Below are 115,343 nucleotides of genomic sequence, written 5' to 3'. Positions count from 1 at the left end.
GTGGGTGATGGCAAAGGCAAAATCAACAAAACCACCGTAACACTGGGCGAGATGACCAAATACGGATTTCAAATCATCAGTGGTTTATCACCTGGTGAACAAGTGGTATCGGCCGGTATGAGTAAGGTAAATGATGGTCAAATGGTTAAGTTCAGTGGAGGCGAGCCGTGAATATTACTCGTTTAGCGCTAGAGAACGACCGCACCGCATGGGTTATTTTTGCTTCTATGTTGCTGTTTGGTATCTTGGCATTTAACAAAATGCCGAAAGATTATGATCCTGGATTTATTATTCGCACCGCTCAAGTGGTCACCTATTTTCCTGGTGCAAGCCCACAGCGTGTAGAAGAGTTGGTCACCGATCAGATTGAAAAGGTAGTTCAACAAATCCCCGAACTAGACTTTGTAAAGAGTACCTCCAAAACTGGCGTGTCGATCGTCAGTGTTAACATCAAAGAAAGTTACAAAGATATGCGCCCGATTTGGGATAATCTGCGGCGCAAGATCCAAAGTATTGAAGGTGATTTACCAAACGGCAGCCAAACGCCCATAGTCAATGATGAGTTTGGCGACGTGTTTGGGATTGTGATTGGGCTAACAGCCGAAGGCTACAGCTATCGTGAGATGCAAGATGTGGCAGAACAAGTACGTGATACCTTCTTGCGCCTACCAGAGGCGGCAAAAGTTGAAATCTACGGCACCCAAGAGCAGCGCGTATTCATTGAATTTGAAAATAGTCGCTTAGCAGCGTTAGAACTGTCTGCTGCAAACTTAAAAGAGCAGCTCAGAGCCCGCAATATCGTCAACCCAGGTGGCACTTTATATGTGAACGACGAAACGCTGGTGGTCGAGCCTAGCGGTAACTTTGAGTCGGTGTCAGAAATTGCCAATACCATCATAAATATCCCTGGTAGTGAACAAGTTATTTTACTCTCTGATATCGCTAAAATTTATCGAGATCATATTGAACCGCCTCAGCCGAAAGTGAGAGTCGAGAGTGAGCGAGGGTTGACGATAGGCATTTCGATGCGCAAAGGCGGTAATAATCTGGAGTTGGGTAAGCAGGTTAAACAGAGCATTAGGCGTTTGGAAGGTGTTTACCCAATCGGCGTGGAGTTTAAGCTGCTGTCTTTTTTACCACAGGAAGTGGAAAAAAAGGTCAATGACTTTGTGTCCAACCTTGTACAGGCCATTTTGGTAGTAACAGTGGTGATGTTATTTACGTTGGGCCTGCGTACGGGGTGTGTGGTTGCCAGTTTAATACCAATGAGTATGGTATTTGGCATATTGGTGATGTCTTTTTTTGATATCAGTATCGATCAGATTTCTTTGGCGGCGCTTATCATCGCCTTAGGGATGTTGGTAGACAATGGTATCGTTATGTCAGAAAACATCATGGTACAAATGGAGCAAGGGCGGCGTGCAATCGACGCCGCGGTTGACTCTGCGCAAGAGCTAAAGATCCCACTACTAGTTTCATCACTCACCACTGGGGCCGCATTTTTGCCGATTTTTTTGGCTGAGTCAGCGACAGGGGAGTACACCGCGTCTTTATTTAAAGTGGTGACAATTACCTTGCTGTGCTCATGGCTACTTGCGTTGACGATGATCCCTATGCTGTGTGTGAAATTTGTAAAAGTGAAGGCGCAGCAACAAGAGACATTTAACAGTCGCTGGTATAAAAGTTATCGCGCCATCTTAACGAGTTTGATGAAACATCGCTGGCTAGCGGTGGGAGCAAGTGTTTTGTTACTGGTTATAGCGATTCAGGCTTTGCAGTTTATACCTAAGTTGTTTTTTCCCCCCTCGGATCGTGCCTATTTTAAAATCGAATTAGAGCTGCCTGTAGGAACGCGCTTAGAAAGTACAGAGGCACTGGTAAAAGACCTAGACAAATTTTTAGAAGATGAGTTGCAGGTTAATGAGCAGCGTCCAGAGGGAGTGACCAAATGGGTGAGCTACATTGGCAATGGTGGGCCAAGGTTTTTACTCAGTCATAACCCGGAACCAAACAGCACTAATTACGCGTTAATGATAGTTTCTGTGACGTCGTATAAGTTGATTGATGACCTCATGGCCAAGGTTGAACGCTATGGCTTTGAGAACCATCCTGATTTATTACTTAAACAACGTAAGATTGAAAATGGTGCTGCGATTGAAAACCCTGTGGAAATTCGCGTCATGGGGGAGGACAAGGCACAGTTGATGGATATTGCTCAGCAGATAAAAGCCAAAATGCAGCAAACGCCGGGACTGAAGTCGTTCAGTGATGACTGGGGCTTGCCCATTAAAAAACTAGAGATCAATATCGACCAAGCAAGAGCACGTCGTGCTGGGGTATCAAGTGAAGATATTGCGACCTCTTTGCAAACAGGGCTCAGTGGTTTGGAGCTGACTCAGTACCGAGAAAAAGAAGATACCATTCCAGTGATTTTACGCTCTGTTGCGGCTGACAGACAGGACATTGCCAAGCTAAAGGCTATGGCTGTGTACTCGCAAGCTTCTGGCAATTCAGTTCCTTTACAGCAGGTTGCGGATGTTAAAGTGGTATGGGAAAGTGCGCAAATTTTCCGTCGTGATAGAGTCAAGTCCATCGTACTGGGCGCTCAAGTCCAAGGTATTACCGCCAACGAAGGATTTGCACAGTTAACGCCTTGGCTAAATGAGCAACAAAAAAACTGGCCGTTTGGCTATACCTACGAACTGGGCGGGGAAGCTGAATCATCTGGTAAAGCCAATCAATCTATCGCAGAGAAGTTACCGATAGCGGTGTTGATCATTGTACTTTTGCTGGTGGCACAATTTAACTCGATCCGTAAATCTTTGTTGGTGTTAGTCACTATTCCATTAGGATTTATTGGAGTGGTTGCTGGGTTATTTATCGGCCAGTCATTCTTTGGTTTTATGACACTGTTGGGAGTCATTTCGTTGGCAGGTATCGTGATCAACAATGCAATTGTCTTGCTCGAGAAAATAAAAACAGAACTCGACAGTAGCCCTGACGATCCGGTAGGGGCGATTATTATGGCCTCTCAGGCTAGGATGCGGCCAATTTTATTAACGACAGCAACGACGGTGTTGGGGTTATTACCGCTTTATCTAGGCGGCGGTGAAATGTGGGAGCCCATGGCGCTGAGTATCATGGGCGGGTTACTATTTTCAACCTTGTTAACTCTGGGGGTTGTGCCCGTGTTATATGCGTTATTGTTCTCTGTGCCTGAACAAAAAGCGTCAGTATAAATAAAAGGATGCACTATTAGCTGTTTGTTACCTGAAAATAGATGTGGACGCTATTTATAAATGAGCGCATTGTAAATACGCAGAGGTTTGCTGCAAATAAGTGTAAAAGAGCGTAAACCTAAAAGACAGGTCAGCATGAATTCAGCTAAATTACTTAAAAATAGTAATGAGGACTTGAGGAGATTTAACTATGAATAAGTTAGTAGCAATAATTGTGGGCATCTTCAGTACCTTTGCGGTTCATGCTGGAGAGGCGCAAGTTACATTCAAAGACTTTAAAGATTATCGCGATGTGAAACCCTCTAATGAAGCTAGAGGAAGCTATCATAAAAGGATAGCGTCTCAACTTGAAAAGCATATAACTAAGCTAGCGGAGCAACTACCCGAAGGCTACAAGCTAGAAGTCACTTTTGATGATATTGATTTAGCAGGGGACGTGCGTTTTAACGCAGATGATTTACGTATTGTAAAACCTATCTATTTTCCCCGCCTTGATATCAGTTACAGTTTGGTAGATGGCAAGGGGATGAAGCTGTTAGCGGACTCGGATGTGAACCTTAAAGATATGAGCTTCATGGACCGAGCAAGAATCGGCCATGAGGAAAGCTTCTATCATGAAAAACGTTTACTCAGCGAATGGTTTTCAGAAACCATCTTGTCGGCTATCGAATCGGAATAAAGTGTGGTTGCGCGCTCATTGTAGCGCGCTCCTTTTGTCTTAAATCAGAAAGCTGATTATTTAAAGGTCGCTAGCAGTTGTAGTAAGTGCTGTAACTTTTTAACCACAAAAGCCAATTTCTGCTCGTCAATTTGCTCTGCTTTAGATAGGGCTTCAACGTCAGCAGCTACGTCTAACACGTAAGGTTTAAAGCGCTTTGCTTCAAAGGTAAAGCCGGCGTCTTCGGTAAATAGGGCTTTAAATTTGCCATGACCTTGGCGCTGTAATTCGTCTAATTTTTTATCAGCATCAAGTGATTGACGATAAACAACTTTTAGGTTTTCATTCAATTTTTCAATGATAGTTTGCATATTTTTCCTAAAGTTATTGTTAAAAAGGCCGATAGTCTACTTGGATTCATCTAAAAAGTCAGGTAACGCTTATGAATATTTCCGGAAATAACCTGCCTGTGATGTCTGGTGCAGGCTCAAGTGGCGAGGTTTACAGCGCTTCTTTAGCTAAAAAGCAACAGCAAGCAGACGGGAGAGCAGCACTTGCTTTGATTGAAGCCGCTGGGTCCAGCGCAGCTGCGCAAAGTCCCGCAAAATCAACCACAGCAACTTTAGGTAACAATATTAACGTGTACGTTTAACGCGTGCGTTATTCTTACTCGTTAATCTAGCTGTAAATCAATCGGTGTCTTACTTGTTTTGCCACCGATTTCTCTCACCAACTTTGGTACCAAAAATCCAGGTAATGCTTCTAACATCTGAGCCATAATACTTCTGGCATGAGTTTCTTGTACATCAAAATGACTGGCACCTTCCACTTTATCAAGCAAATGCAAATAATAGGGCAAGATATCCGCTTCAAATAGTGCTTCACTCAGGGCTATTTGTGCCCCTGAAGTATCGTTTATGCCTTTTAATAACACGGCTTGATTGAGCAAAGTCACTTTTGCGCGCCTGAGCATTTGCATTGCTTGGCTAAACGTTTCGTCAATTTCATTCGCATGATTAATATGGTTCACCAAGATAACCTTAAGGCGACTGGTTGCCAAACGTTCACACAGCGTATCGGTAATACGTGATGGTAACACAACGGGTAAACGGCTGTGGATCCGTAAACGTTTGAGCTGTTTGAGTGGTTCAAGCTGGTCGAGCAACCAGGCTATGGCATCATCTTTGGCCATTAGAGGGTCTCCGCCACTTAAGATGACTTCATTGATCTGCGGGTGTTGTTTTACATACTCAACAACTTCAAGCAAAGAGCGCTTATTCAGTTGGTTTTCCTGATAAGGAAAGTGACGACGAAAACAGTAGCGGCAATTTACCGCACAACCTGTTTTTAACATCAGTAAAATACGTGAACGGTATTTGTGTAACAGCCCAGGCTGCGCGCTTTGCTGCTCTTGTAGAGGGTCTTTATTAAACCCTGCTTTAGCCAAAAACTCTTGATGCACGGGCATGACTTGTAACAGTAAAGGGTCACTGGCATCGCCATAACGCATTTTTTTTATAAACGGCAGGGGAACACGAACAGGAAATAAACGTCTCGCTTCGAGGTCTTTTGTGTCAAAATGCGACTCTAAACCCAACATATTGAGTAAGGTTTGTGGGCAAGTTACTACATTTGCCAATTCTTTTTGCCAGTTACTATGCAAATTTACTTCATTTGTTTGTATCATTAGCAGGTTTATTACTCGATAAAAGATGATTAGAGGATACGATGGCGAATTATAGCACCAACGAGTTCAAGGGCGGCTTAAAAATTATGTTAGATGGCGAACCTTGTGCCATCTTGGAAAATGAAATGGTTAAACCTGGTAAAGGTCAAGCGTTCAACCGTGTTAAGATCCGTAAGTTGATCTCTGGTAAAGTGTTAGAGAAAACTTTTAAGTCTGGCGATTCGGTTGAAGGCGCAGACGTAATGGATACCGATCTTGCTTACCTGTACACAGATGGTGAGTTCTGGCATTTCATGAACAATGAGACATTTGAGCAAATCGCCGCTGATGAGAAAGCAGTGGGCGATAACGTAAAATGGCTAGTAGAAAACGATGTATGTACCATCACGTTATGGAACGGCAACCCTATTGCGGTAACACCCCCTAACTTTGTTGAGCTTGAGATCACTGAAACGGATCCGGGCCTAAAAGGTGATACGGCTGGTACTGGTGGCAAACCTGCAACACTAGTAACAGGTGCCGTGGTACGAGTACCATTGTTTGTACAGATCGGTGAAGTTATCCGTGTTGATACACGTACCGGTGAATACGTAAGCCGTGTGAAGTAATTCTAAATTACTTGTCTGAATTTTAGACACACAGGCATAAAAATCCCAGCTATTGCTGGGATTTTTGGTTAGTGAGAGAGTGTAATGCCAGAGCAACTTTGGGCACCCAGTGCCGATATATCAACTTTAAAACAGCGTGCTAAGATTTTAGCCACCATCAGAGCGTTTTTTGCAAAGCGTGAGGTATTGGAAGTAGAAACCCCCAGTATGTGTGGTGCCAGTGTGACAGATGTGCATTTAGTCAGCTTTAAAACTCGCTTTGTTGGGCCTGGTAATCATCAAGGGCAGGATCTATATCTACAAACTTCCCCCGAGTTTGCGATGAAACGATTGCTGGCCTCTGGCAGCGGTCCGATATACCAGCTTGCCAAGGCATTTCGCAATGAAGAATCAGGTCGTCACCATAACCCTGAATTTACCATGCTCGAATGGTATCGCCCAGGCTTTGATGAGTTTGATTTAATGGATGAAATAGATCAACTGATGCAGCTGGTACTAAAATGCCGACCATGTACAAGTATGACGTACCAGCAAGCCTTTATGGACGTGTTGGGGCTAGACCCACTAAGTGCATCTTTGGATGAGTTAAAGCAGTGCGCCAGTGAACACGGCTATACAGATATTGCTGCGACAGAAACAAACCCAGATACCTTGTTACAATTGCTGTTTTGTATGCAAATTGAGCCAAAAATTGGTATCGATGCACCGTGTTTTGTGTATCATTTTCCAGCCTCACAAGCGGCATTAGCCAAGCTCAACGAGCAAGACCCGCGTGTAGCTGGGCGGTTTGAATTGTATTATCGAGGCATGGAACTGGCAAATGGCTTCAACGAGCTGACGGATGCCAACGAACAGACACATCGTTTTGAGCAGGATAACCAGCTGCGTGCACAAATGGGACTACCTCAAGTGGCCATTGATCAACACTTTATTGAAGCGTTAAAGCAAGGCTTGCCAGCTTGTTCTGGTGTGGCATTAGGCGTGGATAGATTAATCATGCTGGCGTTGGATAAAAACCGAATTGATGAGGTTATCTCATTTGCTGTTGGGCGTGCCTAGCGGCCAACAGCAAATTCATATCAAACAAATCTTTGTAGTTCTTTTTGTGTAGTTTCGGTTAACTGCTGTGCGCGTTGGCAATCGCTAAGCGCAGAGTCAATTTGTGTTTTTGCTTGCTGAGCCAGAGCGACAATTTGTTGAACAGTTTCGTGGGTATGAGCTTGAGTTGACTCTAGTTGGTGAACCGCACTGGCAATTTGCTCAAGCTGTGCTTGGTTGCGTTCAAAATCATGACTCATGTCAGCGAAGCCTTTGGAGGTCTCGCTAATGGCTTGCTCGGCAGATTGTGAATGGCTGATCAACTGCTCTGACTCACGATTAGTCTCACCCACTAAATTATTCATTTGATTTATAAAGTCACTGATCTGCCTAGTCGCATTATTCACTTTAACCGACAGACTGCGTACTTCATCGGCAACTACAGCAAAGCCACGACCCGCTTCCCCTGCGCGGGCAGCCTCTATCGCTGCATTTAAAGCTAACAAGTTGGTTTGGTCAGAAAACTCTTCGACCATTTTAAGTATGCTGCGAATATTCTCACTGTTTTCTTTCAATCCAGATACAGTACTTGAAAAGTTACCCAGCAATACGGTTATTTGTTTTACTTCACCGACCAACGTGGCCAGCGCCTGTGATGAGTTTCTCACAAACTGTAGGCTTTCGGTGTTGGCCTGATATACCTGATCGGTATTGGCAACAATGCTTTGTAGGCTGTGGGTCACTTGGTCACTGGCAGCAATGATAGAGTCACTCATGTTAATTTGCTGCTCACCAAATTCTGCGGTTTGTCCCATAGAATGAGTGACTTGATAGTTGCTGGTGGCGGCACTTTGTGCACCTTCATAGGTTTTTTCCAGTAACTCACGTAGATGCTGGGTAAAGGTGTTGTATTGATCGCTTAATTCTCTGAATTCATCATAGGTGAATTTAGGTAATGTGGCATTGAGATTACCATCTTGTCGGTTTGCTTGTTGTAGGCTATCGCGCATTGCCCTGACAGGACGCACAATCAAAAAGCGCATATAAAAAAGTGTAAATATAAAGCCACCCACAGCGCCTAGCGCCATTAACCAAAATAAACCTAAGCTACTGTTGTTGCTATCAAGCTCATTGTAAAGCCAAATCAAGGTGATGACTTGAAAGGCAAAGACGAAACTTAAGTTGCCAAAGATCTTTCGTGATAGGGTGTAGAAAAAGCTTTGTTCAATTTGATTATATAAGCGCATGTATAGACTCATTGTTTGCTCTTTATATCCATGTTTATTCTATTGAGAGCACTTGGTCATCGCTCAATGCTCGCAAGTGGGTAAAACACAAATACTTCTTTAATCAATAATATATGCTAAGAACGCGATAAAATCATTTTTGCGTAGCAAGGAAAGTTACTAAAAATACCATCCACGCCCAACGCGCGCATATCTTCGATGTCTTGCTGCTTATCGACCGTGTAGGCAAAAACCTTTAACCCTCGTTGTTTTGCATCATCTACGAATTGGTGGTTGATGAAGTTTTTGTCCATGTGGATGCTGTAGGCATGCAGCCGTTGTGCAAACTCGGCATAATTCAGCGGAATAGATGCTGTGAGTGCGCCAATTTTTACCCAAGGCATGTTTTGCTTAAGCCAAACAAGTTGATGGTGGTCGAATGATGAAACCAATAATTGCTCTCTGTTGATAACGCCTTGTTGTACATTGTGCTCAATACAAGCAACGAACTGATCCAAACCAAATGTGTGTTTAAGCTCAAGATTGATCATGGTTTGCTGACCAATCTCATCAAATACCTGCTGCAAGCAAGGAATATGTTCACCATTGCCGGCGTCCAGTAGCTGGATTTCTTGCAAGCTGGTTTGATTTACTTTACCGATACCGTTGGTGGTTCTATCGAGCCATGTATCATGCACGATAGCGTAATCGTTGGCACAACTTTGCACATCAAGTTCAATGCCATCGACATCGGCTTGCAAAGCGGCACGAATAGCACTGAGAGTATTTTCGGGGTAATTACCGCTGGCACCCCGATGCGCGAATACTAGCATGTGGCTTTTTCCTCGTGATAGACCAAGTTTCAAAACACGCTGCGCTTATCACCAGCAGCCCGCCGAGCAAGGTCATAATTGTTGGTTTTTCTGCCAACAGCATAAAGGCCAATAGCGTCCCATACAAGGGCTGTAAGCAAGAAATTAATCCAGCAGTTGTGGCGGATAAGTGTTTTAGACTACTGGCAAACAATGCGTGTGGGATGGCGGTAAACACAGCCCCTGCTAATAAGATGTAGTACACATCTTGACTCGGCAGTGCGCTGGGCTCTACTTCCACAAAAGCGGCAAGCATCACACAGGCAGTGAGGGTCTGATAAAACATGGTATGTGGACCGCTATACGTGGCGAAAAAACGCTTTTGCAGTAGGTTACGCGTCGCAAACAAGGCAGCAGAAAACACCCCTGTGATGATCCCCAAGGTGACTTGATTACCTATGCTGGCTTCAGGAATAAGTAAATAGATGCCAAATAGTACGATGAGTGCACTGAAAATATCTTTGCTTTTTATGCGCTGTTTGGTGAACAAGGGCTCCAAAAACACGGTGATCACAGGGTAAGTAAAAAACGCAATGATCCCCGTGGCAATGCCCGCCATTTGCATGCCAGCAAAATAGGTCACCCAATGAAGACCCACAACAATTCCTAGCAGCACGGCGATAAGGTAATCGCGAGCACTTGCCAAGCGTAGCTGTTTACCACTGAGCTTAAGCAGTGCTGCCAATACCACAAAAGCCACAGCAGTGCGGTAGACAGTGATATCTAACGCAGATAGGTTAATCAGCTTTGAAAACAGTGCGGTACCACCAAATAGCAACACGGCGATGTGAAGATAAACAAGGGAAGTTTGTTCTGGGCGCATGATGAATATCGTGTAGTTTTAATGAACAGGCAGTGTATCACGTGGATAAGTAAAAATGCTTACCAATCTGGCGAAACCGACCTGCGCACAGCTAAATAAAACTTTCATACCCAGTGGCTGTCTCATTAGCGGGTTTTGGGTTAAAATAACAACATAACTCAATTAACAAGCTAGTGAATGTCAAAACAGGATCCTCATCTCCGTCGAGAGCAAGACAAATACGAAAATCCAGTACCGAGTCGCGAATTTATATTAGAGCATATTAAAACTGCCGACAAAGCGACCACCTTTAGTCAACTCTGTAATAGTCTTAACGTGTTGGATGATGAACGCCAAGTCGCGTTTAAACGTCGTCTGCGTGCTATGGAGCGTGACGGGCAGTTACACTTTAACAAGTTCAAGCGCTATGTGATCCCAACCGATGATGGTTTGGTGAAGGGGCGCGTCATCGGTCATCGTGATGGCTTTGGCTTTTTGGCTGTGGAAGGCGAAGAAAAAGACTGGTTTATTGCCAAGCACCAGATGAACAGCGTGTTACATGGTGACATTGTGTTGGCAAAAGCGGCCAGTCGTGGTTCGGGTGGTAAGGTAGAGGCACGTATTGTGCGAGTACTAGAGGCTGAGCGCACACCTATCGTGGGGCGCTATTTCGTCGAACACGGTACGTCGGTCGTGGTTCCTGAAGACCCACGCATTACCCAAGATATTATCATTCTACCTGGCAGTGAGAATGGTGCACGACACAACCAAATGGTACAAGTGCAGATCACGCAAAGCCCAAGCAGGCAAATGAATGCAGTAGGTAAGGTGATTGAGGTACTCGGTGAGCATATGGCGCCTGGAATGGAAATCGAAGTTGCGCTGCGTAACCATGATATTCCACATATTTGGCCAGAGTCAGTTTTGGCTCAGGTAGCTGTTCATGGTGAAGAAGTTGAAGACGTTGACAAAAAGGGCCGAGTAGATTTAAGAGACTTGCCGTTAGTGACCATAGATGGTGAAGATGCTCGGGACTTCGATGACGCGGTTTTTTGTGAGCGCAAAAAGTCGGGAGGGTGGCGTTTATGGGTTGCCATCGCAGATGTTTCTCATTATGTGCCTAAAGGCAGTGCACTTGATAGAGAGGCGATTGAGCGCGGTAACTCGGTATACTTTCCTGAACAAGTTATCCCCATGCTACCTAAAGTTTTGTCTAATGGCTTATGTTCATTGAATCCAGAAGTTGACCGCTTATGTATGGTTGCAGAAATGACCGTCTCCGAGGCGGGGCGTTTATCAGGTTATCGCTTCTATGAGGCGGTAATGAACTCTCACGCTAGACTGACCTACACTAAGGTTCATGCCATTTTACAAGGTGATGAGCAGCTGCGAGAACAATATGCGTCTTTGGTACCTCATCTGAGTGATTTGCAGCAAATGTACATGGCACTCAAATCGGCAAGGCAAACCCGTGGCGCAATTGAGTTTGAAACCACAGAAACTCGGTTTGTGTTCAATGCTCATCGAAAAATAGAGTCCATCGTTCCGTTAGTTCGTAATGATGCCCACAAACTGATTGAAGAATGTATGATTTTGGCCAATGTGTCGGCGGCCAAGTTGCTTGAAAAGCACGAAGCTTGCGCACTGTACCGTGTTCACGATGAACCGGATCAGGAAAAGCTGAGTCATTTCAGACAATTCTTAAATGATTTGGGCATTGAAAGCTTACTGCCAAATGATCCCTCGCCGTTAGAATTGACTGCAGCGCTGAACCAACTCGGTGAGCGGCCAGAGCAAGAGTTGATCCAAACCATGTTGCTTCGCTCAATGAAACAGGCGGTTTACCAACCCGATAACATTGGTCACTACGGACTGGCGTTGGATGCTTACGCGCATTTTACGTCTCCTATTCGTCGTTATCCCGATTTAGTTGTGCACAGAGCAATTAAAGGCATCTTGACCAAACAAGGCCAGCGTACCTCTGGTGCATATGAGTACGATAATGATGAAGTTGACCAGTTAGGTGAGCAATGTTCAACCACGGAGCGCCGAGCAGATGACGCGACGCGTGAAGTAGCAGATTGGCTCAAATGTGAGTTTATGCAAGATCACGTGGGAGATGAGTTTACAGGGGTGGTCTCTTCGGTGACGACTTTTGGTCTGTTTGTACGCCTTGATGACTTGCAAATTGATGGCATGATCCATATCTCTACATTGGGGCAAGAGTATTTCCATTTTGACGGTGCCAAACACTGTTTGGTTGGTGAGCATAGCCGTCAGGTATATCGCTTAGGCGATAAATTAAAAGTGGTGGTAGCGTCGGTGAGCTTGGATGAGCGGCGCATCAACTTGGCTATGGCGGGTGAGCAGTTACCCGATCGTTATGCAAGACGCCGTAATAAGTCTGTAAAATCAGAAGAAAAACCTGCATTTAGCAGCGTAAGGGCGCAGTTAAAAGCAGGCAAGATCCCCGGCAAGGGTGGCTCTGACCAAGACAAACAAGACGAACGTAAACCCAAGAAGGGTAAGAAAACAACCCCAAAGGGCAAACTCAAAAAATCGAAAAAAGCAGCGGCTGAGTTGCCAAAGGCTAAGACCAAAGCCAAAAAAAGTAAGGCAAAAAGGCCGGGTAAAAACGCGAGAAAACGCACTAAGAATAGCTCTGGAGCATAACTAAGGTGAGTAACGAATTAATTTTTGGGTTTCATTCAATTGAAGCAATTTTAGCGAAGGAACCCGAGCGCTTTTTAGAAATTTACGCGCTCAAAGGACGTGAAGATAAACGCTTAAACCCAGTGATCAACGAAGCTCGAAAGTTTGGTATTTCAGTGCAGTTTATGCAAAGAAAGGCGCTGGATAACAAGGCAAATGGTGAGCAGCATCAAGGTATCATCGCCAATGTTAAAGCTGCGCGGACTTACAACGAGCGTGACTTAGACGAGATACTTGCCAGAGAATCGAGCCCATTCTTTTTGGTGCTAGACGGTGTGACTGATCCGCATAATTTAGGCGCGTGCTTACGTAGTGCCGATGCAGCAGGTGTACACGCGGTCATAGTGCCAAAAGATAAATCGGCCAAGCTCAATGGTACAGCGCGTAAAGTTGCCTGTGGAGCTGCAGAGACCGTACCATTGGTTCAAGTGACCAACCTAGCGCGCACACTCCGTGATATTAAAGAAGCAGGGGTATGGGTTGCGGGCACTGCGGGTGAAACGGATACAGGTGTGTTTGATGCAAGCCTAACAGGGCCTATCGCGATTGTGATGGGAGCCGAAGGTGACGGTATGCGTCGCCTAACAAGAGAACATTGTGATATTTTGGTGAAAATTCCGATGGTTGGCACGGTGTCTAGCTTGAACGTATCAGTTGCCACTGGAATTTGCCTGTTTGAAGTACTCAGGCAGCGTAGCGCGCTTTAAAAGTAATCAGTATGAGAAAAAGCGCAGTCATTACTGCGCTTTTTATTTTCTACTGTGGTTCAATCAATGATCTGTGCCCAAAATAGCTTCCAACTCAGTTAATGACTGTATTGTATAGGTTGGTGTTACACCTTCAGGGCAGGTTTTTCCTGGGTGTTGCAACCAGCAGCTATCAATACCAAATTGATTAGCGCCGAGAATGTCACTGCTGGGCGTATCACCCACCATCAAGACTTTGCTTTTGTCAGGATTACCCAACAAAGACAGTGTGTGGGCGAAAATATATGGGTCTGGCTTGGCTGTGCCCACAAGCTCAGAGATGACCAAGCAGTCAAAGCAGTCACTCAGCCCAGTGTGAGCCAGACGTTTTTCTTGCAGTGCGGCAAAGCCATTGGTGATGATCCCAAGTGTTGCTTTGCCTTTTAAATGAGTGAGTAAATTGCGGGCACCAGGCAGGGGTTCACAAATACTGGCCATGGATTCTAAAAAACCCTCATTCAAGCGCTCAGCGGGCACTTTAAGGCACTCAGCCCATTTTGAAAACCGCGTGACTTGCAGTGTTTTTGCATTAATTCTCCCTGCTTGGTAATCAAGCCAAAGCGGCGCATTAACATCTTGATACTCTTTGTGATCTTGCTCGGTAAATTCAACACCGTATTGTGCAAATAGGGTTTTTAAACCTAAAAATGCATTGAAGCTAAATAAGGTTTCATCGGCGTCAAATAGTATATGGCTATACTTCATCTTGAATCGCTTGCTGCATGTATAAATGAGGGTGTAAGAAAGGTGCCATAGCCAGTGTCAAAGCTTGGGTGTAGGTGCTTTCTCGGGTTGCAACGTGATTGGTTAATAAACCAATAGCGCCACCTTTTTGTTTGATATTGGTGGTATTAAATACGCGGTCCATCACAGGACCTAACTCTTCACCCGCCACAAGAGCATCATAAATAGCTTGAGGCAGCGGTAGGTTGCTGCTGCGATTGACACTGGTATATTGGTCGTTTGCTATGACCACATAAGCAAAGGTTGCGGGTCCATAACTGAATTGATGGGCACCACCTTCCATCGCACAATAAAAGTCAGCCTGGTGGTGTTGTTGTAAGTAACTCACTCGGTTTTGTGCGCCGAAGCGTGTTTCATCTTCACCAAGGGGCTGCTCGGGTACACCACTGGGGGCATGCAAACCTGAGCACTGGACTTGATAGTCAGGGAAGTAACCCTGAATCACGTGTTTTGCGGCGTTTACTTTAACTGGGTTTTTAGACCCTACTAGAACTGTCAACGTTTTACTTTGTGCCATCACTTACTCCCTACTGCGGCAAAAAGAGGGGGGAGTTAGTGTAATTGGCACAAAAAGCGCAGGCAAGTTAAATAGGTAAGTCGATTGGGGCCATGTTTTCTAATGCTCGCTTTTTAACCAATAAGTCCTTAATAAGAGGCGTCAGTACCAACTCCATCGCCAAACCCATTTTGCCGCCGGGTACAACCAGCGTATTCATCCGAGACATAAAGCTGCCATCGATCATTTGCAGATAATAGGGAAAATCAACGTCGTCGATCCCGCGAAAACGGATCACCACAAAGCTTTCATCCAGCGACGGAATATCCTTTGCACTGAAAGGGTTGGAAGTATCAACAGTGGGGACGCGCTGAAAGTTAATATGAGTGCGGGAAAACTGTGGTGTAATATGGTTAATATAATCATCCATACTGCGCACAATTGAAGTCATCACCGCTTCTCTAGAATGACCACGCTCGTTAGTATCACGAATGAGCTTCTGGATCCATTCAAGGTTGATAATTGGCACCATGCCAATGAGCAAATCCACATGCTTGGCAACATCATGTTCTTCGGTCACAACGCCACCATGGAGCCCCTCATAGAAAAGGACATCGGTATTGGCTTCTAGATCCTGATAAGGCGTAAAAGTGCCGGGCAATTGGTTGTATGGCACAGCGTCGTCAAAGGTGTGGAGATAGCGCCTTATCTTGCCATCACCATGCTCAGCATAACGACTAAAGAGTTCTTCTAATGCGGCAAAGTCATTGGCTTCTTGGCCGAAGTAGCTAATGTGTTTTCCCTCTTGCAAGGCTTCGCGTTTGAGCTTATCCATTTCAGGGCGAGTGTAGCGATGGAAACTGTCTCCTTCAATAAATGCAGCGTTGGCACTTAAGCTTCGAAATATATGTTTTATCGCGTTAGTAGTCGTTGTGGTACCTGCCCCCGAACTACCGGTAATAGCTATAATTGGGTGTTTTTGGGACATAGTGACGCCTCGACATTCTCAAAATTTTAACAAAATGGTTGAATTCGATTGTTACTCGAAGCGACGCGAATAGCAAGTTTTGTGGTTTAATGCGCATCTGGGTATGATAAAAGAAAAACAACAAGGACCATGATGAAAGTATCTCTATCACTTGTCGGCTGTGTGTTGGCAACCGTTACTTTAACTTCACACGCTGCAATGCCAAAAAGCCAGATTTTACTAGCCAATGAAGTGGCGGGTTCAATAAAAGTGACATCTTTAACATCTGATGATAGCTATCACAACCAACCAGTGGTGACAGAGAATGGTGTATATTATACGCAGGAAGTGACCTCTACTCAGAATCCACAAACAGATTTATTCTTTTACGACTTTGCCAGTAAGCAAAGCCGTAATTTAACAAACAGTTCGGTATCGGAGTTTTCACCCACACTTTACCCTCACGGGGAGGGCCTTTCCAGTGTGGTTGTTGAGCCAGATGGTAAGCAAAAGCTATGGTTTTACCCGTTTGATGAGAACAAACAACCCGAACGAATTTTCGATCACATTGAACCTGTGGGCTACCATGCGTGGGGTAAAGGGAAGGATCTCATCATGTTTATACTTGGCGAACCACATACGCTCCAGTATTCAGATTTGACGGGGCATTTACCGACAAAAGTCGCCAAAGATATTGGCCGAACGCTAGCGTTCAATAAGGCACAGAACATCTATTCGTTTACTCATCATAAAAATGGGCAACAATGGTTTGCCAGTTTTTCAGTAAAGACTCAACAGATGAGCGATCATTTTGTGATGCCTGAAGGGGTGCAGGATTACACGTGGTTGGATGATAAAAAGGTGGCCTACGCCATTGGTAATCGCGTTTACATGCGTGATTTCACATCTCCCAAAGCTGTATCACAATGGCACAATCTGAGTGCATATTGTGATACCAATATTTCTCGTTTGAGCTATAAACATGGCAAGTTAGCATTTGTGTGCGATAAATCATAATTACTCCTGTAAAACCGCTGAGAATGCTTTAAAATAACGGGCTGTTTGTATATTTTAAGGGAAGTTGTATGAGTATATTGGTCACAGGTGGTGCAGGGTATATCGGGTCACATACCGTACTTGAATTATTGCAACGTGGTGAAGATGTTGTTGTTATTGATAATTTAAGTAACGCTTCACAGGAATCACTTGTGCGCATCGCTCAGCTCACAGGAGAATCGGTAAGTTTTCATCAGGGGGATATCCTCGATAAGACATTTCTTGACGAGGTGTTTTCTCGCTATGACATCAGTCAGGTTATCCACTTTGCTGGTTTAAAAGCCGTGGGTGAGTCGGTACGCAAACCGATTGAATACTACCAAGTGAATGTGCAAGGCACATTAACGCTATTAGATGCGATGCGAGACGCTGGTGTGTTTAAGCTCGTGTTTAGCTCATCAGCAACGGTGTACGGCGACCCACAAAGTTTACCTATTCGAGAAGACTTTCCTGTGGGTGGCACAACCAATCCATATGGCACTTCTAAGTTGATGGTTGAGATGGTGCTACAAGATGTCGCGAAATCAGATGAACGTTGGGCGTTTGCTATTTTGCGTTACTTCAACCCTGTTGGTGCCCATGAGTCGGGGCTAATTGGTGAAGACCCTAATGGGATTCCTAACAATCTACTGCCTTACATCGCTCAAGTGGCAGTTGGCAAGTTAGAGCAGTTAGGCGTGTTTGGTAATGACTATGATACTGTAGATGGCACTGGGGTGAGAGATTATATCCATGTGGTCGACTTGGCTTTGGGCCATTTAAAAGCACTAGCTAAGCTCGAATCTCAAGTGGGAACTCATATCTATAACTTAGGTACAGGCAAAGGCAACTCGGTACTTGAGATGGTCAATGCATTTGAAAAAGCCTCAGGCAAGCCAGTCCCTTATAAACTGATGCCACGTCGAGATGGTGATATTGCAGCATGTTATGCAGCACCAGAAAAGGCCCAACAGGAATTAGGTTGGCAAGCAACGCGTGATATTGACGCGATGATGCAAGATACATGGCGTTGGCAAAGTAACAACCCTAATGGCTATCAAGACTAATTCAAGCGTTTCTAGCGATACAGCAGATCTATACCATAGCTAGTTGTATCGCTTGCTTTATGCCATTGCTAACTCACTTTTTGCTCCCAACCAACGGGTAATTAAAGGCTCAACGCTGTTTGGGTGCTCTTTCATTATTCGCAATGCGATGGGTCTGACTTGCTCCAATAATGCCTTGTCTCGATTCAAATCGGCGACTTTAAACTCTGCCAGCCCGGTTTGCTTGGTGCCAAGCACTTCACCTGGACCTCTAATTTCTAAGTCTCGCTCAGCGATAACAAAACCATCATTGCTATCACGCAAAACCCCCAAGCGCTTTTGAGCGGTCGCAGACAAGGGCGCGTGATAAAGCAGCAGGCAGTGCGAGGCAATCGCGCCCCGACCTACACGGCCACGCAGCTGGTGAAGTTGTGCAAGCCCTAAGCGCTCTGGGTTTTCGATGATGATTAGACTGGCGTTAGGTACATCAACCCCTACCTCTATTACGGTTGTCGCAACCAGAACATCAATCTTTCCACGTTTGAAGGCCATCATAACGTCTTGCTTTTCTTGTGCTTTCATTCTGCCATGCACTAGACCAACAGTCAGTGCTGGTAATTGCTCTTTGAGTTGAGTCGCGGTGTCTTCTGCAGCCTGACATTGCAGAACTTCAGATTCATCAATCAGTGTACATACCCAGTACACTTGACGTTTATCGTCAATACAGGCACTTTTCACGCGCTCAATGACTTGCTCACGACGAGTATCAGGAACGGCAACGGTGGTGATGGGGGTACGACCTGGAGGTAATTCGTCAATCACCGAGGTTTCTAAGTCCGCATAGGCGGTCATGGCCAGGGTGCGTGGAATGGGAGTGGCGGTCATGACCAGTTGGTGCGGATAGCAGTCGTTGAACTGACCTTTTTCACGCAGTGCGAGGCGTTGATGTACGCCGAAGCGATGCTGCTCATCGATGATGATTAAAGCGAGGTTAAAAAACTCTACCTGTTGTTGGAACAGAGCGTGTGTACCCACCACCATTTGCGCTTTACCACTGGCAATATTTTGTAAGGTTCGCTCGCGTTCTTTGCCCTTGGTCTTGCCCCCAAGCCATGCCACTTCAATACCCAGATTTAAAAACCAATTACTAAAGTTGATACTGTGCTGTTCGGAGAGGATCTCCGTGGGCGCCATGAGCGCTACTTGATAGCCCTTGGCAATTGCCCCCAGCGCTGCCAACGCCGCCACTAAGGTTTTACCTGATCCGACATCGCCTTGCACCAAACGCATCATGGGGTAGGGCTGTTGTAAATCTTGTTTTATCTCGGCAACTACGCGCTGCTGTGCATTGGTGGGCGAAAAAGGTAAATTGGCTAGAAACTCGGGTTCGAGCGTGTTGTTCGGTGGCAAAGGTACAGCTTTTACTGCTTGGCCGCGATGCCGCAATTGCAGCAAGCTTAGGTTTTGCGCCAATAGCTCCTCAAAAGCCAATCGTTTTTGAGCGGGGTGTTGGCCAAGCTCTAGAGATGACAAGTCGGTGTCTTGAGGTGGCTTGTGTAGTGCCAATACCGCTGCTTTTAAACTAAGCCCCGCTGGGCGATATTGCTCGGGTAAGTATTCCTCAAGATCATATTTATTCAATAGTGCCACAGCCTTGTCTGCGATGGCGCGGATACTCAACTGTTTTAGGCCCTCGGTGGTTGGGTAAACCGCTGTGAGCGTTGCTAAATTTGGGTCTTTTAGTTCGCTGTGACTGTCGCGAATACTGTACTCAGGGTGGGCCATTTCTAACCCAGCTTGACCTCGGCGAATTTCACCAAAACAACGGATCACCTTACCCGGTGCCATGGCATTTTTTTGTGATGCATTAAAATTGAAAAACCGCAGCGTTAGACGTCCTGTACCATCGTTGACATGACAGATAAGCATACGACGCTTACCAAAAGTAATTTGGCTGTGTTCTATTTGTGCTTCAATACTCACATGAGAGTGCAGCATCAGTTCGGCTATGGCATACGTGCGTGCACGGTCTTCATAACGCAGCGGCAAATGAAATAACATGTCTTGTACGGTGAAAATACCGAGTTTCGCTAACCGTTCTGCTACCTTAGGACCTACGCCTTTTAGCTCGGTAATGGGGTAGTGAGACAAATTTGGCGAAGACATGCAATTCCTTGTTTAAGTCGTTTTTTTAAATTTAAGGGCGTTCCAGAAAGCGTCATCTGCAACGATTTCACCGTCATCATCCAAATCTGGATAAGGTAAACCTTTTTCCACACAGCGGTTTGCGATAATTGGATGGCAACCTTCAAACAATAAAGTATGTTTGGTCTTGGCGTCCAGCATATCATTACGATCATATAGGCCAGCAGCATCTCGTTGGCGTTGTGCTTCATATAAAATCAATGCCGCGGCAACTGAGACATTCAGTGATTGCACCATCCCTTGCATGGGGATAACGATGTGTTTGTCTGCATGTGCTAGGGCTTTGTCTGAGATCCCTAAGCGTTCTTGGCCCACAATAATTGCGGTTGGCTTGGTATAGTCGATTTCGCGATAGTCTACCGCTTCATCACTTAAATTTGTTGCCAGTAATTGAATACCAGGGTTTTGTTCACGGATGGTAGCAACGGCAGTATCAATATCATCATGCATATGGGTTTCAACCCAGTTTTTGCTGCCGCCTGAGGTATTGTTAGTTAATCGACGCTGTTCTTGCGGCCATACCGCGTGTACATGATGGCACCCGACGGCATCGGCGGTGCGCACAATAGCCGATAGATTATGGTGTTTATGTACTTCATCCAGACAAACTGTCAGGTCGGTTTGGCGTCTATCTAACACCCGTTTTACGCGATGAAAACGTGTTTCTTTCATCTGTTACTGCTCATTACAATCAAAATAGCGCCTGATTATACCCGTATATCGCTAGGGGATCACCTCACGGGCAATAGGGTTTTGTAGTGAGATCAGTGTTTCGGTGGATTGTATTGCTTCAATCGTTTGAATTTTATTGATTAATACATCCTGTAAGTGATCGATTGTGCGTGCCATTACCTTAATGAAAATACTGTAATTACCCGTTGTATAATAGGCCTCTACTACTTCTTCAAACCCTTGTAGTTGCGCAATGGTACTAGGGTAATCGCGTGCGTGTTTGAGGTTTACACCAATAAAGCAACACACATCATAACCGAGTCTCTTGGCACTGATAGTGACCTTGGTACCGACAATAATGCCTGCTTGTTTCATTTTTTCCACACGCACATGAATGGTGCCTGCACTGACGGCAAATCTTTTTGCTAATTCGGCATAAGGTGTACGCGCATTGTCCATTAATGCGTGCAAAATCGATTTATCGAGATTATCGATCTGATAATTTTCCATGGCTATTTCGCTGTGTGATTTTCGTTTCGTTAAAATATACCGTCTATTTTTAAAGAAAAACAGAGTGTTTGGCTATTTTTGTTGATGGTTGTTGTAATTTGTGCGGTTTTTATTGACGATAGTTTTAAGCCAATAAATACATGGCAAGCTAATTAACAAAGAATACTGGGAATGAGGTCCTAAATTATGCAGAGCACATATCGTCAAACACAGCAGCAGATCAGCCGCGTTAAACAAGTTTTTTCACAACAGCTTGAGAGCAAGTTAGGGCTAATTGAAGTACAAGCCCCGATACTAGCCAAAGTGGGCGACGGCATTCAAGACAACTTAAGCGGTACAGAAAAAGCGGTTTCGGTTAAGGTCAAAACGCTACCACAAGCGCAATTTGAGGTGGTGCATTCATTGGCTAAGTGGAAGCGTAAAACGTTGGGGGACTGTGGTTTTTCAGTCGGTGAAGGTTTGTACACGCACATGAAGGCACTGCGTCCTGATGAAGAACGACTTTCACCAATACATTCAGTATATGTTGACCAGTGGGACTGGGAAAAAGTTATCTGTGCTGAATCTGAGCGTTCATTAGCCACGTTAAAACACACTGTAGAAACCTTGTATCAAGGTATTAAAGCCACTGAGCAAGTGGTGGCCGATGAGTTTGGTTTAAAGCCATTTTTACCAGAGAAAATCACCTTTGTGCATAGCGAAGCGTTACGTCAGATGTACCCAGACTTTAGCGCTAAGCAACGTGAAAAGGCGATTGCTCAAGAATATGGCGCAGTGTTTTTAATTGGTATTGGTGGCGCATTGGGCGATGGCAAAATTCACGACGTACGTGCGCCTGATTATGACGATTGGTCGACGGCAACCTGTGATAAATATCAGGGATTGAATGGTGATATTTTGGTGTGGAACCCTGTGCTTGAAGATGCCTTTGAGATCTCGTCAATGGGTATCCGCGTATGCCCTGAGGCTTTAGCACGCCAGCTCAAAGTGACTGGAGACGAAAGTCGTTTAGAACAAGATTGGCATCAACAGCTGCTAAGCGGGGCAATGCCACAAACCATTGGTGGTGGTATTGGTCAGTCGCGTTTAGTGATGTTGCTGTTACAAAAGCAACATATTGCTCAGGTACAGGTTAGTGTGTGGAGTGATGAAGTACAGTCACAAATTGGTGACGTACTGCGCTAACGGTAAGATTTAAAATGAGTGTAAAGCGACGTCGCCGCAAGGTGGCGTTGCTTTTTTTCAACACCCTCATGTGGGTAGGTCAACAAGAAGAGATCGCTTTGGCAACGTAATAGGTTTTAAGTGGGTAAGGTGTGCCATTAGATGTAGGTATCACCCGCAAGCAACAAACTCTAAGTGAGTGTTGTTTAGTAGCGCAAAGCGGTATCATCCTCGGGTGATGCCGCTTTTTTTAATGCTGGCAAAGTGTTGTGCGTCCTTAAAAAATAATTTACACACTAACTAACATTTAGTTATTGTTGCTACTTATGGGTTTCACTGTATAGTCTTTGAATTATCGGTAGGGATACATGGCAAGTAAAAACACACAAATATCAGTGATGATGCCCCTATGGTGTTGGTGTATAGTTGTTTTTGTTGTGCTAGAAACCGCACATGTGATGCGAGAGCAAGACTTAGCATGGTTTTGGATTACGGCGGCGACCTCTATCGAAGGAGCAGCTTTCCAGTTTATCTGGTTGATATATTTAAAAGTGAAGTCAAAACCTTGATTGGCTGCGCTCAATGACACGTTAGTACTTTTATTTTCTTAAATATTTTACCTTCTATGTTTGTTAAAATAATCGGATAGCTCGGTGTCTATCCGGTGGTATAAGTATAAAAAGTGCTAACTGGTCTTAAACTCTATCTCTATCTTACCTTCAACCAGAGCTGCGGTGCACGGTGGGTAGCTGCGGGTGGTTTTAAATACGCGGTCAAAAATATGGATCTCAACACCAGGATTGAGGGCCTGATTGGCAACGAGTTTAGAGTTTTCAAGTAACTCGTTGAGCTGGCTCTCCATATCAGACATTTTCTTTTCAAGGGCTTCGGCTTCTTGGCAATAGTGCATTTGTGTGGCACCAATTTTAGCCATAAGTTGCTTTTTCTTTTCAGGGTCTTTAAGTAGATCCGCTTTTTCAATCGTTTGCTGCAAAGTATTTAACTGTGCGCTGGTTTTGCTCAATGCTTTGAGGCACTCGTCAGTTTCTTGGGTCAGCTCTACGCCGTGGCGGGCAAGACGTACAATCATTTTAGCGCCTGACTCACTGCCTATCTCACCAGCAACAAGCATTTGCGTATCTAGTACTTCTCCGCCAATCAGTTTACCTCTGGGGTTATCATCGGCACCAATTTGCACCAGTTGTTTCGCCTTAATGGTGCAATGGTTACTTTGCTTGGCAATATACACATTGTTGGCTTCAAGGTAACAGTATTGGCCATGAGCGATATGAATATCACCTTGTGCAACTAAGCAACAGGTTAAACCTTGATCGTTGTTTTGATGGTCCAAGTGACCAATAACCGCTTGCTTTACGTCAATATGGCCGCCACTAATCAGTTCTCCTGATTCAACCGAGCCCATGACGGTTATGTCACCTTTGGCTTTAACCTTCATGCCCGGCCCAACCGTATGTGTAACGATCACACTGCCATTAAAGTCAACATGACCACTTCTCACGTCCACATCTTTGATGGTAAATACGTCATCAACACGCATGCCATTTTGAATATCAGAAGGGCAGCCCGCAATGCTGGCGACAAGTTCAAGTGGGTTACTGGCTGAAATTTCAGTGCCTTCGCCTGCGGTGAGTTCGAAATCATCGCCCTCTTTAGCTTCAATACTGTCACCGACCACAGTAAAGCCCTCTTTGCCGGGTGTCGGTGGTTGCTTGGAAACCAGTAATGTACCTGGAGCGACACTTGCCAATTTGCCAAAGTCGCGCATATCTACCGAGCCATCCTCTCTGAGCTTTGGCTGCTTCAAACGCTCTCTCATAGTCACTACATGGGCGACCAATTTAGCAGGTTGCCCATCTTGTGGTGGGCGGCCCTGTGCGATGATTCCTTTTGCATTAGAACCTGCGGGTAGTTCCAATTGTTTTTGGAGAATTTTTTCTAAGTAAGCCTGCTTGTATCCGCGGCTTACACCGGCGTTGATAATTGCTTTTTTGGCTTTTTCTAAATTGATCATGGCACCGCCTTTGGCGGTTACAAGGTGAGCTGTAGCAGTCATTTTGTCATCAGACAATTCAATGGTGAGTTGCGCATCTACTTTTTTAGCGACAACGAGTTGTTTCTCTGGAAACTCGCTTTTGAAAAAAGCGTCAATAGAATCCCTGTCGATCTCACAATCGGCATAAGGCGAACGTTCTAGCGCTTCAATGATGAAGGCTGCGTTCGGTGGATTTAGTTGAGCAACGTCTAATAGGACATTTCCGTTGTGTGCCAATTTGAACACGTTTATCACCCTTACCTTTGCGGCTCAAAAACGAACCCATGACAAAAACCAAAGTATTAGCTTTAGAGTGCTTAATAAACAGTATAGAGTCAAGTGCTTGAGATCAAAGAATAGACATAAAAAAAGCCGCTCAAAGGCGGCTTTTTAATACTAAAGAATTAGTTTGTTGACGGAAGCTCCATAATGCCGTCAATCTCAATCTGAGCGCCCTTTGGTAACTCTTTTACACCGATGGCTGCGCGTGCAGGGTAAGGTGTTTTAAAGTGCTGGCTCATAATTTCGTTAACAGTGGCAAAGTTGCTTAGGTCAGTCAGGAAAATATTTACTTTGACCATATCTTGTAATTGACCACCAGCGGCTTCGCATACCGCGGTTAGATTTTTGAAGACTTGCTGCGCCTGTTCGGCAAAATCTTCAGAAATCATTTCCATTGTTTCAGGCACTAATGGAATTTGGCCTGACAGGTAAACTGCTGTGCCTACCTTAACGGCTTGATTGTAAGTACCAATCGCAGCTGGAGCTTGATCGGTAGAGATAATCGCTTTGTTCATGTTCAATCCTATTTCTTGCGATATACGCGTTGTACGTCTGGCATAACACGGATACGGCGCATAATGTTTGCGACGTGAATACGGTCTTTAACGGTGATGCCCAAATCTATCACGTATAAGTTACTTTCTTTTTCGTCGGTAGCGATTTCAACGATATTTGCTTGAGTACTTGCTACCACGTTTGTGAGTTTTGCTAATGCACCTTGGTGATTGATAATTTCTACCCGCAAGGCCGCAATATATTCTTTCTCTGGGTTGTCTTCCCATTTTACAACAAAGTACTTGGAGCGTTCATTCTCCCAGCCTTTTATATTTTTACACTCTTGGCGGTGAACATTCAGGCCTTTACCCTGGCTCACATAGGCCGTAATGGCATCTCCTGGTACTGGGCGACAGCACTTGGAATAGTTAACCAACATGCCTTCTGTTCCGATAATAGCGGCTTTGGCTTTTTTGGCAACATTTTCAATACCATCGTCTGTTTGTAGCAGACGTTTGGCAATCAAGACACTCATAATATTACCGGTGCCAATTTCTACCAACAATTCGAGCAGAGTGCCTAACTTGTGCTCTTCTAGAACGCGGTCAATACTCTCCTGTGGAATATCATCGAGTTTATTTTCGCCAAGCGCTGAGTCTAACAAGCGGCGTCCTAGCTGAATGGCTTCCTCTTGATGCTGGCTCTTAAGGTAGTTACGCACGCCCAATCGCGCTTTGCCTGTTACGATAAAGTTTAACCAAGTGGCGTTAGGATGTGCACCTGAACTGGTGATAACCTCAACGGTTTGCCCTGTATCAAGAGCTTTACTCAGTGGGTAAGGCTTGCGGTTTACACGTGCGCCAACACAGGTATTACCAACGTCAGTATGAACAGCGTAAGCAAAGTCCACTGCGGTGGCACCCATGGGCAACTCTACGATGCGACCATCGGGCGTGAATACGTAGATTTCTTCCGGGAATAGCTCGGTTTTAACGTTTTCAACAAACTCAAAGGAAGATCCCGCACTTTGCTGTAGTTCCAGTAAGCTTTGCATCCACTGACGAGCACGTTGCTGCGCTGTATGACCTGCGCTGTCACCTGCTTTTTTATACATCCAGTGCGCCGCCACCCCTTTATCAGCCATATGGTCCATGTCATGGGTGCGAATTTGTATCTCAACAGGGATGCCATGTGGGCCAACTAATGAGGTATGTAGCGACTGATAACCATTAGTTTTAGGTACTGCGATATAGTCTTTAAAACGCGTTTCAATGGGCTTGTACAGATTATGTGCAACACCAAGTACTCGGTAGCAGGTATCCAAGTTATCGACATTGATTCTAAAGGCATAAATGTCCATTACTTCGTTGAACATTAGCTCTTTATTGAGCATTTTTTTGTAGATACTATATAAATGTTTTTCACGGCCGCTGACCGAAGCTTGGATCCCAGACTCGGCTAAACGCGATTCAATTTCAGTTTGTATATTACTGATAACTTCTTTACGGTTGCCGCGAGCTTTGGCCACTTCTGATTTTAAAGCGCGATGACGCATTGGGTAGAGTGCTTGAAAGCCTAAGTCTTCCAGCTCATTTTTGATATCGTGTATACCTAAACGGTTCGCGATAGGGGCAAAAATTTCTAGCGTCTCACGAGCAATACGACGGCGTTTATCTGGTCGAAGAGCTCCGAGTGTGCGCATGTTATGCGTTCTATCGGCCAGTTTGATCAAGATAACGCGAATGTCTTGCGTCATTGCCATGATCATTTTGCGGTAGTTTTCGGCTTGAAACTGCTTTTTATCTTTGAAGCTGAGCTTATCAAGTTTGCTGACGCCTTCAACCAACTCAGCGACAGTTTCACCAAAAATCTCAGCCAAGTCTTGTTGGCTAAAATCGGTATCTTCAATCACATCGTGCATTAACGCAGCCATAAGCGTTTCGTGATCTAAACGCATGCCAGCGAGTATCTGTGTCACCTCAACCGGGTGGGTGATATAGGGTTCGCCGCTTGAGCGAGTTTGCCCTTCATGGGCTTCACGCGCAACCACATAGGCTTTTTGTACCAGCTCTACGTCTGCGGGAGATAAATACTCAGAAATCTTCTTTTTAAGGCCTTCAAAAAGATACATTCACACTCCAATGTTCCAGTGAAGTTATCGATATGTAACGAATATACGATGAATTGAAAGATAAACCAACGACTAGTCGGGACTTTATTTTATCGGGGCTAGAGCATCATGCGCGACTAACATAGATTACTATGTGTCATAGCGCATTTCTGGTATTGAAAGCCTTTGATTTGAACAAAAATCATACTTCAAAGATCGACACGCCCTAATAACAACAATGCCAGCAAAAATGCTGGCATTGTCTTACAAACCGAAACAGGTTTAGTTGTTGCCGCCTACAATGGCTGCAACAGCTGCAAGTTCTGCAGCTTCTTGGTTTTGCTGTTCTTCACGGTCGATTACATCTAATGAAGAGCTATTCACTAGACCTTTTTCAATTTCACGTAAAGCGATAACCGTTGGCTTATCGTTTTCAGCGTCAACCATAGGGTCTTTGCCGCCTACAGCGATTTGACGAGCGCGACGCGCTGCTACCAAGATTAAATCAAAACGGTTACCAATTGCATCTACTGCATCTTCTACAGTTACGCGAGCCATCGAAGCACTCCAAAGTTAATTCATTTCCAAAAGGCTAGTTTACTGCAAGGGAGCCGCTACGCCAAGTGGATGGTTAAAATTTATCACTAATTTAGCGTAAAAGGTCGCGAATTAGTGCTGCATGACGACTTTGTTGAGCACTGAGCTCCATGCGAGCGGCCATCACGATATGCTCAAGTTGGGCAAGGGTGGTGTCAAAATCATCATTGACCAGTACATAATCAAACTCATTGTAGTGTGAGCTTTCTGATTTAGCTTGCGCCATTCGAGAGGCGATCACCTCTTGTGAGTCTTGCCCTCGGCCATTAAGTCTGTTTTCTAACTCTTGCTGAGAAGGAGGTAAGATAAAGATAGTTTTAACTTCAGGCACCAACTTACGAACTTGTTGAGCGCCTTGCCAATCGATGTCTAAAAATACGTCAATACCTTGATTTAGCTGCTCTTCTACGGCTGCTTTTGACGTACCGTAATAGTTGTCAAATACCTTAGCCCATTCAAAAAAATCTTTGCTAAGGATTAACGCGTTGAAATCAGCTTCACTGACAAAGTGATAGTGCTCGCCGTCATTCTCACCCGGTCGAGGTGCTCGGGTGGTATGCGATACTGACATTTTTATATCCTGATGCTTTTCAAGTAATGCTTTAATTAAGCTGGACTTTCCTGCACCAGAAGGCGATGAAAGAATAAAAAGATTACCGCGCGTTGCTGTTGTCATAAGATGCTGCTCTTAAAATAAAGTGACTACGCTTTGACATAGCCTATATTTAGTCGAAACGCACATTTTAAACGTTACCTTTGAGATAAGCTAGTCAATAAAATTAAGCTGTAGTTACTTACAACTAGACCCAAGCTTTTTCTTGGGCCTGTGTTGGTTTATTCTGCTGTGTAAGCCTCACCTTGTTTGATCCAGTTTGGAGCGGGCAGGCTTTTCAGATGATGGTCAAAGTATTCCATCATGCGAATAGAGAAGTCCAACTGATTCGGAAACTGTTTCAAGTGGTGCGGTTCTCCTTCATATTGTAAGAAAATTGCATCCTTGTTGTGGCGACGCAGCGCAAGATAGTACTGAATACCTTCTTGCCATGGCACCGCGCCATCTTCATCACCAAACATGATTAAAATAGGGGTGTTTACCTTGTCGGCAAAAAATACCGGTGAGTTTTCAATATAAAGCTCAGGTGCCTCTGCTAGCGTTTTGCCGATACGACTTTGTCCAGACTCATATTGAAATTGGCGCGCAAGGCCTGATTTAAGACGAATGCCACTGTAGGCGGATGTCATGTTAGATACTGGCGCGCCAGAGACAACAGCCTTAAACATGTCAGTTTGAGTCACCATAAAGGCGCTTTGATAACCTGCCCATGAGTGTCCTTGTAAGCCAATTCTATTGGGATCGGCAACACCGATATCAATCAGCTTTTGTGTTGCGTTGATCATGGTTTGCGTAGATGAACGACCAGGATGACCAATTTCGAATCGAATATCTGGTAAGAATAATGCGTAACCATTGGATGTAAACATCGGGAAATTAGGTCTGTGGTTCAGCTCCATTTTTGGAAAGTCGTACATACGTTGGCTCATGTAGCGATAGAAATAGATCACCACAGGCACTTGATCGCCTTCTTTATAGTTGGCTGGTTTTATCAACACACCTTGTAAATCTTCACCATTGTAGCCCTTATATTGTACCAACTCGGGCTTTTGTCCCCATGCAAACTGGCTAAGCTGAGGATTAAGGTCAGTGACTTTTTGTGGTGTGTTAAATTGCGTGTCGGTTTGCCAGTAATCAGGGAATTGATGATAGCTTTGCTTGGTAAAAATGACCTTATCGCTATGTTTGGCTTTTTTCACCAAATCAAAACGCGCAGCATCGCTTAGTACTTTCGTAAGCTTTCCTGAGTCCAGTGCCAAGGTAGCAATGTGGGTTTGCTTATTTTGAAGGTTATGAGCACTTAAAAATAAGGTTTCATTGTTGGCAAACCCTAACTTGTTATCTTCTAGTTGCACGATACGATATTGTGTTTGTGTCTCTTTACCTTGCGTCAGGCGTGTTGCCTCTAAGGTATTTACATCAAACGCCCAAATATCATATTTTGAGTACACATAAGCAACGCTGCCATCTAGTTGCCAACCAGCAAAGCCGTAGCCTGGTTGAGGCTCTGGGTAATCATGCTTGTCATCAGCAAATATCGCGTCACGAATTGCTTTGGTTAATACCGATACTTTTTGCGAGTCTAATGTTTTCAACCAAACATGTTGATCTTTAAAAAGCAGGGCATGCTGTCCTGTGGGAGAAACGCTAGGTGTAAATGGTGACTCTTTAACAATAAAGTGTTTAGCGCCTGTGGTAACCTGCACCGCATAGTAGTCACGATAAAACCCGTTATACATGATTTGTTCTAGGTAGGGTTGGTCATTACTGACCAGCAAGAACTCGGCTTCAGTGTTGAGCTCGATGCTGGGAGTACGAGTGTCACTTAACTGAGCAACACGTTCACCATTAAGATGGTAAACGGCTTGATAATGACGGTGCTTATTGGTTTCTTCCCAGGTTTTTACTTCTCGAGTTTTGATTTCAGGGTCGTTGTTGTGCCAGATTTTTAGGCCTTTTTGAGCACGAATCGTGTCGAAATCTGTCAGTGATGCATCATCTTTATATTTAAGTGCTTGCTCTTTTGGTGCAAGTGTTGGGCGATTTTCAAAATATAATCGCTCGCCTTGTTCAGACCACTTTAAAGAGGCGGTTTTACCACTGAACCACTGCTGTGGATTACTAATCTGTTTAGTGGTGTTGTTTTTGGCATCCCACAGAGTGAGCTGATAATGGCGACGACGCACATCATTGTTAACATAATTACCTTGGTAAAATGCAATAAGCTCCCCATCAGGATGCCACGTTGCTCGGCTTAGCGTGATCCCCGGCTCATCAAACAAAATATGCTGTTGTGAATTGTTTAATTCAACAAAACTAATGCGATTGTCACTGCCATCATCGCTGAGCTGGTTGAATAATACCCCTAGCCCTGTAGGGCTGAGGCTATATTGGCCAACACGCTGAATGCGTTGCAGATGATCGTTATTTAGATTGATGATGACCAGTTCATAGGCTTTGTCTTTTTTATCGCTCGTGATGCCAGCAGAATCGTCTTTATTTTTCGAGTTATCACTTGATAGCTTGCTGTTGTCAGCTTTTTCGCGATAAGTCAGCCAAGTGCCATCATTAGACAGCTGATAATCTACAACGTTGTCGAATGTCTGTTGTTGTTTTGTTTGTGTGTTTACCAACACTAACTGTGAGGGGAGTTTCTTTTTTTCTTCTTTGCTAGCGGTTTCTAGCGTTAGCAATGAGGGTGTTTGAGTAAAGGCCACCCAAGTTGCTGACTTATTGATATGCGGTTTTTCGCCTCGTGGTACCTGGGCTATTAACTCATTGGTGGTTAAATCGTACACATGACCACTGTTATCGCCACGATATGGCTGTGCTGAAAATGATAAAAACTGGCCATTTTCCGACAATACAGTGTCTTGCGCATAACGAAAATCAAAGACATCTTTAAATTCAAGAGGTTGTTTCTCAGAGGAAGCAAGAGTGTGCGCACTGCCCGCAAGCAATATGCTGGCGCTGAGTAGGGAATAGATAGGTTTCATGTGCTAAGACTTATTAATTCGTAATAACCCGTTTTAACATGAATAAGCAAACACGCTAAAGCCTCTTGCGGCAAATGTCAGGGTGAGGGAGATAAAAAAGGGGGAGGAGGTGTTTTTATGTGGCTAGGCCGCATGGCTCACATGATTATGCGAGCCAGATTTTTTGTAGTTCCAGCCATTGTTTTTCAAACTGGCTGCTAGGTAGAGCTTTGAAGTCGCTGCGTACAAACTGGTTCATTTTACCTTCAACGTAGGCAAGAAACAGGTTGGCCAATGCGCCTTCTTCGGTAGCAAACGCTTTACCTTCTCTAAGTTTTCGCTCACGTAGTACTTGTTTGAACTGAGTTTCGAGTTTCTCAAACAGACTTTGTACTCGCTCTCTTAACCTTTCTTGCTCACCTTGCAGCGCGTCACCGGTTAAAATTCGCGTTATCCCAGGGTTTTTTTCAGCAAACGCTAACAGTAGCATGAGGATATTGTAGATACGTCCTTGGGTTTCTTTTTCATTTTCCAAAATCAAATTAATACGCGATAGCAAGGTATCTTCAATAAACTCAATCAAGCCTTCAAACATGCGCGCCTTGCTCGGAAAGTGTCGATACAGCGCGGCTTCAGATACACCTACTTCTGCGGCTAACTTAGCCGTAGTAATGCGTTGACCTGGGCTAGTTTCAAGCATTTGTGCGAGAGATTGTAGTATTTGCTCTTTGCGATTACTGCGTTTAGTCGCTGGCATGAACTTTCCTTTCGTTATCGTTATTATGGTCAGTGTAAACCCCAAGCAGCTCACACCTATGCTCGGGGTCTTATGTTAATGTTTTATTCAGTTCGGTGCCAGTATTTTAGAATGCCGTATTTATATCCGTTAGTGATCAAGCTGTTTGGTGATTTCCATTAATACTGACATTGCCAACGCTTGCTTATCTGCCACAGGGAGCGCTAGGCTGGCATCTTGCCAAAATAGGGTCAACGCGTTGTGATCGGCGTTAAACCCGAGTCCCTCTCGAGAAACGTCATTGGCGCAAATCATATCTAAGTTCTTATTTTTCAATTTATTTTTAGCGTACTGCTCGACATTTTGGGTTTCAGCGGCAAAGCCAACTGTGTAAGGGCGGTTTTTTGTCAATGCGGCAACTTCGGCAATAATATCTGGGTTCTTCACCATGGTAATGGCCATATCGTCACCCTGTTTTTTGATTTTTTGCTCAGAAACTTGAGCAGCGCGATAATCAGCCACAGCGGCACAGCCGATAAAAATGTCTGATGTTGGTGCATGCTCCAGCGCGGCATCGCGCATTTGTAGCGCGCTTTCAACGTTGATTACGTTGACGCCCTGAGGGGCGCTGATAGAGACTGGGCCAGAGATCAAATTAACCTTAGCACCAAGCATTAACGCAGCATTAGCCAAGGCATAGCCCATTTTTCCTGAGCTGTGGTTACTGATAAAGCGCACTGGGTCGAGCTGCTCTCTTGTCGGGCCTGCGGTGATGGTAACTGTAACATCAGCCAACACGGTGGCTTGCTCTGGGGCAAGGCACAATTCTAGTAATTGGTGTGGTTCTAACATTCTACCGGCGCCTACATCGCCACAGGCTTGCTCACCTTTACCAGGCCCCCAAATAGCCACACCTCTAGATTGCAAGGTGTTGAGATTGGCTTGCGTGGCGGCATGCGCATACATTTGTTGGTTCATCGCCGGTGCAATAGCAACTTTCGCAGGTGTGGCAAGTAATAAAGTGGTCAACAAGTCATCGGCAATACCCTGAGCCATTTTGGCGATAATGTTACAACTGGCTGGGGCGACTAGAATGAGATCAGCCCATTTAGCAAACTCAATATGACCCATAGCGGCTTCTGCACTTGGGTCAAGTAGCGAGTCAGAAACAGCTTCTCCCGATACGGCTTGCATGGTAAGTGGGGTGATAAAGTGTTTAGCGGATTCGGTCATGACCACTTTTACTGCGCAGCCTTGTTCTTTTAAACGCCTAACAAGCTCAGCACACTTATATGCAGCAATACCGCCACTGATCCCTAGAACAATATTTTTATTTTGTTGGCCCATGTCCAAAATCCAGAATTAATTCAGTTGCTGTTAAAGATAACATACAGGCACCTTTATGGCAGCAATCAGATGCTTTTGAATAATCAAATTTGGTCGCTAAACTTAGTGTTCTATGGACAGTGAACTCTAAGGATAAGAGATGCAATTAAATGCCCTTGCGGTGCATGAACGCCCGCGTGAAAAATTACTCCACTTTGGCCCACAAGCGTTAACGGATGCAGAGCTGTTAGCTATCTTTTTACGCACCGGTACTCGTGGAATGAACGCCATTGAACTGGCTCAATCGTTGTTGATACAAAACCATACGTTAGATAATCTATTTAACGCCAGTTTAACTGAATTTAGCGCACAAAAGGGACTGGGTACGGCCAAATATGTGCAGTTGCAGGCAGTATTGGAATTAAGTAAGCGCTATTTAAAGGAGCAGTGTCATCGTGACACTCTATTTGACTCGCCACAGGCGGTCAGCGATTACTTGACGATACAACTAAGAGGACTCACTCATGAAGTATTCATGGCTTTATATGTCGATAACCAAAATCGGCTTATAAAAGATGAAGTGTTGTTCACAGGCACCATTAATGCAGCTTCAGTGTATCCAAGAGAAGTCGTTAAAGCCGCATTGAAGCACAATGCAGCAGCCTTGATATTTGCCCATAATCACCCATCGGGGGTGGCTGAACCTAGTCAAGCAGATAAATTAATCACCAAAAAACTACAAAATGCTTTGGCGCTGGTTGATATCAATGTGCTAGATCATCTTATCGTCGCGGGAAATCAATGTATTTCATTTGCGCAACGGGGCTTAATCTAGTGTCTTGAAGGCAACAAAGTTGTAAAAAACATCACTTTGCGGTGTTTTTTACAAATTAGTTTAATTTAAATGCAGTTTTTGCTTTCCTAAGGGGCATTCGATCATTATAATTGGCCGCTATCAAATTTACACATGAGCTGATTAGATAGGATCAGATCCTTGATCTCTGCCTGTAGATGCTGTATAAAGAGCGCCCTCTGATTTACCCCGGGGCAACGCAGTTAAGGTCCAAGGGAAAATTAAGCTCGAGCGAAGTTATTGGAGATACATAGACATGTCTAAAGTCTGTCAAGTTACAGGTAAGCGCCCAGTGGTAGGTAACCACCGTTCACACGCGCGCAACGCTACTAAGCGTCGCTTCCTACCTAACCTACAAACACACCGTTTCTGGGTTGAAAGCGAAAAACGTTTCGTTACATTACGTACTACTACTAAAGGTATGCGTATTATCGATAAGAAAGGCATCGACGCGGTATTGAATGATATCCGTGCTCGCGGCGAAAAAGTTTAAGGAGCTGAATCATGCGTGATAAGATCCGTTTAGTTTCAACTGCTGGTACTGGTTATTTCTACACTACCGACAAGAACAAGCGTAACATGCCTGAAAAAATGGAAATCAAAAAGTACGATCCTAAAGTACGTAAACACGTGATTTTCAAAGAAGCAAAAATCAAGTAATTTTGCTTTTTACAGAATACTAAAAACCCAGCTTAGGCTGGGTTTTTTGTTTTTTACTGGTGTCAGTACTTGATACTCACCGACCTTGTTATTACGTCCATTAAGCGCAACTGGTTCATATCAAAAGTAGTTTAGATTGTTAAGTGCGGCAAATGTGTGGTTTGAATATTGGCGTTTATCATCGCCAAGGCTTGTTAGAGTTATGACAGAGGCGGACAAATAAAAAGCCGCTTAATGCGGCTTATTTCGTTCATAAGCTGGCCCTAATTTTTTTAATTCTTCGGTTAATAATGTGGCGCAGCCAATGTTGGTATAGCCACTTTTTTATACCTGTTAAATTACTGAACCTATGATAAAACGAGTCGGGAACCGTGAATAATCCAAGAGATTTAATGATACTCTCTCGTTGGATGTAAGTATGGTTTCCCACAAATTCATTGCTTGGCTGTTGTAAGCAGGGCGTTGCGATACCATAGCCTTTAAACGGCCCCGTATGATTTATAAAGCGTTGTTGAATCGCTTTTAAATAGCCTTTGTCTATGATGTACCCCTCCAGTTCCAGCCATTGCTCGTTAATGTATACCTCAACCCAGCTATGAATGATGGTTTTTGGGGCGAGCATTAAAATCCATGTAGGCATGACGCCTTGCTTTAAATCGTTGCTGATAACAAAGCCTTGTAAACGACAGGGAATACCAACCGCGCGTAGCAATGCCATTAACAAAGTCCCTTTGGTATTACACTGTCCGTACCCTTGTTGCAACACCTCACTGGCGGTTAAGCTGTCTGTAGCGCTATAGCCAAACAATACTTCATCTTTTACAAAGTCATATATGGCCTTTAAAGCCGCTGGTTTTTCTAGTGTATGCCAGTGCCGAGATTCAATCAGCTGCTGAATATCTGGGTGATTGAAGTCGAGTAAAGGCGTGTGTACTAGGAACTCTTGCATGTTTATACCCCTCGGTGTTTTTGAGCAGTATGTCAGGCTTTGAGAATAAAAAATTGAATAAACTGGCTATGAGGTTAGATGTTTTACTTGGTGGTGCAGCGTAAGAAAAAAGCCGTGTAGTGCGGCTTTTTTCAATGCAGAGGCTTGGTTACGGACAAACAGCGCCTGAACAGGTGACACCATGGTCAAGTCTAAGTTGTTCGATTTTATTATTGGTCGTTAAATCGATGCTGTCGATATGGTTGTTGTGCAAATACAGCCATTCAAGCTCAGTATTGTTTTGTAGTTCAATCTGTGTGAGTAAATTATCTTGAATTTTCAGCTCCTTCAACAGCATATTTTGGCTCACATCGATTTGTGCTAGCTGGTTATAGCCCGCAGTCAATGATGTGAGATCAACATTATGCTGTATATCTATAGTATCAAGTTGATTTTGCTTAACATTCAGGTGCCTTAGGCTGGTATTTGCTGTTACATCGATGGCGCTCAGTTGATTATACGACGCAGATAAGGACGTCAGCATCGGATTATGTGCCACATTAATTTCAGACAGAGAATTGGCTGAGACGAACAATGTTTGCAGCGCAGAGTTTTGGCTCAAATCTATCATTGTTAATTGGTTTGTTTGTAGGTCTAAATAGTTCAGCTCTGGGTTATTGCTGACATCAATTGCCGCAATCTGGTTGTTAAATGCTGATAACCTTTCCAGCTGATGGTTTTTGGTAATATCTATACTTGATAGTTGATTCTCTGCCACATAAAGCCGTTTTAATAAATGACATTGGCTTACATCAATGTGGGGAAATTGGTTGTACTCCAAGTTGAGCGAGGTGAGTGCTAGATTCATGTCCAGATTGATATCTGTTAACTGATTTTCATAGGCCCACAGGGTAGCGAGTTTAGTATTGTGGGTTATATCGAGCGCTGCTAATTGGTTACTTGAAATAGATAAGTCGGTAAGTTCAGTGAGCATCGAGATGTCAATAGTACGCAAGTTGTTAAAGTCGACCTGCAACGTTTCAAGCGCAATATTATTGCTGACATTAAGCTCATTCAGGGCATTGTCGGAGACAAGCAACGCTTTCAAAAGCACATTGTGCTGTAAGTCTACCGACGTTAACTCGTTTATTTGTAAGGATAAAAGTGTTAAAGCTGGGTTGTTGCTGATATCAATTGTTGAAAGGTTGTTGTTCGCAGCGTTTAAGCGCGTTAACGCCTGACTATCACTGATATCAAGTGCTTGTAATTTATTGTCAAATACCACTAACAGCGTTAGATCATTAAGACCTGTGGTATCGATGCTTGTTAAGCGGTTGTTGGGTAACCACACGCTGGTGAGTGCTGTATTGTTGGTGAGATTAATTTCAGTCAATAGGTTACTGCCAACATAAAGCCTTTCGAGCACGGTGTTTTGACCAATATCAAGCTGCGTGAGTTGGTTTTCAATAAGGTACAACTCAATCAGTGCTGTATTGTTGCTTACGTCAATTGCAGTGAGGTGGTTTTTATCGAGCGCTAGTGCAAACAATGCGGTGTTTTTCGTGACATCAATTTCTGTCAGTTGATTGTCTGTGGCATTCAACTGGTTGAGCGCTGTGTTTTTGTGTACGTCTAGCGATGTGAGCTGGTTTCCCTCTACATTAAGATATTCAAGCGCTAAGTTATGACTCACGTCAATGTTTGAAAGCTGGTTATTGGCAAGGTCTAGTTGTATCAGGTTTTTTAAGTATTCAATGCCTTGTGTGCTGTGAATGTCTTTTTCGTTACACAATAAGTATTTCACTTGTGATACGTAACGGTAGTCAGCTTCGTGTGCACAACTGAGTAGCTGTTCATCTTGTAGTACATCGGCAAGCGGAGTGTCGCTTACTATCACCTTGCGCTCTATTGTTGCCTGATTACCGGAATGGTCTTCGCTGGTGTATATCACTGAGTATTCACCAACTTGAGAAACATCAAGATTGGTTGAGATAACACTCGTCAATGAACCGTCAACTGCATCCTCTGCTGTGGCGCCTAACTCGATATACTCACTGCCCACCGATATTTCTATTTGAGCATCGCCATTGAGTGTCATGACCGGCGCGGTAGTATCGACCACCTTAACGACACGTGTTGCGACCGATTTATTGCCTGTGGTATCGGACGCCGTATATTCAATTTGATAGGTACCGAGTGTGAATGTATCGACATTGGATACTTTAGATATAGTAATGTTGCCATCGACGTTATCAATGGCTTTAGCCCCCGCATCAGAGTATACATGACCATATTCTATTGTGGTTGGGTTTGCACCCGATAGGGTAATAACGGGAGCTTGTGTATCTGTACTTACAACACTAGCGCCACCATTATGATTTTGCTCAGAATCAGAGCCACCGCCACATCCACTGAGCAACATAGTGAATAGAGTGGCTACGTATAATTTGTTCATTGTTGTCCTTGTTTCTCAGCTCGAAGGCATAAAAGCTTTCAGGTATCTCGTTAAAAACACGACATGTTAAGTTAGATTCCCTCTTAAAGAAACAAACAATTGTAAATAAAAATCACCAAAAGTTTATTTTGTGTTTATAGAGTTGGGAGGGGAGGCATTTTGAATGCTCTCTAATGCTTTACGCATGGTAATACCAAATTGCCTTTTAAAAGTACGGCTCAGGTGTGCGCTGTCGGCAAAGCCTGCAATGTGGGCTGCTTGGGTGGCGCTGTCACCTCGACTGAGCGATTGAATGGCGCAAATTAATCTTCTCCATAGCAAATAAGGTCGCCAAGGTAGCTGCATATTTTCTTTAAATAGATGTAAGAAACGAGACTCAGATAACTTTAATGACTGAGCAATGTCTTTTGCCAGCCAATGCTCAGGCTTGAGGCAATCGTGATTAAAGCATTGATTGAGCTGGTTCAGTAAGGTAGCAATGCGAGGGTCCAAGTGACTATGATGCATTGCTGTGTTGGCTGTATAAGAAAGGTTAGCACGCGCTAATAAGTTGCTGAGCTCATCTGAATCATCGTGCGTTTCCAGCGGCCAAGTCATGATGTCATTATCTGCGAGCACCTTACTTGCCTGAGTGCCCAGTTGGCTACTTGGCTCAATGAGTATCACCCAGCCTTGCTGCATGGTTAGTTGATGTGGAAGATTCGCATTCAGAAGAGTCATCGCACCGTGTATGGGAGGATAATTGGCAACGTTCAAAGTGCTGTGTTGATCGGGTAACGTCAGCTGCATCAAGGCGTGTTGGTGCATTTCGGTATCAAGTACCTGGGTGCGAATAGCAAAGAGGCCAGGCTCAATAAATAGTGTTTTCATCATTTGACGATAACAAAAAACCGAAGCAGGTGCTTCGGTTTTTTTACAGGATTTTCAGCTTGAGTGATTAAGCAAAAGCATCTTGCAGTGGTGGTACAACTTGCTTTTTACGGCTCAGTACACCGTCAAGCCATACGCGACTTTGTTCAGGCTTCACGCCATAGGCAGCTTCAATTACGCCTTCATCGTCAGAAGCGATGAGCATTTGTGAGCCTTCTTTCATGATATCGGTAAGTAGTAGTAATACCGAGTGACGGCCACCTTCTTCTTTTAACTTGGCGATGTCAGCTTCAAGGTCTGCTTTGATTTCATCAAATACTGATAAATCAATTACTTCTAATTGGCCGATACCAACAAGCTTACCGTTCATGTTGAAATCTTTAAAGTCACGCATTACAAGGTCGCGCGCAGGCGTGCCCTCAACGGCTGATTTAACCTTGAACATGTCCATGCCAAGCTCTTTGAAATCTTCCACGCCAGCGATCTCAGCGAGTGCTTCTACACATTTGATATCGGCTGTGGTGCACGTTGGTGATTTGAAAATAACCGTATCGCTTAAGATGGCACACATCATGATGCCCGCAATATCTTTAGGAATTTCTACGCCGTAGAAGTCATACATCATTTTAATGATAGTGTTGCTACATCCCACTGGACGGATCCAGCACTCAAGTGGCGTTGAAGTTGTTAAGTCACCAAGTTTGTGGTGATCAACAACACCAACAACTGTCGCTTGATCGATGTCATCAGGTGCTTGTGTCTTTTCTGTATGGTCAACGATATAAACATTTTCACCTGCATAGCTCATTTTTAGTTCTGGTGCGTCAAAACCAAAACGGTCAAGAATAAACTGTGTTTCAGGCGACACTTCACCCAAACGTGTTGGAATCGCTGTTTCACCGATTTTGTTTTTTAAGTATGCCAGTGCAATCGCACCACAAATAGAATCTGAATCAGGGATCTTGTGACCCACTACGTACATTGTCATTAGACGGAACTCCTTTAAATTTTGTGCGCCATTTTAGCAAAGAATATGCACAATTAAACAGCTAAAAAATAGCTTACTTATATAGCTGTAATGAATAGACTAGATTCTGTGCTAAGAGAGAGAGTATCTATCAGTAATTTAACACCGAATAACAGGATAATCTTCAGGAGTTATAATAACCGTCATATATTGTATAAAAATAAAAGTATTATTATTCCAATCGGTTATCTTGTATTTCACAGAGGATAGAGTCGAGTTCATTACTAAAACTACAGCGAGTAGATAGACTACGTACAGTAAAGCACCCGTGCAGGTGAAAAGTGATACAGGCAATGCTAACATGTTGGTCACAGGGCCATTGCACGCAGATAGAGAAGTGATTATATGTGGTGCAGAGTATGTTGTGCGAGGCAAGCCGGTTATTAAACTTTAGCCATCAAAAGGAATATAGTGGTCTTCTCAAACTGCCATTCAAATTTGCAAGTATTTCACTGTAACGTATTTTGCGCCGAGCCTTATCAAGGCAATCCAGCCAGTGTTGTGCTTTGCCCCAGCCCTTTGAGCGAGCAGACCATGCAATTACTGGCTCGGGAGTTTAATACTCCCGAGACCATGTTTATATCTGTGTCTGATAAGCAGGTTTCATTGCGATATTTCACACCATTAAAAGAGGTTAACAGTTGCGGACACGGCACGTTAGCTGCTGCATCGGTGGCATTTAAGTGTGGTTTAAATCAAGCACTTGATTGGGTTGAACTACAAACAACGAATGGACTTATTCGTTGTTATCAGCAAAGCGATAAAAAAGGTGGCTACTATGCTTTTGCCACCAAGCAGCCGCAATGTGAGGTATTAAGAGATTGCCCGTCTGGTGTGCTCGATAGCTTAGGTATTGACGCTCAAGCTATCAAGGGGGCTTATTTGACTCATTTTGCTGGGACAGCCACAAGGTTGCTGTTACATCTTGATGAAGAACGGTTGTTGGCATTATCACCAGATTGGCAAAAGCTACGCGAGGTTCAGCAACAGCATAACGTTACCGCCTTGTTCGCTTTCTCATGGCTGCCTAGCCATAAGGCGCACGTGAAAGGCCGTATGTTTTCACCTCAAATGGGGATCAATGAAGACCCAGTCAACGGTAATTCTGTAGTTGCATTTAGTCGTGTATTAACACATTTATGCCACAGTGGTGGACAATCTTTACCAGATGAAATTTATGCCTATCAAGGCTTTAGTTTCAACCGACAGGGTACAGTGCGTGTAACGTTAAGCACTCATGAGATGTCAAATAACTCGGTGCGCTTGGCAGGTCAGGTGGTGCAATTGTACCAATTTCATATGGAACTAACATGAGTGATTTGAGACAAGTGAAGCTTGCCATGGTGCCGGGTACACAGTGTAATCATCGTTTGTGGGAGCGGTTAATACCGTACTTGGATGAGTGTGTACAGCCGCGTCATGTAGCCATAGAAGAATGCCAAACACAGGCTCACATGCTGGCGGCAATTGATGAGGCGCTCTGTGAAAGCCAACATTTATTGGGGTTTTCTATGGGGGGATATCTAGCATTGCAATATGCACTAGCAAACCCAGCTAAGGTCAGCTCGCTGGTGTTGATTGCCAGTAGTGCGCGGGGGCTAAGCGATGGGGAAAAACAAGCGCGCAAAGGTATGCTGGATTTTCTGCACACGCATACATATGGAGGCATGTCCCGTGCTCGCGTAAAAGAGTTTATCTGTCAACAGCGATGGCAAGACAATGAGTTAATCGACCTCATTAAAGACATGGACAAGTCGCTAGGTGGTGCAACCTTACTAAACCAAATTCAACAAACCTCATCACGAGAAGATTTAAGCGCGGATCTTGGCAAACTGCCATGCAGGGTGTTGATCATCGGTGCACAGCAGGACCAAAAAGTTACTGTTCAAGACTTACAAAACATGGCCAAGCTACTCCCCAATGCGCAATTACAGCTGTTGGATGAATGCGGTCATATGGTGCCTTTAGAACAACCGCAGCGGCTAGCCCGCATACTCAATCAATTTTATTTAGGTCGGTAAATAATGAATAAAAATCTGGCTTACCTGTATGGGGCGACCTTCTTCAGTGGCTTAGGCACGAGCATGCTGCTGGTGTTAGTGAATTGGATCATACCGAAAACCTACGGCAGTTCGGCCTTAATTGGCGGATTAACAGCGGCTTCGTATTTTGTCTGTTTGGGTTTGTGATGTTGGGAATTATTTCATGTAGTTTCTTATGCTTAGTAGTGAGTATTGTTAAATTCAGAAAACAGCAAGTGGCAGAACCTGCAGTGATAAATGTGGTGCAGCAAGAGGTCGTTGACCCCGGTAGCCATAGCCTTGTCGCGCAATAAGCTTTATTATCAGCAAAGTAATACTGTGTTCTGTATTTACAAACAGAGCATGGAGGACTGCACGGCTATTCGGAGAGCACATGAGGTTAGGCACTAAGGCGTGGAATAATGTGGTGATCATTTCCATGCTGTTGATGATATTTTTTCTCAATGGTATTCACCATAAACTCAATCCTCAATCTGAGCCTAAGGGGCCTCAGCGATTGCTTCCTGAGCAGAGTTTTGTGCTTACGTTAGCATTTCCTGGTTATAAAATTGAACGAATTGGTACCTCTTGGCGTATTGATGGACTGTGGCAGGCGCAGCCCGAGCAATTGCGTGCATTGATTGCCCTGTGGCAAACTACGTTATTGGATGTGGCGCAGGTGTCTCTAAATCAGGAGCAAGCGCTCAGTGTAGCCCAAATTTGGATCGCGTCACAGGAATTACCACTGAGTTATCAGCTGTATCAAGCGGATGGTCAATATTACTTGTTCGATAAGCAACAACAACATTGGTTGCAGTTATCTACAGAGCAAGCAAATCTACTGTTTGCACCGTTAGCCCTTGATAAGCAATGACAGACATGTTTTTTACCGAGTAAATTATGCCAGAACTACCCGAAGTTGAAGTCAGTAAATTAGGTATTCAACCCCATATTGAACAGCAAACTGTCACTAAGGTTTTTATTCACAATGCAAGCCTACGCTGGCCCGTACCAGATGAAGTGCACAGTATTGAGGGATTGGTGATACGCTCGGTACGCAGGCGTGCTAAATATTTGTTATTGGACACTGATGTAGGCAGTGTCATTTTACATTTGGGCATGTCGGGGCATTTACGCATCGTGCCACAGCATGAAGCGCTAAAAAAACATGATCATGTAGAAATACATTTTGAAAATGGTAAAGCACTTCGACTCAATGATGCGCGTCGCTTTGGGGCCTGTTTGTGGCAGGAACCTAAGCACAGCCATACATTGTTTGCGAAGTTGGGCCCTGAGCCATTGACCGATGAGTTTAGCGCCCAGTGGTTATTTGAGCGGTCACGAAGCAAAAAAGTCCCAGTGAAACAGTTTATTATGGACAACCATGTGGTGGTGGGTGTGGGCAACATTTATGCTAATGAATCATTATTCAAAGCGGGCATACATCCCAAACGAGAAGCGGGTAAAGTCTCGTTGAAGCGCTATCAAACCTTAGCGCCGATCATCAAACAAACGCTGAGCGCAGCGATTACCCAAGGTGGTACTACACTGAAAGATTTCGCGCAAAGTGATGGAAAGCCAGGTTATTTTGCACAGCAGTTACTGGTTTATGGTCGTAAGGGACAGCCATGCGTTCAGTGCGAGAGGCCATTACAAGAAATTCGCTTAGGGCAGCGCAGCACGGTGTACTGCACTGTGTGCCAAAAGTAGTCCGTTTATTGTGCTAACGCCTCGTCATTGACGTTTTGTGATGCGTTACTGTACGCAAAACACCATGCAGCGAGGATTTTAGTCACTTGTTCGATGCGCAGTTCGAAGCTCGACTTTAACGCTCTTTCATGGCGGGTGTGATCACCATCTCCAAATGGACCAAAGCCATCTAAAGTTGGCACTCCTACGGAAGAAACGATGTTGGCATCTGACACGCCGCCTCGTTGTTCGGTAAGTAGTACTGTACCGAGGATTGTATTAATCTCATCAAGTAATGCCTGTTGTGCTTTGCTTGGCGCCATCACACCACGTTGCAGACCCCCTTTGATGGTGATGTCTACCCCCGTCACTTCGATGGCCAAGCAGATGTTTTCGATCCCGTCTAATAAGCGCTGCTGTTCATCAATAGATGAAAAGCGTGCCTCAACAACCATGCTGGCATGGGGTGAAATCGTGTTAGCGCCAATGCCGCCTAGAATTTTACCCACATTGACGGTACTACCCCGCTTTAAGTTAGTCAGGCTGGTCATTTCAAGTAGCATGTTTGCCAAAGCAAAGTTAGCGTCCACTCCATCGCCGTAATGGTTTCCAGCATGAGCGGCTTTGCCTGTAACTTCTATTTCAAACGTGGCGATGCCTTTGCGACCTGTGACCACTTCGTGGTTTTCTCCCGCAGCTTCAAACACCAAACAAGCGTCATAGTTTTTTGCCAATTCAGCGGTTAAATATTTACTGTCGTCACTGCCGATTTCTTCATCGCTGACCAGTAAAAAGTCAATATTGTGCAAGGGGCCAAATTGTGAACGTAGTGTGCGCAGAGCGTTTAATGCCACAAAGTTGCCACCTTTCATATCGCATACCCCAGGCCCGTATACCCACTGCTTATCTTGACTGAAGTCAGTAAAAGTGTGTTCTGGAAATACCGTATCTAAATGCCCTAGTAGGAGTATCTTTTTACCAGCTTGCTTTGGTGTGTGAAACAGTAAGTGATCACCGATGGTTTCACGCTGATAGCGTGTCAGGGAAAACCCTAATGGCGCTAACAGCTCGATCATTTGCTCACCGTGTTGATCCACGCCCGCTTTATTCTTGCTGTGTGAGTTGCATGTAATGAGACTTGCCAGTTCGTCGAAATTTAATGTTGTCATCACGGCTTTCCTTGGTTGCATTGGCGCTCATCGTGGCTGGGCTCAGTTGCATTTCAGTGAAGCTTTTATGAACAAATTTTGTCCGCTGGATTTGGTCAAAAATGTGTCACACAGATCCTTTTACAATGGCTGAGTAGAAAAACGCACCCCCAATCAAAGGATCAAGGAGAACACAGTGACAGCACCTCATGTCGGCATTTGGATGTACGAAAATGGTGGCGGTAAAGCCATTGAACAAAAGCTCGTTCACGCATTGGCTGAACGTGGCATTCAGTCAAGCACCGGATTAAACCTGCGAGACGCGCGTGCACAGGGCGGACAAATACTCTGCAATGGCATCGTGATGGAGCACCTAGATGCGTTTTTAAGTTACAACGCAGGTCAACAAACACAATATCAGTTGTATTTGTATCAAGCGCTTAGCCAGTCTATTCCGACACTTAACAACTTTGCTTCCTTCGCATTAGCTGAAGATAAGTTTCGTACTTCTCATCTGTTAAATGGGCACGGCATTGCGACGGCAGATTATCGTTTGTGTCATAAAAACGATATTGCGGGGTTGAAAGCGGCCATTCGTGATTTTGGTGGTAAGTTAGTTTACAAGCCAACCGATGGCTGGGGTGGGGTAGGCATTGTCAAAATTGATGGCGAGCATGCCCTCGATATGCTGTTACCGTTCCTAAGTCGTACAGATTTACGCTACTTCTATGTTGAGCGCTTTATTGATTACGATAATACCGACTACCGCATCGATATCGTAGATGGCAAATGCGTTGGTTGTTACGGACGTAAAGCCCCAAAGGATGATTGGAAAACCAATATAACCAGTGGTGGCTCAGTGTTTGTTCGAGAGCCTAATGATGAAGTGGTCGAGCTAGCAATTAAAGCCACTCAAGCATTGGGATTGGAGATTGCGGGTGTGGACTTGATTTACGATCGAGAGCAAGAACGGTATGTGGTGTTAGAGGTGAATACCATTCCCGCTTTTGCGACGCCTGAACAAGAGCAATTAGGTATCAATTTTAACCAGAATAAACTGGATGCGATGGTGGATCTGATAGAGCGAACCGTTGTGCAAAAACGCGCTCTTCATTCAGTTAAGGTGGCGTAAGACGATGACAACAAAACAATCTTTACCCAAAATAGGGTTACTTTATCTAGATTATGTGCTGCGCTTTTTCGATAAATCTAACTTTAAAGGTTGGCCTGATAAAATCGAACAGGTTACTTATCACTGGGGGAATGACAAAGCGCGTTTCATTGCCGAGGTGAAGCAAAAAAAGATAGATGTGCTGATTGGCAATATTCCTGCGACAGCCTACGAAACGTTTCGAGACATTGCTCGGGCATTGCCGAATGTACGATTTTTGCCTTCATTGGATAGTCAGTTTGCGAATAAATCGAAAGAGAATGTTACCCATTTTTGTCGCAAATATAATCTACCAGCTCCCCATACAGAAATTTTCTATATTCCTGAAAAAGCGAAGAAATATCTTGAGAGTGCACAGTATCCAAAGATTATAAAACGCTCTTACGGACCCTCAAATTATGGCGGCTACTTTGTACATAAAGTCGATAGCTATGAACAAGCTCAGGCGCTGCTTAACGAGAAACGCTATTATCCTGTGTATATTCAAGATTTTATCCCCATGGAAGCGGATATACGTGTGATGTTGGTAGGCCATAAGCCCGTGTGTGCATTTTGGCGTCGCCCCCCTGAAGGTGAATGGCTAACTAACACCAGTCAAGGCGGCAGTATGGATTATCAGGATGTACCAAAGAATGTGTTAGAGCTGGCAACTCGCGCTTCTAAGGCCGCCAATGCTGAATATTGGGCGTGTGATATTGCGCTTGGTAAGGATGGCAAGCTACGCATCTTAGAGTGTGCCACAGCATTCGCCGCGTTTCCGTACATTCGTGATTGGATAGGGCAATACCTGATGTGGTTACTCAGTGATGGCCGCTTTATGAAGCCAAATATTCCGCTTTATAACTGGGAAGAATTAGGGAAAATTGATTCACGTTTACTGCGTACCATGCGTCATATTGGCTTTTCTCGCTATACACCCAGTGAAGACTGTGGCGAGTTGTTTTCACGCATGGATGATAAAAACTATCCAATTTTAGACACTAAGTATCGAGCTCAGGAAGAGTGGCCAAGTGAGATATGGAATTTCCAAGATAACTTTAAGTTACAGGGCATTGTTGTAAGCGCAACAGCAGTAAAAAGCGTGCCCAGTGGTGACGAAACCACAGCGCTTAACAGTTATCCCAGCATGCAATTTGATGATGCGCAAATTCGCGAAATCTTATCTCAAGTCAAGGGAATTGGAGAAAAGATGATTGATGAAATCATGAATACCTTCGGCGCCCATGGTGTGGTTGAGGTACTTAACAGCGCGCCTGAGCAGTTATGTGCAGTTAAAAACCTCAAAGATAAGAAGCTCGAAAAAATACTGACCCATTGGCAGCAAGTTTCCAAGTCATGCCATTAGCTTTGTGTGTCAGCACTGAAAGGTTGCTTCACAGCCATGTCACCTGCGTGGCATGGTGCTTATTGAGGCAATGAAATGTTGTTAGTTGTATGGAAATATTATGAAAATCCAGTACGCATCGTATCAAGATACCATTGATTTTTTACAGCAGAGTATGAGTGAACATCCCCACCTTATCCGCCTACAAAGCATTGGTGAAACGTGGGAAGGACGACCTATTATGTTGGTGACTGTGTCACTGGATGTTACTTATGCCGATGATAAGCCAGCTTTGCTTTATACCGGCTCGATCCACGCCAGAGAGTGGATTGGCAATGAACTGGCGATTAAATTTATTCAGTATGTGATTGATAACTATCGCTTTAACCCCAAGCTGCAAACAGCTTTGACGCGTAATACCCTGTATATGGTGCCGTGTTTAAATCCTGATGGATTTGAGTATTCGCGAAATCACTTTTCATTTTGGCGCAAAAACCGTCGGAACAATGGTGATGGTTCTTTCGGGGTGGATCTGAACAGAAACTTTGACGCCAAATTTATGCGTAACCAAAACACGCAGTCGAATACCTATGGTGGACCCCACGCGTTTTCAGAGCCAGAAACTTCGGCCATTAGAGACTTTGTTGAAAATCATGACAATATTCGTATTGCACTGGACTATCACTCACAAGGCAATGTGTTCTTTCCTGCTCATAAGTTTAATCATGAGGTGGAAATTGAAGGCACAGATCTCAACGTGCTGTGTGCCAATATGAACAATGAGATCAAAAAAGTAACTGGGCGTCAGTACGGCATCCATCGTGGGAAGCCACCAGCGCAACTCATTCATGGAAGTGGTCGAGAGTATTACTATCGCAAAGGGATCATCGCAACGGTGGTTGAGGTGGGGACGCGTAACATTCCTGATTATATGAAAAACATGGCGCAAAGTGTGGCTGAAAACATCCCAGCCGTGGCGTATGCGCTTAGTGAAGCCATTAATTACTCACCGTTGGCTCCGTCGCGCGTTGCCCAGTTCACCATTAAACATGTAGGGCACGACAATGTGGAGTTGGAGTGGGAGTACCAAGAACGAGACGATATTTATTTTGAAGTGTATCGAAGTGAGCACAATAAGGCTCCTTGTACCGAGGAGAATTTGGTTGCGATCACCAAGTCACTGTCGTTTGTGGACGCTCAGCTCAAAAGCGGTCACTTCTACTTTTACAATATTCGTGCGGTAGATAAAGTCACCAAAATCAAATCACCATTTAGTCCAGAACTGCGTTTAAAAACGACATTGGCAGACAATCAGTGTGGACGTACGCTGTTTCCAGCAAGAGAGCATGTCGGCTATCTGTCACAAAACTACTTGAGCAAAAATAAAGAGCACTTTGGCTACAACTCGATGTTTATTGGCGTAGATAAAAATAGGGGGATCAGTATTGGTGTTGTTGCATTTGATTTGAGCACTATCCCTGATGGCTCACATATCGAGACAGCACAATTGTTCTTATATCCGATGAATCGTGTGGCGGCAAAAATTGAAAAGTATGGCGAATGGTCAATCTCAATACTGGACGCCAGTTTAATCGACGATATCTATGACTTTGCAAAAATTCATGATGCCAAACCACTGCATACGCTTGGGCAAACCATTGAGTCTGACAAAATGACCCAGGGGATTTGGCTGCGTTGGGCGCTCAATGGTGTAGAGCGCACCTTGTTGGAGTCGCTCCTTGGTCAGAAAACTTTGTTATTGCGTATTCAGGGGCCACAAACCCTACCCATAGGCAATGACTCGCAAGTAATGCAGTTTGATATCGGCTATGGCACATTTGGTAGTGGTTTACACTATCGCCCAAATCTAGAGCTGATCTACCAATTACCCGAGCTAGCATCGACAGTCAGCGCGAGCAGTTGCAATACCATTTACCAAGATAAAGTCGTTGCAGATAAGTTGTCATCAGGCTTTGACGCTGATGGAGAGATTGTTTATGGACAACTGGCATTTGAGCTCAATGAGTGTTTTGACCCCCAGCGTACTGTGTTTACCAGCGCCTGCCTGACTTTGTACAGCACCAATAGTCTGTCATCGGCAAAAGATGTTCGTTTTACGGTGGAGCTGGTTGAGTTAAAAGACGTGGACTTTAAACATGTAAAGCAAAGGCAGAAGATTGAATATATTGGATATGAAGTGAGCAATGAGCAACTCAAGGAGCGCACGGCACACAACTTTATCTTTGATAGTTACAGCCTAAAAGAGCTGGCTCGCTTACATAAAGCACAAACACCATTGTACTTTATTATTCGAGCAACGGCTGAATCTCAAGCGCGTAATGCGCTGGTTAACTGGCGAGACTGTCAGGATGAACAGCCTGCACAATTGCATGTGGAATATATTGAACGGCGGATAGAAGCCCTGCCTGCACCGACTCACCTGCAAACGCAAGTGGAAAATGGGGTGGTAAAATTAACTTGGTTGAACACGGATAGTTCTGACTTAGTAGGTAGTTTTGTGGTGCGCAATCGGTTTCACCCACCACGCTCACCATTTGATGGTGTGAAACTCTATGGTGGGCAGGATCAATATACACTGGATAACTTTGGTAATGCTGATATTGCCAAGTATTATGCGGTGTTTAGTTATGATCATGTGCCAAACTATTCTCAGCCAGCAGTTATTTATTATCCGGGGCGAGCAGAGAGCTAATACAAGTAAGGCCGCATCAAGCGGCCCTACTTAGAGATACATGGAGGATGTACTCGATTAGTATTACATTACCATTACATAATACACAAATTTGCTGGTCGTAACAGGTAAAACATACTTGGTATATTTAAAACTATAAGGCTTTGCCCTAGTGCACATTGTAACCACTTTAGGTTATGAGTGTCGATATTGCACTGGTCTGCTCTGTTGTAAACAGCTGCACTATTTGGAGCGTGCCTATTAAAGCTCAAATGGTGCGACACCAACGGCCTGCATTGTGTAACCAGTTTGTGCTAATTCCCCTTGCCAGCTCTCTACTTTGATAACACCAGTGACAGTGATGGCATCATATAAACTTTCAATGGGAACGCCCCCTTTAATTTTAACGTGTACGATTTGGTTGGGTGGCGGTGGTGGCACATGGATACAAGCTCCAAAATATGGCACCAGTAGAAATTCACTGATCATCTGACTGTCACCCTCTAATGGCACGACAAAACCTGGCAAACTAACCGACTGACCATCTAAGCTTTTCACAACTGGCGCATCCAAGTTTGGCTGCACCCAATTTTGATCTGTCCCTTCGTGGCTGGCCGCATCCTGATTACTTACCTGAACATGGCCCTTTGGGATTAAGTCTTCCCAGAAAATCTCTTTGGGTGGCGTGGCATGTGCGCCAATGCTTAGCATGCTTACTAGTAACAGGGAAATAAATCGCATATACATACTCTCTTAAATTTTAATACTCATACCGTCGGCCAACGAATAGTAGTAGGCTCGTGCGGCAGGGATCAGGCCCATTAGGGTACCACTGAGCATGATACCGCCTAACAAGGTGAGTTCATAGGGTGATAGTGGAGCCATACTCAGGTTAACACCAAATTGGCTTTGTAATACTGGCATGATGACAAATAGCCCCGTGTAAAATAACACAGTACCGGATACACAACCTAATAGCGTGATGATGGTCGCTTCAAAGCTGAGTAAGCTGAAAATGTGCCAGGGTCTGGCCCCCACTGAACGTAAAATAGCCAATTCTCGACGTCGCTGGCTTAAGGTTGCCAATAGGGTCGTCAGCATACCAAGCAAGCTGATGATGACCACGACAATGGAAAACAACAGGAGGAGTTTTTCAACGATGTCTAACATTTCCCACAGCTCTTTCAAGGTCACAGTAGGCATAATTGCAAGTAAGGGTTCGCGCTTGTATTGATTGATATTTCGACGCACTTGTAAGGTATAAAGAGGTGAGTCAAAACCCATTAAAAAGGCGGTGATTTGTTTTGGATTACCCACTAAGTCTGACGGTTCACTATTGAGCGAGCCATGGGGATGATCGTGATGATGGTCATCGTGTGAGTCATGTTCATGGTGGTCACTGTTGGGCGTTTGTTTACGAGTAATAGCGCGTGGCGCGCCAGCATTGGCGTGGATCATATCAACCGCAATCAATGGAATATGTAGCGTTTTATCTACCGGTGTGCCAGTGGGAGCCAAGATGCCCACGATAGTCATGGGGTTATCATCATGATGATGAAAGCTGGTGTTGCCCATCCCGTGTGATATCACGATGTTTTGGCCTAGATGGTAGCCCAGCTTGTCGGCAACCTCACTGCCTAGCACCACCTCTTTGCCATTGTGGAAGGCGCGTCCGGTTTGAAATTGCAGTGCTTGTTTTTTGCCGTAGCGGTAATGATCAAAGTAGCTGCTATCGGTCCCTAAAACGGCATAGCCTTTGTGACTGTCACCTAAACTGATGGGAATGGTCCAAGCCACGCCTTTACGGTGCTTAATGTCCTGATAGCTTTGCCAACTAACGGCGTTGTTGTTGTGACCGATGCGAAATACGCTAGAGAGTAACAATTGAATATCGCCGGTGCGAGCACCCACAATCAAGTCGGTGCCAGAAATGGTATTACTAAAGCTGCTTTTCGCGCCCATTCGTACACGCTCAATACTCAACAACAGCATGACACTGATGGCAATGGTGAAAAATGTTAAAAGTACGCTGGTTCGGCGGTTCCAGCAGCTTTTTAGGGCGAGTTTTAGCAAGGTCATAGGTTGGCCTCATTAATACTGGGCAAGCTTATCTTACGGTCAAAAAGGTGAGATAAGCTCTTGTCATGGCTTACAAAAATAACGGTGGCTTGGTACTTTTTGGCTTGTTCAAACAAGGTGGTAATAAACGCTTCTCTGGTGTCGGCATCCAGTGCTGAAGTGGGTTCATCGGCGATGATGACTTCAGGTTGACCGATGAAAGCGCGCGCCGCAGCGACTCGTTGTTGTTGGCCAATGCTGAGCTCAGACACACTGCGCGACAGCAAGCTGCCATCGAGGCCTAAGGCGTTAAGTAAGTGGTGCGCTTGTGCGGTTACATTATTTCTTTCAGCACAGGCTTTTTGTCTGCGCTTTGGAGAAAATTCACATCCTAATGTGACATTTTCCAGCGGGCTCAAATAAGGTAATAAGTTAAAGTTTTGAAAAATAGTGCCTATGTGGTCTGCACGAAAGCGATCTCGCTTAGCGCTTGAAAGCTTTTCCAGAGATTGCTCCAGCACCTTTATAGAACCCTGCTGTATGGGAGTGATACCAGCCAGTAAACCAAGTAGAGTTGACTTGCCGCTACCACTTGGACCATGCAAAAACACCTTCTCACCATCGCCGATTTGCAACTGTTTGATCTGCAATGTGGGGCGCTCATGGTTCTGCCATGTGTAGATTAAATCGCTAATTTCAATCATCAATAAACCTTCACCGCTATGATGTTAGCGATGGTATATCAGATTGGGGTTAGGCAAAACCTTGCATCGTTAAATTCTAATCTTTCTGCGGCAAACGGGGTTGTGATTGTGATTTTGCCGCTGAACGATTATTATAACGCCTTCTAACCCCCTCATTTTTTGCACCCTTGCAAGGTGCATCCGGCCCTTGGAGTAATAATGAGTAGCTACAAAGTTTTAGACGTCAATGACGATCTACCAATTCGCACCAAAGGTGCAGTTCACAGCGGTAAAGTTCGTTCAGTTTACTGGCTCACCGATGAAGACAGCGCACGCCTAATCGCAGAGAAAGGTTATGATGTACCAGCAGGTACAGAGCTGGCTATCATGGTGATTTCAGACAGGATTTCGGCTTTTGATTGTATTTGGCAAGGTGAAAATGGCTTAAATGGCGTACCGGGTAAAGGCATTGCACTGAACAGTGTTGCAGCTCACTGGTTTAAGCTATTTGATGATGCGGGCCTAGCTGGTAATCATATTGTTGATATTCCACACCCTTACGTGTGGATCGTGCGCAAAGCAAGTACGGTGAGAGTTGAAGCGATTGCTCGTCAATACATCACAGGCAGCATGTGGCGAGATTATGCCAAAGGCATTCGTAATTTCTGTGGTATTGAGTTACCAGAGGGATTACAAGCGAACCAAAAGTTACCAGAGCTTTTGATCACGCCGTCAACAAAAGGCATTATCACAGGCCTTGATGACGTACCAGCGGTAGACGATGTTAACATCAGTCGTAAAAACATCACCGACAATCTTAGCGCATTTAACTTTAAGTCAGCGGATGATGTCGCCAAATATGAGCAGTTGTTGGCGCAAGGCTTTGCTTTGATCAGCGATGAGCTGGCCAAATTGGATCAAATCTTTGTTGATACCAAATTTGAGTTTGGCTATGTAGAAGATACTGACGGTCAAGAAAAGCTTATCTATATTGATGAAGTGGGCACGCCTGATTCATCACGTATTTGGGATGGCCCAGCCTATCGCGATGGTAAAATCATCGAAAATTCTAAAGAGGGTTTCCGTCAGTTATTAATCAACAATGTACCTGACAGCGACGTGCTGCTTAACAAAGATCGCATGGGAGAGCGAGAAGAACTGGCTAAGAACTATCAATTACCCGTCGATGTGATGATGGCCGTATCAGAGACCTATGTGGGTATTGCCAGCAAAATCGTTGGACAGGAACTAGTTATTCCAACAGACCCTCGTTCTGAGGTCATCGCTATTCTAGGTGCACAATACGGCTTGATTGAAAATCATTAATCTGCCATAGACTTAGCCAATAAACGGTGATTGAACTGTTTATTGGCTGTTATCTCGTAAATGCCTTGCAATTCTACTCCCAGTCAATTTTACTTAGGGGTAGTGTGTTAAAAATCATAAGGCAAGGTATGCCATTCTTTGTGCTCAAAGGCCGTTTGGTTACTGCACTCGGTATCGCTCTTTTGGGGAGCTTGAGTGTTGCAGTATCAGCAAAAACATTGGTTGTGGTTGATCAACATGGCTCGCCTGTAGAGAACGCGGTGGTGGAGCTATTGGACGTAACAACAAATAATCCTCCACCACACCAAATAGCCATTATGGATCAGGTGAACAAGCAGTTTTCGCCGACGCTTTTGACTGTGGTGCAAGGTCAGCAGGTATCATTTCCAAACAGTGATGATATTCGTCATCATGTGTACTCATTTTCGCCTGCCAAACCTTTTGAACTAAAACTGTATGCGGGTACGCCCAAAGCACCTATCACCTTTGAACAGCCTGGTGTGGTTGTGCTCGGTTGTAACATTCATGATTCAATGGTGGGTTATATTTATGTGGCGCAGTCAAGCGCCGTCTTAGTGTCAGATGCACAAGGTACAATTGAGCTGCCAGATAGTGTTAGTGAATACCTACTTTGGCACCCTGAGCAGGTCAACAGTATTACTGAGCGAGCCAAGATGACATGGCCAAAATCACATACTCGTGTTCAGGCTGAAATTGAACTAATTACTCCTGCACCACGTAATACCTTTGGTGAAAGATTTAAGGAACATCATGGGCAATAGTTTAAAACATCGCATTATTATGCTTTGTGTCGGACTGGTGTTGCTGACAACGGTGACCAGCTTAGTGAGCTTTTGGTGGTCTACCAGCCACTTCAATGAAAGCCAGGTACAGCAAGATATAGAAGTCGGCCAGAATGTTTATCAGCAATACTTAAAAGCAAAAGAACGCTTATTGGTGACTGCGGCGACAGTATTAACAGCGGATTTTGGCTTTAAGCAAGCGGTGGCAACACGAGACGCTGACACTATCAGCAGTGTGCTGTTTAACCACAGTCAACGTATAGACGCCGACTTAATGTTGCTGTTTGACACGCGTGGGGAGCTGATATCGGCAAACCAAAATGATATTAAACTATCGTCTGAGACTTCTAAGTCAATGCAACAAGTGCTTGCTCAAGGTAATAGCTCTATTTTCATGGTCATCGGCGACAAACTCTATCAAGTGATAGTGCTGCCCGTTAAAGCACCACGCACCATTGCCTATAGCATGGTGGGATTTGTGATTGACACAGCAACTGCAGCAGAGCTAAAAGAACTGACAGGGATGGAAATTAGCTTCATCGCACATCACACGGGCTTAAAAGCGACGACTATCGCGGATCACCCCGAACATTTGAGTCTGTTGGAATATATTGACAGCCAAATCGTCAACCGCTGGTTTAGCGAGGATCCGGTGTATTTGAGCACCGAAGTGCAACTGCCTGGGCTTGAGGATAACCCAATAAGTGTGGTGCTCAGTGCAGACTTGAGTGAGCATTACAAAGAGTTTGACACTTTGGTGCTCACGGTTATTTCTTTATCTTTTGGCACCATTATTCTCGGTTTTATTACCAGCGGCATACTAGCTAATAACCTGACCACCCCTATTCAACAGCTCACGGTGATGGCCAAACAATTCGCCAAAGGCAACTATAAAGCAAGCATTGCTGAATCTCGTCCAAGTCAAGAGGTGTGTGAGCTGGTAGATGCGTTTCAGGAAATGGGTGAAGATATTCAGACGCGTGAGAAGAAAATCCGCTTTCAGGCCAGACATGACAACTTAACGGGGTTCTATAATCGTACCGCGGCATTGGATTTACTATCTCGCCAACTCAATGAAGAACAAAGTTTTTACGTAGTAGCGTTGGATATTAAGGGACTACGTCATATCAATGACAAGCTAGGGCCGAGAGTGGGAGATAGCTGTATTCAGGCGGTCGCACAGCGTATAAAAGAAACTACTCAGGGTATCAATGGTTTTAATGCACGTGTTGGCGGGGACGAATTTCTTAGTGTTATCGCTGTGAATCCAGAGATGACGATGCAGCAAAGCATCGCACAATTGCAGACTTCACTGAACAAGCAATATGTGATTCAAAAGCTGGAGATAAGTTTGCACTTTAGCATTGGGGTGGTGTGTTACCCAGAGCAGGCTCAAACACCAGAAGATATGATCAGGCGCGCACTGATAGCCGTTGACACTGCCGCACAGGATGGGCACGAAGTGTACTTTTATCAAAACGGTGAAGATGAAGCGCATTTGGAGCGTTTAGAGATCATCGATGAGCTCAAGCAGGCGCTGCAGCTAGATGACGGCCAGTTATTTATGGCGTACCAACCTAAGTTAAATATCAACAGTGGCCAAGTCGATAAAGTTGAGGCACTGATCCGCTGGCAGCGTAGTAATGGCGATTGGGTATCTCCCGAGTTGTTTATTGATTTAGCGGAACAGTCGGGGTTGATTGTTGAGTTGACGCAATGGGTGGTGCGCACAGTGGTAGCCCAAGTGGGTGTATGGCTGCGTGAAGGGTTGACCATGAAGGCCGCTATTAATGTTTCTGCACAAGATATTGCAGACAGTGCTTTTTTACCCCATCTTGAAGATATGCTTGCCACACATGACGTGCCTGCAAAACTTATCACTATAGAGTTGACCGAACGCGATATGATCGAAAATGAAGAGCGCGGTATTGCTGCGCTTAAGGCATTGAAAGCGCTAGGCGTTATGATTTCTTTAGATGATTATGGGGTGGGTCAAACTTCTTTGGGTAGGTTAAAGATGCTACCAATTGATGAACTTAAGCTCGATAAAGTGTTTATTTTAAAACTCAATGAATCTCACCAAGATCAGTGTATTGTGCAATCGACGATTTCCCTTGGTCATCAATTGGGTTTTTCGGTGGTCTCTGAAGGGGTTGAAAATAGCGAATCACTGACGTTACTTAAACAAATGCGCTGTGATTATGCACAAGGTTATCATTTAAGTCGTCCGTTGCCAGCCAAAGAGTTTATCAACTGGTTAGGGAGTTACCATGAAGTGGTTTAGCGCATTATTGCTGTTGGTGTTGTCTCAGAGCGCCTTGGCGGATGGTAAATTGCTAGCCACGCCAGGTGTTTCCCAGATAGAGGGGAGTGCGGGCGGTGGTATTGTACCTTGGGCTCAGCTAGCGGGTTATGCCAGTGAAGATGAGTGGGCGCTGAGTGCGTTTTGTAGCCGAGGGGATGTGAAAAACTACAGACTGGATGTATGTGGTGTACAAGCTAACCTCTTCGACCGCATTGAGCTAAGCTACGCCGAGCAAGACTTTGCTGTGCCAGCACTCAATACCAATATTGAGCAAGACATCAGTGCCATAAAAGTTCGCCTTTATGGCGATATTGTTTATAGCGATTGGCCGCAGTTAAGTGTTGGCATTCAACATAAGTCCTTGCAAGATGGCACTGTGGCGACCTTAGTCGGCGCTGAGCATACCAGTGGTAACGATGTTTATGTGGCAATGAGTAAACTGCATTTGGGCGCACTCAACGGTTATAACTGGTTTTGGAATGTTACTGGACGATATAGCGATGCCAATCAAGTCGGATTATTGGGATTTGGTGGGAACCATGCAGGCAAGCAGTGGTTGCTTGAAGCCAGTACGGCTGTTTTTCTATCCCGAGAGTTCGCTATGGGTGTCGAGTTTAGAGAGAAAGCAAATAACCTAGGCTTAGGTGAGAGTCATTGGCGAGATGTGTTTATCGCTTGGTTGCCAAACAAATCCGTGAGCGTTACTGCCGCGTGGTTAGATTTAGGCTCCATTGCCGGTGTAGACAAACAAACGGGTTGGTATGTGTCGATAACAGGATATTTTTAAATGAAGTGTTTTACATACACACAAAAGTTGGTTGTAGCATTACTGGTGATGATGAGTTTGTCTGCCTGTCAAAGCGCACCGCAGTCATTGTATCAAAGAGTGGGTGAGCAAGCTGGATTGGAGCGTTTGGTGGATGCCTTTATCAATCAAATTGGTCAGGATGACGTGGTTTTTCACTATTTTAAACAAACGAATGTCAGCCACTTTCGGACCGGGTTTGTCAGCCATTTATGCGATGTGTTGGACGGGCCATGCCAGTATGATGGGGACTCGATGGTACAAATTCATACCGGTATGAACATCAATGAACATGACTTTAATCATGTGGTTGATTTATTGATAGCAGCAATGGACGAGGTTGGCATTGCCCACCCCGTGCAAAATCAAATTCTTGCTAAGTTAGCGCCGATGCGCTCGGAGATCATTAAGATTTAGCACACTCTTTCAATAACCGAGCGCTGGCCTCAGCGATTGCGCTGGGGCGAACTTCTTCGATGATCTTTTCTTCTGATAAACTGCAACTTTGACTGGTAAGAGCGATAAACGATTGGTTTTTAGGTGCCACCACTGACCAAGGGGAAGTGCCGAATCCAACTACTGCCACACACGGCGTATCTACCGCAGCCGCCATATGCATAGGCCCAGAGTCTATACTAATCATTAACTCACACGCTGCGATACAGTCAACCAACTCCACTAAGCTGGTTTTGCCTGTGAGATCCGTGACGGTGATATTTTGTGCTTGCAGGGTTTCATAAAGCTGTTGGTTGTCAGTGGTTTCCGATGGATCGCCAACTAAATAGAAGTGCGCATCAACCTGCTTAGACAGCGCTATAAGTGCCTGCTGCGCAAGCGCAAGCGGATAGTGGCGAGCACCTTTGTTTTTTCCGCCAAAATACACGGCAATAGGTGTTTTTACGCCATCGCTGACTACTTTATCAGTATGTTCATAGCTTAATTGAGGCAAGCCATAATGTGCAAAAGGCTTATTGTGACAGTCATTTATAAGATGACAGTAGCGATGAATATAATGGTGATTTTGATTGAGCTTTAAACCGTGACTGAGTAGCGCAGCGCGGCCATTTTGCTTATAGCCCAAAACAAATTTGATCCCAGTCAGTTTGCACAATATAGCTTCGCTGAGCGAGCCTCTTAGCAAGACTGCCATGTTAAACTTGTATTTTTTCAAAGATTTGGCAAGTGAAAATAGCGAATCTTTATTATCTTTGTCATAACGGGTGTCACGAATGATATTAAGTCGATAGTGGCTATCGCGAGCAAAAATATCACACATGTAGGGGCGGGCTAATAAGTGAATCTCATTGTTTGGGTATAGTTCACGTAACATGGCCACAGCCGGTAGCGTATTGATGGCATCGCCAATAAATTTGGGCAAGACAACCAAAATTGCCCCTGAAACCTGATTTGTTTGTAGTTGTTTCAAAATAATACTGCTGCTGTATTGCACTCTCACAAGGCGCTTAGTATAACGTGAGCAGGGCTGTAATTTCACCCGTTATAAGTCAATAAAGGATTTAAAATGAAAAACTTGAAAAGCTGTGAGTGGTTGGCAGAGCACCTTGAGCAAGTGCAGGTACTGGATGCGGGGATTGTGAAACCAGGGGTTGCCTCGCCATATTCGCCAGCTGCCATCATTCAAGGCGCAAAGCGTTTCGATATTAGTGGTGCGCTTACTCAAAGCGATGCGCCACTACCTAACACCATGTGTGACGGTGCGCAATTTCAGGCAAACATGCGACAGCTAGGCATTAATCAAAACGACACCGTGGTGGTGTACGACGATTTAGGTTTATTTAGTGCAGCTCGCGCATGGTGGATGTTCAAAAGCATGGGCTTTACACATGTGTATGTACTTGATGGTGGCCTACCGCGTTGGCAAGCTTTGGGTTTACCCACCACCAGCAGTTATGCCATCAATGATCTGATTGGCGACTTTGTGGCTAAGCCACAAAGTGGCTACTTTATTGATAGCCAACAGGTATTAGCAGCAATAAATGATGACAGTGTTTGTCTGCTCGACGCTCGCGGTGCCAAACGCTTTAGCGGTGAAGACCCAGAGCCTCGTCAAAATATGCGCAGTGGTCATATCCCAAACAGTAAAAACTTACCATACACTGAGCTTTTGGACCAAAACGGGTTGCTGAAAAGCGTCGAACAACTTCAGGCTTTATTCGCTGAGCGTGGTATTACTGACCAAGCTTTACAATTTAGCTGCGGGTCGGGCGTGACGGCATGTATTTTGGCCATGGCGGCGGATGAGTGTGGCTATCAAAAGTTGAGTGTGTATGATGGGTCGTGGAGCGAGTGGGGGCTGCCGAGTGAACTGCCCGTAGCTACGGGCAATTAGCTGTATGGACAGTGGCGACAGCCGTTGCCACAACAATTACCGCGTTTTAAGTGTGCCCAGCGACTCATCACCAGCAGGCCATCTTCGATGTTATAGTCAAGACCTTCGATTGCAGCCGAATGCTTAAATGGTCTTGCAAGCGCAAGCTGTTCGTCAATGGGGTGTGTACTGATAGATTCGATGTGTGCCTTGAGTTTTTCGATTAGACACGTCCTACACAGGCATCCTTGGGTTTGTGATACGGGCAATATGTTGGGCAAAGCCATACACCAACAACCTTGATCAGCACTGCATGTCAGCGCTTTATCACAATTTGAACAAGACATTCTTAAATACCAGTATGAACAATAACGATATGGATCATAACACACCTCACTACCGAGATTTAGCAACGATTGCCCGCCTGGCTGAGGGTTATCAGCAAGTATATGGGCGATTGATACACTACTCGCAACAACAGGTAGTGTATCGCGTCACCACTGAAGATGCGTGCTTCGCACTGGCTCAGGTACAAAATGGTGAGGTAGAGATTGAGGAGTTGGAAATGTGGGCAAACCTGCTAGAAATGCGCGGCGATATTGACCATTCACAAGTTGAAGGGCTGTTGTATGCGCTGGCAAACCCCGAACAAATGGGTACAATGAGCCATGAAAAAGTAACGCAACTGCTCAACTTATATAAATAAAAAGGACTTACACCTATGTCGCTAAGCGCCAAATCGGTTCACCATAGCTACCACGATGAGCATTTCACATTACGCGTGATGCAGCCTAAATTTTCAGAGCCAGATTACCACTTGGTGATGCGTAATCAACAGCGCCTTAGAGCCTTGTTTGCAGGACAAGCAGATTGGCCCAAACCCGATATGACTTTAGCGGATAATATCGCTGCGATGGAACATCATTTACGTGAGTTTAATGACAACATCGCCTATGGTTTTTGTGTATTCGATAGCAAAGAAAAAGAGTGTATTGGCTCGGTTTACATAGACCCAAGTGAGGTAGACGGCTACGACTGTGAGTTACATTATTGGCTGGACAATGCATGGCTGGAGCTGGAGCCAGTATTGGAAACAAACATGCTGACATGGCTAAAAACCCAGTGGGGATTTAGCAACCCAGCACTGGTTGCACGCGCAATACCACTTAAACAATGGCAAGAAATGAAAAAAGCGAGCTAATGCTCGCTTTTTATCACGCGAATTTACGTTTTACTTATGATACCCCAAACAGGTTTCAACTTCGTTTTTTGAGCCTAAGATCACACTCACGCGCTGGTGGATTTCTTGCGGGTCGATATCCAAAATGCGTTCATCACCCGTGTGTGCCATGCCGCCTGCTTGCTCAACCAACATTGCCATCGGGTTGGCTTCATACAGTAGGCGTAGCTTAAATGGCTTGTTTGGATCTTTGGTGTCAGCTGGGTACGTAAATAGGCCGCCACGACATAGTACGCGGTGTACATCGCCAACCATGGCTGCAATCCAACGCATGTTGAAGTTTTTACCACGCGGGCCTGTTTCACCTGCCAACAAATCACTAATGTAGTTTTGCATAGCTGGCTGCCAGTGGCGCTGGTTTGACGCGTTGATGGCAAACTCTTTGGTATCTTCAGGAATTTTTGCAAACTCTTGCGTAAGCATAAAGCTGCCGTGCGTTTTATCTAGCGTGAAGATGCGCGTGCCTTTACCTATGGTCAGAGCCAATGTGGTACATGGGCCATACAACACATAGCCCGCTGCAACTTGTTGGTGGCCCGGTTGCATGAAAATAGCAGGATCAGCCGCATCAGAGCCCTTCGGTGCACGCATGATTGAGAAAATTGTACCAACCAGCGAGTTTATATCTGTGTTTGATGAGCCATCTAATGGGTCGAATGCTACGATGTATTCGGCATCTGGGTTGCCCGCAACGGTGAAGTCTTCCTCTTCCGAGGCGATGGCTTTAACGTAGCCAGACTCAAGTAGAATATCTTTTAAAAGTTGATTTGAGAGTACATCAAGTTTTTTCTGAGTTTCGCCCTGAATATTTTCATCCAACGTTGAGCCGAGTACGCCAGAAAGGGCACCTTGACCAACACGGAAAGAGATCTCTTTACAGGCCGCTAAAATTGTACGGATAAGAGAAAGTAACTCTCTTGAGCAACCATCTTCGATAAGCACTGGAGGGAGTCTACGCATAGTTTTTGATCCTGATAACGTTGTGGCTTGAGTCTGTAAAGTGTGAGAGGAGAACTCAGGCCGCAATTAATTTCGTCTTAAAATGGCTGAACTTTGTATACAATTTTATATACTGGGTTTGAATCAGCCATTAAAACCACTAATAACAAGGTAAGATCATGCGAAAAATAGCCAAGCTATCCGTCATATTCTGTACTTTGCTAGGCGCTATGATAACTCAAGCTGTCGCAGCAATTAAGTCTATTGACGAGTTTACTGACAAGTTAAATCGTTTTCCGGGGTATTATTCCTTTTATGCTGACACTTCCAGCGGCAAAATTTATCTGGATGTGGACAAGCTCAAGCAACCATTTCTACTACAGCATAGCCTACCTTACGGTGTTGGCTCTAACGATATCGGTTTAGATAGAGGACAGCTTGGCGGCACTTATTTGGTACAGTTTGAACGTTTTGGTGACAAAGTGATGCTGCGCGCCTTAAACAGTTATTATCGCGCTAGCTCTTCAAACCCTGCTGAGCAACAAAGCGTAAATGAAGCCTTCGCATCGAGTATTTTACAGGGCTTTAGTGTCGTTGCAGAAGATAGCGATAGTGTATTGATTGATTACACCCCTTATCTTTTATCAGACGTTCATGCCGTGAGTCGCACACTTGCACAACGCGAGCAGGGCAGCTTTAACCTAGATAAAAGCCGCAGCGCGGTGTTTATGGAGCGCAGTAAAGCATTTGTTGATAACACCGAATTGGAAGCTGTGTTGACCTTTACGGGCAATAAGCCGGGCGAATATGTGCGTCAAGCGGTGGCTGACCCATATGCTATTACGGTTCATCAGCATCACTCGTTAGTCAAACTGCCAGATGATAACTATCAGCCGCGTAAGTTCCATCCGCAATCAGGTTATTGGAGTATTGAACATAAAGATTATTCGGCACCACTGGGAGAGTCTATGTTGGTGCGTTACATTCCACGCCACCGCTTAGCGAAGAAAGACCCCAGTGCTACACCGAGCGAGCCGATTGAGCCGATTATTTACTACCTTGATCCCGGTGTACCAGAACCCGTTAAAACTGCCCTATTAGAAGGTGGTCAATGGTGGGACGATGCCTTTGCCGCAGCAGGTTACAAAAATGCTTTTCAGATTAGAATATTGCCAGAGAATGCCGACCCTATGGATGTGCGCTACAACGTGATCCAGTGGGTACATCGAGCTACTCGAGGTTGGTCATATGGTGCATCGGTGATTGACCCACGTACAGGTGAAATTATCAAAGGGCATGTGACGCTTGGCTCTTTACGAGTACGCCAAGACATTCTCATTGCAGAGGCGCTCGCTGCACCGTTTGTTAAGGGTGATGAGGTGGTCAGTCGTCTGCATGACATGGCACTGGATCGTATTCGTCAGCTGAGCGCTCACGAAATTGGTCATACTTTAGGGATTGCACACAACTTCTCTGCCTCAACCAAAGACAGAGCTTCTGTGATGGACTATCCACACCCTTTGGTTTCATTCGACGCAAATGGCAAACTAGATATAACTCAAGGCTACGCCAAAGGAATGGGGGCATGGGATACCCAAGTTGTTAAATATGGTTACAGTGATTTTAGCCATGGCGATGAAGCGCAGGGCTTGGCTGATATTTTGGCGCAAAATCGTGAGCTGGGTTTAGAGTTTATCTCTGACAGCGATGCACGCGCACAAGGTGGTGCTCATCCAACAGCACACTTATGGGACAATGGGGCGGATCCAGCGGCGGAGCTATTGCGTGTGCTAGATGTTCGCCAAAAGGCACTGAACACTTTTGGTATTAACAATATTAAAACTGGCGTGGCGTTATCTCAGTTGGAAGAAAAGCTTGTGCCGTTATTTTTATTCCATCGCTATCAAGTTGAGTCTGCTGTTAAATTAATTGGTGGCGTTGACTATGACTATGAAGTTCGTACAGCCAATGCTGTTAAAGGCGCAAAAGTTGTTGATAAGGCCATGCAAAAGCAAGCCCTACAGGCAATTTTGAAAACCCTCGACGCACAACAGCTGCGCATTCCTGAAAGTGTTTTGGCGCTGATCCCACCCAAAGCATATGGCGAGAGCAAAACCCGTGAAAGCGTGTATGGTAGAACAGGGCTCACGCTCGATGCCATGGCTTTGCCCGAAGTTGCTGCCAATCACAGCTTGAATTTGTTGCTCAATGCTGAGCGACTAAACCGTTTGGCGCAGCACAAAGCAAGAGATGTTAAGCATTTAGGCGTTGAGCAGGTAATGAATGCATTGTATCGCAAGGTGTTTGATGCAAGCGCCAGTAGCGGTATGACACAAAAGCTAACACAGCGTGTTCAGTACTTAACGGCTGCACGTATGGCGCAATTGGCAAGCTCAGACAAAGTGGAGCCAGAGGTGCAGGCACAGCTTAGGTTCCAGCTGATGCGTGTTGCTAAGCAGTTTGACCAACAATCCTTGTTTAGCAATGTCAGTGAAGAAACCGCCTATCGTCATGAGCTGGCAAGGCAGGTCAATGCCTTTTTAGCAAGCGGCAAATGGCCAGAAGGTTTTAAAGCATTGAAGATGCCTCCGGGTTCACCGATTTAAGACTGATAAAGAAAGCTGGCAGGTTGCCAGCTTTTTTAATGTACTTTGAAATATCAACAGACGTGTTCAAGTGTCGGCAAAGCCTGCATAACGCCAAGCTGTGTACATGTATGCGCACCACATTTAACGGCAAATTTAGCCGCTTGCTCTAGCTTATCAATGTCATCCACAAGATTTGCTTTGTGAACATTTAGCTTTGCTAAATAAAACAAAAAGCCACTGATCAGGCTGTCTCCAGCCCCTGTGGTATCCGTTACTTGAACCGTGGGCGTGGCAATTTCAATCTGTTGTGTTTTGGTGAGCAACTTTACAGGGTGTTGGCCGTTAGAGATAAGTACCAGTTTAACGCCTAATGCAAACAGCCAGTGGCAATATTGTTGTGTGGTCGTATTCGCCGTTTGGCATAGGTACTCCAGCTCTTCAAGGCTGAACTTCAGTATGTCGCAGTACTTAAAACACGCCTCAATATTGGCGCTGAGTTGGGATACATCGGGCCACAGAGCCAACCGAAGATTCACATCAAAACTAATAAGCTGATGATGCCTAAGTGCTTGTTCAAGCAAAGCCATATGAGTTTGGCGAATGTCGCTGGTGGTCAGTGTGTTGGAGCAAAAATGAAATACGCCAACCTCTGGCCATTGAAACTGTGCAAAGTCAGCGGCGTTAACCATCAGATCAGCTGTTTGATTGCGATAAAAGCTAAACTGACGCTCGTTATTTTCGTCAAGGGTGACGACAGCAAGCGCGGTATTCGTTAGGGCTATCGTTGGACAGTGTCTTGTGGACACACCATATGAATCCAATGTACTGCGGATCAGTTGCGCAAACCCATCGGTTGCCAAGCCGCCTAAAAATTCGGCCGTTCCGCCAAGTTTAGCAAAACCGACGGCAGCATTGGCAGGGGCTCCTCCCACAATGGGTAGAAACGCCCCGTGCTGACTCGGGAGTAAGTCTATTAATGCTTCGCCAAAGCAAGTTAACTTTATCGCAGTACATTGGGACATATTCACCTCGCTAGAATTGATATTTAAGTGTAAACGACGTGGTTCGGCCATTAATACTGCGCGCACGAATGATATTGTTACTTGGTATGCTGCCTTCTTCCGCTTCGGTAATACCCACCGCATTGAATAGATTGTTAACATTCAAAGAAATAGAAAGGTTCTGCGTTACATCATAGCTGGCAAAGGCATTGACTTGTGTGTAACCATCAAGCTTTAAGTCGTTATTGTCTTGCGCATACGCATCACTCGTGCCGATTAAACTGACGCCTACCGCGCCCTGTTCCATGTTGTAACGTCCCATAAGAGAGTAAATAAAATCGGCCTGACGGCGTGGTGTATGGCCTACCACCTCAGGAGACAAGGCATCTTTGGTTATCTCGGCATCGGTCCATGTTAAATTGCCTCTAAAATCAAATGAGCCGACAAAATAGATCCCCTCTAATTCAATCCCTTGTGCCTCGTATTGACGGTCAAAAAACCGCTGGCTGGTGGCCTCAAAGTTTTGTTCTTCGGTTTGCGCATAAAAGGCTGTGGCAAATAGGCTGCCATTGTCAAAGCGCTGTTTAAAGCCCAGTTCAACCTGCGTGACTTCATCAATGGCATCTTCTTTTGCCACACTGCCATCAGGGGCCACCTTACCAAAGAGCAGGCGATCCGCATTGGCGCGTGCCCCTTCACTGATACGGGCAAAAGCCGCTTGGCTGTTGTTGATCTGATAGTTCGCACCGATGGAATAGCTGGTGTAATTCCAGTCATAATTCACAATATCTGGGTTTGCCAGGTCAATGCCCGCCACTTGTTCCTCGGGTTTTGAGATAACGCCATCGCCGTTAACATCTCGCTCGGATACCACAGCCCCCGCGTAAGTGCCCGTTGCGTCACCCCAGTCATAACGTACACTGGCATCAACAGTGATATCACCAAATTGACTAGACACAGCGAGATAAGGCGCACGGGTTGAATAGTCGGTATCATAATTACGCTGACAGCAGTTACCCCAAGCAGGCGTGCCATAAGCGTACAAACCGTTGTCTGAGTAGGATGTACCATCCGCTGCAAACACATCAATCAAGGCGGCATTATCACCTTTTAATTCCATTAAATACGAGTTCCACAGCCACGACATGGCTATGATTTGTTCAGACGCGTAAAAACCTAATGTGATGGTCGTGTCATCCTGTAAGGTTTTGGTTAACTTAATATCATTGACGAGCGAGCCAAAATCTCGCATTTGTACATCAAACGTGTGAATTCGCATGATGTTTTCGTCATTTACTGCCATTGTTGCTTGCGGGCCATTGGCATATTTTAAGCTAGCATTCTCACCTGCGATACTCGTTGCAATACCTTGTGCATCGCCGATTTCAGCAGGAAATGGTGCGTTAAATGTGCCTTTGACGCTGGAAACCCGAAAGCGATTTTCGACCTGCCAGTTATTGCTCAAATCAAAGCTGGCCTCTACACCTACACTGTTAACTTGTGGATGCATACCGTCGCGCATATCACCTTGGCGAATTTCATTGTTCGCGCCTAAGCCTTGTGTATTGATAAAATAGGCGGAATGTGGTGTATCTTCGAGAGCGTCAAAGCCACTTAAGGAGTCGCCGTTAGCACGCATGGGCATAGGTAGGTAGCCGGTGCTTTTGTCATCTAAATGTTTGAAATAGACTCGAACATAACCGTTATCAAATTCTTTTGTCAGGTTGGCTTTGATTTGCCCACCTTTATTGCCTGTGTAACCCGTATTTCTTACCCCCTCACCGTGGCGTACAAAGCCACCAATATGAAAGCGCACCGAATCAGACAGGTAGCTACCAAACTCAAAGTCGGTTCTAAACTCGTCATAATCTAAACCGAAAGTGGTTGCGATACTGCCTGACTCACTTTCTCCGGTTTTAGAGATAAAGTTGATAATACCGCCCGGTGCATTACTTGCTGCGGTTGAGGCTGAACCGCCACGAATAGACTCCACCGTTTGTACGGTGTTATCGAGGCGCATGAAAATGTCAGCATTACCAAAAGCGATATCGCCAAATTGTAAAATAGGCAGACCATCTTCTTGCAGTTGTAAAAATTTAGCGCCACCTGAGGCCACAGGTAATCCCCGAACGGCGATGTTGGCGTTGCCCTCACCACCTGTTGATTCAGAGCGCACACCAGGAAGGATCCTGAACGCCTCTGCCGTGGTTCTAGGCGTTGATACATTGATTTGTTCGCCAGAGATACTGCTTACAGAAACACTTGAGGCCATGACGGTACGTTTTTGTGGCACCCCAGTTACGATTATTTTTTCTAGTTCATTCTTTTGCTTGGTGCTATTTGGGGCTTGTTCTTGTGCCCACGCATTTGCACTGATAGCCAGCGTGATTACACTTAGCGCAAACCAAGTTGGGTTTTTTCTTCTCATAATGTGCCTCATTGTTGTCTATTTAGAGTATGGCACCACGATAGTGGAGTTATCATCTTAATCGATTAAGTAAATTAGCAAAAACTGACTGTTTTGCAATGAAAATTTGCTCGATAATTGTGCGTAATGATTTAACTAACTGTTATTAAAAATAAAAAAGTGTTCAACACTGGTGCACTGCTGAACACTTTTGTGGCAGGCTTAAATCGTAGCGAGACGAAGTTGTGCGGGGTTTCGCCACCAGTTATAAAGCATAGCGAGCATCAGCAAAGCGGCAAATAGAGTGGCAAGCGCAAAGCCGTACTGAATATGGCCAAAGTAGTCGCTGACTACCCCCATTAATAGCGGAGTAAGCGCCGCCGACAGCGCGGTAAAAAATAAGATCACGCCCGCGACAGAGCCATGCTGATGTTTTGCAAAACAAGATATGCCTTTGGAATTCAAGGTGGGATAGATCATCGACATAAACAACCCACTCAGTGGCAGGCTGACAACCGCAGCGTTTACACCAAATAAATAAGTAGCGAGATAACACAAGAAGATGGCAATGCTGAGCACCAACATAACCACTTGCCAGCCAAATATATTCAATAGCCAAGTTGCCATAAAGCGGCCGACTGCGCGTAAAACAAAGAAAATAGTTAACGCATAGGTGGCCAGCAAGGTCCATTCACCTTGATACGTCTTTAATAAAGTCGGCATCCAAACATAGATAGCGACCTCTGTTGCGACATACAGCGCGATCGCGGCTGAAAAGCCCAATGCGTGTAAATCTTTGCACATTAATAGCGTGTGTTTTAGGCTTGGAGGTTGATCTGATATAGCCTTTGGTTTGGCGACAAATCGCACCTTAAGCGTTGCTAAGCTCAGCAAAATACACAACACACCTGCTAAAACATAAAGATAAACCCAGCTAACGCCTGCGGTTATCATGTAGCTGACTAAGGCGGGGCCGACAATCGCACCGATGGCAAAAAAGCCTTCGACCGTATTCATTGTTTTGGTATGCGCATGATTGCTAGGGCTTAAGTCTCCAAGCAGCGCCAATGCTGCGGTTTTAAATAGGCCAATCGCAATACCGATGAGACTCAACAGCAGCACGAAAATAATAAAGTTGTTGCTAATGGCAAAGGCAAAACACGCTAAAGCAAACAAGGTGAAGCCAATTAAAATAGTGGCCTTGTGGCCAATCTTATCTGCCAAAAAGCCTAAGCATAAACCACTTATGGCTATCCAGATCATGGGGGCGTAATGAAATGCACTGGCCTGCGTCATGCTTAGATTATACTGACCGATTAACTCTGGAATGATCACGCCCACAGCATCCGATGTCATCGCAAACATAAAGAACATCATATACGTGAGCCAGCGAAGCGTTGTTAGGTTGTTAGTTGTCATAGTAGTTGCCTCAACGGTTAACTGGCTGATTTATAGTAAGTCTAGTGCGTGTATCGGGGGTGTCAGCCAATTTAATTTTAAATAATGCTTGAATATAGTTAGGTGTTGAATAAAGATATATCTTAATCGATTAAGAATCAACTTTAGAATATTGAGCGAAACTATGAAAAACCAAGTGCAATTGATCACCTATGCCGATCGCCTGACTGGAAATGGCTTAACACAATTAAAGCAACTACTTGATGAATCGTTTTGTGGGTTGTTTTCAGGTGTACATATCTTGCCATTTTACTATCCGATTGATGGCAGTGATGCGGGGTTCGATCCGATTGACCATACGCAGGTTGATAGCCGCTTGGGGACTTGGCAGACTCTGTCTGAAATTGGACAAAGCTACGAGGTGATGGCGGATTTAATCGTCAATCATGTGTCGGGTCAGTCGAATGAATTTCAAGATGTATTGCAAAATGGTCGTCACTCGCCTTATTGGTCGATGTTTTTAAAAGAAACAGATGTGTTTCCAAATGGGATAACACCCGCCCAAGCTGACATGATCTTTAGGCCTAGACCAACAAGCTGCTTTTCGCCTAAAAAGTTGGCAACGGGGGAGGTGATAAACTTTTGGACCACTTTTACTGATAATCAAATCGATATTAATGTAGAGACCGATTCAGGTAAAAGTTATTTAGATGATGTGCTCAACTTGTTTGCAAAAAGTGGCGTAAAGATTATTCGTCTTGATGCCGCTGGCTTTGCCATAAAGCGTGCCGGGACAAGCTGTTTTATGACGGATGAAACGTTTGTATTTATTAAACAGCTGGCGGAACAAGCGCACGCATTAGGGATGGAGACTATTGCAGAGATCCACAGTCATTATCAAACTCAAATAGCGATAGCGAAAAAAGTAGATAGGGTATACGACTTTGCGCTGCCACCACTAATTTTACACACCTTGTTTAATCAAAATGTCGATGCATTGGTGTCGTGGTTAAATGTTTCGCCGCGTAACTGTTTAACAGTGCTTGATACGCATGACGGCATTGGCATTGTAGATGCGGGTCCCGAAGGGGATAAACCAGGCTTGTTAAATGCCAGCGAAGTGGATAGCTTAGTGCAAACCATCCATGCAAATAGTCATGGAGAGAGCTTAAAAGCTACAGGGTCCGCAGCGAGCAATGTGGATCTTTATCAAGTCAATTGTACGTATTACGATGCACTTGGTAGAGACGATTTAGCATATTTAACTGCCCGCGCGATCCAGTTCTTTTCGCCCGGTGTGCCGCAAGTTTATTATGGTGGTTTGCTAGCACTCAATAACGACATGACCCTACTGGAACAAACTCAAGTTGGCAGAGATATTAACCGTAGTTATTTATCTTTAGAACAAGTACATAAACACCTAGGCAAACCAGTTGTGAAAGGACTGTGTAAGCTTATCAAATTGCGTAATAGCAGCGCGGCGTTTAACGGTGAGTTCTCAGTGCAAGGGGCTCAGAGTAGCCTGACTATGAAGTGGCAGAACATAGATGACTTCGCCAGTTTAGAGGTTGATTTATCCAAGCGCGTAGCTTTGCTTACCACAGGTGATACACACCAAGCACAGACGATTGACCTGGCTGACTTACTCAACTAATTGTGTAATCAGCAAGTGTAGAATAGTTAACCTGAGTTCGGGATAATGGATATGAGAAAGCCAATTAAATCAATGTACTGTGCTGTATCATGTAGCTTATCCCGAGTTCAGGTTAGTTAGGTGGATTGGCCGACCTTTAATTCAAACGGCAAAATTAATTGCTGTTTTTGTTTACTCATAAAAAGCTCAGCGGCGCGTTGCCCTTTGGCTTCGCTGTTTTGATGAATCGTGGTGATAGCTGGGTTGAATAACTGCGCTTCGTCAATCCCATCAAAGCCAACTATTTTTAACTCTTCGGGCACTTTGATGCCTTGCTCAAGTGCCTCTCTTGCCGCAGCTAGAGCTATCAAATCACTCATACACAGCAATACATTAGGGCATGGTTGTACGTTGAGCGCTTCTTTGGCTGCGATGCGTGCCCATCGCTCGCTACTTTCTGGGATATTCCAAGTTTTATCATCAGATAAAGCGATATGTGACTCTTGTAACGCTTGTCTGAATCCAGCTAAGCGTTGGTGAGCAATCGAGGTATTGAGTTTTGGTAGATGGTGGTCATACACGCGACAGATTAAATCTGTATCTAATAATCGCAGCCCCAAAATAGCAACGTTTGCTTGCGTGGCAGCGTCATGGAAGGCAGTAAGTGCTTGTTTAGACACCTCATAGGCTGCCTGATAGTTGTCGATATTGACGCTAGCTTGGCCTTTGAGTTCAAAATCGACAGCAACCACTTCTTTATTAAGCGCTTCAAGGTGGTCAATAAGCTTGGCGTTTCGCGGTCTGCCGTAACATATAAAGCCATCAACAAAATCTACGATGTTGTTGACATTGTCCGCACCGCCAGAGAAAAGCAATAAATTGATCCCTTGGGGTTCCAGCTCTTTAGCCACGCCACGCATAAAGCTACTGGCGACTGGATCTGACACCATATATTCCACACTATCGGGTAGCACGAGCGCGACGATATTAAATGTACCTTTTCTTAAAGAGCGCGCCGCCTGATTAGGACCAAAATAACCAAGTTCATGACATGCTGATAAGATCTCTTCCCTTTTTTGTTTGGACAACTGATCGGGCCGATTGAACGCGTTTGATACGGTTGCGTTTGATACACCCAGTTGTGCGGCAATGCTTTTTAAGGTCCACTTTTTTGCTGTCATTGTACCTGGCTACTTAGTTTTGTTGCGAGTTTACATCAACCTATGAGCTTACTTGAAGTGTTAACTAAAACACAGAGCATTTATCAAATGACTGATCTTTTGTTGTGCTGGCGCTACTTTTTCCATCGCGAGGAATTCATCGGGTTGGTGTGCTTGCTCTATGCAACCTGGTCCCATGACGATGGTTTCACACCCTAGCTGTTGAATAAATGGCGCTTCGGTACAGTAGTTAACGGCCACAGCTTGTGTATTTGATACTTGCTCTGCCAATTTTACCAAGGCACTGTCGGTGCTGCCACTAAACGCTGGGATCGGGTCGTGTAGGTCAATAACTTCAACGCTGTTGGGGTATTGCGCATTAACAGGCGCCACAGCTTCCAGCAGTAACATTTGTAGCTCTTTGATGCTCAGCCCAGGCAGAGGGCGCAAATCAATATGTAACTCACAGCAGCCACAAATACGATTGGCGTTGTCGCCGCCATGGATGTGTCCCAGATTCAATGTCGGATACGGAATAGCAAAATCCGAAAGTGAATATTTATTCTTTAATTGTTCTTTTAGCTGCAATAATTTTGCAATTACCATATGCATGACTTCAATTGCATTTAAACCGCGCTCAGGATCGGAGCTATGGCCCGAGCGGCCAAGAATGCGAATAGCACTACTCATATGGCCCTTGTGGGTGTATACCGGGGTCATATCTGTCGGCTCACCTATGATACAACGCGCGGGCTTTAAATCGGGATGTTTAGCGATTTGTTGTGCACCAGCCATCGTGGTTTCTTCGTCAGCAGTGGCTAAGATTAATAATGGCTCTGTTTGTTTCCCACCTTGCTCATCAAGTGTTTTGATGGCATCTAACACAAATGCAAAAAAACCTTTCATATCGATTGAGCCTAACCCGTAAAGTCGATTGTCATGTTGCTTTAACTGAAATGGGTCAAAGTTCCAGCGACTATCATCAAACGGCACGGTATCAGTATGGCCTGCCAGCATTAAGCCTCCTTCGCCTGTACCGCGCTTAGCGAGTAAGTTGAATTTACCGGGCGCACTTTTCAGCTCGGTGATCTCTACCGTAAAGCCAAGGGCTTCACACCAACCAGCTAGCAGCTCTATTACAGGACGGTTGCTCATATTAAGGGACTCGTCCAATGCGCTGACTGATGGATTGGCGATGAGCTGTTGATACATATCTAAAAAAGTCGGGGTTGCCATAAAAAATCCAAAATATTTATTCAAAGTGTTTGCATAACAATTTAAAGGTGTTTAGTATGAATATCAATTCACTTTTTTAGCATAAGTATTTTAGAGGCTGACATGCGACGATACTCATTCACTATTTAATTTCATTTTGACCTGTAAACGCAATACAAATAAGAGACCCCGAATAAAAATGATGAATGTGAACAAGAAAGTAGCGATAGTCGGCGCAAGCGGATACAGCGGTGCGGAGCTTGCCAGCCTTATAGCCAAACACCCCAACTTCTCCCTGTCGGGTTGTTACGTGTCAGAGCAAAGCTTGGATAAGAACAAGTCATTGAGCCAGTTGTATCCAGAGCATGGAGTTTTGCTCGACACGCCCTTACTGCCTTTAACCGAACACGCTTTTTTAGATATCAATGAGCAAGCGGATTTCGTTTGCTTGTGTACTGATCATCAAGTGAGTGTTGAACTGGCCCCTAAGTTTTTAGCGATGGGTAAAAAGGTATTTGACCTATCTGGCGGTTACCGCTTAGCGAGCAGCGCTGATTATGAACAATATTATGGCTTTAGCCACCCTTATCCACATTGGCTAGAGCAGGCTGAATATGGTTTAGCTGAATGGAATGCTCAAGCAATCAGTCAGGCGCAATTGGTCGCAGTTGCTGGATGTTATCCAACGGCGGCACTGAATGCGTTAAAACCCCTGAAGCAAGCTGATCTGCTAGCGGATCAACAAGTGATCATTAATGCGGTCTCAGGCGTGACGGGAGCGGGTAGAAAGGCCAGTTTAAATACTCATTTTTGCGAAGTATCTTTGGCACCTTATGGCTTGTTCAAGCATCGTCATACGCCAGAGATCAGTCAATACCTTGGCCATGATGTGCTGTTTACCCCACACTTGGGTAATTTTGCACGGGGTATCTTAGAGACTATTTATATTCAACTTAAACCCGAAGTAACACCGTCACAAGTCGATGAGGCATATCAGGCACTAGCGGATGAACCGCTGATCCGGCTCAAAGGGGCGCAATTGCCTTCAATAAAAAGTGTTGCTGGGCAACCATTTGTGGACATCGGTTGGCAACAACAGGGGCAGCAACTCATCGTTGTGGTGGCAATTGATAACTTGCTCAAAGGAGCTGCGGGTCAAGCGCTGCAATGCATGAACTTAGCCTGTGCGCTTAATAGCGAACTGGGCTTAAAAGGAGCATGGTAATGCAAACTTGGGTGATCAAGATAGGCGGCGCAGTACTGGATACTGAAGACGCAGCACAGTCGCTATTTTTGGAGCTTGCGAAACTCACGCACAGTGATGCATCTAAGCAATTTGTACTGGTTCATGGCGGTGGTTCATTGGTGGACCGCTGGTTAAATGATGCGGGGTTTGCTACGGCAAAGCATCAGGGGCTGCGGATTAGCCCAAAAGAACAAATGCCCTACATTGTTGGCGCGCTTGCAGGGTGTGCCAACAAGCAACTGATGGCACATGCCATCAATGCGAATTTATCGCCAGTGGGATGCTGTTTATATGAAGCGGGTTTGATGGCTAAGCAAAAGCTCAAAGCACTTGGTCAGGTGGGGGAGTGTACGACGCATGACAAGAGCATTTTGAACACCTTGCTGGCGCTTGGTCGTATTCCTTTAGTGAGCTCAGTGGGGCTTGGTGAAGATGGGCAGCTCTATAACGTTAACGCAGATGAAGCGGCCGCAGCCATTGCCAGCCAACTCAACGCAGAACTCATTTTTATGACGGATGTGGAAGCCGTATTGGATGCTAATAAGCAGCCATTGTATCAATTAGGTAAATCACAAATAGAGGAATTAATAGCAACAGGAGTGATAGTGGGCGGAATGGAGGTCAAAGTAAAGACCAGCCTTCGCGCAGCCCAACACTTACGACGAGGAGTGTATATCTCAAGCTGGCAAAAGCCAGAAAACTTGGGCGCTCTCGTTGATGGGGCGCACATCGGAACCAAAATCACTCCATAGGATTTGCACATGTTACAACATTTTTTAACCGGACTTGAGTTTGATAAGGAACAGATCCTTAAGTTACTTAAACTAGCACAAAATATTAAAAGTCAGCCGAAAGAGTACGCACAGGCGTTAACCGGCCTATCAATCGTCACTTTGTATGAAAAACCAAGTTTGCGTACACGTTTATCGTTTGATATTGGCATTAACAAACTAGGTGGTCATGCCGTTTATTTAGACCAACAAAATGGTGCGATTGGTAGCCGAGAGTCGGTGCAAGACTTCGCTTTGAATATCTCAGCTTGGGCAGACGCTATTGTTGCTCGGGTAAATCATCACAGCACCCTTACGACTTTGTCAGAGCATGCATCGATTCCGGTGGTAAATAGTTTGTGTGATTTATATCACCCTTGCCAGGCATTGGCTGACTTTTTAACGCTACAAGAGGTACATGGTGATGTAAGTCAGTTGAAATTGGCTTATCTAGGTGAGGGCAATAATGTAACGCATTCTTTGATGTTGCTGGCTGCTACATTAGGTACTGACTTTGTGGCAGTGTGTCCAAAGGGGCATTCACCAGATGCACAAATCGTTAAGCAAGCCGAACAAATCGCTGCTGCAAATGGCGCGTCTGTAATGATCAGCGACAGAATAGAGGCTGCTGCAGGCGCTAACGCATTGTATGCAGATACTTGGGTATCTATGGGTAACAATACGTCGCTTGAGCAAGTGAAACAAACATTTATGCCCTATCAAATCAATCAGGCTTTATTAAAACAAACCGGTGCAAGCACCGTTTTGCACTGCCAACCTGCACACAGAGAGTATGAGATCACCTCTGAGGTAATGGACGGCAAAAATTCAAAAATAATTCAACAAGCACAAAACCGCATGCATGCCCAGAATGCTTTGCTGGTATCACTGTTAAATCCAAATTACGTGTAAGGATGTAAAGCAAATGAGCGAAATAAAAAAAGTTGTATTGGCCTACTCGGGTGGTTTAGATACATCGGCAATTGTGCCTTGGTTAAAAGAAAACTACGGCTGTGAAGTTGTAGCGTTTGTAGCGGATGTTGGCCAAGGTGAAGAAGAGCTTGCTGGTGTTGAAGAAAAAGCCATTGCCTCTGGTGCATCTGAATGTCATATCGTGGATTTAAAAGAGCAGCTGGTCAGTGATTATATCTATCCAACGCTGAAAACAGGTGCCATCTATGAAGGCACTTATTTGTTAGGCACGTCAATGGCGCGTCCTATCATTGCCAAGGCACAGGTTGAGGTAGCCCGCAAAGTCGGTGCCGATGCGTTATCGCACGGCTGTACGGGTAAGGGGAACGATCAGGTTCGCTTTGAATCTTGCTTTGCTGCGCTGGCACCGGATCTAAAAGTGGTTGCGCCATGGCGTGAATGGAATCTATCAAGCCGTGAATCACTATTGGAGTATTTGGCTGAGCGTAATATTCCATGTTCAGCATCAGCGACCAAGATTTACAGCCGTGACGCCAATGCATGGCATATTTCACACGAAGGGGGTGAGCTTGAAAACCCATGGAACCAACCAAGCGAACAGGTTTGGACTTGGACGGTATCGCCAGAGCAAGCGCCAGACAAGGCTGAATTTGTTTCAGTGCGTGTTGAGCAAGGTCGCGTTGTGGCGGTTAATGGTGAGCGATACAGTCCGTATCAATGTTTGGTGCAGCTAAACCAGATTGCCTCTGCTCATGGCGTGGGTCGTGTTGATATCGTTGAAAACCGTCTAGTGGGTATGAAGTCTCGCGGCTGTTATGAAACGCCAGGGGGCACCGTGATCATGGCGGCGCTACAAGCAATTGACGAGTTGGTTTTAGATAAATCAAGCCGTAAGTGGAAAGAGACTTTGGCCAGTGAATTTGCACATCTTGTATATGACGGTCGTTGGTTTACACCGCTGAAAGACTCAATTTTAGCAGGTGCTGAGGCATTGTCTGAGGTAGCCACAGGTGATGTGGTTTTAAAATTGTACAAAGGGCAAGTGAGCGCGGTACAAAAGCAATCAGTGAACAGTTTATACAGTGAAGACTTTGCAACGTTTGGTGAAGATGATGTTTACGATCAATCACATGCCGAAGGGTTTATTCGTTTATTCTCGCTATCCAGTCGGATAGCTGCATTAAACAAAAAGTCGTAATACAGAGCGTTAGGAGAAACATTATGGCGTTATGGGGCGGGCGTTTTTCATCGGGTCCGGATGCGGCATTTAAGCAATTTAATGACTCTTTGCCTTTTGATTATCAACTGGCAGAGCAGGACATCGTCGGCTCCATTGCGTGGGCTGGCGCACTTTTACAGGTGAATGTACTCGATGAAGAGGAACATCAAGAGTTGGTTGCTGCGCTGAATGCGTTGTTAGAGAACGTGCAGCAAGATTTAAGTGCGGTTGCCAATGCTGGGTATGAGGATATTCATTCGTATGTGGAAACAAAGCTTATCGAGCAAGTAGGCGATTTAGCTAAAAAACTTCATACGGGGCGCAGTCGAAACGATCAGGTAGCCACCGATTTTAGACTGTGGAGCCGTCAATGTGCCGAGCAGTTACTGGCGGCATTAGGGTCTTTAAAATCGGCCTTTGTCAATTTAGCAGAGCGTGAACTCGGCACGATTTTGCCGGGCTATACACATTTACAGCGTGCACAACCCGTGCTGTTTAGTCATTGGTGTATGGCTTATGTTGAAATGCTTGAGCGGGATGAATCTCGTCTACAAGATGCGCTCATTCGTTTAAATGTCTGTCCGCTTGGTAGTGGTGCATTAGCTGGCACCGCTTATCCAATCGATAGAGAGACTTTGGCGACCAATTTAGGGTTCAGTCACGCCAGTCGTAACAGTTTGGACGCGGTTTCAGACAGAGACTTTGTGGTTGAGCTACTCAGTTGTGCCAGTATTTCTATGATGCATTTGTCGCGTTTTGCAGAAGACCTAATATTTTACAACTCGGGTGAAGCGGCGTTTATTGAGCTGGCAGACAATGTTACTTCTGGTTCCTCGTTAATGCCGCAAAAGAAAAACCCCGATGCGCTGGAGTTAATCCGTGGCAAAACTGGACGTGTTTTTGGTGCATTTAGCGCCATGATGATGACCTTAAAAGCGCTGCCTTTGGCGTACAATAAAGATATGCAAGAGGATAAAGAGGGCTTGTTTGATGCTATGCCAACTTGGCTTGCTTGTATTCACATGGCAGAAGCTTGTATCAAAGGTCTAAAGGTAAATGCTCAGACGACTCGTAAGGCGGCGCAAGGTGGACATGCCAATGCTACTGAGTTGGCTGATTACTTGGTTGCTAAAGGGATCCCATTTAGAGAAGGGCATCACATTGTTGGGCAACTGGTGCAAATAGCCATTGCTGAGGGCAAAAATTTAGAAGACCTCACCTTGGAGACATTCCAACAGGTTTGCGCTGTAATAAGCGACGATGTATATCCTGTATTGGAATTGGATGCTGGGATTGCCGCTCGTCAGGCGCTGGGCGGTACATCGGTCACACAAGTTGAACTAGCCGTACGCGCGGCGAAAAAAAAACAGCAGATCCTAGTTAGAGACGCTAATTTAGACGATGTAGATGCGATTGCTGGGCTGATTCAGCATTGGGCCAAAGTCGGCGAAAACTTGCCGCGAGCAAAAAGTGATATGATCCACTCAATCAATGAGTTCGCCGTAACTGTAGTGGATGGCAAGATCACCGGATGTGCCTCCCTTTACATTTATGATACCGGCTTAGCTGAAATCCGTTCCTTAGGCGTTGACCCGCAAACGCCGGTAAAAGGTCAAGGTATGCAGTTGGTACAGTATTTACTGGTAAAAGCACGAAAACTGGCGCTTAACAGAGTAATTGTCCTAACACGAGTGCCAGGGTTCTTCACTAAACAAGGCTTTAGTTACTGTACTAAAGACACTCTCCCTGAAAAAGTGATGAAGGACTGTGATTTATGTTTACGTAAAGACCATTGTGATGAAGTGGCAATGGAATTCCTATTAAAGGCGGCAAAAGGTGCGGTGATCCCGTGTAAGTTTGTTGCCTAAACTCCCTGAAAAACCATAAAAGGCGTCTGGTTGATCCCAGTCGCCCTTTTATTATTTACCCTAATATGTCGTTTATCCTCTTTTTTTGTCAATTAGGCGCTCGAAGTGGTGGTGTCAAAAAATAGTGGCTTGGTATTTGCTTTAATTAACACTCCATATGTAACTAAAAAGTTAATATTATATTATCTAAAAATGATAGTTAAATGAGGTAAATATGAAACTACTAAAAACAACAATAGCGAGTAAAAAACGCTCAAGCTTAAATGGTAATACTGGTCAAGCGACAGTGCTTTCTGCTAAGGTACTAGCAAATAAAGAATTACTCATGAAAGTGAGTGGCGCGCGTGGCGCAGGTGTTATAATCGAAAGTTACGACTAAGACATCGAGAGGTTTAAAGAGGTTGAATTTTGTTTGGTGATCTAAGTTTACATTTTGACACGATTATCCTGTTAGGTTTAATACTGGCGTTTGTATTTAACCTTAGCTTTCGCTTTCTCAATATAGTTAAAAGTGACTCATTAGTGGTCACCGCTGGCATTATTGCAACCTCTTACTTTATATCTAACCACTTTTTTAAAGAAATACTAGCATCAACATACCCTTATTTGGTTTTTTTTATCAGCGACTTATTGACAGTGTGTGCGATTGTATTGCTGCATAAGTTACTCTCGCTGAAGCCATCAAGAGCTTATTGGTATGTCATATTCGGTTTATCAATGAACGGTTTATTATTCATTGCCATGCATACCGACAGATTTATTGTGGAAAATAGTGAGCCGTGGTGGTTTTGGACTGTTTATAGTGTTTCAATTAATTTCTTTGATTTGATGATGGTAGCTGTGTTGATTTTAAATCGCGACCTTCTATTACTAGGAAGTTTATGGAACAAAGTGAAAGCACTTACTAAAGCGTCAGGCGTGTTAAATACCAAGTAGAATCACAAACAAAGTTTTAGAGCCTCTAAAGCTGGACGAATTGATGGTATTTATATAGCTGGCTCATAAAACTTTCGGACACCTTGATAGTTATTTCATTGTTCAGCAACAAAGATTACCTGAGGCTTGTTGCAATAAGCCAAAATCTGAAAGCTAATTAAGGCGGCAAAGATAAAAAGTTGAGTAAAGCATCCTAATGGAGCTTTACTCTTTGATATTAAAACTGATACTCCCAGCTTAGCTTAGCTGCGCTTTGTGTTTGTTCATCTTCATTGCTATTGGTGTCTCGCCACACGAATACGCCGGCTTTTAACAGACCGCTAAATAAGCCTTGTTGGTAACCAAGCTCTAGCAATTTACGTTCGATATTTAAAGCTTCAAAATCTATGAGTTTGAGCTTGGCAAACCCGCCATAGCCACCAGTTTGGTAGTAGTCACTAGCTAAGGTGAGACTTTTAGCTTGTGGTCCAATAGCCGCGCCTAGCCACTGGTCGCGCTCAGTATATTGTGAGCCCCCTTCAGAGGCTTGAAAGTTACACTGAAAGTTCACCTCAAGGGCCTGACAATTGGTGGTGTTGTCGCTGAGCTCGAGATAACTTTTCAGACGATAATCCGCATCCCCCATAAAATGTTCAATACCCATTGTATAAGTAGTTTTCGCAGGTAGTATGCCATGATCGTTGTTACCTGCAATTTCCGCATAAACCGAAATAGGCTGGCCGCCAATGAGACTTGAATATTTAACATCGATACCTGCTACTCTTTGTTTAGCAGTTGGTAGCTCCGCGTTTAATGGTAATTCAAGCACAAAATCACTGGCGGTGGCACTCAATGCCAGCTCTAATCCTCGAACAGGCGTGCTGGACAGGCGAATTCCCCAAAAATCACCATCGCGTTTATCGTTAAGGCTGGGCTTTTGTTTTGCCGCCAATGCGGTGATTTGCCATGGCCCAATGAAGGATAACCAGCTGGGACCGTCGTAATTGCTATTAGCACGGCTAATACGTGCTGCGGTCATAGGGGCCGCGTTGTTTGAAAGTAGCAAGGCGTTCTCGTTGGCAGGGCCCCACCAGTAGTTGAGTCGCTCAGCACTGAATGACCAGTTGCCCAATAAGATGGCAAGGTGGCTACCATAATGGTTAATTTGCTTACCATCGAGTGCTTCATCAGCATAGTTTACTTGTACCTTGGCACTAACATGCTTACCTGTCATGATGCCATAAGTTGAGATGCCTGACTTCGCAGCCTGACGCTCACCAAAACCGTCTTGTAAGGTTGCTTCATCGTCATAGTATGCAGTTACGCTGGAATATCGAGCGCGTTTGGCTTGAGTCAGGGCGTGGCGTAGGTGTGTAAGTGCAAATTGTGCATTATGAGCAACTTGCTTTTGTTCTATTTTATCCAAATCTTGAATTAGGCCTTGCCATAGCAAAGGGTATTGATTGACAGGGCGGTTAATTAAACCAGCACTGACCAGCATATCTATGGAATGTTTTAACTCGCTTTCATTGGTGTTTATCCAAGGGCTCGCGAAACTGCTAATGCTCGTAGCGGCAAGTAAGACTGTACTAAGGCGTGTTAATTTCATCCGTGTAATTTTTCCTGTAAAGCTTTTGCAACAAGTGGATGGACAAATTCACTCACATCACCTTTGTGTAGAGCGACTTCTTTTACCAACGTAGAAGAAATGAATGAATTGCGCTCAGACGGGGTTAAAAATACGCTTTCTAAGTCTGGGTTTAGGCGTCGGTTCATATTGGCAAGTTGGAACTCGTAGTCAAAATCTGACACTGCGCGAATGCCCCTGATCAACACGTTAGCTTTATATTGCTTAGCTAGATCAACCAGCAGACCAGAGAATCCAATCACTTTTACGTTTTTGTGTTCAGCAAGTACTTTTTCCGCCAAGGCAACCCGTTCCTCCAAAGAAAAACAAGGCTTTTTGTTTGGGTTGTGTGCAATGGCAAGTAGCACCACATCAAACATTTTTGCGGCTCGTTTGATTAAATCGGCATGGCCATTGGTTAATGGATCAAAAGTACCTGGATATAAAGCTGTGACTTTCATAACACGATATCGTCAATAAAATTTGGCATATGGTAGCAATGTTTTACAGATATTTCACTGGTCTGCTTTGCGCTATGTGCACTTATATCATATACCCTTTAGTGCTATTTTCACTTAGCCTAATTGGCTATACTGACCCAATTAGTGAAACACATCCTAATATTAATCGCGTGTCATAGAGATCAGGATATGAATACCAAGGAAAAAATAATTCGTACCAGCATCGCTTTATTCAATTTACATGGAGAGCGGGCAATAACGACGAATCATATAGCTTCAAATCTGGGTATAAGCCCAGGAAATTTGTACTACCATTTTAAAAATAAAGAAGACATTATTCGCAATATATTTTCTTTATACCGAGAGCACTTAAGTACTCATTTTAAACCACTCAATACCGAGTTTGAGCCGCTAGAACAATTAACTAAGTATCTAGACTCATTGTTTGATTTGATGTGGCGTTACCACTTTTTTTACGACAATCTTACTGACATTTTGGCAAGAGATGGCGTGTTAAAAAAGCAATACATTGAGTTTCAGACAGACTTGTTTGAACAGGTGCGCTCTGTCGTGATTGGTTTGCGCACAAGTCGCGTTATCAATATTAGCGACGAAGATGCAAAAGAGCTGGCTCATATGTTGAAAATGACGGTCAGTTTTTGGACGCCATACGTAAAAGCACGCAGAATGACAGGGGTACTTGAGCAGCAAGATATCTATAATGGTATTGTTAAAGTATTGATGTTGTTTAAGCCGTATTGTACGGATTTAAGTTCTGCCAAAATTCAGGAATTACAAGACCAATATCAACGTCTTGCAGATGAGTCACTGCCCAGTATTGCGTAACATAGGCGGCAATTCGGTTTGTTTATTTCCTAGACGCATAGAAATTTGATATACTCGCGCGCCCGATGTCTAGGCGCGCTTTCGCCACGCAAAAGAGTTATTTCTATGTTTAAATTTATCGTCAAACTGCATCCTGAAATTGCCATTAAAAGCAAATCAGTTCGTAAACGCTTCACCAAACTTCTAGAGAAGAACATCGAAATCCTTCTCAGCCGTATTGACGAGCAAATCAAAGTAAAGAATAACTGGGACAATATTACGGTTACGAGTGCTAAATCGGATCAATCCACGCGATCAGCACTCATCGATAATTTAAAGCGCGTGCCTGGTATTGTGCAGTTTATTGAAGTACAAGAAACACACTTTGACAGTCTTGACGATATTTATCAGCGCACCTTAACTTTGGCTGGTCACACTATTGAAAACAAGACCTTCTGTGTTCGAGTGAAACGCAGAGGTAATCATGACTTTACTTCAAGCGATGTTGAGCGCTATGTAGGTGGTGGTTTGAATCAAAACGTGTCAGGTGCAAGCGTGAAGCTGAGTAAACCTGAAGTGACTGTGAAAATAGAGATCAAAGATGACTTAGCCTATATTGTGACACATACACATTATGGTATTGGCGGCTTCCCGTTACCCACTCAAGAAGATGTTCTTTCGCTTATTTCGGGCGGGTTTGACTCAGGAGTGGCCAGTTATCAGATGATCCGAAAAGGGGCTCGTACACATTTCTTATTTTTCAACCTAGGTGGTGCGGCTCATGAGATTGGGGTAAAACAGGTTAGCCACTATCTTTGGAAGCAATATAGCTCGACTCACAGAGTTAAGTTTATCACTGTCGATTTTGAACCTGTTGTCGCCGAGATTTTGGAGAATATCGAAAATGGTCAAATGGGCGTTGTGCTCAAACGCATGATGATGAGAGCGGGTAGCCAAATTGCCGAACGCTTTAATATTCCGGCATTAGTTACTGGTGAAAGTATCGGTCAAGTATCGAGCCAAACTTTGGCTAACTTGAATGTAATCGATAGAGTGACGGAAACACTCATCGTGCGTCCGCTTATTCAGCACGACAAGGCCGATATTATTAAGATTGCCCGTGAAATAGGCACCATAGAAATGGCAGAAGCAATGCCTGAGTACTGTGGTGTTATTTCTAAAAAGCCGACCGTAAAAGCCAAACTTGAAACTATCTTAGAAGAAGAACAGAAATTCGACTTTGATGTCTTGGATGCCGTTGTGGCCAACGCGGTGGTGAAAGACATTCGCGATATAGAAGCTGAAGCAAAAGAAGAAGTGAAAGAGGCTGAAACTGCCAGTGAACTGCCCGAAAATGGTGTGGTTTTGGATATTCGCTCACCAGATGAGGAAGATGCCAATCCATTGGAAATTGAAGGCGTCGAAGTTGTGCATTTACCATTTTTTAGACTCGCTACCAAGTTTGCAGATTTACCACAAGATAAAGAATATTACCTGTATTGTGCTAAAGGTGTGATGAGCCAGCTTCAAGCATTAATATTGCATGAGAATGGCTTTAACAATGTGAAAGTGTATAAGCCAGAGTAATAAAAAAGCCGAGCGAGTCTCGGCTTTTTAGTGCTTATTTATAAGTGCTTGCAGCATCTGAGCATTGTATGGTGTTGACACATTAAGTAATTGACCCTGAGCAACAACATAGCCACAGATTGCCTCAATTTCAGTTTTTCTACCATGCTTTACATCCTGCGCCATAGAAGAAAAGTTAGCACTGGTGCGAGACATTACTTGATATGCGTTATCCAAGGCTTGAGACAAAGTGACTTTAATACCTGCTTTGTTTGCAACCGTACAGGCTTCATTGAGTAAAGCGAGGATTGTGGCACTGAATTTTGGTTGGCGTAGTTGCCCATTTGGAACTTGATGTAACGCGCTTAAAGGGTTGATTGCGATATTGACTAACAACTTTTGCCAGCGCAATAGCGTCATATCTTCATGAATAAAGCTCTGCGACAATATACCTGAAAAATAAATCCCAAATATATGTTTAATAATTGAATGAGCCTGCGTATTACAGGCACCTAAATACGTATCACCAGAGCCGGTTATTTTTACATGGTTATCATCTAGCTTTAATGCACCACGAGCGGTACTGATAAAAAATAGTGCTTGGTTTGGTTTGAGCTGGTCAAGAATTTCACTCAAATCACACATGCCATTATGACTAATAAAGAGGTTGGCATGATCAGACAAATAGGGGAGTACATCGGCAATCGCCTGTGGCAGTTGATAGGCCTTTACGCAAATAAAACAATTGGCGATAGATAGAGACTGGGTATGCGCTAGTACAACTGGCTTGGCATTAATTACTTTGGTGCCTTGGTGTTCGCTGATAAGCCATTTATCGGTAGGAAGAGTACGTGTAATCACCGACACATTATGACGTTGACTCAGAGCGTGCGCAAATGACAGACCAATTGCGCCTGCGCCAACAATGTGAATATCAGTCATATTTTTTTGTACGCCACTTACTGAGTGCTATATATATCGCATAGTAACTGAGGGCTCCCAAAAAGTCAGCGATGAAGTCTCCTAGAGAGGCTTGTCTGTAAGGTAGGCTATCCTGCATGACCTCAATACCAATGCCATAGCCGGCTAACAAAACGAGTTGCGTGATAGTGGGCCATTTAAAAGCATGGTGCATGATAAAGGCGAGGCCAAAAAATATTATAAAATGAACTACTTTGTCCGCATGTTGAAAGCGAATACCTGAATGTTGAAACTCTTTGGCAAACAGGTAGGTACATACTGCGAGGGTGACCAATAATAAAACTTGATAAACGCGCCTTGTCACTATACTTCCTAAAGATTAATAGCCGCTAATTTGGGGTCAAGTATATCACCTAAAACTGGCTGGTGGGTGAATATCACTTTTTTCCCACATTCTTATTTTAGGTTGATATAATCGCGATATTCATATTTTAGGAGAATAACATGCCTTCTTTTGACATTGTGTCTGAAATTGAAATGACAGAAGCAAAAAATGCGGTTGATAACGCAAAACGAGAACTGGAAACACGTTATGATTTTCGTGGTGTTGATGCATCTATCGAATTAAACAATGATGTGATCACGTTAAAAGCGGAAGCTGATCCACAAGTAATGCAGTTGTTTGATATTTTAGCCAGTAAAGCATCTAAACGTGGTTTGGATGTGGCAAGTTTAGAGCTTAAAGATATTGAGCGTGCGGGCAAACATGTATCACGTAAAGTAGGCTTAAAGCAGGGAATTGAGAAAGATATGGCCAAGAAGTTGGTCAAGCTTATCAAAGACTCAAAAATTAAAGTACAAGCTGCGATTCAGGGTGAAGAAGTCCGAGTGACAGGTAAAAAACGTGATGACTTACAAGAAGTGATGCAGCTGATCCGCACCAGCGAGTTAGGACAACCGTTTCAGTTCAAAAATTTCCGCGATTAATGCTGGCGCAGCAATTCGTTAATTGTGTTTTTTGCCAGTTCATCTGCCGCTAAAGCAAGTAACACCTCTTACTTGCTTTAGATTTCTAGACGTCCATTGACAATCATCCATAAACTTCGCACAATAGCGCCTCTTTTCAAGGTGCTTAGCTTGGTAACGTCGTGTTATCCAGATCGGTTCGTATCAGTTAGTTTGCTAAGATAATCGGGAAGTTGGTGCCAATCATGGGACTGAGTGAAATCCAACACTGCCCCCGCAACGGTGATGCCTAAAAGGCTAAGTCCGGAGACCGGCCTTGAAGTCGACTTACTGTTTTACTTGTGCGGTGGGCGCAAGTCTGAGGATATCATGCAAAACAAATCTATTTTGGCAGTGGCTATTTTGGCTGCTGTGTCGTCTGACGTTTGGGCACAAGCTCAGAACGAACACATTGAGCGTATTACCGTTACCGCGAACAAATTCGAGCAATCAATCAACAACACCCTCACAACTGTTAACGTGATTGAGCGTGAGGAAATTGAGCAAAGCAACCTTAGAGATTTACCGTCATTGCTTAACACTGTTGCTGGTGTTGACGTAGTGAGAAACGGGGGCTTTGGCCAAAAAGCCAGTGTTTTTGTGCGCGGTGCCACCACTAAACATGTGTTGGTATTGATTGACGGCGTGCGAGTGAGCGATGCTAACTCTGGTGATGTAGCATTTACTAACATTCCTCTTAACAGTATTGAACGCATTGAAGTGGTAAAAGGTGCCAAAGCGGCAGTTTATGGCTCCGATGCATTGGCGGGCGTGATCAACATCATTACGCGTAAAGCGCAGCAACAGCAAATCAGTTTAACGTCAGGCAGTCACAACTATGTGAACTATCAACAAGCAGGGCAGTTCAATACCGACTCGCTTTCATTGAGTTTCAATCTGGGCTATGAGGATACTGATGGCTATGATGTAACGAGCAAAGACCCTCAGTTGCCATTGACTAAAGATCACGATAGTGACGGCTATCGCAATAAAAATATTGGCTTCAACTTAAGCTATGATCATGAAGATATAGGGACTGTTTCTGCACGCGCTCAGTATAGCGAGGGAGAAGGCGAGTATGATAATGCCTGGGGCAATGATGCCTACGAGTTTGAAAACTATACCACCAAGCTTGCCTGGGAAAAGCAACATGATCAGCTACAGCACTATGCCAGCGTGAGCGTTTCTCAGCAGGAGAATACGCAAGTCGGTACGCCAAATCATGATGTTTATAGTACCGAGCGTGTAGAAGTTGAGTATCGTGCGTTGTATCGCTGGTCTGAAACTTTACAACTTGCAGCGGGTGTGAGTCAGCTCAATGAAGATTTGAGTAATGCATCAGCCGAATTCAGCCACTCAGACCGTACTAATAGAGCCATATTTGTAGGGGGCTTCTTTGAGCAAGGCCCATGGTTGGCAAATGCGGTTGTAAGAACCGATGATTATGACTTTCATGGCAGAGCCAATACATACACTGCGAGTATCGGTTATCAGGTCAACAACATGGTTACCTTTAGAGTCAATCACGGTACAGCATTTAGAGCGCCGACTTTGACACATGCGTATGTTAAAAATAGCCCGTGGTATTTGCCAAACCCAGATATTAAGCCGGAAGAGGCAAGTAACAGCGAATTTGGGGTCATGCTCGATACTCGCTGGGGTAAATACGATGTGGCGGTATTTAATAACAAAATCGATCAAATGATTGTTAGTTTGCTAGGTGAAAGTGGCAAATATATTGCGTCTAACGTTGATCAAGCGGCTATGAAAGGGGTGGAGTTATCGGCGACAGTTTCAGCTTTAGGATTTGAGCATAGAGCCAATCTAACTTTACTGGATGCGAAAGACAAAACAACGGGTAAAGACTTGGTCCGTCGACCAGATACTGCTTTTAACTATACCTTATCTAAGTCTTGGGACAAGTTAGATGCGAGCCTTACCATGATTTATCGTTCTTCAAGGCCAACCATCACCTTGTATGATAGTCAGTTCAATACACATAACAAAGCGCTCAGCGGCTACACAGTTTTCAATTTGGCCGCAAACTATGCGCTGTTTGATAATGTGAAGCTGACAGCTCGACTGGAAAATCTGGGTGATAAAACCTATTTGACAGCTGCGACTGGACTTGCAAGTAGCGGGCAAATACTAGGATATGTGCCGCTGGGTAGGCAAGCATATGTTGGCGTGTCAATTAGCTTTTAAAGATACTTCAAAGTAAATTAAAAGGCGGATGAAACAACAATCCGCCTTTTTGCTTGCTTGCATTCTATTCGTCGTCTTCTAACAACTGCTGGCTAAACTGATGCTGAAACTTTGCCAGCTTTGGCGCTATCATTACACTACAATACCCTTGAGCCCGATTGTTAGCATAATAATCTTGATGGTAGCTTTCAGCACTATAAAACTGACATGCTTCACTAAGTTCGGTAACAACGGGGGCTATGTACTGTTTTTGTACCGACTCTATTGTTGTTTTGGCCTGTTGCAGCTGTTGTTCATTATGGTAAAACACCACACTTCGATATTGAGTACCAATATCATTACCTTGACGATTTAGTTGCGTAGGGTCGTGCAACGTAAAAAACATCTCTAACACTTGTACGTAGCTTATTTGTTGAGGATCAAATTTAATTTCAACCACCTCAGCATGACCACTGTCGCCGTGACAAATTTGCTCGTATGTGGGTTGTTGTGTATGTCCACCACAGTAACCCGAGCGTACTTCTAAAACTCCTTTTACGCGACGAAAGGCAGCGTCTATACACCAAAAGCAGCCACCACCCAAAGTCGCAATCTGTACCTCAGTCATTATTTCGTTCCTTATGCTGTGCTTCCTGGGTCGCCAGTTTGTGGCTGATGAACTCAGGAGATTGAGTACGTTTAGCTAACAGGTTATAGGCACATGGGATAACAAACAAGGTCAGTATGGTGGCAACACTCACGCCCGCAAAAATTACAACCCCTATTACCATGCGACTTTCTGCACCTGGGCCTGTTGCTAAAACCAGTGGAATAGCACTCATCACTGTTGTGAGCGATGTCATTACAATAGGGCGAAGCCTTTGCACAGAGGCATCTAAAATAGCCTGCTCAAACGCGATACCTTGATCTCTAAGCTGATTGGCAAACTCTACAATAAGGATGCCGTTTTTGGCACTTAACCCTATCAACATAACGATACCAATCTGACTATAGATATTGAGGGTATTGTCGGTAATGTATAACCCGTACATAGCGCCAACTAAACCAAGTGGTACAGTGAGCATAATAACAAGCGGGTGAACAAAACTTTCAAACTGTGCCGCAAGTACTAAAAAGGTAACAGTGAGCGCTAGAATGAATACATATGTCATTGCCGAGGCACCTTCATAATACAGTTGAGACTCACCTTTATAATCTATCGCACCGTCAATATCATTTTCTTCACTGGCAACTTGGTTTAGAAACTCCAATGCTTCAGCAAGGGTGTAGTTGTCAGCTAGATTGGCCGAGATAGTAATTGCTCGCATACGGTTATAGCGATTCAGACGGGCGGCGGTCGCTTCTTCGCGGATGGTTATTAAACTATCCAGTGGCACCAATTCCTCAGTGCGTGATTTTACAAAAATGTTGTGGATGTCGTTCGGTGCCGCAAAGTCAGACTTAATCCCTTTTAAGATCACATCGTACTCTTCACCACGGTCGATAAAGGTCGTCACGCGACGCTGTCCCAGCATGGTTTCCAGCGTACGACCGATATCGCTAATAGACACTCCTAAATCTGCCGCTTTGGTTTTGTCGATGCTTATCAAAAACTGTGGAAAGGTTTCTTTATAGTCATGATCAATTCTAACCAGTCCCGGATTTTGCTGTGCTCTGCTGATGATCCGGTCTCGCCATTTGGCCAACTCATCGTAATCATTCCCTTGTAATACAAACTCGACTGGACGCGATTGACCACCACCACCGATACCTCTGCGCATGATGGCAAATGCACGTACATCTGTGACCTCTCGCATTGTTGAGCTTATCTCACCCATAACCTCCCAAGTTGACCGCTTACGTTCGTCCCAATCTGGCATGCCGACGATAGCAACGCCACCTTGTCCACCCCAGCCTGGCACACGGACTAACACACGGCTCAATTCACCTTTATCAACATATGGCAACAAGCGTTGCTCTATTTGCTCCATATTGGCTAGGTTGTTTTCATAGCTTGCGCCTTCGGGGCCATTCATCATGATGAAAAAGGTGCCTCTGTCTTCTTTTGGCGTCAGCTCAGAGGGGATCTGTTGAAGTAGGGCGAAACTCACAAACCCTGCCAGCGCTAAGGTTGTCACTAAGCTGTAGCGGCGGGCTAAATTATCCTGTAGTACTTTTCTGTAGCCTTGTTCTATGCGAGAGAGTATTTTTTCCATCCATTGACTGAATCGGTTCTCTTTAGCGCTGGGCTTAAGTACTTTAGAGCAAAGCGCAGGGGAGAGTGTCAAAGCGGTCACGCTCGAGAACAGTACAGCCGCGCTGACTGCCATGGCAAACTCAGTGAACAATGCTCCGATGCGGCCATCCATAAACACCAGCGGCACAAATACCGCGATCAGTACTAATGTGGTAGCAATAATTGCAAAACCTACCTGTCGTGCGCCCCGATAAGCGGCGAGCAAAGGTGGTTCACCTAGCTCAATTCTGCGGTGAATGTTCTCCAACATAACAATGGTATCATCAACCACTAAGCCAATTGCTAGCACTAAGGCAAGTAATGTTAGTAAGTTAATTGAATAGCCCATAGCGAGTAAAAACATGAAAGTTGCCACCAAAGCAACGGGTACCGTTACAGCGGGTACTAACGTGGCGCGTATATTTCCCAAGAACATGAAGATGACAAATACCACCAACCCCATCGCTATCGCTAGCGTACGATATACTTCATAGATACTTTCTCGAATGAATACAGAGGAATCGTAGCTGTCTTCTATAGTTGTTCCAACAGGTAGATTGCGTTTGATTTTTTCAAGCTCTCGACGAGCATTGTCCACCACATCTAAGGTGTTTGCTTTGGCCTGCTTGACGATACCTAGACCAATCATGTTACGGCCATTACCACGGAAGGTGCTTTCGTCATCAACCGCTTCAAGTTGAACATCCGCGACCTCATGTAATTTTACTAGGTAGCCCTGCTCACCACGCTTGATGATTAGATTGGCAAAATCTTCCTGGGTTTTGTAGCTGCGAGCAATACGAACGGCGAAGTCTCTATCTAACGACTCAATTTCGCCCGCTGGGAGTTCTACATTTTCACGTCTTAATACTTGTTCTATGTCGCTACTCGTAACACCGCGAGCAGCCATGGCGCGCCGGTCGAGCCAGATTTTCATTGCGTATTGTCGCTCTCCGCCAATACGTACGTTAGATACGCCATCAACAACCGCGATGCGATCAACAATAAAACGTTGCGCATAATCAGAAAGTTCGAGTGTATTCATGGTTTCACTGTTTAGTACAAACCAAGCTATTGGGCTTTCATCTGAGTTTGATTTTGACACCTCAGGTGGGCGAACTTGTTCAGGCAAGCTATCCAGTGCGCGGGACACGCGTTCACGCACATCATTGGCGGCGGCATCAATATCACGGTCAATATTAAACTCAATGGTGATATTTGAGCGCCCATTGCGACTGGAAGAGTTGATACTTTTTATACCTTCAATACCTGAAATTCTATTTTCAAGCACTTGCGTAATTTTTGCTTCTACTACTTCGCTTGATGCACCTGTGTAGTTGGTGCTTACACTCACTATGGGAGTTTCAATGTCTGGGTACTCACGAAGTGGTAGCATCGTAAAGGCAACAATACCAAAAGTGAGCAGTAACAGGTTTACAACGATCGCAAAAACGGGGCGTTTTACCGCGGTATCAGTGATTTTCACGCGCTACTCCTAACTCTTAACCGATACAGTGCTGCCAGAGCGAATTTTGATCACTCCTTCGGTGATCACCTGCTGGCCAGTTTCAACACCCGAAGATACAGCGACCCAACCATTGAAACGGGCTAGGATATTGATTTCGACCTGTTTAGCTTTTTGCTGTTCATCAATGACAAATACATAGTGTTTTTGTTGGCGCGGAATAACACTTTTCTCTGGCAGCATGATGGCATTATAAGTCTGTAGCTCTAACTCTAGGTGCATCAGCATACCTGGGCGTAGTAAAGATTCTGGGTTCTCGAAACTGGCGGTAACTTGTACACTACGGGTGGCGCTGTCGATACGAGGATCAATATGTGAAACCTGACCTATGAATGCACGCTCACCATAAGCATCACTTTTGCCTACTACTGTCATGCCCGTATGCAGTGTTGCTAGGTGCTTTTCTGGTACCTGAAAGTCTACTTTGATGATGCTGATATCATCCAGCGTCGTTAATGAGGTTGAAGAGTTAACAAAGCTCCCAACAGATACTAGACGTTTACCTAAAATGCCTGTGAAAGGAGCACTTATTAATAGTTCATCAAGACGCGTTTGCTCTAGTTGCAGCTTGGCTTGAAGTGCCTCGACAACCGAGCGCTGTGTTTCTAATTGTGAGCGAGCAGCTGATTGACTTTTGGCTAAGTCCTCGAGGCGTTTAAGTTGCCGCTGTTGTTCTTTGAGGTTTATCTTTAACTCTTTTACCGCCAAACGTTCTTGCTCATTTTGCAGTTGGACCAATTTGTCGCCTTGCTTGATTACATCACCATCGTTAAAGTAAATATCTGTTATATAATCGCTTTGCGAACTAGAGATATGAATGGCTTGGTTTGCACGGGCGCTACCAACGGCGGAAATATACAATGTCTTTTCCTGCATTGATGCGGTTTGTGCACTGACTGTTGTTGGTGCACCTGCAGCTCTGCTCACTTGACCTTGGCTAATGGGCAGGTATAAGTAGCTTAATATGGCAACGAGAACTAAAATAATAAACGGAAAAAGTGCTTTGCCTGATTGTTGTGTAAACATAAAAATATACCGCAAATAGAGATGTTGTTAGTGTACAAAATACGGCCCGTATACATATAGCTAGGTATCTCGTTATTTTGTGAATTGGCCGAAAAATTGACTGATTAGAACCAGTATCAGCAGAATGTGAGAGCATAAGTGGCAAAACAACCCCCCTGTAAAACCTGTATTACAATACGTTATGTACTGCTTTGGGCTGTGCTGATGTTTATCTTTTATTTTGGTTTTTATGTCGATTAAGCAAGCTAAATTGAGGGCGACTGCAAACCGCCATGGTATGGAGTTTATGCTCGTTGGAGCGATATGTTTGGCTGTGATCATGACATTTGTCGCGTTGCGAAGTACCCCAATCAGCATAGTTGAGATTTTATTAGCGAGTACGGCTTTAATGGCTATTTTACTGGGGTTTTTAAAAAGTCAGCAGCCATTCTATAGTTTACTTATTGATAATAAAGAAATATGTTATGTCCACCGTTTTGGAAATATGCACATTGAGGTTGATAATTTTCACTCGGCTGGTATCCCATCTGTAACACAGGAGCTTGAAATTCTTGAGTTAAATGCGGTTGGTATTAAACTTAATAATATCGACACATTTTTACACGACTTGAGCCCAAGGTTAGCGGGAAAATTGTTGGTAGAACAGAGGTATATTTTTTTACAAGCTGTTAAAGTATATTGTAAAAACGGTAACTGCCCACCAGAATGGCTGGTTGAACCGAGTGATTATCGCTCAGCGTCTGGCAATGTATATACAGGTCTGATAGCGATGTTTGCAAATAGAATGCATAATCTTAAAGCGTTAACAGGGTACGACTTACTGTTACCAGCAAACGTTTTGGATAGGGACATATGGCATTTTTCGACATTATTGAATCGCTGGAAGTTAAATCCAGATGAGGTGGTAGGATCTTTGCTTGATTAGCAAACCGCCTTAACGAAGAAGTAACAGGATCAATTCATGAGCACAGAAAGAGCCTTTATTAAAAGTGGCCGCAACACCATTATTCATAAAGAGAAGAAGCTCGATTTAGTCATTGTGAACGGTGAAGCACACCCAAAGATTAAAGTAACACCGATGGGGTTAGTGCCATTTAAAGAAGAGTTGCCGAGAAATCGTCGAGAGGCGAAAGAGCGCTATCTCGAAGTCGTGCATGTCTCCAGTGTGGATGTGTTCGGTGAAGTGAAACGTTTGTTGTTCATTCAAGCGCTAGATGGTCGAGAGTATAAAGTAGACTATTCAAAAATTGGCACCAAGCTATTTGTAAGAATTCACCAAGACAGTTATTTGTAAGAATTAGGCAAGGAGTGGTCATGAATAGAACCAAAATACTTCCCTTTGTATTGGGCTTGTTGTTAACTGCTTGTGGGGGAGGTGGTGGTTCTGACTCAGGATCTAACACGGAAAATGCCAGCATTAACGCTGGTGGAGATGTAACTGTACTGGAAAAGTCACTATTTAGTTTATCTGCTTTGGTCTCGCCTTCGGGTGGCACGGTGAGTTGGCAAGTCCTAAGCGGCCCAAATGTTGAAGGTTTTCCACAAGAGGGCATGGAGATTGAAGTCACAGCGCCAGATGTTAAATCAGACAGTGAAGCCGTTTTTAAAGTAGATTACCTTGCGCCAAATGGACAAGTTGTTTCTGATCAAGTTTCTGTATTTATTACTTCGCAAAATCAATTACCTATTCCTGTTGTTTTGCAAACCCTACCTAGCGAAGGACAATCCCAGTATTTAGACACCGTTGAGTTAAGTGCCGCAGAATCTTCAGATCCTGATGAAAATGGTCAAGTAGTTGGTTATTTGTGGGAGCAAGTATCAGGACCGACATTAAGTTTTAGCAGCACTACAGAACAAACATTACAATTTGTACATCCGTTATTGGTCACAAACCAAGCCGCAAAGTTTAGGCTTACAGTAACCGATGACGAAGACGGCAGCGCTAGCACAGAATACAGCGTGACCTTGTTAAAGGCTGACCAGCCTGTTATTGCTGATGCAGGAGAGGTACAAACAGCGATTGAGTTTGATACCGTGACACTGGATGCCACACAAAGTAAAACAGCGTCAGGACAGTTTAGTTGTCTGTGGCAGCACCTTGTCCAAACCGGACAAAATACCACGGTCACTATCAATGAACCTAGTCAGTGTATAACTCAATTCGTTGCTCCAGATGTGGATGTGACCACAGAGCTTTCGTTTCAGGTGACGGTCACCGACCCCAATGGGTATAGCGCAACCGACACAACCTCCGTAAACCTAGAACCCAAGGCGCTGGGACTGATCCAAGACAGTGGCCTAGATACATGTTTTGATGCCAGTGCTGAGGTTGACTGTGATGATGCCGATTACCCCGAACAAGACGCAGATATTGGTAGAGACAGTGTCTCTGGCTTTTTAGATAAAGTGGGACAAGGGCGCGCCGCTTTTGATTACACAAAGTTGAACGAATTCGCCGATGAGTTACCAGACACAGCAAGCCAGTTTAGTTGTGTAAGAGATAACGTCAACGGTCTTATCTGGGAAGTTAAACTCAGCGGAACTGGCACGCTCCCTAATACTGACACTCGGGATAGTATTAATCACTACACTTGGCATATAGACCGTGTGAGTGGTGCGGCATACCCTGGCAGCGTTGTTAGCCCTGCAAACTCGACCTGTCCGAGTGACACTGGCTGTGGTATTCAAGCATTTATTGAACAAGTGAACACCAGCAATTTTTGTGGTGGTAGTAACTGGCGACTACCAACTTACTTTGAGCTACTAAGTCTAATTGATTTTGGTAGACAGGGCGACTCACATCTACTAGACCCAGAGTTTTTCCCTAACTTACCAGATGTAGCAGAGTTGGGACACTTGTATTATTGGAGTGCACAAACCAGTGTGGATGGTCGTAGCCTCACTCAAGCATTCATACTTGATATGCAAACAGGCAATGACTTGGCATATCCAAAAGCAAATACCGCCTATGTGCGGTTAGTGAGAACACCATGAGGGAAAATATGAAACTGTTGTTATCCGGTTTTGTACTACTGAGCTCTTTTGCGACCTTGGCTGAGCAAACTTGTGTTGAGGCAACCAGTGCGCCAAGCACCACACCCACAGAGCGTTTCACCATGAACCCTGATGGTACGACGACTGACAATGAAACGGGCCTAATGTGGCAAGTGTGTGAATTTGGACAAAGTTATGATGCCGTGAGTGAAACATGTAACAGTGCTGCGTTACAGGTCAATTGGCAGCAGGCATTGGTAGCTGCAAAAAACAGTAATTATGCCGATTACACGGATTGGCACGTACCTAATGTGAAAGAACTAGCAAGCATTATTGAGCATAGTTGTGTGGACCCCGCCATCAATCAAGAAGTGTTTCTATCAACACAAAATGACAACTATTGGACCAGTACAACCGCGATATCTCAGCAAGATCATGCATGGGCATATCAATTGGCTGATGGTAAGAATAATTTGAAGGCGAAAACCTCAGATATCTTTTTGCGTTTAGTTCGCTATGCCAAATAGCTTTGGCATTAGATAAAAGTTTGCTACTCTTCTTTTCGTTTCTTGACGGGGAGTGATAAAGCGTTGTTTCGTTCATTGAGTTTCGCAGCATTAGTGCTATTGAGTGCTTTGCCTGTATTGGCAAAAAATAAATGCGATGTTGAGTTGAGCCATGGCCTTATTATTACCGACAGCGAGATCCGCATTGTTGATAATGGCCAAACACGCGTGCAAATCAACAATGATAACCAGTTGTTGATCCGTGGTTATTGGGTGGAGCTCTCTGAACAAGAAACCCAAGTATTGTACGAATACTCACGCGGTATTAGAGACACAGTTCCAGAGTTGGTGAGCTTAGCAACGGATGGTGTCAACCTAGGATTAAGCGCTATTGAGCAAGTGGTTGAAGGTATGTCTGATAAAGAGCCTGAGGTACTTAAAACACAATTGCAATATGTTGAGCGTGCACTAATGGACAAATTTAAACGGGGTGATGACTTTTTCTTCATTGCGCCGCAATCACTGTCGAAAATAGATGACTTTTTTACCAAAGAAATAAGCAAAAAAATTCACTCTGCGGTACATGGTTCGCTGGGTGCTATCCTAATGTCGTTGGGTGATGCGTTTAAATCTCGAGAGGGAAATATCGAAGATAGGATCACCGATATGGGACAACGCATGGAAATCATTTCCAGAGAAATCGATAAGTCATTGCAAAAGAAAGCACTGCAGCTTGAAGCAAAGGCTGAAGAGTATTGTGAATGCCTTAATACATTAGAAAATACAGAAACACGCTTACAGAGCATAGTGCCGAGCTTAGCGGCTTACGATCTGGTGCAGATCCGCTCTTAAAGTCGATATACTCGCTTCGCGTTATGGTAACTGAGTTTTCCCCATAGGGTATCGTCATCCACTAATTGGCGATAATGGTGCCATACATTGGCGTAATCATCTCGCATTAAACACACCGGATAATTTGACGCAAACATCACGCGCTCATCACCAAAGGCTGCAATGAGCACCGCTAGCAGAGTGTGACTATCTAAGTGATTATTTACGTGTTCTTGACCTGAAAATTTAATGGCGACATTGCGGCACTGTGCCATCAGTTGCAGACCACCTTGCCATTTTGTATCTTGCTGTAAAAAGCCACTATGATTGATGACAACTTGCAACTTAGGTAGTTGCTGACATACAACCGACAAATGCTTAGCGACTGAATCATGATGCAATTCAAATTGGGCTTCAAACACCAGATCGTGTTCAGCCAAAACCGCAAGGTTTGTTGCAACATTAGGGTGTAACAGCTTATTGGCATCCAGCCCTTCACAGATATCACGAATGCCAATAAAGTTGGTATTATCCAATAATGGTTGTAACTGGGCACAAAAGTCTTTGGGTGCCTGTGTCATATCAATATAGGCAATCGCCTTGTATGGTAACGTGGAAATCTGTGTTGCTAGCCATTTGAGCTCGGTAGCGGGGTTTTGATTGTCAAACCCAGCCTCGATGTGTACAAGGCCAGCTAGACAAAGGTCATCCCCCAGCACCAATTGTGCAAGCCCGTGATTTTGTCTAATTTTATCAAGGTTTGGCCACGCTGGTGGAGAGGAGCCAACCAGCCATTGATATTGACCCTTCTGCAAGTCAAAAAAATGTAGATGAGGGTCAATAATCTGGGTCATTGGGCTGTGTAGCCTCCATCAATACTCTGTAAGCTTCCCGTGATAAATGACGCATCATCACTGAGTAAAAATGCGACCAATGCGGCGACTTCATGGGCTTGGCCTAACCGGCCAAGAGGCTGCATTTTCGCCTCATCAGCGACTACTTCATCTTTAATAGCTCCACTTCTGTGACAATAGCTATCAATAGCTGTGTGAAATAAAGGCGTTTCAATAGTACCAGGGCACACCGCATTAGCGCGAATGTTGAACGAAGCGTAATCCAAGGCTGTAGTACGTGCCATTGATGCCAACGCAGCCTTTGTAAGGTTGTAGGCAAATGAGTTGGTTTTGCCAATGAGTGCCTGATCCGAAGAAATATACACAATAGCGCCATTATTTTGTTGCTTCATGACGGGCAACACTGCCTTTGTGGCCGCATAAGCACCTTTTACGTTGAGGGCAAATAAGCTATCTAACGTTGTTTCATCGGTATTTTCGATGTTGGCACTGAGATGCTTACCTGCGTTAGAAACTAGGGCATCAACTCGGCCTGTTTGGTGAATAATATCGGTAATGTGCTTTTGTACATCTGCAACCTTGCTGACATCACAATGCACATAGTCACCAACTGGTGAGGGATGAATATCTAAGTTAAAAACCTGATACTCTTGGCTAAGCAGCTTCTCGACAATGGCTAAGCCAATGCCAAAGCTGCCACCTGTAACTATGGCAACTTTGCTCATTTAGTGTTCCTTAATGACCACATCCGCCTGCGCCGTGCACATGGCCATGTGCCAGTTCTTCAGCGGTAGCTTCACGTACAGAGATCACTTCAACATCGAACGTTAGAGTTTTGCCTGCAAATGGGTGGTTAAGGTCACAATCTGCATTGAAACGACCTACTTTTACCACGGTAACCTGATGACGACCTTGGTTTGACTCTACAATGGCAGACATACCAGCTTGCCACGCTTTGTTATTCCCAAGACCTTGCAGATGCTTCAGCGGAATACGTTGAACTAAACCTTCTTGGTATTCGCCATAGGCTTCATCTGGTGCGAGTGTGACACTGAACTTATCGCCAGAGTTTTTGCCCTCTAGGGCGTTCTCAAGACCTGGTAACATACTGCCATTACCATGTAAGTATGTTAGTGGCTCACCCGTGGTGCTAGTTTCAATTTGTTCACCAGCTTCGCTTAGCGTGTAGTGAAATTCAACAGCGGTATCTTTTGCAATCTGCATGACTATCTCGTTTTTCAAAATATGTCATATCATTTTACGTGAGCAAGGCCATGAGGGCTAGCGATTAGAGCGAGTTTCTGGCTTAACCAGTTGCTCAAGATCGGATAGCAGCACATTGCTGGCTGGCTTTTGTGGTGTTTCATTGCCTTTGGGCAGGTGCAAAACGAGTACCTTTCCAGGTTTTAATACCTTATTCTCTTTGAGTTTGTTCCATACAATGAGATCACGTACAGAAACTTTGTATTGTTTGCTGATTTTCCACAATGACTCACCTTCACCTACGGTATGGTGAAGCTCCATGGTCAGCTGTTTAGGCTTTTGCACCTGAGCAACGTATGGGCTGATCTGATAATCGATTAACAAGCTGTCGAATTGCTGTGCTTGTTTTACTTTTAGCTTTTCACCCACACGTATCATGTTACCTTTTTTATTATTGAGTAACTTGATAGTCTCTACGCTTGTGTTAAAACGTCGAGCAAGCCGATAAAGCGTATCATTAGGCTTTACCACATAAGTCTGACTAAAGTACTTTTGAAAGAATGGACTACTCAGCAACTGCTTTTCTGTCAGTGGTAGCAAAACTTTGTGCGGTCCATTGGGTGAACTTTGGTGCCTCAAGTAGCCGGGGTTTAATCTATGAAGGGCTGCTTTTTCAATACCTGTTAATGAAGCTAATACCGAAAAATCAAACTGTTGGCCAATATCCAATGGACTGGTCAGAGCGTAATTTGGCAGTGATGGACGTTTAAATTTTGGATGTTCTGTTTGTAGTAAATAGCTTAGTGCAATCAACTTGGGTACGTAGTCTTCGGTTTCTTTGGGTAGAGAAAGGTGCCAGAAGTGTCGACTTTTAGCCTTACGCTTGTTGTTAGCGATGGCTTTTTTGACTCGACCTTCTCCGCTGTTATAGGCTGCGAGCGCGTGTAACCAATTACCATTAAATCGTTTGTGCAGGTAGTTCAAATAGTCCAAGGCAGCACTGGTTGACTCTAAGATGTCTTGGCGACCGTCATACCAATGATCGGTAGTAATACCAAAATGATATGCTGTCGCATTCACGAGCTGCCAAGCGCCAACTGCTTGTTGAGAAGAAACTGCTTTAGGTCTAAAGTCACTCTCAACAAAGGGCAGCAGTGCTAGCTCCATAGGCATGCGGCGACGCTCAACTTCTTCAACAATATGGTATAAGTAGGGAGCGGCGCGCTTAGATACGCTGGATAGATAATATGGCTGCGATAAATACCAGTTAATCCTACTTTCTAATCTATCATTGAGTTCAATATCAAAACTTAACTGCTCACTGATCCTTTGCCATAGATCTGTTATGGGCTTGGCTTTTTGGGCAGGCGCTTTGCTGACCGGTTTTTTGACGGCGATATTAGGTTGGCTTTGTGATGTTTGTTTCACAACTGGCTGTGCCAGCATTTGCGTGCTGACAAGAGAAGCACTTATCGCGGCAACATCATGGTCATTACTTACTACGGTTTTAGTGCGCTGTGTAGGGGACGTCGTTTGACAGGCACTGGCGAACACGCCAAACCCAACGATGAATACAGCGCGCAAGATGGTGACACTCCACAGCGGCTTAGAGAACAGCATTGGGGTCAGACTCCGTTGTGGTGGCTAAGCGCCGTTGTGCCAGCTGATAATAATGCGCCATGCGAGTCTGTGTTGCTTCATCAATCTTGTACAGTGCTGTTACTTTATTTATAAATTCAGTCGCAGGTACGTTATTCAGCAACGCCTGAATGAATGTGATTGGGCGTGCAAGCGCTACTCTTTTGTAGGGCTTGCCGTGTGCAGGAAGCAGCCATTTTATCGTGTTATCTTGGTTGAAAGTTTGCAAACTGGCCAGCCAAGGCGCCAACTGATGATGCGTTACGTAAGGTAATTCATCAACGGTATTGCCTGCAAACAGGGCGCCGTTAGTTTGACTAAAAATAAACATATCGCCCTGACTATATGCGCTGCTAGCTGTCAATGTGAGTGGATAGTCACCGAGATCTAAAGAAAGCGATTGTTTGATAGCGATAGGTGGTGTGAGCTGCAAGGTGCGCCAGTCACTTAACCTTTGTTGCGCTATCTCAAGGTGAGCTTGCCATTGATTTTGCTCTGTGTCGCTCAGCTTATTGGCCCTTTGTTTACTTATAGATAAACTTTGTGCCAGCATGGATAGCTTTGCAATTAATCCTTGCTGGTATCGTGTAAAGCCCTTCACTACCTTGTCGTTTGTGTACCATTTGGCGCTGGGAAATGCACGTTGTAACAAAGCCATACCTTGTATTTGCTGTTGTTCTGCAGAGGTACTGAATAAGTAGCATACGGGTACAGTTAGTTTGTTTTTTACGCTGTTAATCATTTGCTCAAGTTGTGCAAAATCGCCATGGGCATTGATGATTGCGGCACAGTGCTGACCGTGAATAACAGCTTGATTAACTTGTATATAGCGGGCGTGAGCTGAGGGAGATATCAGCCAAGTGGCTTCATCAACTTTATACCATTGATCCGCATAGGATAGATTAGTGAGTAGGCTGACAACGACAGCTAAAATAAAACGCATAATCGCCCAAGTATTACAACAAAAGAGGTGATAATTTAACCGATAATGCGTTTTTTGGGAAGCAACTAATTATCGGCCAAATGCATTTGCAGCTTATCAATTAGGGTTTGTTGTTGAGTTTGCTGAGAATTATTGACTCGTTGCAGGTCTTGTAAATCGTGACACAAGTGCAACGCAGCAAGCAATAATGCGTTTTGCTCGTTTCTTACTGTTGATTTCTGCTTCATTTCATCAACTCTTTGATTTAACAAAGCAACAGCATCGAGGAGCAGTTGTTCCTGCCCCTCAGTACAGGCAAATTGATGCGTCTTACCTAGTAAGGTGACCTCAACTTGATTGCTTTTCTCAGTCATTAGCTAGCCTGAGTAGCACTTTGCAGCTTTTCAAGAAGGTTAGACAAAGTGTTACTTGTATCTTTTTGCTTCTCTTCACTTTCAAGGACTTCTAGTTGAAGTGTTTCATTTTCGTCTATTAGCTTTGAGTTTTGCTCTTTAAGCTGTAAAAGTTCATTATTTAATCGTTCATTACGGGCAATTAGTTGATCAATTAGCTGTTCGAGTTGGGGAAGTGTTTCGTTATTCATAAATGCGCTCTTATCACAGTGTTTTGTCATGCAAATGTAAAACAAAGTGGCTTCGGATGCTAGCGAATACGCGGCTTTATACTGATTTTTGTGTAACTTTAAGCGATAATGCCTTTAACACTCTATTTTATTCAGAAGCGGTTCAGCGAAATATACCGTTTTAGTAACAGGCGATCATATGCTTAGCTATCGACATTCATTTCATGCGGGAAACCCAGCGGACATTTTAAAGCACCTAGTACTTTCTCAGGTACTTGAATACATGACACGCAAAGAATCGGGGTTTGATTATATTGATACGCACTCTGGCGCAGGCCTGTTTGAGCTCAACAGTGCGGATGCCCAAAAAACGCAAGAGTATTTAGATGGCATTGCTAAGTTATGGGATTATCAGGGAGAGAATACGGCGTTAGTAGACTATGTGCAGTTAATTAAATCTTTTAATGAAGCCAACTTATCATTTTACCCAGGTTCGCCAAAGATAGCAGAACATCATTTACGCCGTCAGGATAAAGGCTGGTTTTTTGAGTTACATCCAAAAGATTTAGTTTTGCTACAGCAGAATATGCAAGGTAAAAAGTCTTTACGAGTGCGTGGTGAAGATGGCTTCAAGGGCTTACAAGCGCTTGTGCCACCCGCTTCAAAGCGTGCCGTTGTGCTTATGGATCCACCCTACGAAATAAAAACAGACTACCAGCAAGCGGCGACTATGATAGCCAAGGCACACAAGCGTTTTCCTTCAGGCACATACATGATCTGGTATCCTGTGGTGTCGCGTAGTCGTATTGATTTGTTAGAACAAACATTAATTGATTCCGGCATTAGAAATATTCAACTTTTTGAACTAGCCACTGAGCAGGATACGGAACAACATGGTATGACTGCCTCTGGTATGATAGTGGTTAATCCACCATGGACCTTGAAAACGACTATGGATGCGGCGTTACCTGAATTAGTTAAATACTTGAGTAAAGCTGATGGGTTTTATCGCAGTGAGCAACTCGTTGATGAGTAGTGAGGACTGTCATTAACGCCCAAGTGCGGCAAAGCCCTAAACAAGGGCTTTGCTAAATTTAGCAAGCTTATTACTTTTTCACATATTTAGTTAGGATAACAATGCGCTGGCCTTCGACTCGCCCTTCGATATGTTCAGGGTTAGAGGTTAAACCAATATTGCGCACGGCGGTGCCACGTTTAGCAACTAAAGAGCTACCTTTCACGTCCAAGTCTTTGATTAACACAACGGTGTCACCCGCACTTAATCGCACGCCATTACTATCAAGGTGCACAATATCTTCTTCCTCAGCCAGCGCTTGCTGTGCCCAGCTTAGGGTATCCTCTTCTAGATAAAGCATGTCTATCGCATCTTGCGCCCAACCATTGTCAGCAGCAAGACGCTTTAGCATTCTATAGGCCACGACTTGTACAGCTGGTACTTGACTCCACATACTGTCGTTCAAACAATGCCAATGATTTGCGATCAAATCGGTTTTGCCCTCTACTTGCGCCTTACAAGTTTCACAAAGATACACACATTTATCCGAGTGAGCTTCGACAACCGGTGGAACTTCATAGATGGACAGTGCATGGGTGCTGGTACATAGTTCACATTGCTGGTTGCTGCGTGTTTGGAGGGTGGCCTCGATACTCATAACTTATTCCCGTAGGCAAAAGTCGTATTATACTGCTCAATGCCCCAGCGTACCAGCGGAAGGGATAGATTGAACATAGCGTTGAGTGATGGTTTTAAAGAAAGCTTGCTGATGCAGCGTCTTAATCGCCTGATTTATCACGGGCAGCAGTTTTTTATGCTTGGCTTGTAGTCGCATATGCATTTCACCTTGAGAGTGAACAGAGTTGAGGTAAATCGGAATATTTAACTCTTTTGCCCAATATATGGCAGGGAGATCACCAATAATTGCTAGGTCGATACGACCTTTGGCAAGCGCCTGCAACAATTCTTTTTCGGAATTAAAGTCAATGCGCTCAAAGTGAATATCATCGTGATAGTAATAACCGCGAACGGTGCCAACTTCAACGCCCCTAAGCTTAGGCTCAAATGAAAGCTTTTTAGTTGAAACTATATATTCATCAACTGATAAAATAGCATCTGAGTATATAAATCGCGGGTCGTTTCGCTGCTGGTCATTCAGCCAACTGGGGCTGATGAGATCAAAGTCTATTTTACCCGTCTCTAGGTATAAAACGGTTCTCTTTGCCGGTAGTAGTAAATTTGTGCCTTCAATATTAGCCGTGTCTAAAATAGCGGTGACAACCTCGGGGAGAATGCCTGGTTGCTCTGGATCATGTGTATAATATGGATAATAGCTCCCCGAGCCACTTACACTATAAGTGAGCTGAGTATTGGTGTTGGCGTGCAGCGGGCTTAAAAAATAAAAAGCAGCTATCATTATTAAAGTTCTCATACGCTTATACTAGACTAACAATCTGAACATGAGCAATTACCAAAAGACTAAGTTGGCCGTGAGTTTTACTGCGAAAGTTAAACTTTTATTTGCTCGACACTAGAGCATCACGTATTCTGAATCTTAGGCTACGGCTATTAATGCGCTAGAGAAGGATATAGATGTTAATGAGTGGCACTGTTACGAAAGTAAAAAATACAGCCGTACAATATATAGCGCGTCAAGCTATCCTTGATGTCGAACGAAAAATACATGCGTACGAGCTACTATACAGGGACTCAAATAACAACGCCTTTCCTATGGGAGTGTCTGATGGACAAGCAACGGGAAGAATGTTTTTTAACTCCCTGATGTTTGTTGGTGTAGAGCGACTAGCTGCAGGTCAGCGTGCCTTTATTAATTTATCTGATGAGTCCTTACTCCAAGAATTGCCTAATCTGTTAAAGCCAGATAATTTGGTTGTAGAAATTGTCGAGCGCTCTAAGAATATTCCCGAGCTAGTGAAAATGGTGGCAGCGCTACGCAAGCGTGGCTATCGCTTTGCACTAGATGATTACGATGGCAACCCCAAATGGCAGCCTCTTATTGAGCTGATGTCGTATATTAAGCTAGAAATCGAAACACCCATTATCAAAACCACCATGATGATTAAAAAGCTCAAACGTAGCTACCCAGACGTTAAGATCATTGTGGAGCGCATTGAGACACAAGAGCACTACGAGTTTGTTAAAAATGCTGGGGCTGATTATTTCCAAGGCTTTTATTTTGCTCGCCCAGAAATGCTCAATCACGGCAACATTGAACCGTCTAAGTTAATCGTTTTCGATCTGCTACGCTGTACGGCCAAACCGGATCTGTGCTTTCGGGAGGTACAAGAGCGAGTTTCAAAAGACTTAAGCTTGACTGCGAGAGTACTTAAATTAGCAAACTCTAAAGCGGGTAGCCAAAAGATAGAAATGAAATCGATTTCTCAGGCGGTTGTCTATCTTGGCGAAGATGCCATACGGCAGTTTGTTAGGGTGCTTGCATTAAGTGAGCTAGGTGTTGATAAACCAGCTGAACTGACCAAAATGGGTTTGGTGAGAGCGAAGTTTATGCAGTTGTTTTTACACCCTGGCGGGGAGGAAATGGCGGAACAGGGATATTTAATAGGTTTAATGTCGGTATTGGACGCGGTTTTAGAGGTCGAGTTATCTATCATTGTTGCTGAGTTTTCATTAGATAGTTCACTGAGCAGCGCACTTTTGAGTTATCAAGGCTTGTTGGGTGGCGCGCTGCAATTGACGCTGGCAATTGAAAAGAATGATTGGCAAGAAGCTGAAATGATCCTACAGGCCATTCGCCCAGCAACAAAAACCAAATACTTGTATGATTTAGCTATGGAAAGCCGAGAATATGGGGATGATGTCTTTTCGGTCGTAAAAAGCTAAGTGTAACTCAAAGATATATTTAACTTTTTCAAATGATGTTGTTCTTGAGCCAAGTCAGCCGCCATCAATGTATGCTCCTTTAGCCAACCACTGTTAAATTCAACAAGCAAAGTATCTGCATAACTGCTCAATTTTACCTCGGGAATGAGTGTGTCTTGACGTTTGGCATTGAGTAATACCGCGAGTCTAAATAAACTTAATAAGCGTGAAAACTTAACCATTTCTATTGCACTACACAGTTTCAGTTCGCTCATTTTGATTTTTTTCCGATAAAATCGGATGAGATAACTCAGCACCTGCTGTTGCTCTTGTGTAAAACCTGGCAGTTGGCTGTTACTGACAATGTAGGCGCTATGGCGGTGTAGCCCCGATGAATTGATAACGAGACCCACTTCATGCAGTTGTGCGGCCCAGCAAAGCAGTTGCAAGTCGAGCTTTTGCAATGACCAATTTGCACTGAGCTGCTGGTAAAATTGTTTGAGCGTATGACAAATGTTTGCACTATGCTGGGTATCGACATTGTAGTGCTCACTGAGTGTTTGAATTGTGCGAGTACGTATATCAAACTCGTCATTTTGCGATATTTCGTGTAACAGACCATCGCGCAGTGCATGATCGCAGTAGTGAAGCTCGTGAATATTCAACTGAGCAAATACTGCAAGGAGTACCGCAAGACCGCCAGCGATGCTGGACTTTCGCTCCTCAGACAACCCTTCAATGAGTAGGGTATCACAGCTTTTAGATTCTAGGATAAGGGCTTTGATTTTAATCAGCACCTCATAAGTTAGCGTGTTGTAGCCAAACTGTACCGCAATCGCATGCAGTGCTTTGATGGTGCCAGAGGTGCCATAGCAGCGTTGCCAGCCCATCTTTTTATAACTGGCGGTAATCGGTTCTAATAATTGTTCAGCACGAATTTGTGCTTTAATAAAGCGCTTTTCAGATAGGCGCCCATTGGCAAAAAATTGTTTACTGATATTCACGCAGCCCATATTTCTACTAGTCAGTAACTTATGCGTGAAATGCTCACCAATGATAAGCTCTGTACTGCCACCACCAATATCAATGACTAGGCGGTTACCGTCACTGTGTTCATAGTTTGCAACACCTTGGTAAATGAGCCTAGCTTCTTCTTGGCCTGAAATAACGTTGATTTTAAATGGGAAGCACGCTTTGGCTTTGACCAGAAATTGTTGAATATTTTTGCAATTTCTCAGTGTATAAGTTGCGACGACTTGTACATGACTATGGGGAAAGTTTTGTAACGTGGCGGCAAACTGTTTCAGTACCGCCAATGCTCTTTCCATGGCTGCCACACTGAGCGTCATATCGGCATTAAGCCCTGCCGCTAGATTAACGCGTTGCTTTTCTTTATGAAGCACCTGAAAGCTACCATCAACTTCTCTTGCAACCAATAAATGAAAGCTGTTTGAGCCTAAGTCTACGGCCGCAATAGAGGGGTATTCTGTCATAGTGAACTCTTGTTACTTTCCCATTTTTTAAGGTGGTCATATATGGCAATTTGTGAGCGGATTTTTTTGCGGTTACCGCGTCTTACGTATTGATTTTTTTGCTCTGCATCGATAATTCGAGCTTTGGTGCGGTCGCGAAATTGTAGCTCAAGGATATCAATGATGAGTTGTTTCAATTCTTCACTGTATATGGGCACCCCCACCTCAACACGATGATCAAGGTTGCGAGTCATCCAGTCAGCAGAAGAAATGAAAACTAAAGGGTGCCCTAAGTTTTCAAATACCATCACACGAGGATGCTCTAAAAAGCGGTCAACGATGCTGATCACTTTAATGTTTTCGCTAAAGCGTGGCAAACCTGGTACCAGAGCGCACATGCCTCGTACAATAATTCTGACTTTAACGCCAAGACGGGCCGCAAAATACAATTTATCAACCAGTTGTTTATCGACCAAGTTATTTATTTTAATGGTTATTCGAGCAATCTTACCTTGCTCGGCGTGCTTCATTTCTTGGTCAATTAAATCAAGAATACGATCTCGCGCGTTCAGTGGCGAGATCATTAGGTGTTCAAAATGAAAAGGACGATAGCTACTTTCAATAAAACGAAATACGCTGTCACATTCTTCACAAATATCCTGATGTTTAGTAAACAGACTGAAGTCGGTGTAAATTTTTGCGGTTTTCTCATGAAAATTACCCGTGCCTATGTGCGCATATTTGATAATCTTGCCCTTTTCACGACGATGGATCACACACAGTTTACTGTGCACCTTTAGAGCAGGGATCCCGACCATTACCTTGATCCCTGCTTCACTTAAGCGCTTAGCCCACTCGATATTATTCTGCTCGTCAAAGCGGGCTTTTAACTCGACCATGACCGTGACGTGTTTGCCATTTTTTGCGGCATTGATAAGCGAAGCGACCATTCTGGAGTTGCTTGCAACACGATATATATTGACCTTAATTTGAGTAACATGAGGGTCAAAAGCTGCTTGGCGAACATACTCCAGCAAATGATTGAAAGTGTGATAGGGGTAATAGAGCAAAATGTCTTGCTCAGAGATTGCTGAAAACACGCTTTCATGGTGCTTAAATGCTTGGCTTTGCAGCGGTGGCAGTGGCTTGTTTTCTAAGTGACGGCGACCAACATTCGGAAAAGCAATGAAGTCTCTGAAGTTGCGATAACGCCCTCCTGGGATAAGTGCATCCTGATGGGTTACACCGAGGCGCTTTTTCATCACCTTGAGCATTTCTTCTGGCATTGACTCATCGTATACCAACCTGACCGGCTCGGCATATAGCCTTTGTTTCAGGCCTTTTGACATTTTGTCTAGCAGTCCTTCTTCTATTTCATCGTCAAGATTGTATTCAGCATCTCTGGTCAGCTTAATGGCGTAGCCTTCAATACTGTCGAAATGAAAGAAGCTGTTAAAAACATCGCGCAAAAAGAACTGCACGATGTCATCCAACATCACGATGTGCTTTTGGCGTCGTGAGCGTTCAGGTGGAAGCTGTACAAATCGAGCAAGTCGGTCGGTAGGCACTTCTAGTAAGGCATAATGTTGCTTCTCACCATTCATGTGCACAAACAGATAGGTCATCGTGTCGTTCATGTTGTCCGAATAGTCTTTGCTTTCTATCAGCAACATGGGTGACATATTGGGTAAGACCTGGTCTTCAAAATAACGCTTGAGCCAAGTTTGATGAAATTCCGATAGCTCTTGAGGTCGACTTAAGTGGATGTGATATTTCTCAAGGTCACTCAAAATCTGCTGGTGAATATGGGTAAACTTTTTACCAAGCTGTAGTACTTTTTGATTTATTTGGCTAAGCAGCGCTTCATCTTCATCAAAATTAGTATTGGGTAAGTTATTAAGCAGAACGCGCCGCTTTACATCAGCAACACGTACTTGAAAAAACTCGTCGAGATTGTTTGAAAAAATCCCCAGAAAGCGTATCCGCTCTATGATTGGGTTGCTGCTATCTTTAGCTTCTTGTAATACGCGTTCGTTAAATGATAGCCAACTTAATTCTTTTGCAAAATAACTAACAGTTTTCGGTTGAGAAGGTAGAGCCTGCATGTTGATATCCACGACAAATTAGCTGCGTCAAATATAGGTCCATAATGTGACGGCGGTATGACAAGTGTCTTCTAAAACGACAACTTGTCATACGATCTGTTCGTGGCAATAAAATCAATACGCTTGTTAGTGTATGAGAGGAGTTACTCTGTTTCTATATCGACAATTAGGTCACTAGTTATTGACTCTAGCGCATTAATTACACTGTCTTTATTCATGCCGACAGGTAGCGTTACGGTTGCAAAGGCACTGAATATTGGTACGCCCCAATTAGGGGCACTTTGCTGCCTTGAATTTAAATGCGTAATGTTGGCGCCTTTATGGCGGATCACAGTTGCTAGTTCCTGTACAATTCCTGGGCGGTCATTGCCTGTGATCACTAAATTAATGGTTTCAGGTAATTCTTGCTCTCGTATTACATCACCGCTTTCCATTCTTACGTCTAATCCTGGCAAAGCAGCCAAACCATCACGAAGTTCTTGTAAGTGTTCTTCGGCAACTTCAACTTGAACTATCCCTGCAAATTGTCCTGCCAAGTGGCTGAGATTACTGGTGAGCCAGTTGCCGTGATGTGCAAGCACGGCTGAAGATATTTCTTCAACTAGACCGGGTCGGTCTTTTCCAATTATTGTTAAAACTAACTGCTTCATAATGCGTGTCTCTTATTATTTTTGCCATGAATAACTACATAGCGGTGGAAAAAAGCGGCTTCGATATGTGAGGGATGATCCTTATACATAGCCTCAATGGTAGATTCCGCGTTCTAAGATTAGTTCACCAATTTATGATGTCCAATCCAATTCCCCTTTGGTTTGTAAAGAAATGAAAACAATCCCTTTTATGCTATGTTAGCAATAATTTAGTCACAAATTGTACCCGATATTATAATATTCCACTGAGCACGGTGTAACATAACTGTCATCTTGATGAAATATAATGCCCGCCAACTTTAAAATGAAAGGGTGTTTTGATGTCTTCAAATCCGCAGCAACCGTCTTTTAGAACGGATAGAAGCCGTCTATTCAAAGATCGGTTTGCACAGTTTGGTATATCAGCTGGTGGAGTGATGGTATTGATCGCATTGTTGCTGATCTTCTTCTATTTACTCTATGTTGTTCAGCCTATATTTGAGTCCGCAAAAGTAGAGAAGCGTGTTGATGTGACGTTGAGTAGCGCACAACAATATGTGGGCATTGGTATTGAGGAGCAAACTGAGATTGCGTACTTGCTTAGTCGTACAGGACATGTCGACTTTTATCAGGTAAAGGGACAGCAAGCGGGCGGGTTAATTGAGCGCTTATCCGTAAATTTAGATGGCCAAGTAACCAGTGCAGCAAAAAGTGCCCCTTTTTTAGGCCAGTATGCTTATGGACTGGACAATGGTCAGGTTCAGTTAGTAAAACCTTCGTTTTTAGTTACTTTTCCTGGTAACGAACGCGTGATTTCACCACGCTTAAGCTACCCTCTAGATGGCAAACAATTGCTTGTTGATGAGCAGGAAAAAGCAATTAAACGTTTTGCTTTTAGCCATTATGAAGATAAAACCGCTGTGATTGCTCTCACTGCAGATAAACGCCTTATCTTTGCCTCATTCGTGGCAGAAGAAAATATGTTTAGTGGTGAAGTCGAGTGGGTGGTTGAGCGTACTGAGTTAGAAATTGATGGCCGTATAGATGAACTATTGATCACCCCTGATACAACTCGTACTTTCGTTCGTTCAGCCAATCAAGTCTATATTTTTGATACTCGTTACCCAAGCGATGTTGAACAAATACAAGTTTTGGCAGCAAATGAAGAGAATGCTAATTTAGTAGGTACATCTCTGCTAGCGGGTGCTAACTCTCTTATGTTAGCAAATGACAACGGTGAGGTGTCACAATGGTTTGAAGTGAACTCTGATACAGGACGTAAATTTCAAAAAATCAGAGCATTTGAAACCAGCAAAAATAGTGATGTTGATATCTACAGCGAGTATTACCGACGCACATTCTTTACGACAAACAACAGCGGTGACTTAGGCCTTTATTACACCACAAGTGAAGCACATTTATGGCAGGGTAAGGTCAGTGAAGGGGCAATTCAATCATTTGCCGTTTCTCCACGCTCCAATGCGGTGCTGATCGTTGCAGATGACAAACTGTCAGTGTTTGATGTACATAACGAGCACCCTGAAGTTACTTGGTCGGCATTGTGGCAAGAAGTTTGGTACGAAGGCTACCCAGAGCCAGATTATATTTGGCAATCAACATCAGCATCAGACGATTTTGAATCGAAGTTTTCTTTAGTGCCAATTTCTTTTGGTACGATTAAAGCGGCCATGTATGCCATGTTATTTGCTGTACCTATTGCGCTTTCAGCGGCCGTATATACAGCCTACTTTATGTCTAGTGAGCTGCGTCGCGTGGTAAAGCCTACGGTAGAGATAATGGAAGCGTTGCCAACCGTAATTCTCGGATTTTTAGCTGGCCTTTGGTTGGCTCCGCTGATAGAAACTCATCTCCCAGCTATTGTCGCCTTGTTACTGTTGCTACCTGCGGCAATGATAGGCACGGCCTTCTTGTGGACTAAGTTACCAGAAAAGATTCAACATGTTATACCGGAAGGCTGGCACTCAATCCTGCTGATCCCAGTGGTGTTAATTGTCGGCTGGGTGTCGTTTGCAATTAGCGGCAGCGTAGAAGATTGGATGTTCGATGGTAATGTGCGTCAATATTTGACCAATGAATTGGGCCTAACCTTTGACCAACGAAACTCATTGGTGGTTGGTATCGCTATGGGTTTTGCCGTAATACCGACTATTTTCTCTATCGCTGAAGACGCTGTTTTCAGTGTCCCTAAACACTTATCAAATGGTTCGTTAGCGCTTGGTGCAACTCAATGGCAGACACTGGTTAGAGTGGTACTACTAACAGCAAGTCCAGGCATTTTCTCTGCGGTTATGATGGGGTTAGGACGTGCGGTGGGCGAGACCATGATCGTATTGATGGCCACCGGTAATACGCCAATTATGGATTGGAGTATTTTCCAAGGAATGCGTACGTTGGCTGCGAATATCGCGGTTGAAATGCCTGAGTCAGAAGTTGGCAGTTCACACTATCGTATTCTGTTCCTTGCGGCATTTGTATTATTTATTTTCACCTTTGTATTTAACACGGTTGCTGAGTTTGTCCGTCAGCAGCTTCGTGAAAAATATAGCTCGATGTAATAGTTGGAGTTCATGACATGGTAAAACAGTGGTTTAAGTCAGGGTCTCCGTGGATCTGGATGACAGGTGGTGCAGTAAGTATTAGCTTGATTTCGGTGCTCGGCCTATTGGCAATGATAGCTTGGAAAGGTTTAAGCTTTTTCTGGCCATCTCAGGTTGTAGAGATGCATTTAGATGGCTCTGTTGCGAAACAAGTCGTCATAGGTGAGATTTACGATCGTGAGCAAGTGCCTAAATCTCGACTAGAGGCAGCAGGTTATGATTTATCAGCTTACGACCAAGAGTTTATCGAACGCTTGTTGATTAAAACGGGTAACCGTGAATACGTTGAGTTGGATTTCCGTTGGGTGCTTTCAACGGATATACAGCAGCAATCAACACCTGCAAATCTCGCGGTATTTGAGCGTAGCAAAAATGGTAACTTCTATGGTTATGTAGAACAGGTGATTGAAGATGGCAAAGTGGTTGAAAACAATGCCATTGAGCGCTTGTATGAGCTTGTTGA

The 115,343-nt window shown here is 44.4% G+C and carries 106 protein-coding genes and 1 riboswitch (2 of these 107 cut by a window edge); of the genes, 52 read left to right on the top strand and 54 right to left on the bottom strand.

Annotation, left to right across the window (positions count from 1 at the left end):
* The 3 genes from L1070_RS08855 to L1070_RS08845 all read left to right on the top strand — a co-directional run.
* Positions 1 to 171, top strand: partial view of an efflux RND transporter periplasmic adaptor subunit gene (locus tag L1070_RS08855; protein ID WP_237125288.1) — the 3' portion only. Its footprint begins 894 nt before the window's first position; the window shows 171 of its 1,065 coding nt (coding positions 895-1,065); its start codon lies off the left edge, out of view; its stop codon occupies positions 169 to 171.
* Complete coding sequence (locus L1070_RS08850) at positions 168 to 3,239, top strand: efflux RND transporter permease subunit (RefSeq protein ID WP_237125287.1); 3,072 nt, start codon at positions 168 to 170, stop codon at positions 3,237 to 3,239. The genes L1070_RS08855 and L1070_RS08850 overlap by 4 nt, the downstream gene beginning before the upstream one ends.
* Positions 3,240 to 3,429: 190 nt before the next feature.
* Positions 3,430 to 3,918, top strand: coding sequence for a DUF3016 domain-containing protein (locus L1070_RS08845; RefSeq protein ID WP_237125286.1), 489 nt, complete (start codon positions 3,430 to 3,432; stop codon positions 3,916 to 3,918).
* A gap of 56 nt (positions 3,919 to 3,974) precedes the next feature.
* On the opposite strand, the gene L1070_RS08840 is transcribed toward L1070_RS08845, so the two are convergent.
* Entirely contained in the window at positions 3,975 to 4,268 is a 294-nt protein-coding gene (locus L1070_RS08840) for a prephenate dehydrogenase (RefSeq protein WP_237125285.1), read from the bottom strand.
* Between the two features lie 71 nt (positions 4,269 to 4,339).
* Here L1070_RS08840 and L1070_RS08835 point away from each other — a divergent pair, with 71 nt between their 5' ends.
* Positions 4,340 to 4,549: a hypothetical protein gene (locus L1070_RS08835; RefSeq protein ID WP_070986303.1), complete on the top strand. Its 210-nt coding sequence runs from the start codon at positions 4,340 to 4,342 to the stop codon at positions 4,547 to 4,549.
* A gap of 21 nt (positions 4,550 to 4,570) precedes the next feature.
* On the opposite strand, the gene epmB is transcribed toward L1070_RS08835, so the two are convergent.
* The gene (gene epmB, locus L1070_RS08830) at positions 4,571 to 5,584 is read right to left on the bottom strand and encodes an EF-P beta-lysylation protein EpmB (protein ID WP_237125284.1); all 1,014 of its coding nucleotides are present in this window, start codon (positions 5,582 to 5,584) and stop codon (positions 4,571 to 4,573) included.
* A 41-nt stretch (positions 5,585 to 5,625) separates the two neighbouring features.
* Here epmB and efp point away from each other — a divergent pair, with 41 nt between their 5' ends.
* Together efp and epmA are read left to right on the top strand one after the other, a co-directional pair.
* Positions 5,626 to 6,192, top strand: a complete 567-nt coding sequence (efp, locus tag L1070_RS08825; protein WP_070986301.1) for an elongation factor P — start codon at positions 5,626 to 5,628, stop codon at positions 6,190 to 6,192.
* Positions 6,193 to 6,276: 84 nt separating this feature from the next.
* Positions 6,277 to 7,251: an elongation factor P--(R)-beta-lysine ligase gene (gene epmA, locus L1070_RS08820; protein ID WP_237125283.1), complete on the top strand. Its 975-nt coding sequence runs from the start codon at positions 6,277 to 6,279 to the stop codon at positions 7,249 to 7,251.
* A 20-nt stretch (positions 7,252 to 7,271) separates the two neighbouring features.
* On the opposite strand, the gene L1070_RS08815 is transcribed toward epmA, so the two are convergent.
* The 3 genes from L1070_RS08815 to L1070_RS08805 form a co-directional block, all read right to left on the bottom strand.
* The gene (locus L1070_RS08815; protein ID WP_237125282.1) at positions 7,272 to 8,477 is read right to left on the bottom strand and encodes a methyl-accepting chemotaxis protein; all 1,206 of its coding nucleotides are present in this window, start codon (positions 8,475 to 8,477) and stop codon (positions 7,272 to 7,274) included.
* A gap of 116 nt (positions 8,478 to 8,593) precedes the next feature.
* Positions 8,594 to 9,289 carry a glycerophosphodiester phosphodiesterase family protein gene (locus L1070_RS08810; RefSeq protein WP_237125281.1) on the bottom strand — a complete coding sequence of 232 codons (696 nt, stop codon included), beginning with the start codon at positions 9,287 to 9,289 and terminating at the stop codon, positions 8,594 to 8,596.
* Positions 9,255 to 10,151: a DMT family transporter gene (locus L1070_RS08805; protein ID WP_237125280.1), complete on the bottom strand. Its 897-nt coding sequence runs from the start codon at positions 10,149 to 10,151 to the stop codon at positions 9,255 to 9,257. The genes L1070_RS08810 and L1070_RS08805 overlap by 35 nt, the downstream gene beginning before the upstream one ends.
* Before the next feature lie 177 nt (positions 10,152 to 10,328).
* On the opposite strand from L1070_RS08805, the gene rnr reads away from it, so the two are divergent.
* Both rnr and rlmB read left to right on the top strand, forming a co-directional pair.
* Positions 10,329 to 12,803, top strand: a complete 2,475-nt coding sequence (rnr, locus tag L1070_RS08800) for a ribonuclease R (RefSeq protein WP_237125279.1) — start codon at positions 10,329 to 10,331, stop codon at positions 12,801 to 12,803.
* Positions 12,804 to 12,808: 5 nt separating this feature from the next.
* Entirely contained in the window at positions 12,809 to 13,549 is a 741-nt protein-coding gene (gene rlmB / locus L1070_RS08795; protein WP_070986295.1) for a 23S rRNA (guanosine(2251)-2'-O)-methyltransferase RlmB, read from the top strand.
* A 63-nt stretch (positions 13,550 to 13,612) separates the two neighbouring features.
* On the opposite strand, the gene yjjG is transcribed toward rlmB, so the two are convergent.
* The 3 genes from yjjG to L1070_RS08780 form a co-directional block, all read right to left on the bottom strand.
* A complete protein-coding gene (gene yjjG, locus L1070_RS08790) occupies positions 13,613 to 14,293 on the bottom strand; it encodes a pyrimidine 5'-nucleotidase (RefSeq protein WP_237125278.1) in 681 nt (226 codons plus the stop codon).
* Positions 14,283 to 14,849 carry an inosine/xanthosine triphosphatase gene (gene yjjX / locus L1070_RS08785; protein ID WP_237125277.1) on the bottom strand — a complete coding sequence of 189 codons (567 nt, stop codon included), beginning with the start codon at positions 14,847 to 14,849 and terminating at the stop codon, positions 14,283 to 14,285. Before yjjX ends, yjjG begins: the two co-directional genes overlap by 11 nt.
* 67 nt (positions 14,850 to 14,916) lie before the next feature.
* On the bottom strand, positions 14,917 to 15,816 hold the full coding sequence (locus L1070_RS08780) for a phosphoribulokinase (RefSeq protein ID WP_237125276.1): 900 nt from the start codon (positions 15,814 to 15,816) through the stop codon (positions 14,917 to 14,919).
* Positions 15,817 to 15,948: 132 nt separating this feature from the next.
* Between L1070_RS08780 and L1070_RS08775 the strand changes: the two genes are divergently transcribed.
* Positions 15,949 to 16,812, top strand: a complete 864-nt coding sequence (locus tag L1070_RS08775) for a hypothetical protein (RefSeq protein ID WP_237125275.1) — start codon at positions 15,949 to 15,951, stop codon at positions 16,810 to 16,812.
* Between the two features lie 68 nt (positions 16,813 to 16,880).
* Entirely contained in the window at positions 16,881 to 17,897 is a 1,017-nt protein-coding gene (gene galE, locus L1070_RS08770) for a UDP-glucose 4-epimerase GalE (RefSeq protein ID WP_237125274.1), read from the top strand.
* A 57-nt stretch (positions 17,898 to 17,954) separates the two neighbouring features.
* Here galE and recG read toward each other — a convergent pair whose 3' ends face one another.
* Genes recG through asnC form a run of 3 tightly spaced genes read right to left on the bottom strand, consistent with a single transcriptional unit; the run spans position 17,955 to position 21,263 of the window.
* Positions 17,955 to 20,042, bottom strand: coding sequence for an ATP-dependent DNA helicase RecG (recG, locus tag L1070_RS08765; protein ID WP_237125273.1), 2,088 nt, complete (start codon positions 20,040 to 20,042; stop codon positions 17,955 to 17,957).
* Between the two features lie 12 nt (positions 20,043 to 20,054).
* Positions 20,055 to 20,753 carry a tRNA (guanosine(18)-2'-O)-methyltransferase TrmH gene (trmH, locus tag L1070_RS08760; RefSeq protein WP_237125272.1) on the bottom strand — a complete coding sequence of 233 codons (699 nt, stop codon included), beginning with the start codon at positions 20,751 to 20,753 and terminating at the stop codon, positions 20,055 to 20,057.
* Positions 20,754 to 20,804: 51 nt separating this feature from the next.
* Positions 20,805 to 21,263, bottom strand: coding sequence for a transcriptional regulator AsnC (gene asnC / locus L1070_RS08755; protein ID WP_237125271.1), 459 nt, complete (start codon positions 21,261 to 21,263; stop codon positions 20,805 to 20,807).
* A 186-nt stretch (positions 21,264 to 21,449) separates the two neighbouring features.
* Between asnC and asnA the strand changes: the two genes are divergently transcribed.
* Positions 21,450 to 22,448, top strand: coding sequence for an aspartate--ammonia ligase (asnA, locus tag L1070_RS08750; protein WP_237125270.1), 999 nt, complete (start codon positions 21,450 to 21,452; stop codon positions 22,446 to 22,448).
* Between the two features lie 664 nt (positions 22,449 to 23,112).
* On the opposite strand, the gene L1070_RS08745 is transcribed toward asnA, so the two are convergent.
* The 8 genes from L1070_RS08745 to coaBC all read right to left on the bottom strand — a co-directional run bounded on the left by L1070_RS08745 (position 23,113) and on the right by coaBC (position 33,635).
* On the bottom strand, positions 23,113 to 24,726 hold the full coding sequence (locus tag L1070_RS08745) for a FapA family protein (protein WP_237125269.1): 1,614 nt from the start codon (positions 24,724 to 24,726) through the stop codon (positions 23,113 to 23,115).
* A gap of 158 nt (positions 24,727 to 24,884) precedes the next feature.
* Positions 24,885 to 25,277 carry a RidA family protein gene (locus L1070_RS08740; RefSeq protein WP_070986283.1) on the bottom strand — a complete coding sequence of 131 codons (393 nt, stop codon included), beginning with the start codon at positions 25,275 to 25,277 and terminating at the stop codon, positions 24,885 to 24,887.
* Positions 25,278 to 25,285: 8 nt separating this feature from the next.
* Positions 25,286 to 27,388, bottom strand: a complete 2,103-nt coding sequence (spoT, locus tag L1070_RS08735; RefSeq protein ID WP_070986282.1) for a bifunctional GTP diphosphokinase/guanosine-3',5'-bis pyrophosphate 3'-pyrophosphohydrolase — start codon at positions 27,386 to 27,388, stop codon at positions 25,286 to 25,288.
* A 261-nt stretch (positions 27,389 to 27,649) separates the two neighbouring features.
* Entirely contained in the window at positions 27,650 to 27,925 is a 276-nt protein-coding gene (gene rpoZ / locus L1070_RS08730) for a DNA-directed RNA polymerase subunit omega (RefSeq protein ID WP_070986281.1), read from the bottom strand.
* 91 nt (positions 27,926 to 28,016) lie between these two features.
* Complete coding sequence (gene gmk, locus L1070_RS08725) at positions 28,017 to 28,640, bottom strand: guanylate kinase (protein ID WP_237125268.1); 624 nt, start codon at positions 28,638 to 28,640, stop codon at positions 28,017 to 28,019.
* Between the two features lie 158 nt (positions 28,641 to 28,798).
* Complete coding sequence (locus L1070_RS08720; RefSeq protein ID WP_237125267.1) at positions 28,799 to 31,573, bottom strand: prolyl oligopeptidase family serine peptidase; 2,775 nt, start codon at positions 31,571 to 31,573, stop codon at positions 28,799 to 28,801.
* Positions 31,574 to 31,718: 145 nt separating this feature from the next.
* Complete coding sequence (gene slmA, locus L1070_RS08715; protein WP_070986278.1) at positions 31,719 to 32,309, bottom strand: nucleoid occlusion factor SlmA; 591 nt, start codon at positions 32,307 to 32,309, stop codon at positions 31,719 to 31,721.
* 129 nt (positions 32,310 to 32,438) lie between these two features.
* Positions 32,439 to 33,635, bottom strand: a complete 1,197-nt coding sequence (gene coaBC / locus L1070_RS08710) for a bifunctional phosphopantothenoylcysteine decarboxylase/phosphopantothenate--cysteine ligase CoaBC (protein WP_237125266.1) — start codon at positions 33,633 to 33,635, stop codon at positions 32,439 to 32,441.
* Positions 33,636 to 33,774: 139 nt separating this feature from the next.
* On the opposite strand from coaBC, the gene radC reads away from it, so the two are divergent.
* The 3 genes from radC to rpmG all read left to right on the top strand — a co-directional run bounded on the left by radC (position 33,775) and on the right by rpmG (position 35,127).
* Positions 33,775 to 34,449, top strand: coding sequence for a DNA repair protein RadC (gene radC, locus L1070_RS08705; protein WP_237125265.1), 675 nt, complete (start codon positions 33,775 to 33,777; stop codon positions 34,447 to 34,449).
* Between the two features lie 274 nt (positions 34,450 to 34,723).
* The gene (gene rpmB, locus L1070_RS08700) at positions 34,724 to 34,960 is read left to right on the top strand and encodes a 50S ribosomal protein L28 (RefSeq protein ID WP_070986275.1); all 237 of its coding nucleotides are present in this window, start codon (positions 34,724 to 34,726) and stop codon (positions 34,958 to 34,960) included.
* A gap of 11 nt (positions 34,961 to 34,971) precedes the next feature.
* Positions 34,972 to 35,127, top strand: coding sequence for a 50S ribosomal protein L33 (gene rpmG, locus L1070_RS08695; protein WP_005493124.1), 156 nt, complete (start codon positions 34,972 to 34,974; stop codon positions 35,125 to 35,127).
* A 250-nt stretch (positions 35,128 to 35,377) separates the two neighbouring features.
* Here the strand turns inward: rpmG and L1070_RS08690 are convergent, their stop codons facing one another.
* The 4 genes from L1070_RS08690 to L1070_RS08675 form a co-directional block, all read right to left on the bottom strand.
* Positions 35,378 to 36,076 (bottom strand): transglutaminase family protein, encoded by a 699-nt coding sequence (locus L1070_RS08690; RefSeq protein ID WP_237125264.1) that lies wholly within the window; start codon positions 36,074 to 36,076, stop codon positions 35,378 to 35,380.
* A gap of 148 nt (positions 36,077 to 36,224) precedes the next feature.
* Positions 36,225 to 38,510 (bottom strand): immunoglobulin-like domain-containing protein, encoded by a 2,286-nt coding sequence (locus L1070_RS08685; RefSeq protein ID WP_237125263.1) that lies wholly within the window; start codon positions 38,508 to 38,510, stop codon positions 36,225 to 36,227.
* A 123-nt stretch (positions 38,511 to 38,633) separates the two neighbouring features.
* Entirely contained in the window at positions 38,634 to 39,383 is a 750-nt protein-coding gene (locus tag L1070_RS08680; RefSeq protein WP_237125262.1) for a helix-turn-helix domain-containing protein, read from the bottom strand.
* 64 nt (positions 39,384 to 39,447) lie between these two features.
* Positions 39,448 to 40,368, bottom strand: a complete 921-nt coding sequence (locus L1070_RS08675) for a manganese-dependent inorganic pyrophosphatase (RefSeq protein ID WP_237125261.1) — start codon at positions 40,366 to 40,368, stop codon at positions 39,448 to 39,450.
* A gap of 450 nt (positions 40,369 to 40,818) precedes the next feature.
* Here L1070_RS08675 and L1070_RS08670 point away from each other — a divergent pair, with 450 nt between their 5' ends.
* The 5 genes from L1070_RS08670 to mutM all read left to right on the top strand — a co-directional run bounded on the left by L1070_RS08670 (position 40,819) and on the right by mutM (position 44,138).
* Positions 40,819 to 41,721, top strand: a complete 903-nt coding sequence (locus L1070_RS08670; protein ID WP_237125260.1) for a PhzF family phenazine biosynthesis isomerase — start codon at positions 40,819 to 40,821, stop codon at positions 41,719 to 41,721.
* Positions 41,718 to 42,428, top strand: a complete 711-nt coding sequence (locus L1070_RS08665) for an alpha/beta hydrolase (protein WP_237125259.1) — start codon at positions 41,718 to 41,720, stop codon at positions 42,426 to 42,428. Before L1070_RS08670 ends, L1070_RS08665 begins: the two co-directional genes overlap by 4 nt.
* A gap of 83 nt (positions 42,429 to 42,511) precedes the next feature.
* Positions 42,512 to 42,742, top strand: coding sequence for a hypothetical protein (locus L1070_RS08660; protein ID WP_237125258.1), 231 nt, complete (start codon positions 42,512 to 42,514; stop codon positions 42,740 to 42,742).
* Positions 42,743 to 42,822: 80 nt separating this feature from the next.
* On the top strand, positions 42,823 to 43,302 hold the full coding sequence (locus L1070_RS08655) for a hypothetical protein (protein ID WP_237125257.1): 480 nt from the start codon (positions 42,823 to 42,825) through the stop codon (positions 43,300 to 43,302).
* Between the two features lie 26 nt (positions 43,303 to 43,328).
* The gene (gene mutM, locus L1070_RS08650; protein WP_237125256.1) at positions 43,329 to 44,138 is read left to right on the top strand and encodes a bifunctional DNA-formamidopyrimidine glycosylase/DNA-(apurinic or apyrimidinic site) lyase; all 810 of its coding nucleotides are present in this window, start codon (positions 43,329 to 43,331) and stop codon (positions 44,136 to 44,138) included.
* 5 nt (positions 44,139 to 44,143) lie between these two features.
* On the opposite strand, the gene L1070_RS08645 is transcribed toward mutM, so the two are convergent.
* Entirely contained in the window at positions 44,144 to 45,286 is a 1,143-nt protein-coding gene (locus tag L1070_RS08645; RefSeq protein WP_237125255.1) for a M20 family metallopeptidase, read from the bottom strand.
* A gap of 175 nt (positions 45,287 to 45,461) precedes the next feature.
* On the opposite strand from L1070_RS08645, the gene L1070_RS08640 reads away from it, so the two are divergent.
* The 3 genes from L1070_RS08640 to L1070_RS08630 all read left to right on the top strand — a co-directional run bounded on the left by L1070_RS08640 (position 45,462) and on the right by L1070_RS08630 (position 50,473).
* A complete protein-coding gene (locus L1070_RS08640; RefSeq protein WP_237125254.1) occupies positions 45,462 to 46,397 on the top strand; it encodes an ATP-grasp domain-containing protein in 936 nt (311 codons plus the stop codon).
* 4 nt (positions 46,398 to 46,401) lie between these two features.
* Complete coding sequence (locus L1070_RS08635) at positions 46,402 to 47,781, top strand: hypothetical protein (RefSeq protein WP_237125253.1); 1,380 nt, start codon at positions 46,402 to 46,404, stop codon at positions 47,779 to 47,781.
* Between the two features lie 100 nt (positions 47,782 to 47,881).
* Positions 47,882 to 50,473: a M14 family zinc carboxypeptidase gene (locus L1070_RS08630; RefSeq protein WP_237125252.1), complete on the top strand. Its 2,592-nt coding sequence runs from the start codon at positions 47,882 to 47,884 to the stop codon at positions 50,471 to 50,473.
* A gap of 240 nt (positions 50,474 to 50,713) precedes the next feature.
* Here the strand turns inward: L1070_RS08630 and L1070_RS08625 are convergent, their stop codons facing one another.
* Genes L1070_RS08625 through L1070_RS08615 form a run of 3 tightly spaced genes read right to left on the bottom strand, consistent with a single transcriptional unit; the run spans position 50,714 to position 53,214 of the window.
* Positions 50,714 to 51,193 (bottom strand): DUF3299 domain-containing protein, encoded by a 480-nt coding sequence (locus tag L1070_RS08625; RefSeq protein WP_237125251.1) that lies wholly within the window; start codon positions 51,191 to 51,193, stop codon positions 50,714 to 50,716.
* Positions 51,194 to 51,205: 12 nt separating this feature from the next.
* Entirely contained in the window at positions 51,206 to 52,531 is a 1,326-nt protein-coding gene (locus L1070_RS08620) for an ABC transporter permease (protein WP_237125250.1), read from the bottom strand.
* Complete coding sequence (locus L1070_RS08615; protein ID WP_237125249.1) at positions 52,528 to 53,214, bottom strand: ABC transporter ATP-binding protein; 687 nt, start codon at positions 53,212 to 53,214, stop codon at positions 52,528 to 52,530. Before L1070_RS08615 ends, L1070_RS08620 begins: the two co-directional genes overlap by 4 nt.
* A 198-nt stretch (positions 53,215 to 53,412) precedes the next feature.
* Between L1070_RS08615 and L1070_RS08610 the strand changes: the two genes are divergently transcribed.
* From L1070_RS08610 to L1070_RS08590, 5 genes are all read left to right on the top strand, one after another.
* The gene (locus L1070_RS08610; RefSeq protein WP_237125248.1) at positions 53,413 to 54,519 is read left to right on the top strand and encodes a phosphoribosylaminoimidazolesuccinocarboxamide synthase; all 1,107 of its coding nucleotides are present in this window, start codon (positions 53,413 to 53,415) and stop codon (positions 54,517 to 54,519) included.
* 104 nt (positions 54,520 to 54,623) lie between these two features.
* Positions 54,624 to 55,301: a methylamine utilization protein gene (locus L1070_RS08605; protein WP_237125247.1), complete on the top strand. Its 678-nt coding sequence runs from the start codon at positions 54,624 to 54,626 to the stop codon at positions 55,299 to 55,301.
* Complete coding sequence (locus L1070_RS08600) at positions 55,291 to 57,606, top strand: EAL domain-containing protein (protein WP_237125246.1); 2,316 nt, start codon at positions 55,291 to 55,293, stop codon at positions 57,604 to 57,606. The genes L1070_RS08605 and L1070_RS08600 overlap by 11 nt, the downstream gene beginning before the upstream one ends.
* The gene (locus L1070_RS08595; protein WP_070986249.1) at positions 57,593 to 58,414 is read left to right on the top strand and encodes a DUF3034 family protein; all 822 of its coding nucleotides are present in this window, start codon (positions 57,593 to 57,595) and stop codon (positions 58,412 to 58,414) included. The genes L1070_RS08600 and L1070_RS08595 overlap by 14 nt, the downstream gene beginning before the upstream one ends.
* Positions 58,415 to 58,849 (top strand): group 1 truncated hemoglobin, encoded by a 435-nt coding sequence (locus L1070_RS08590; RefSeq protein ID WP_237125245.1) that lies wholly within the window; start codon positions 58,415 to 58,417, stop codon positions 58,847 to 58,849. It abuts the gene before it with no gap.
* Here L1070_RS08590 and L1070_RS08585 read toward each other — a convergent pair.
* Positions 58,839 to 59,858: a glycosyltransferase family 9 protein gene (locus L1070_RS08585; RefSeq protein WP_237125244.1), complete on the bottom strand. Its 1,020-nt coding sequence runs from the start codon at positions 59,856 to 59,858 to the stop codon at positions 58,839 to 58,841. The two genes, L1070_RS08590 and L1070_RS08585, sit on opposite strands and share 11 nt — an antisense overlap.
* A 96-nt stretch (positions 59,859 to 59,954) precedes the next feature.
* On the opposite strand from L1070_RS08585, the gene L1070_RS08580 reads away from it, so the two are divergent.
* Complete coding sequence (locus L1070_RS08580; protein ID WP_237125243.1) at positions 59,955 to 60,782, top strand: sulfurtransferase; 828 nt, start codon at positions 59,955 to 59,957, stop codon at positions 60,780 to 60,782.
* Here L1070_RS08580 and L1070_RS08575 read toward each other — a convergent pair.
* The gene (locus L1070_RS08575) at positions 60,779 to 61,048 is read right to left on the bottom strand and encodes a DUF5522 domain-containing protein (protein WP_237125242.1); all 270 of its coding nucleotides are present in this window, start codon (positions 61,046 to 61,048) and stop codon (positions 60,779 to 60,781) included. The genes L1070_RS08580 and L1070_RS08575 overlap by 4 nt on opposite strands.
* A 26-nt stretch (positions 61,049 to 61,074) precedes the next feature.
* Here L1070_RS08575 and L1070_RS08570 point away from each other — a divergent pair, with 26 nt between their 5' ends.
* Together L1070_RS08570 and L1070_RS08565 are read left to right on the top strand one after the other, a co-directional pair.
* On the top strand, positions 61,075 to 61,467 hold the full coding sequence (locus L1070_RS08570; protein WP_237125241.1) for a hypothetical protein: 393 nt from the start codon (positions 61,075 to 61,077) through the stop codon (positions 61,465 to 61,467).
* Between the two features lie 15 nt (positions 61,468 to 61,482).
* Positions 61,483 to 61,962, top strand: coding sequence for a GNAT family N-acetyltransferase (locus L1070_RS08565; protein WP_237125240.1), 480 nt, complete (start codon positions 61,483 to 61,485; stop codon positions 61,960 to 61,962).
* A 30-nt stretch (positions 61,963 to 61,992) separates the two neighbouring features.
* Here L1070_RS08565 and L1070_RS08560 read toward each other — a convergent pair whose 3' ends face one another.
* Complete coding sequence (locus L1070_RS08560; RefSeq protein WP_070986243.1) at positions 61,993 to 62,961, bottom strand: class 1 fructose-bisphosphatase; 969 nt, start codon at positions 62,959 to 62,961, stop codon at positions 61,993 to 61,995.
* Between the two features lie 158 nt (positions 62,962 to 63,119).
* On the opposite strand from L1070_RS08560, the gene L1070_RS08555 reads away from it, so the two are divergent.
* Positions 63,120 to 65,546: a zinc-dependent metalloprotease gene (locus L1070_RS08555; RefSeq protein ID WP_237125239.1), complete on the top strand. Its 2,427-nt coding sequence runs from the start codon at positions 63,120 to 63,122 to the stop codon at positions 65,544 to 65,546.
* A gap of 53 nt (positions 65,547 to 65,599) precedes the next feature.
* On the opposite strand, the gene L1070_RS08550 is transcribed toward L1070_RS08555, so the two are convergent.
* From L1070_RS08550 to L1070_RS08540, 3 genes are all read right to left on the bottom strand, one after another.
* A complete protein-coding gene (locus L1070_RS08550) occupies positions 65,600 to 66,550 on the bottom strand; it encodes a carbohydrate kinase (RefSeq protein ID WP_237125238.1) in 951 nt (316 codons plus the stop codon).
* Positions 66,551 to 66,560: 10 nt separating this feature from the next.
* Complete coding sequence (locus L1070_RS08545) at positions 66,561 to 68,957, bottom strand: TonB-dependent receptor (RefSeq protein ID WP_237125237.1); 2,397 nt, start codon at positions 68,955 to 68,957, stop codon at positions 66,561 to 66,563.
* Between the two features lie 201 nt (positions 68,958 to 69,158).
* Entirely contained in the window at positions 69,159 to 70,355 is a 1,197-nt protein-coding gene (locus L1070_RS08540; RefSeq protein WP_237125236.1) for an MFS transporter, read from the bottom strand.
* A gap of 163 nt (positions 70,356 to 70,518) precedes the next feature.
* Here L1070_RS08540 and gtfA point away from each other — a divergent pair, with 163 nt between their 5' ends.
* The gene (gtfA, locus tag L1070_RS08535; RefSeq protein ID WP_237125235.1) at positions 70,519 to 71,988 is read left to right on the top strand and encodes a sucrose phosphorylase; all 1,470 of its coding nucleotides are present in this window, start codon (positions 70,519 to 70,521) and stop codon (positions 71,986 to 71,988) included.
* A 116-nt stretch (positions 71,989 to 72,104) separates the two neighbouring features.
* Here the strand turns inward: gtfA and L1070_RS08530 are convergent, their stop codons facing one another.
* Entirely contained in the window at positions 72,105 to 73,148 is a 1,044-nt protein-coding gene (locus L1070_RS08530; RefSeq protein ID WP_237125234.1) for a LacI family DNA-binding transcriptional regulator, read from the bottom strand.
* A 60-nt stretch (positions 73,149 to 73,208) separates the two neighbouring features.
* The gene (gene argE / locus L1070_RS08525; RefSeq protein WP_237125233.1) at positions 73,209 to 74,363 is read right to left on the bottom strand and encodes an acetylornithine deacetylase; all 1,155 of its coding nucleotides are present in this window, start codon (positions 74,361 to 74,363) and stop codon (positions 73,209 to 73,211) included.
* Positions 74,364 to 74,550: 187 nt separating this feature from the next.
* On the opposite strand from argE, the gene argC reads away from it, so the two are divergent.
* The 7 genes from argC to L1070_RS08490 all read left to right on the top strand — a co-directional run bounded on the left by argC (position 74,551) and on the right by L1070_RS08490 (position 81,314).
* Positions 74,551 to 75,567, top strand: coding sequence for an N-acetyl-gamma-glutamyl-phosphate reductase (gene argC, locus L1070_RS08520; protein ID WP_237125232.1), 1,017 nt, complete (start codon positions 74,551 to 74,553; stop codon positions 75,565 to 75,567).
* A complete protein-coding gene (argB, locus tag L1070_RS08515) occupies positions 75,561 to 76,340 on the top strand; it encodes an acetylglutamate kinase (protein ID WP_237125231.1) in 780 nt (259 codons plus the stop codon). Before argC ends, argB begins: the two co-directional genes overlap by 7 nt.
* 9 nt (positions 76,341 to 76,349) lie before the next feature.
* Complete coding sequence (locus L1070_RS08510) at positions 76,350 to 77,270, top strand: ornithine carbamoyltransferase (RefSeq protein WP_237125230.1); 921 nt, start codon at positions 76,350 to 76,352, stop codon at positions 77,268 to 77,270.
* Between the two features lie 13 nt (positions 77,271 to 77,283).
* The gene (locus tag L1070_RS08505; RefSeq protein WP_070986233.1) at positions 77,284 to 78,489 is read left to right on the top strand and encodes an argininosuccinate synthase; all 1,206 of its coding nucleotides are present in this window, start codon (positions 77,284 to 77,286) and stop codon (positions 78,487 to 78,489) included.
* Positions 78,490 to 78,512: 23 nt separating this feature from the next.
* Complete coding sequence (gene argH / locus L1070_RS08500; protein ID WP_070986232.1) at positions 78,513 to 80,378, top strand: argininosuccinate lyase; 1,866 nt, start codon at positions 78,513 to 78,515, stop codon at positions 80,376 to 80,378.
* 214 nt (positions 80,379 to 80,592) lie between these two features.
* Complete coding sequence (locus L1070_RS08495) at positions 80,593 to 80,757, top strand: hypothetical protein (protein WP_237125229.1); 165 nt, start codon at positions 80,593 to 80,595, stop codon at positions 80,755 to 80,757.
* A 143-nt stretch (positions 80,758 to 80,900) separates the two neighbouring features.
* Positions 80,901 to 81,314 carry a hypothetical protein gene (locus L1070_RS08490; protein WP_237125228.1) on the top strand — a complete coding sequence of 138 codons (414 nt, stop codon included), beginning with the start codon at positions 80,901 to 80,903 and terminating at the stop codon, positions 81,312 to 81,314.
* Positions 81,315 to 81,531: 217 nt separating this feature from the next.
* On the opposite strand, the gene L1070_RS08485 is transcribed toward L1070_RS08490, so the two are convergent.
* A complete protein-coding gene (locus tag L1070_RS08485) occupies positions 81,532 to 82,902 on the bottom strand; it encodes a capsule assembly Wzi family protein (RefSeq protein WP_237125227.1) in 1,371 nt (456 codons plus the stop codon).
* The gene (gene coaD, locus L1070_RS08480; RefSeq protein WP_070986229.1) at positions 82,899 to 83,381 is read right to left on the bottom strand and encodes a pantetheine-phosphate adenylyltransferase; all 483 of its coding nucleotides are present in this window, start codon (positions 83,379 to 83,381) and stop codon (positions 82,899 to 82,901) included. The genes L1070_RS08485 and coaD overlap by 4 nt, the downstream gene beginning before the upstream one ends.
* A gap of 189 nt (positions 83,382 to 83,570) precedes the next feature.
* On the opposite strand from coaD, the gene L1070_RS08475 reads away from it, so the two are divergent.
* A complete protein-coding gene (locus tag L1070_RS08475; protein WP_070986228.1) occupies positions 83,571 to 84,227 on the top strand; it encodes a TetR/AcrR family transcriptional regulator in 657 nt (218 codons plus the stop codon).
* A gap of 105 nt (positions 84,228 to 84,332) precedes the next feature.
* A complete protein-coding gene (gene thiI, locus L1070_RS08470; RefSeq protein ID WP_237125226.1) occupies positions 84,333 to 85,793 on the top strand; it encodes a tRNA uracil 4-sulfurtransferase ThiI in 1,461 nt (486 codons plus the stop codon).
* 27 nt (positions 85,794 to 85,820) lie between these two features.
* Here the strand turns inward: thiI and L1070_RS08465 are convergent, their stop codons facing one another.
* Together L1070_RS08465 and L1070_RS08460 are read right to left on the bottom strand one after the other, a co-directional pair.
* Positions 85,821 to 86,714, bottom strand: coding sequence for a 2-dehydropantoate 2-reductase (locus tag L1070_RS08465; protein ID WP_237125225.1), 894 nt, complete (start codon positions 86,712 to 86,714; stop codon positions 85,821 to 85,823).
* A complete protein-coding gene (locus L1070_RS08460) occupies positions 86,707 to 87,057 on the bottom strand; it encodes a VanZ family protein (RefSeq protein WP_237125224.1) in 351 nt (116 codons plus the stop codon). The genes L1070_RS08465 and L1070_RS08460 overlap by 8 nt, the downstream gene beginning before the upstream one ends.
* Positions 87,058 to 87,197: 140 nt before the next feature.
* Here L1070_RS08460 and L1070_RS08455 point away from each other — a divergent pair, with 140 nt between their 5' ends.
* Positions 87,198 to 87,680: a YajQ family cyclic di-GMP-binding protein gene (locus tag L1070_RS08455; protein ID WP_070986224.1), complete on the top strand. Its 483-nt coding sequence runs from the start codon at positions 87,198 to 87,200 to the stop codon at positions 87,678 to 87,680.
* A gap of 157 nt (positions 87,681 to 87,837) precedes the next feature.
* Positions 87,838 to 87,993, top strand: a riboswitch (cobalamin riboswitch).
* Between the two features lie 35 nt (positions 87,994 to 88,028).
* Complete coding sequence (locus tag L1070_RS08450; RefSeq protein WP_237125223.1) at positions 88,029 to 89,903, top strand: TonB-dependent receptor; 1,875 nt, start codon at positions 88,029 to 88,031, stop codon at positions 89,901 to 89,903.
* 64 nt (positions 89,904 to 89,967) lie between these two features.
* On the opposite strand, the gene msrA is transcribed toward L1070_RS08450, so the two are convergent.
* From msrA to L1070_RS08435, 3 genes are read right to left on the bottom strand one after another with little or no spacing between them, the layout of a single operon-like run.
* Positions 89,968 to 90,513, bottom strand: coding sequence for a peptide-methionine (S)-S-oxide reductase MsrA (msrA, locus tag L1070_RS08445; protein ID WP_237125318.1), 546 nt, complete (start codon positions 90,511 to 90,513; stop codon positions 89,968 to 89,970).
* Positions 90,503 to 93,604 (bottom strand): efflux RND transporter permease subunit, encoded by a 3,102-nt coding sequence (locus tag L1070_RS08440; protein WP_237125222.1) that lies wholly within the window; start codon positions 93,602 to 93,604, stop codon positions 90,503 to 90,505. Before L1070_RS08440 ends, msrA begins: the two co-directional genes overlap by 11 nt.
* A gap of 9 nt (positions 93,605 to 93,613) precedes the next feature.
* Entirely contained in the window at positions 93,614 to 94,669 is a 1,056-nt protein-coding gene (locus L1070_RS08435; RefSeq protein WP_237125221.1) for an efflux RND transporter periplasmic adaptor subunit, read from the bottom strand.
* A 229-nt stretch (positions 94,670 to 94,898) separates the two neighbouring features.
* On the opposite strand from L1070_RS08435, the gene L1070_RS08430 reads away from it, so the two are divergent.
* The 5 genes from L1070_RS08430 (at position 94,899) to L1070_RS08410 (ending at position 99,021) form a co-directional block, all read left to right on the top strand.
* Positions 94,899 to 95,594, top strand: coding sequence for a DUF2982 domain-containing protein (locus L1070_RS08430; protein WP_170829161.1), 696 nt, complete (start codon positions 94,899 to 94,901; stop codon positions 95,592 to 95,594).
* 36 nt (positions 95,595 to 95,630) lie between these two features.
* A complete protein-coding gene (locus tag L1070_RS08425; protein WP_070986220.1) occupies positions 95,631 to 95,963 on the top strand; it encodes a hypothetical protein in 333 nt (110 codons plus the stop codon).
* Positions 95,964 to 95,983: 20 nt separating this feature from the next.
* Positions 95,984 to 97,663 carry a DUF1566 domain-containing protein gene (locus L1070_RS08420; RefSeq protein WP_237125220.1) on the top strand — a complete coding sequence of 560 codons (1,680 nt, stop codon included), beginning with the start codon at positions 95,984 to 95,986 and terminating at the stop codon, positions 97,661 to 97,663.
* A gap of 8 nt (positions 97,664 to 97,671) precedes the next feature.
* Complete coding sequence (locus tag L1070_RS08415) at positions 97,672 to 98,190, top strand: DUF1566 domain-containing protein (RefSeq protein WP_070986218.1); 519 nt, start codon at positions 97,672 to 97,674, stop codon at positions 98,188 to 98,190.
* 63 nt (positions 98,191 to 98,253) lie between these two features.
* Entirely contained in the window at positions 98,254 to 99,021 is a 768-nt protein-coding gene (locus tag L1070_RS08410) for a YggN family protein (protein ID WP_237125219.1), read from the top strand.
* On the opposite strand, the gene L1070_RS08405 is transcribed toward L1070_RS08410, so the two are convergent.
* From L1070_RS08405 to zapB, 7 genes are all read right to left on the bottom strand, one after another.
* Positions 99,018 to 99,854, bottom strand: a complete 837-nt coding sequence (locus L1070_RS08405) for an amidohydrolase family protein (protein ID WP_237125218.1) — start codon at positions 99,852 to 99,854, stop codon at positions 99,018 to 99,020. The genes L1070_RS08410 and L1070_RS08405 overlap by 4 nt on opposite strands.
* Positions 99,851 to 100,579 carry an SDR family oxidoreductase gene (locus L1070_RS08400; RefSeq protein WP_070986215.1) on the bottom strand — a complete coding sequence of 243 codons (729 nt, stop codon included), beginning with the start codon at positions 100,577 to 100,579 and terminating at the stop codon, positions 99,851 to 99,853. The genes L1070_RS08405 and L1070_RS08400 overlap by 4 nt, the downstream gene beginning before the upstream one ends.
* Before the next feature lie 10 nt (positions 100,580 to 100,589).
* Complete coding sequence (locus L1070_RS08395) at positions 100,590 to 101,078, bottom strand: peptidylprolyl isomerase (protein WP_237125217.1); 489 nt, start codon at positions 101,076 to 101,078, stop codon at positions 100,590 to 100,592.
* Positions 101,079 to 101,135: 57 nt separating this feature from the next.
* Positions 101,136 to 102,677, bottom strand: coding sequence for a LysM peptidoglycan-binding domain-containing protein (locus tag L1070_RS08390; protein WP_237125216.1), 1,542 nt, complete (start codon positions 102,675 to 102,677; stop codon positions 101,136 to 101,138).
* Positions 102,664 to 103,638, bottom strand: a complete 975-nt coding sequence (locus L1070_RS08385) for a hypothetical protein (RefSeq protein ID WP_237125215.1) — start codon at positions 103,636 to 103,638, stop codon at positions 102,664 to 102,666. The genes L1070_RS08390 and L1070_RS08385 overlap by 14 nt, the downstream gene beginning before the upstream one ends.
* Before the next feature lie 65 nt (positions 103,639 to 103,703).
* Entirely contained in the window at positions 103,704 to 103,991 is a 288-nt protein-coding gene (locus L1070_RS08380) for a cell division protein ZapA (protein ID WP_237125214.1), read from the bottom strand.
* Positions 103,991 to 104,221 (bottom strand): cell division protein ZapB, encoded by a 231-nt coding sequence (gene zapB / locus L1070_RS08375; protein ID WP_070986211.1) that lies wholly within the window; start codon positions 104,219 to 104,221, stop codon positions 103,991 to 103,993. Before zapB ends, L1070_RS08380 begins: the two co-directional genes overlap by 1 nt.
* A gap of 178 nt (positions 104,222 to 104,399) precedes the next feature.
* On the opposite strand from zapB, the gene rlmJ reads away from it, so the two are divergent.
* A complete protein-coding gene (gene rlmJ / locus L1070_RS08370) occupies positions 104,400 to 105,236 on the top strand; it encodes a 23S rRNA (adenine(2030)-N(6))-methyltransferase RlmJ (protein ID WP_237125213.1) in 837 nt (278 codons plus the stop codon).
* A 70-nt stretch (positions 105,237 to 105,306) separates the two neighbouring features.
* Here rlmJ and L1070_RS08365 read toward each other — a convergent pair whose 3' ends face one another.
* The gene (locus L1070_RS08365) at positions 105,307 to 105,873 is read right to left on the bottom strand and encodes an alkylphosphonate utilization protein (RefSeq protein WP_070986209.1); all 567 of its coding nucleotides are present in this window, start codon (positions 105,871 to 105,873) and stop codon (positions 105,307 to 105,309) included.
* Between the two features lie 36 nt (positions 105,874 to 105,909).
* Entirely contained in the window at positions 105,910 to 106,647 is a 738-nt protein-coding gene (locus L1070_RS08360) for a transporter substrate-binding domain-containing protein (RefSeq protein WP_237125212.1), read from the bottom strand.
* A 161-nt stretch (positions 106,648 to 106,808) separates the two neighbouring features.
* Here L1070_RS08360 and L1070_RS08355 point away from each other — a divergent pair, with 161 nt between their 5' ends.
* Positions 106,809 to 108,077, top strand: coding sequence for an HDOD domain-containing protein (locus tag L1070_RS08355; RefSeq protein WP_237125211.1), 1,269 nt, complete (start codon positions 106,809 to 106,811; stop codon positions 108,075 to 108,077).
* Here L1070_RS08355 and L1070_RS08350 read toward each other — a convergent pair.
* The 3 genes from L1070_RS08350 to L1070_RS08340 form a co-directional block, all read right to left on the bottom strand.
* Complete coding sequence (locus L1070_RS08350; protein WP_237125210.1) at positions 108,074 to 109,549, bottom strand: exopolyphosphatase; 1,476 nt, start codon at positions 109,547 to 109,549, stop codon at positions 108,074 to 108,076. The two genes, L1070_RS08355 and L1070_RS08350, sit on opposite strands and share 4 nt — an antisense overlap.
* Complete coding sequence (gene ppk1 / locus L1070_RS08345; protein WP_237125209.1) at positions 109,546 to 111,633, bottom strand: polyphosphate kinase 1; 2,088 nt, start codon at positions 111,631 to 111,633, stop codon at positions 109,546 to 109,548. Before ppk1 ends, L1070_RS08350 begins: the two co-directional genes overlap by 4 nt.
* 143 nt (positions 111,634 to 111,776) lie before the next feature.
* A complete protein-coding gene (locus tag L1070_RS08340; RefSeq protein ID WP_237125208.1) occupies positions 111,777 to 112,283 on the bottom strand; it encodes an ACT domain-containing protein in 507 nt (168 codons plus the stop codon).
* Positions 112,284 to 112,603: 320 nt separating this feature from the next.
* Between L1070_RS08340 and L1070_RS08335 the strand changes: the two genes are divergently transcribed.
* Both L1070_RS08335 and pstA read left to right on the top strand, forming a co-directional pair.
* A complete protein-coding gene (locus L1070_RS08335; RefSeq protein ID WP_237125207.1) occupies positions 112,604 to 114,838 on the top strand; it encodes an ABC transporter permease subunit in 2,235 nt (744 codons plus the stop codon).
* A 17-nt stretch (positions 114,839 to 114,855) separates the two neighbouring features.
* A protein-coding gene (pstA, locus tag L1070_RS08330; protein WP_237125206.1) for a phosphate ABC transporter permease PstA crosses the window boundary here: on the top strand, positions 114,856 to 115,343 show its beginning. 1,162 nt of this gene lie beyond the right edge of the window; 488 of the gene's 1,650 nt are visible here — the first part of the coding sequence; it begins with the start codon at positions 114,856 to 114,858; the stop codon falls past the right edge of the window.

Source organism: Pseudoalteromonas sp. MMG022 (assembly GCF_021654245.1).
Lineage (GTDB): Bacteria > Pseudomonadota > Gammaproteobacteria > Enterobacterales > Alteromonadaceae > Pseudoalteromonas > Pseudoalteromonas amylolytica.
This window is presented reverse-complemented; position numbering and strand designations above follow the sequence as displayed.

Excerpts from the sequence above, each read along its gene's own strand:
- L1070_RS08845 (WP_237125286.1), top strand. The coding sequence starts at position 3,430 with ATGAATAAGTTAGTAGCAATAATTGTGGGCATCTTCAGTACCTTTGCG.
- L1070_RS08840 (WP_237125285.1), bottom strand. The coding sequence starts at position 4,268 with ATGCAAACTATCATTGAAAAATTGAATGAAAACCTAAAAGTTGTTTAT.
- L1070_RS08835 (WP_070986303.1), top strand. The coding sequence starts at position 4,340 with ATGAATATTTCCGGAAATAACCTGCCTGTGATGTCTGGTGCAGGCTCA.
- epmB (WP_237125284.1), bottom strand. The coding sequence starts at position 5,584 with ATGATACAAACAAATGAAGTAAATTTGCATAGTAACTGGCAAAAAGAA.
- efp (WP_070986301.1), top strand. The coding sequence starts at position 5,626 with ATGGCGAATTATAGCACCAACGAGTTCAAGGGCGGCTTAAAAATTATG.
- epmA (WP_237125283.1), top strand. The coding sequence starts at position 6,277 with ATGCCAGAGCAACTTTGGGCACCCAGTGCCGATATATCAACTTTAAAA.
- L1070_RS08815 (WP_237125282.1), bottom strand. The coding sequence starts at position 8,477 with ATGCGCTTATATAATCAAATTGAACAAAGCTTTTTCTACACCCTATCA.
- L1070_RS08810 (WP_237125281.1), bottom strand. The coding sequence starts at position 9,289 with ATGCTAGTATTCGCGCATCGGGGTGCCAGCGGTAATTACCCCGAAAAT.
- L1070_RS08805 (WP_237125280.1), bottom strand. The coding sequence starts at position 10,151 with ATGCGCCCAGAACAAACTTCCCTTGTTTATCTTCACATCGCCGTGTTG.
- rnr (WP_237125279.1), top strand. The coding sequence starts at position 10,329 with ATGTCAAAACAGGATCCTCATCTCCGTCGAGAGCAAGACAAATACGAA.
- yjjG (WP_237125278.1), bottom strand. The coding sequence starts at position 14,293 with ATGAAGTATAGCCATATACTATTTGACGCCGATGAAACCTTATTTAGC.
- yjjX (WP_237125277.1), bottom strand. The coding sequence starts at position 14,849 with ATGGCACAAAGTAAAACGTTGACAGTTCTAGTAGGGTCTAAAAACCCA.
- L1070_RS08780 (WP_237125276.1), bottom strand. The coding sequence starts at position 15,816 with ATGTCCCAAAAACACCCAATTATAGCTATTACCGGTAGTTCGGGGGCA.
- L1070_RS08775 (WP_237125275.1), top strand. The coding sequence starts at position 15,949 with ATGAAAGTATCTCTATCACTTGTCGGCTGTGTGTTGGCAACCGTTACT.
- galE (WP_237125274.1), top strand. The coding sequence starts at position 16,881 with ATGAGTATATTGGTCACAGGTGGTGCAGGGTATATCGGGTCACATACC.
- recG (WP_237125273.1), bottom strand. The coding sequence starts at position 20,042 with ATGTCTTCGCCAAATTTGTCTCACTACCCCATTACCGAGCTAAAAGGC.
- trmH (WP_237125272.1), bottom strand. The coding sequence starts at position 20,753 with ATGAAAGAAACACGTTTTCATCGCGTAAAACGGGTGTTAGATAGACGC.
- asnC (WP_237125271.1), bottom strand. The coding sequence starts at position 21,263 with ATGGAAAATTATCAGATCGATAATCTCGATAAATCGATTTTGCACGCA.
- asnA (WP_237125270.1), top strand. The coding sequence starts at position 21,450 with ATGCAGAGCACATATCGTCAAACACAGCAGCAGATCAGCCGCGTTAAA.
- L1070_RS08740 (WP_070986283.1), bottom strand. The coding sequence starts at position 25,277 with ATGAACAAAGCGATTATCTCTACCGATCAAGCTCCAGCTGCGATTGGT.
- spoT (WP_070986282.1), bottom strand. The coding sequence starts at position 27,388 with ATGTATCTTTTTGAAGGCCTTAAAAAGAAGATTTCTGAGTATTTATCT.
- rpoZ (WP_070986281.1), bottom strand. The coding sequence starts at position 27,925 with ATGGCTCGCGTAACTGTAGAAGATGCAGTAGATGCAATTGGTAACCGT.
- gmk (WP_237125268.1), bottom strand. The coding sequence starts at position 28,640 with ATGACAACAGCAACGCGCGGTAATCTTTTTATTCTTTCATCGCCTTCT.
- L1070_RS08720 (WP_237125267.1), bottom strand. The coding sequence starts at position 31,573 with ATGAAACCTATCTATTCCCTACTCAGCGCCAGCATATTGCTTGCGGGC.
- slmA (WP_070986278.1), bottom strand. The coding sequence starts at position 32,309 with ATGCCAGCGACTAAACGCAGTAATCGCAAAGAGCAAATACTACAATCT.
- coaBC (WP_237125266.1), bottom strand. The coding sequence starts at position 33,635 with ATGGGCCAACAAAATAAAAATATTGTTCTAGGGATCAGTGGCGGTATT.
- radC (WP_237125265.1), top strand. The coding sequence starts at position 33,775 with ATGCAATTAAATGCCCTTGCGGTGCATGAACGCCCGCGTGAAAAATTA.
- rpmB (WP_070986275.1), top strand. The coding sequence starts at position 34,724 with ATGTCTAAAGTCTGTCAAGTTACAGGTAAGCGCCCAGTGGTAGGTAAC.
- rpmG (WP_005493124.1), top strand. The coding sequence starts at position 34,972 with ATGCGTGATAAGATCCGTTTAGTTTCAACTGCTGGTACTGGTTATTTC.
- L1070_RS08690 (WP_237125264.1), bottom strand. The coding sequence starts at position 36,076 with ATGCAAGAGTTCCTAGTACACACGCCTTTACTCGACTTCAATCACCCA.
- L1070_RS08685 (WP_237125263.1), bottom strand. The coding sequence starts at position 38,510 with ATGAACAAATTATACGTAGCCACTCTATTCACTATGTTGCTCAGTGGA.
- L1070_RS08680 (WP_237125262.1), bottom strand. The coding sequence starts at position 39,383 with ATGATGAAAACACTATTTATTGAGCCTGGCCTCTTTGCTATTCGCACC.
- L1070_RS08675 (WP_237125261.1), bottom strand. The coding sequence starts at position 40,368 with ATGACAATGTACGTAGTGGGTCACAAGATCCCTGATTCAGATTCTATT.
- L1070_RS08665 (WP_237125259.1), top strand. The coding sequence starts at position 41,718 with ATGAGTGATTTGAGACAAGTGAAGCTTGCCATGGTGCCGGGTACACAG.
- L1070_RS08655 (WP_237125257.1), top strand. The coding sequence starts at position 42,823 with ATGAGGTTAGGCACTAAGGCGTGGAATAATGTGGTGATCATTTCCATG.
- mutM (WP_237125256.1), top strand. The coding sequence starts at position 43,329 with ATGCCAGAACTACCCGAAGTTGAAGTCAGTAAATTAGGTATTCAACCC.
- L1070_RS08645 (WP_237125255.1), bottom strand. The coding sequence starts at position 45,286 with ATGACAACATTAAATTTCGACGAACTGGCAAGTCTCATTACATGCAAC.
- L1070_RS08635 (WP_237125253.1), top strand. The coding sequence starts at position 46,402 with ATGACAACAAAACAATCTTTACCCAAAATAGGGTTACTTTATCTAGAT.
- L1070_RS08630 (WP_237125252.1), top strand. The coding sequence starts at position 47,882 with ATGAAAATCCAGTACGCATCGTATCAAGATACCATTGATTTTTTACAG.
- L1070_RS08625 (WP_237125251.1), bottom strand. The coding sequence starts at position 51,193 with ATGCGATTTATTTCCCTGTTACTAGTAAGCATGCTAAGCATTGGCGCA.
- L1070_RS08620 (WP_237125250.1), bottom strand. The coding sequence starts at position 52,531 with ATGACCTTGCTAAAACTCGCCCTAAAAAGCTGCTGGAACCGCCGAACC.
- L1070_RS08615 (WP_237125249.1), bottom strand. The coding sequence starts at position 53,214 with ATGATTGAAATTAGCGATTTAATCTACACATGGCAGAACCATGAGCGC.
- L1070_RS08610 (WP_237125248.1), top strand. The coding sequence starts at position 53,413 with ATGAGTAGCTACAAAGTTTTAGACGTCAATGACGATCTACCAATTCGC.
- L1070_RS08600 (WP_237125246.1), top strand. The coding sequence starts at position 55,291 with ATGGGCAATAGTTTAAAACATCGCATTATTATGCTTTGTGTCGGACTG.
- L1070_RS08595 (WP_070986249.1), top strand. The coding sequence starts at position 57,593 with ATGAAGTGGTTTAGCGCATTATTGCTGTTGGTGTTGTCTCAGAGCGCC.
- L1070_RS08590 (WP_237125245.1), top strand. The coding sequence starts at position 58,415 with ATGAAGTGTTTTACATACACACAAAAGTTGGTTGTAGCATTACTGGTG.
- L1070_RS08580 (WP_237125243.1), top strand. The coding sequence starts at position 59,955 with ATGAAAAACTTGAAAAGCTGTGAGTGGTTGGCAGAGCACCTTGAGCAA.
- L1070_RS08575 (WP_237125242.1), bottom strand. The coding sequence starts at position 61,048 with ATGGCTTTGCCCAACATATTGCCCGTATCACAAACCCAAGGATGCCTG.
- L1070_RS08570 (WP_237125241.1), top strand. The coding sequence starts at position 61,075 with ATGTCAGCGCTTTATCACAATTTGAACAAGACATTCTTAAATACCAGT.
- L1070_RS08565 (WP_237125240.1), top strand. The coding sequence starts at position 61,483 with ATGTCGCTAAGCGCCAAATCGGTTCACCATAGCTACCACGATGAGCAT.
- L1070_RS08560 (WP_070986243.1), bottom strand. The coding sequence starts at position 62,961 with ATGCGTAGACTCCCTCCAGTGCTTATCGAAGATGGTTGCTCAAGAGAG.
- L1070_RS08555 (WP_237125239.1), top strand. The coding sequence starts at position 63,120 with ATGCGAAAAATAGCCAAGCTATCCGTCATATTCTGTACTTTGCTAGGC.
- L1070_RS08550 (WP_237125238.1), bottom strand. The coding sequence starts at position 66,550 with ATGTCCCAATGTACTGCGATAAAGTTAACTTGCTTTGGCGAAGCATTA.
- L1070_RS08545 (WP_237125237.1), bottom strand. The coding sequence starts at position 68,957 with ATGAGAAGAAAAAACCCAACTTGGTTTGCGCTAAGTGTAATCACGCTG.
- L1070_RS08540 (WP_237125236.1), bottom strand. The coding sequence starts at position 70,355 with ATGACAACTAACAACCTAACAACGCTTCGCTGGCTCACGTATATGATG.
- gtfA (WP_237125235.1), top strand. The coding sequence starts at position 70,519 with ATGAAAAACCAAGTGCAATTGATCACCTATGCCGATCGCCTGACTGGA.
- L1070_RS08530 (WP_237125234.1), bottom strand. The coding sequence starts at position 73,148 with ATGACAGCAAAAAAGTGGACCTTAAAAAGCATTGCCGCACAACTGGGT.
- argE (WP_237125233.1), bottom strand. The coding sequence starts at position 74,363 with ATGGCAACCCCGACTTTTTTAGATATGTATCAACAGCTCATCGCCAAT.
- argB (WP_237125231.1), top strand. The coding sequence starts at position 75,561 with ATGGTAATGCAAACTTGGGTGATCAAGATAGGCGGCGCAGTACTGGAT.
- L1070_RS08510 (WP_237125230.1), top strand. The coding sequence starts at position 76,350 with ATGTTACAACATTTTTTAACCGGACTTGAGTTTGATAAGGAACAGATC.
- L1070_RS08505 (WP_070986233.1), top strand. The coding sequence starts at position 77,284 with ATGAGCGAAATAAAAAAAGTTGTATTGGCCTACTCGGGTGGTTTAGAT.
- argH (WP_070986232.1), top strand. The coding sequence starts at position 78,513 with ATGGCGTTATGGGGCGGGCGTTTTTCATCGGGTCCGGATGCGGCATTT.
- L1070_RS08495 (WP_237125229.1), top strand. The coding sequence starts at position 80,593 with ATGAAACTACTAAAAACAACAATAGCGAGTAAAAAACGCTCAAGCTTA.
- L1070_RS08485 (WP_237125227.1), bottom strand. The coding sequence starts at position 82,902 with ATGAAATTAACACGCCTTAGTACAGTCTTACTTGCCGCTACGAGCATT.
- coaD (WP_070986229.1), bottom strand. The coding sequence starts at position 83,381 with ATGAAAGTCACAGCTTTATATCCAGGTACTTTTGATCCATTAACCAAT.
- L1070_RS08475 (WP_070986228.1), top strand. The coding sequence starts at position 83,571 with ATGAATACCAAGGAAAAAATAATTCGTACCAGCATCGCTTTATTCAAT.
- thiI (WP_237125226.1), top strand. The coding sequence starts at position 84,333 with ATGTTTAAATTTATCGTCAAACTGCATCCTGAAATTGCCATTAAAAGC.
- L1070_RS08465 (WP_237125225.1), bottom strand. The coding sequence starts at position 86,714 with ATGACTGATATTCACATTGTTGGCGCAGGCGCAATTGGTCTGTCATTT.
- L1070_RS08455 (WP_070986224.1), top strand. The coding sequence starts at position 87,198 with ATGCCTTCTTTTGACATTGTGTCTGAAATTGAAATGACAGAAGCAAAA.
- L1070_RS08450 (WP_237125223.1), top strand. The coding sequence starts at position 88,029 with ATGCAAAACAAATCTATTTTGGCAGTGGCTATTTTGGCTGCTGTGTCG.
- L1070_RS08435 (WP_237125221.1), bottom strand. The coding sequence starts at position 94,669 with ATGTTTACACAACAATCAGGCAAAGCACTTTTTCCGTTTATTATTTTA.
- L1070_RS08430 (WP_170829161.1), top strand. The coding sequence starts at position 94,899 with ATGTCGATTAAGCAAGCTAAATTGAGGGCGACTGCAAACCGCCATGGT.
- L1070_RS08425 (WP_070986220.1), top strand. The coding sequence starts at position 95,631 with ATGAGCACAGAAAGAGCCTTTATTAAAAGTGGCCGCAACACCATTATT.
- L1070_RS08420 (WP_237125220.1), top strand. The coding sequence starts at position 95,984 with ATGAATAGAACCAAAATACTTCCCTTTGTATTGGGCTTGTTGTTAACT.
- L1070_RS08415 (WP_070986218.1), top strand. The coding sequence starts at position 97,672 with ATGAAACTGTTGTTATCCGGTTTTGTACTACTGAGCTCTTTTGCGACC.
- L1070_RS08405 (WP_237125218.1), bottom strand. The coding sequence starts at position 99,854 with ATGACCCAGATTATTGACCCTCATCTACATTTTTTTGACTTGCAGAAG.
- L1070_RS08400 (WP_070986215.1), bottom strand. The coding sequence starts at position 100,579 with ATGAGCAAAGTTGCCATAGTTACAGGTGGCAGCTTTGGCATTGGCTTA.
- L1070_RS08395 (WP_237125217.1), bottom strand. The coding sequence starts at position 101,078 with ATGCAGATTGCAAAAGATACCGCTGTTGAATTTCACTACACGCTAAGC.
- L1070_RS08390 (WP_237125216.1), bottom strand. The coding sequence starts at position 102,677 with ATGCTGTTCTCTAAGCCGCTGTGGAGTGTCACCATCTTGCGCGCTGTA.
- L1070_RS08385 (WP_237125215.1), bottom strand. The coding sequence starts at position 103,638 with ATGCGTTTTATTTTAGCTGTCGTTGTCAGCCTACTCACTAATCTATCC.
- L1070_RS08380 (WP_237125214.1), bottom strand. The coding sequence starts at position 103,991 with ATGACTGAGAAAAGCAATCAAGTTGAGGTCACCTTACTAGGTAAGACG.
- zapB (WP_070986211.1), bottom strand. The coding sequence starts at position 104,221 with ATGAATAACGAAACACTTCCCCAACTCGAACAGCTAATTGATCAACTA.
- rlmJ (WP_237125213.1), top strand. The coding sequence starts at position 104,400 with ATGCTTAGCTATCGACATTCATTTCATGCGGGAAACCCAGCGGACATT.
- L1070_RS08365 (WP_070986209.1), bottom strand. The coding sequence starts at position 105,873 with ATGAGTATCGAGGCCACCCTCCAAACACGCAGCAACCAGCAATGTGAA.
- L1070_RS08360 (WP_237125212.1), bottom strand. The coding sequence starts at position 106,647 with ATGAGAACTTTAATAATGATAGCTGCTTTTTATTTTTTAAGCCCGCTG.
- L1070_RS08355 (WP_237125211.1), top strand. The coding sequence starts at position 106,809 with ATGTTAATGAGTGGCACTGTTACGAAAGTAAAAAATACAGCCGTACAA.
- L1070_RS08350 (WP_237125210.1), bottom strand. The coding sequence starts at position 109,549 with ATGACAGAATACCCCTCTATTGCGGCCGTAGACTTAGGCTCAAACAGC.
- ppk1 (WP_237125209.1), bottom strand. The coding sequence starts at position 111,633 with ATGCAGGCTCTACCTTCTCAACCGAAAACTGTTAGTTATTTTGCAAAA.
- L1070_RS08340 (WP_237125208.1), bottom strand. The coding sequence starts at position 112,283 with ATGAAGCAGTTAGTTTTAACAATAATTGGAAAAGACCGACCCGGTCTA.
- L1070_RS08335 (WP_237125207.1), top strand. The coding sequence starts at position 112,604 with ATGTCTTCAAATCCGCAGCAACCGTCTTTTAGAACGGATAGAAGCCGT.